We start from the raw sequence: 87818 nt of genomic DNA, 5'->3' as shown, positions 1-87818 counted from the left end.
GGTACTCACAAACAGAGATGCGACGGCTGTAACCAACACGACCAGTACCCGACTGATTGCCCTCATGATCTCCCTAGCTGTGTCGACGCCGGGCCCCGCCCGTAGTGCGTCGTCCCGTTCATGCCTGGCCGTACCGCATAACCACACACGACTCAGAAGCCTCATGCGACGCAAATGAGAAACCCCACACGCGGCTCTTACGTTGTGCTCATCCTTAACAGGAGGAACATAACGGTCGGTTGATTACCCCGGCAACCAGTGATCGCTTCTACTGTGACGCGTGTTACTGGCCCCCGATTAGCCCTGGCCGTATACGCCACCGATCGCTGCCGGCGCGCGGTGCCTAGCTTAGGGCCCCCACGGACCGATCCGGCCGTACCCCCTCGAAGGGACGGCTAGCCGCCGCGACCACCAGGTACCGATCGGTGGCTGGGCTCGAGATTACTGATCACTCGTGGTGGGGAGGCACGTTTCGCCGCAACCAACGCTCACGTGCAGCGTCTTCGGCCCTGGCGGAAACGTCGTCCTCGTCCGTTTCCCTCGACGGCAGAGCGTCGCCGAAGATCTTGTCGATCGCCCCGCGCGGGGGTTTGGGGGCATCACCCATCGAGGTTCTCCCCTGTGATAGAGATCACATTAGTCGCCCGTCAGCTTGACGGCTACGTTAAATCTCCAGGCTGGAGAGCTGGCTGATGATCTGGATCGCCAGCGGGCTCAGCGTTGCCATACCGTCGCGAACCGCTGCCCGGGAGCCGGCGATGTTGACCACCAGCGTGCTGCCGGAGACTCCCGCGAGCCCGCGCGACACCCCGGCTTCGACGATGCCCGCCGACAACCCCGAGGCGCGCAGCGCTTCGGAGATGCCGAGAAGTTCGCGGTCCAGAATTTCGCGGGTCGCTTCGGGCGTGACGTCGCGCGGCGTGACTCCGGTGCCACCGACCGACACCACCAGGTCGACTCCACCGATCACCGCCGTGTTCAACGCGTTGCGGATCTCGACCTCGTCGGCGGACACCACGACAACGCCGTCGACGACGAAACCGGCCTCACCGAGCAGCTCGGTTACCAGCGGACCGCTGTGGTCCTCTTCGTCGCCGTGTGCGGTGCGGTCGTCGACGACGACGATCAGCGCACGACCCACCAACTCACCTGGCTGTTCCATGAGTGCAACCGTATATGCGGGTAGCGACATCGGCGCGGCCACTCTCAGGGTGCCGCCGCCCGGCCCCGTGTTAGTCCCCGTGTTAGTCCCCGTGTTAGTCGTGGTCATCACTGTTGCGCCTTGCCTAGCGTGACCTGCACCGTCTGCGGCTTACCCGAGCCGTCCAGATACGTCAGCGTCACCTGTTCACCCGGCGCCTTGGAACGCACGGCGGCGACCAGCGCGTCGGCGCTGTTGATGACCCGGGCGTCGACCCTGGTGACCACGACCCCGCTCGGCAGCCCGGCCGCTGCCGCCGCCCCGCCCGCGGTGACCTCGACGATACGGGCACCGTCGACGGTGGCGTCGCTGGTGACCTGCACACCGAGCGAGGCGTGCGAGGCCGAACCGTTCTTGATCAACTCGTCGGCGATGCGCTTTGCCTGGTCCACCGGGATGGCGAAGCCGAGCCCGATCGACCCGCTGGCTGCCTGCGGTCCGGCGTCACCGCCCATGGTGGCGATCGCCGAGTTCACGCCGACCAGCTCACCGTTCATGTTGACCAACGCGCCGCCGGAGTTGCCCGGGTTGATGGCCGCGTCGGTCTGGATCGCGTCGAGCACGGTGTTCTGGTTGCGTACGTCGCCGCCGGCGGCGACGGGCCGGTTCAGCGCGCTGATGATGCCGGTTGTCACCGTGCCCTCGAGACCGAGCGGTGACCCGATCGCCACCACGTCCTGGCCTACCCGCAGGTCCGCCGAGGACCCGATCGTGATGGGTGTCAGTCCGGACGCACCCTCGGCGCGTACGACGGCGATATCGCTGCTCGGATCGGTTCCGATGACGCTGAACGACGTGGTCTGGCCGTCGGAGAACGTCACCTTGGTCACCGCATCGGCGGGACCGCCGCGGGGCCTTGCTCCGGCAGCGGCCGAGATGACGTGGTTGTTGGTCAGGATCAGCCCGTCTGGCGACAAGACGATCCCTGAGCCCTCCTCGGACTGGCGGCCGAGGTTGACCTCCAACTTGACGACGCTGGGCACCACCTTCGCCGCGACCTGTTCCACCGAGCCGGCGGGCAGGCTGGCGGCGGGCATCGTGGGCGCCGCACCCGTCACCGACGACGTCGCCGCCGGGCGGTCCGGTTGCGCCAGCAATGCGACGCCGCCGCCGACACCGGCAGAGACCATCGCCAGCGCAAGTGCACCCACGGTCAAAACACCTGCGCGCGAGGGCTTTTGGGCAGATGGCCCCGACGGACCACCGGCCATCGGCTGCGGTGCGCCCCGGTAGGGGTCGTGGGGCGCGCGGAACGGCGCATGCTGCTGCTGTTGCTGCTGCTGGGTCGCATAGCGCCAGTCGTATGGCTGCTGATAGTGGCCTGGTCGCTGCGCACCGGGGTACCCCGGCACCGCGTTCTCATGGCCGCCGGGCCGACGACCCGGCTGCGGTGGCGGCGACGAATACCTCGGGTGGTTTGTCATAGCGCTGCGGTGCTCTTCTTTCTGCCAGTCGGCGTACGTGCGTCGTTAGGACAACGGTCAAACCACGTCCAACGTGCCCAAGTGGGCTGAGAATCCACTTAGAGAACCTTCGGGACATGCTCTGAGTTGTTTTCCCCTGGATGCGCCCACTAATCATCGGCGACATCGGGCCGGGCCACGCCGACGTCAGCGCGGCGTGTCGGTCACCGCCACGGGGCTGCCGGGCAAGACGACGTGCATGGCGGTGCCCGGCGGCTGCCCGCCGGGCACGGCGTCCGCTACCCACAGTGTGCCGCCGTGTTTGACGACAATCTGCTTGACGATCGCCAACCCCAGCCCCGAACCTGGCATTGCACGTGCCTGCGCCGACCGGAAGAACCGCTCGAATACCAATTGCCGTTCCTGCGGCGGAATCCCCGGACCCTCGTCGGACACCACCAACTCGGCATGCACCGGATCGATCTGAGACATCCGCACCCCGACACGTCCGTCGGGCGGGCTCCATTTCGCTGCGTTGTCGAGAAGGTTGAGTACTGCGCGGCCCAGACCGGCGCCGTCCCCGTATACCTGCCACGGTGCGACGTCCACGTCGAACTCAATATCGTTGCGTCGGCGGCGAACTCGCTCAAGGGAACGGTCGATGATCTCGGTCATGTCGACCGGTTCGTGGATGACCACGCCTGCGTCGTCGCGGGTCAGGTCCACCAGATCGCCTACCAGCGTGGACAATTCCTGAATCTGGGCGATCACGTCCGCGCGCAGCCCGGCCATCTCTTCGTCAGGTAACCGTGGCGCGCCCGGCTCCATCGACGCCATCAGCAGTTCCACGTTCGTGCGCAGCGACGTCAGCGGTGTGCGCAGTTCGTGTCCGGCGTCGGTGACCAACCGGGCCTGCTGGTCCCGCGACTCAGCGAGGGCGCGCAGCATCATGTTGAAAGCTTCGGTGAGCCTGGCCAGTTCGTCGCTTCCGATGACCGGGATCGGCCGTAGGTCGTCGGTGCGGGCCACCCGTTCGGCGGCCTCGGTCAGCCGCGCCACCGGGCGCAGACCCGCGCGGGCGACCGCGCCGCCGGCCATGGCGGCCACCACCACGCCGATGCCGCCGACGATCGACAACACCGTGCCCAACCGTTTGAGCACCTGCGCGGTGGGCGCCATGCTCTTGGAAATCAGCAACGAGCTGTCGTTGGACAGCCGCATCGCCAGCACCCGCTGGTGGTTGGCGGTGCGCAAGGACATGATCAAGTCGCCCCGCAGCACCGCCTTCTCGGGCTCGCCGAGCGGCAGCGTCTCACCGCGTTGGTTGGCGGTGTAAATGGCCCGGCCGGGGATCACCAGCATCGCGTTCACGTCGGAGTAGGCGGTGCCCTCGATCGCCTTGCTCGGATCGACTTGCAGCGAGCCGCTTTCGATCAACAGCCGGGCCCGGCTGCGCAGTTGGTTGTCGACGTCGTCGTAGAGCGCCCGGGAGACCACCGCCCAGACCGCGACGGCCATCAACACCACCACCATCGCGACCATCGACATGGCGAGCAACATCACCCGCCAGCGCAGGGATACGGATTTGGTGGTCGGCACCTCCGGCGGAGGCCGAAATCCGTAGTTCGGGGCGGACATCAGGGCGGGGTCTCGCGCAACACATAACCCACCCCGCGCACGGTGTGGATCAGTCGCGGCTCTCCTTCGGCCTCTGTTTTGCGGCGGAGGTATCCGACATACACCTCGAGGGCGTTGCCGGACGTCGGGAAGTCGAAGCCCCACACTTCCTCGAGGATGCGGCTGCGGGTCAGGACCCGGCGCGGGTTCGCGATGAGCATCTCCAGCAACGCGAACTCGGTGCGCGTCAGGCTGATCTCGCGCTGCCCGCGGGTGACCTCGCGGGTGGCTGGGTCCAGCGACAGGTCCGAGAACGTCAACGCGGGCGAGTCTTCGCCATCGTCGGAGGAGGTGCGCCGCAGCAAGGCACGCATGCGGGCGAGCAACTCCTCGAGGGCGAATGGTTTGGGCAGGTAGTCGTCGGCGCCGGCGTCGAGTCCGGCCACCCGCTCCGATACCGAGTCGCGCGCGGTCAACACCAGGATCGGCAGATCGTCGCCGGTGCTGCGCAGCTGACGGCACACCTCGAGGCCGTCGAGGCGCGGCATCATCACGTCCAGCACCAGCGCGTCGGGCCGGTTGTTGGTGATCAGTTCGAGGGCTTCGACACCGTCTTGAGCCAGCTCGACCGAGTATCCGTTGAACGATAGCGAGCGGCGCAGGGATTCGCGCACCGCGCGATCGTCGTCGACGACAAGTATGCGCACAGCCACAGTGTCATCTCCCTATCTGAGAGTGACCTGAGAGGCGCGCCGGAACAACTACCTGCGGTCGAGGTCGATCAAGCCGAGCCGAGCAGCTTTGAGCAGCCGCCGGGGCACCTTGTGTTCGCGGCCCGAAACCGTGACGCTGACCAGTTCGGGGCGCTTGGCCTTCCACTGCGAGCGACGGCTACGGGTGTTTGCGCGCGACACTCTGCGCTTGGGCACAGCCATGATCGAAGTCTCCTCGTGAGGGGGTCACCGGCCGGGCCGGAAATCCAACTTGCGCCGCCGGCAAGCCCGGCGTCGACAATTGCCCTTCAGGATAGCCCCCACGCTGCGTAGCCTCCAAAATTGCGGAGTGCCTTGACGCGATACCGCTGGTACTCGCTAACCTACCGGTTGGTCGGCACGGCGTGCCGGTGACGCGATGGGAGGCCTGGTGACTGGTCCGGTCCGCATCGGCAACTGCTCCGGGTTCTACGGCGATCGGCTCTCGGCGATGCGCGAGATGCTCACCGGCGGCGATCTGGACTACCTCACCGGCGACTACCTGGCCGAGCTGACCATGTTGATCCTGGCCCGCGACCGTGCCAAGGCGCCCGATCGCGGCTACGCCAAGACGTTCGTCAAGCAACTCGAGGACTGTCTGGGCCTGGCGCTGGACCGGGGCGTGCGCATCGTCGCCAACGCGGGCGGGCTCAACCCGGCGGGCCTGGCCGACGCGGTGCGCGGGCTCGCCGAACGGCTGGGGTTGACGGTGAACGTCGGACATGTCGAGGGCGACGACCTGCTGTCCCGGGCCGACGAACTCGGCTTCGGAGTCGCGTCGGCGGCGACATCAGGCACAGAGTCGGTGCTGGCCGCCAACGCCTACCTCGGAGCGTGGGGCATCGTCGAGTGCCTGAACGCCGGCGCCGACGTCGTCGTCACCGGCCGGGTGACCGACGCGTCGGTGATCGTCGGGCCTGCCGCCGCCCACCACGGGTGGAAGCGCACCGACTACGACCGGCTGGCCGGGGCGATCGCCGCGGGCCATGTGATCGAGTGCGGCGCGCAGGCCACCGGCGGCAACTACGCGTTCTTCACCGAAATCCCGGACCTGGTGCGCCCGGGCTTTCCGCTCGCCGAGATCGATCCCGACGGGTCGTCGGTCATCACCAAACACCCGGGCACCGGCGGCGCGGTCACCGTCGACACCGTCACCGCGCAGTTTCTCTACGAGATCAGCGGCGCGCGATACGCCAACCCGGATGCGACGCTTCGGGTCGACACCGTCGAGCTGTCCTCCGAGGGCCCCGACCGGGTGCGCATCAGCGGGGTTCGTGGTGAGCCGCCGCCGCCGACGCTGAAGGTGTCGCTCAACAGCATCGGCGGATTCCGCAACGAGATGACGTTGGTGCTGACCGGGCTCGATATCGAGGCCAAGGCCGAGCTGGTGCGCAGGCAGCTGGAGAGCAGCATCACGGTCAAACCCGCGCAGATGCAGTGGACCCTGGCGCGCACTGACCAGCCGGACGCCGACACCGAGGAAACCGCCAGCGCACTGCTGCGCTGCGTGGTGCGCGATCCGGATCCCGCCAACGTCGGACGTAAATTCTCTTCGGCCGCCGTCGAACTCGCGTTGTCGAGTTATCCGGGCTTTCACGCCACCAGCCCGCCGGGCGACGGTCAGGTCTACGGGGTGTTTCGGCCGGCATACGTCCCGGCCAAGGAGGTGCCGCACGTCGCCGTGCACGCCGACGGCACCCGTGTCGCCATCGCGCCGGCCACCGAGGTTGTGGAGTTGGCGCCCGTCGCGCCGCCGGCCCTGCCCGAGCCGTTGCCGTCCGGGAAAACCCGGCGGGTGCCGCTCGGCACGATCGCCGGGGCCCGCAGCGGCGACAAAGGTGGCAGCGCCAACGTGGGCGTGTGGGTGCGGACCGGTCCGCAGTGGCGTTGGCTGGTGCACACTTTGACCGTGGACAAGCTGCGTGAATTGTTGCCGGAGACCGCCGAATTGCCCGTCACCAGGCATGTGCTGCCCAATCTGCGCGCGGTCAACTTCGTCATCGACGACATCCTCGGCGAGGGCGTGGCGTATCAGGCGCGCTTCGACCCACAGGCCAAAGGCCTTGGGGAATGGCTGCGCAGCCGCAGTGTCGACATACCCGAGGAGCTGTTGGCGTGAGCATCTGGCACACCCCCGAACGCGACCAGCTGCGAAAGTCGGTGCGCGCGTTCGCCGAACGCGAGATCCTGCCACACATCGACGAGTGGGAGCACAGCGGCGAGCTGCCCCGCGACCTGCACCGCGCAGCCGGTGAGGCCGGCCTGCTGGGCGCCGGGTTTTCCGAAGCCGTCGGTGGAGGCGGCGGCGACGGCGCAGACGCGGTGATCATCTGCGAGGAGATGCACCAGGCGGGTTGTCCCGGCGGTGTGTTCGCATCGCTGTTCACCTGCGGAATCTCGGTGCCGCACATGATCGCATCCAACGATCAGCGGTTGGTCGACACCTACGTGCGGCCCACACTTGCCGGCGAGCTGATCGGCAGCCTCGCGATCACCGAACCCGGCGGCGGCTCCGACGTCGGACATCTGACCACCCGCGCTGAGCGTGACGGCGATGACTACCTCATCAACGGCGCCAAGACCTACATCACCTCCGGGGTGCGGGCAGACTACGTCGTCACCGCGGTACGCACGGGCGGGCCTGGTGCGGCCGGGGTTTCGCTGATCGTCGTCGACAAGGGCACACCGGGCTTCGAGGTGACCCGCAAACTCGACAAGATGGGCTGGCGGTCCTCGGACACCGCCGAGCTGTCCTACACCGATGTGCGGGTGCCCGCCACGAACCTCGTCGGCGCCGAGAACTCCGGCTTCCTGCAGATCGCCGGGGCGTTCGTCGCCGAACGCGTCGGGCTGGCCGCGCAGGCCTACGCCAGCGCGCAACGGTGCCTCGACCTGACCGTGCAGTGGTGCCGCGACCGCGAGACGTTCGGCAGACCGCTGATCTCCCGCCAGCAGGTGCAGAACACGTTGGCGGAGATGGCACGTCGCATCGACGTGGCGCGGGTGTACACCCACCACGTCGTGGAGCGGCAGCTTTCGGGCGAGACGAACCTGATCGCCGAGGTGTGCTTCGCCAAGAACACCGCCGTGGAGGCCGGCGAATGGGTCGCCAACCAGGCGGTGCAATTGTTCGGCGGCATGGGCTATATGGCCGAATCCGAGGTCGAACGCCAGTACCGCGATATGCGCATCCTCGGAATCGGCGGGGGCACCACCGAAATCCTCACCGCGCTGGCCGCCAAGACGTTGGGGTACCAGTCATGACGGCGTTGAAGTCGACCCTCGACACCAATTCGAAGGGCTACCGCGAGGCCGCCGCCGCGATGGCCGACAAACTGGCCGAGCTCGACGCCGAGCACACCAAGGCGCTGGCCGGCGGCGGCGAGAAGTACGTCGCGCGCCACCACCAGCGCGGCAAGATGACCGCCCGTGAGCGCATCGAGTTGCTTGTCGACCCGGATTCACCGTTTCTGGAGCTGAGCCCGCTGGCGGCATACGGCAGCGAATTCACGGTCGGCGCCAGCGTGGTCGTCGGAATCGGCGCGGTGAGCGGGGTCGAGTGCATGCTCGTGGCCAACGACCCGACGGTCAAGGGCGGCACCAGCAATCCGTGGACGCTGAAGAAGGTGTTGCGGGCCAACCAGATTGCCTTGGAGAACCGGTTGCCGCTCATCTCGCTGGTGGAGTCCGGCGGCGCCGATCTGCCCACCCAGAAGGAGATCTTCATCCCGGGCGGGCAGATGTTTCGCGACCTCACCCGGCTCTCGGCCGCCGGCATCCCGACGATCGCGCTGGTGTTCGGCAACTCCACCGCCGGCGGCGCGTACATACCCGGGATGTCGGACCACGTGGTGATGATCAAGGAACGCTCGAAGGTGTTTCTGGCCGGGCCACCGCTGGTCAAGATGGCCACCGGCGAGGAATCCGACGACGAATCCCTGGGCGGCGCCGAAATGCACGCTCGCACATCCGGTTTAGCGGACTATTTCGCCGTCGACGAACGGGACGCGGTCCGGATCGGGCGCCGCATCGTGGCCCGGTTGAACTGGCGCAAGCACGGCCATGCACCCGCACCGGTCACCGAACCGCTGTACGACGCAGACGAACTCGTCGGCATCGTGCCTCCTGATCTGCGGGTGCCGTTCGACCCGCGCGAGGTGATCGCCCGCATCGTCGACGGCTCGGACTTCGACGAGTTCAAGGCGTCCTACGGCTCGTCGCTGGTGACCGGATGGGCGACGCTGCACGGATATCCGATCGGCATCCTGGCAAACCACCGCGGGGTGCTGTTCTCCGCGGAGTCCCAGAAGGCCACCCAGTTCATCCAGCTGGCCAATCGCTCCGACACCCCACTGTTGTTCCTGCACAACACCACCGGGTACATGGTCGGCAAAGCCTACGAAGAAGGCGGGATGATCAAACACGGGTCGATGATGATCAACGCCGTCTCGAACTCGACCGTCCCGCACATCTCCCTGCTGATCGGCGCCTCCTACGGCGCGGGCCACTACGGCATGTGCGGCCGCGCCTACGACCCGCGCTTCCTGTTCGCCTGGCCCAGCGCGAAGTCTGCGGTGATGGGCGGCACACAGCTGGCTGGCGTGCTTTCGATCGTCAGCCGCGCCGCCGCCGAGGCCCGCGGCCAGCAGTTCGACGAGGACGCCGATGCGGCCCTGCGCGCCGCGGTGGAAGCCCAGATCGAGGCCGAGTCGCTGCCGATGTTTTTGAGCGGGCGCCTCTATGACGACGGGGTGATCGATCCGCGCGACACCCGCACTGTGTTGGGAATGTGTCTGTCCGCCATCGCCAATGGCCCGATCGAGGGGACGTCGAACTTCGGCGTCTTCCGGATGTGAGCATGATGGTGATTTCGGTGCGGTTAGCAGCGGTGAGCGCAGGTTTGCGCACCGAAATCGCCGGAGGAGGGGGCGAATGATCACCCGCGTACTGGTCGCCAACCGCGGCGAGATCGCCCGCCGGGTGTTCGCCACCTGCCGGCGCCTGGGCATCGGCACCGTCGCCGTCTACACCGACCCCGACGCCGGGTCACCGCATGTGGCCGAGGCCGACGCCCGTGTGCGCCTCGAAGGCACCCGCGGATACCTCGACGCCGCCCAGCTGATCGCGGCGGCCCGGGCCGCGGACGCCGACGCCGTACATCCCGGCTACGGATTCCTCTCGGAGAACGCCGAATTCGCCGCTGCGGTGCAGGACGCGGGGTTGACGTGGATCGGCCCGCCGGTCGCGGCGGTGGCCGCCATGGGCTCCAAGATCGAGGCGAAGAAGTTGATGGCCGCCGCCGGTGTGCCGGTGCTGGCCGAACTCGATCCCGAGACGGTCACGGCCGATCAGCTGCCGGTGCTGATCAAGGCGTCTGCGGGTGGCGGCGGCCGGGGTATGCGGGTGGTCCGCGACCTCGCTGAGCTGGCCGACCAGGTCGAGGCCGCGCGGCGAGAAGCGCAGTCGGCCTTCGGTGATCCGACGGTGTTCTGCGAGCGCTACCTGGCCACCGGTCATCACGTCGAGGTGCAGGTGCTCGCCGACGGTCACGGCACCGTGTGGGCCGTCGGCGAACGCGAATGCTCGATCCAGCGCAGGCACCAGAAGATCGTCGAAGAGGCGCCGTCGCCGCTCGTCGAGCGCATCCCCGGGATGCGCGCCAAGCTGTTCGACGCCGCACGGCTGGCGGCACGGGCCATCGACTACACCGGTGCGGGCACCGTCGAGTTCATGGCCGACGGGTCGGGTGAGTTCTTCTTCCTCGAAATGAACACCCGGCTGCAGGTAGAACATCCGGTCACCGAGCTCACCACGGGACTGGATCTCGTCGAGCTGCAAATGCAGATCGCCGACGGTGGCCACCTCGACCCCGAGCCGCCGCCGTCGCGCGGCTACTCGATCGAGGCCCGCCTCTACGCCGAGGACCCGGCCAAGGGTTGGCAGCCCCAGGCCGGCACGGTGCACCGCTTCGAGATTCCCGGCAACGTCCGCGTGGACTCCGGGATCGTAGACGGATCAACGGTTTCCATCTACTACGACCCGATGCTGGCCAAAGTGATCTCCTACGCCCAGACCCGTAGCCGGGCTGCCGGTGCGCTCGCCGACGCGTTGGCCCGCGCCCGCATCCACGGCGTGCGCACCAACCGCGACCTGCTGGTCAACGTGTTGCGGCATCCAGCGTTCCTCGACGGCGCCACCGACACCGCGTTCTTCGAGGCGCACGGCCTGGCCGCGTTGGCGGCGCCGCTGAGCGACGACCGGGTCGTCACCTTGAGCGCTGTCGCTGCCGCGTTCGCCGATGCCGCGCAAAACCGTGCTGACGCACCGGTGTTCGCCGCCGTACCCAGCGGGTGGCGCAACTTGGCTTCAGGATTCCAGACCAAACGCTACGGCGATGCCGCGGGCGCTGAACACGAGGTGCGGTACCGGTTCACCCGCGCCGGGGTGGAGCTGCCCGACGTGGCCGGGGTGACTATGGTGTCCAGCACACCGCAACGTGTCGTGCTGCGGGTGGACGGGGTGGATCGCCCGTTCGACGTCGCCCGCTACCGCGATGACGTGTTCGTCGACTCACCCCTGGGGCCGGTGCAGCTGGTTGCGCTGTCACAGTTCCCGGATCCGGACGCCGCCGTCGCGCACGGTTCGCTGCTGGCCCCCATGCCGGGCTCGGTGCTGCGCATCGGCGCAGCGGTCGGCGACCGGGTCAGCTCAAGGCAGCCGCTGGTGTGGCTCGAGGCGATGAAGATGGAGCACACCGTGACCGCCCCCGCCGCCGGTGTGCTCGCCGAACTCAACGTCGAACCCGGCCAGCAGGTCGAAGTCGGCACCGTGCTTGCCCGGGTGGACACCGAAGAAGGAGATTCCTGATGAGCAGCTTCGTCGAGACCGAGGAGCAGCAGGCGCTACGCCAGGCCGTCGCCGCGATGGCGGCCAACTACGGCCAGGACTACTACCTGGAGAAGGCCCGCGCCGGTGAGCACACCACCGAATTATGGCAGGAGGCAGGCAAACTCGGATTCCTCGGGGTGAACCTGCCCGAGGAGTACGGCGGCGGCGGCGCCGGCATGTACGAGCTGTCGCTGGTGATGGAGGAGATGGCCGCCGCCGGTTCGGCGCTGCTGATGATGGTGGTGTCACCGGCGATCAACGGCACGATCATCTCCAAGTTCGGCACCGACGACCAGAAGCAGCGGTGGCTGACCGGCCTGGCGGACGGCTCGATCACGATGGCCTTCGCGATCACCGAACCCGACGCCGGGTCCAACAGCCACCGCATCACCACCACGGCCCGCCGCGACGGCTCCGACTGGATCCTGTCCGGACAAAAGGTGTTCATCTCCGGCATCGACCAGGCGCAGGCCGTGCTGGTCGTGGGCCGCACCGAAGAGGCCAAAACCGGGAACCTCCGGCCGGCGCTGTTCATCGTGCCCACCGATGCGAAAGGGTTGAGCGCGACCAAGATCGAGATGGAGCTGATCAGCCCCGAGAGCCAGTTCCAGGTGTTCCTCGACGACGTGCGGTTGCCGTCCGACGCGCTGGTCGGATCCGAGGACGCGGCGATCGCGCAGCTGTTCGCGGGGCTGAACCCGGAGCGGATCATGGGCGCGGCCAGCGCGGTCGGCATGGGCCGCTTCGCGATCACCAAGGCCGTCGACTACGTCAAAACCCGCCAAGTGTGGAAGACGCCGATCGGTGCGCACCAGGGTCTGTCACATCCGTTGGCGCAGAACCACATCGAGATCGAGCTGGCCAAGCTGATGATGCAGAAGGCCGCCGCGCTCTACGACAGCGGCGATGACGCCGGCGCCGCCGAAGCCGCGAACATGGCCAAGTACGCCGCGGGTGAGGCGTCGGTGCGCGCGGTCGACCAGTCCGTCCAATCGTTGGGCGGCAACGGGTTGACCAAGGAGTACGGCATCGCCGCGGCGGTGACCGCGTCGAAGCTGGCGCGCATCGCCCCGGTCAGCCGGGAGATGGTGCTCAACTTCGTCGCGCAGACCTCGCTGGGCCTGCCGAGGTCGTACTGATGAGCACCCTGGTCCGCTACCGCGTCGACGGTCCGGTCGCACGGCTCACGCTGGACTCCCCGGAGAACCGCAACGCGCTGTCCACCGAGCTGGTGAACCAACTGCACCAGGGCCTGACCGACGCCGTCGCCGAACCCGCGGCACGGGTCGTCGTACTCGGCCATACCGGCGGAACCTTCTGTGCGGGAGCCGATTTAGGAGAGGCGGCAGGCCGCGACCCCAGCGATGTCGCCGTCGACCGCGCGCGTGAGGCGACCCGGTTGCTGCGCCGCATCCTCGAGTTGCCGATACCCGTCATCGGCGCGGTCGACGGGCACGTCCGCGCGGGTGGGCTCGGTCTGGTCGGCGCCTGCGATATCGCGGTGGCCGGACCGACGAGCACGTTCGCGCTGACCGAGGCGCGCATCGGCGTCGCCCCGTCGATCATCTCGCTGACCCTGCTGCCCAAGATGACCGCCCGCTCCGCCGGCCGGTACTTCCTGACCGGGGAGAAGTTCGGCGCCCGCCAAGCCGCGGAGATCGGACTGGTCACCCTCGCCGCCGACGACGTCGACGCCACCGTGGCCGAGCTGGCCGCCGCCATCGGCAAGGGATCGCCCCAGGGGCTTGCGGCCGCCAAGGCCTTGACGACGGCGCGCATACTGGATGGGTTCGACCGCCACGCCGACGAGCTGACCAAACAATCCGCCGAGCTGTTCGTCTCCGAGGAGGCCCGCGAAGGCATGATGGCGTTCCTGCAGAAGCGGCCACCGGCCTGGGTGAGCTGATGGCGCACAGCGTTCTCGTCACCGGAGCCACCGGCACGCTGGGGCACTGTGTGGTCCCCGAAGCCGTCGACGCCGGGCATCAGGTGAGAGCGCTCAGCCGCAAGAACCGGGTCGGCTACACCGGAGTGCACTGGGCCCAGGGCGACCTGCACAGCGGCACGGGCCTGGACGCGGCGCTGGACGGGATCGACGTGGTGGTCAACTGCGCGACACAACCCACCGGCGGCAAGGACGTCACCTCGACGGAAAACCTGGTGGCGGCGGCACGCCGCGCCGGGGTCGGACACATCGTGCACGTGTCGATCGTGGGCATCGACCGCATCCCGCTGCCGTACTACCGGACCAAACTGCGCGTCGAACAGGTCCTGGAGACGTCGGGCGTCGGCCACACCGTGCTGCGCGCCACACAGTTTCACGACCTCATCCGCGCCACGTTCGCGATCCAGCGGTTCTTCCCCGTGCTGTGCGCGCTGCGCGGGGTGCGGTTCCAGCCGATCGACACCCACGACGTTGCCGCGCGCCTCGTCGAGTTGGTCGACGCCGAGCCGGCCGGCCGGGCCCCCGACATCGGCGGCCCCACCGTGCACACCCACGCAGAGCTGGGGCGGATTTACCTCGCGGCGCGCGGCAGCCGTCGCGGAGCGGTGGCGCTGCCGGTGCCGGGCCGCATCGCCGCCGCTGTCCGCGCAGGCGCCAACCTCGTGCCGGACAACCCGGCGGGCACCGTCGGCTTCGCTGAATACCTGACCCAGAAGGCATAAAGTTTGACCATCTACATGCTTCGCCAACGGCGGTGGGGGCACAGTTTGGACAAGTACCTTGCATGTGCCAGCGTTCGTCGTAGGCTCGTATTCGATGAGTACCCCAGCGTCGCGGAACGGTTCCATGCGTGCTGCTGACACCGATCGGATTCAGGTAGCACAGTTGCTGACGGACGCCGCCGCGCACGGGCGGCTGCAGCTGAGCGAATACGAAGATCGGCTGGCCAAGGCATACGCGGCGCAGACGTACGACGAACTCGACCGATTGTCGGCCGATCTGCCGGGCGCGTTCAGCCGCGGCCGCACCGGCGGCCCGTGCCGGCCTGCCCCTTCGACGATGCTGCTGGCAATCATGAGCGGCTTCGAACGCCGCGGCCGGTGGAACGTTCCCGAGCGGATGACGACGGTCGCACTCTTCGGCGGCGGCATGGTGGACCTGCGCTACGCCGACTTCACCTCACCGGAGGTGGAGATCCACTCCTACTCGGTCTTCGGCGGGCAGACGATCCTGGTGCCGCCCGAGGTCAACGTCGACCTGCGCGGTGTCGGGGTGATGGGCCGCTTCGAGCACGCCGTCAGCGGCGAGGGCTCCACCGGCGCGCCGTGTGTGCGCATCCGCGGTTTCTCGTTGTTCGGCAATGTCGGCGTCAAGCGCAAGAAGCGCAAACCCGCCTGACTCTTGCTGCGCGAAACCGACGATATGGTGGTTCGAAACCCGGAAAAGCAGCCATTGCGTCGGCCTCGACGCACCGGCGAGCGGGGCTAGCGGCGGCGCCGGGAGCGCAGATAGTCGCCGACGACCGCGGCGCCCAACCCGTCGAGGTCCGGCTCCACCACGCGTCCCTCCACCCGACGTGCCACCTGGTCGATGAACCGGGCCAGGCCGGGGTCAGTGCCCAGCCGGAAGATCGTCACCTGCGCACCCAAGTTGGCCACGTCGTCGAAGGCCTTGACGGTGTGGGCGATGGTGCGCGGATGCGGCGGGTAATCAAAGAACACCGCGGTGCCGTCGCCGTCGCCGAAGTCTTCCAGGTGCGCGGTCGGCTCACCGTCGGTGACCACCAGCACCACCGGTTGCGCGTTGGGATGGCGGCGCAGGTGCCGGGCCGCCAGGGCCAGCGCGTGGTGCAGGTTGGTGCCCTGTTCGTAGACGCCCTCGAGGCCGGTGAGTTCCGCGGTGGACACGGTGCGCGCGTAGCGGCCGAACGCGATGATCGACAACGCATCCGAACGGAATCGGGTGCTGACCAGATGGCTGAGCGCCAGCGCCGTGCGTTTCATCGGCAGCCACCGGTTCTCCATCACCATCGAGAACGAGGTGTCCACCAGCAGCGCGACGGCCGCCTGCGTGCGGGTCTCGGTCTCGGAGATCTCGACATCGTCGACGGTGATGTTCAGCGGCAGCGCCGCAGTCCCCGAGCCGGCCTGGCGCAGCACCGCGTTGGTGAGGGTGCGGGTGACGTTCCACGGCTCGGTATCGCCGAACGACCAGGGTCGTGTCGCTCCGGTGAGCTCACCGGCCGCACCGGCGCGCCGGGTCTCCCGCTCACCGTGACGACCCGAAAGCTGCTGTGCCACATCACGTAACGCCGCCTGGCCGAGCTGACGCATGGCCTTGGGTGACAACCGCCACTGCCCGTCGGCGCCGCGGTCCAGAAAGCCCTGATCCATCAACGCTCGCTCGAGTTCGGCCAGCGTGCGCGCGTCGACGGCCGCATCCTCGCCGAGCTGGCGGGCCAGCATGTCCAGGTCGACATCTTCCATCGTGGCGCCCGCGTAGCTCTGCGACAGCGCCTCGGCGAGCTGTTCGAGTTCGGCGATGTCGCCGAGCGCCTGAGCGCCTTCACCCATTCCGAGCGGGTTGTCGCCGGAGAACTGTGACGAGCCGGTCCAGTCCTCTCCTGGCCGCGCGGCCTGCAGGTGGCCGTCGAGCCGGTTGAGCGCGTTCATCAGCGAGGGCGAACCGAACGCCTGCTGCGCCAACGCATCCAGCTCCGCGCGCTGTTCATCCGAGAGGCTGTTGCGGAACCGCTGCGCGGCGGCCGCCCGCTGGGCCAACGAGTCCAGCAACTCCTCGACGTTGCGCGGGTTCTCGGGAAAGAACTCGCCATGCTTGTCCATGAAGTTTTGAAAATCTTCTGGGGAGTCCTGTCCTTTTGAGTGCTTGTCGAGCAGGTCGTTGAGGTCGTCGAGCATCTCGTTGACTCGTTGACGGTCCTCGTCGGTGGCGTTCTCCAACGCCTGCTTCATCCCGGCGAACCGCTGGTCGAGCATTTCGCGGCCCAGCAGATCCTTGATCTGCTCGTAGGATTCGCGCGCCTCCGGACTGCGCCACTGGTAGTCGCCGAGTTCCTGGACGGCCTTGGCCGGCGACGACGGCAGGTTCTCGATGCGCATCTCCTGAAAGCGCGCGTCGTCGTCGAGCGCGCGAGCCAGTTCCTTGCGCTCGGCCAGCACCGCGTCGTCGAGAAGCTTTTTGATCTGCTGCAGTGTGCCGTCGAGATTATTGCGCTGCAACAGTTCTCGACGACGACGGTTGGCCTCGGCGGCCAGCTTGTCGGCGCCGCGCATGTTCTGGGTGCCGCGGCGCAGCATCTCGGCCAGCGCACGGCGGGGCGAGCTGCCCTCCATGACGTCCTGGCCGATCTGTTCGAGCGCCTCGCGCAGGTCGACGGGCGGTGCCAGCGGATCGGGTCCGCCGGTGTACCGCGAATAGCGCGAGGTCCGTTTAACCATAGACAGTTTCGCCTTCGCCGGATTCCTTGTCGATGCGCTTGGCCAGATACAGCGCCTCCAGCGCCAACTCGACCGCGGCGGCGCGTTGCCCGTCGGTCGTGGCCTCGAGCCGCTTCTGGACCTCGGCGATCGCCGGCACTTCGGGCACGGCCGCCAGCACCTCGCGCGCCGACACCCGTTCGCCCGTGGTGACCGCTGAGCCGTTCTCGATGGCCACCACCAGCGGGCCGACGTCGATGCCGCCCAGGAGCCGCTGCGCGGTGTCGGCGGTGGCGCGGCGCAGCAGGTGCTCGAGCACCGCCTGCTCGCGGCCCTCTTCACCGGTCTCGAACTCGAGCTTGCCGCGCAGCACGTCGGTCACGGTGCCTAGGTCGACGACGCGCGCCACCGGATTCTCTTCGCCCAGCACGGCCGAGCGGTGCCGCGCGGCCGCGGCGACGGTTTCGGCGGCCGCGATCGCGAACCGCGCCGAGACCCCCGACCGCTGATCGATCGACCGCGACTCGCGCAGGTAGCGGGCGAACCGGGCCAGCACCGCGAGCAGGTACTCGGGCACCTCGGCCGAAAGCTGCGCTTCCTGCTTGATGACGCCGACCTCGGCATCGAGTTCCAGCGGGTAGTGGGTGCGGATCTCGGCGCCGAACCGGTCCTTCAGCGGGGTGATGATGCGGCCCCGGTTGGTGTAGTCCTCGGGGTTGGCGCTGGCCACCACGAGCACGTCGAGCGGCAGCCGCAGGGTGTATCCGCGCACCTGGATGTCGCGCTCTTCCATCACGTTGAGCATCGCGACCTGGATGCGCTCGGCGAGGTCGGGCAGTTCATTGATGGCGACGACGCCGCGGTGGGCGCGCGGGATCAGCCCGTAGGCGATGGTCTCGGGGTCGCCGAGGCTGCGGCCTTCGGCCACCTTGATCGGGTCGATGTCGCCGACCAGGTCGGCGACGCTGGTGTCGGGGGTGGCCAGCTTCTCGGTGTAGCGCTCGCTGCGGTGCCGCCACACGATGGGCAGGTCGTCGCCCGAGTCGGAGGTGCGCCGGATCGATTCGGGGGTGATCGGGCTGTACGGGTGCTCACCGAGTTCGGAGCCGTCGATAATCGGCGTCCACTCGTCGAGCAGACCGATCAGCGCGCGCAGCAGCCGCGTCTTACCCTGGCCGCGTTCACCGAGCAACACGACGTCGTGACCAGCGATCAGGGCCCGCTCGAGCTGCGGGATCACGGTGTCCTCGAAACCGAGGATGCCCGGCCATGGATCGCGGCCCTCGCTGAGGGCGGCCAGCAAGTTGTCCCGGATTTCCTGCTTCACGCCCCGCTCGCGATGGCCGGAGGCTCTCAGCTCGCCGACGGTACGGGGCAGATCACGTGGTTGAGTCACTCCTCCAAGTTACGCAACTGCGCGACCGTGCGCGTCGGAGGCCGACACGCCGCGACGAGATGCGAGTTTGCGCACGCTCGCGGCACCAGCGATCTCAGTGCGCGAAATGCCGGGCGCCGGTGAGGTAGAGCGTGATGCCTGCCTTGGTGGCGGCCTCGGTGACCTGATCGTCGCGTACCGATCCGCCGGGGTGGACGACGGCCGTCACCCCGCCGTCGATGAGCGTCTGGAGCCCGTCGGGGAACGGGAAGAACGCATCGGAGGCCGCGACGGCGCCGCGCACCCGCTCCCCGGCGCGCTGCACCGCCAGCCGCGCGGCGTCGACCCGGTTGACTTGACCCATGCCCACCCCGACGGTGGCGCCGTCGGCGGCCACGACGATCGCGTTGGACTTCACCGCCCGACACACCCGCCAGGCGAACTTCAGATCGGCCAGCGTCGCGGGGTCCGCCGGTGAGCCGGTCGCGAGTTCCCAGTTGACGGGGTCGTCGCCGGGCGCGGTGAACGCGTCGCGCTGCTGCACCAGCAGGCCGCCGCTGAGCTGCCGGAACTCCGCACCGCCCGGTTGCGGTTCGGAGGCGACCAGCACCCGGATGTTCTTCTTGCGGGTGAGCACTTCCACCGCGCCCGGTTCGTAGGCGGGCGCGATGATCACCTCGGTGAAGATGTCGGCGACGGTTTCGGCCATCTCGACGCTGACCGTGGTGTTGGCGGCGATCACCCCGCCGAACGCCGACAGCGGATCGCATTCGTGGGCCTTGCGGTGCGCGTCGGCCACCGAGACCGACGAGACGGCGATGCCACACGGGTTGGCGTGCTTGATGATTGCGACGCAGATGTCCTCGTGGTCGAACGCCGCGCGCCAGGCCGCGTCGGCGTCGGTGTAGTTGTTGTAGGACATCTCCTTGCCGTGCAGTTGTTCGGCCTGCGCCAGCCCGGGCCACGCCGCGTCGTCGCGGTACAGCGCCGCCTGCTGGTGCGGGTTCTCGCCGTAGCGCAGCACGGCCTCACGACGCCACGTCGCACCCAGCCACTGCGGCAGCGCCGTGGACGCCGGCCCGCCCTCGGGCGCCAGCACCGAGCCCATCCACGACGCCACCGCGACGTCGTACTCGGCGGTGTGCCGAAACGCCAACGCCGCCAGCTTCTTTCGTTCATCGAGGGTGAATCCTCCTGCGCGCACGGCGGCGAGCACCCCGTCGTAGCCCAGCGGGTCGACGGCGACGGCGACGCTGGGATGGTTCTTGGCGGCGGCGCGGACCATGGAGGGTCCGCCGATGTCGATCTGTTCGACGCACTCGTCGATGCCCGCACCGGAGGCGACGGTCTCGGTGAACGGATACAGGTTCACCACGACGAGTTCGAATGCGGCGACTCCGAGTTCGGCCAGCGCCGAAACATGTTCGGGTTTGCGCTGATCGGCCAGCAAACCGGCGTGCACGTGCGGGTGCAGGGTTTTGACCCGGCCGTCGAGCACCTCGGGAAAACCGGTCACCTCCTCCACCGGCGTAACCGGAACACCGGCGTCGGCAATGGTTTTGGCGGTCGATCCGGTCGAGACGATGGCGACTCCCGCGTCGTGGAGTCCGCGGGCCAGATCGGCAAGGCCGGTCTTGTCGTACACGCTGACCAACGCGCGCCGAATCGGCCGTTTATCGCTCATCCCAGGGTCGCCTTTCGTCCGATCCAGGTCACGCCGCGGGTTGCGAACGCGTCCAGAACTTCCACGAGCAGTCGTCGCTCCACGACCTTGATGCGCTCGTGCAGGGTGGCTTCGTCGTCGTCGTCGAGAATCCGGACCGCCTCCTGCGCCAGCACCGGCCCGGTGTCGGTGCCCGCGTCGACCAGATGCACGGTGCAGCCGGTGATCTTGACGCCGTAGGCGAGCGCATCGCGCACTGCCTGTGCGCCGGGAAAGGCCGGCAGCAGCGCCGGGTGGGTGTTGAGCACCCGGCCGGGGAAGCGGAAAAGAAATTGGGGGCCAAGGATTTTCATAAACCCGGCCGACACAACGAGGTCAGCCTCGTATGCGGCGGTGGCTTTTGTGAGCGCGGCGTCCCAGGCGGCGCGGTCGGGGTGATCGCGAAGCGCGACAGTGAAGGTCGGCACCGACCACGACGCGGCGATCTGCAGCGCGGTGCATTCACGGTCTGCGCCGACCGCGACCACCCGGGCCGGATAGTCGCCGACCGCGGCCGCGAGCAGGGAGGCCAGCAGCGACCCGGTGCCCGAGGCCAGCACCACCACCCGCGCCGGTGCGCTGGGCGGCACACGAAGCGGTTCCTGCACGCCTGCGAGCCTAATGGTCACCGTTGCGGGGGCGGTCTGCGGTGGTATCGGGCGAAACGTCGTCGTCGACGACGAAGTGTTCCTCGGGGTCGAGGGGCGGCGCCGGCTCGGCCGGTGCGTCGTCGTCGACGTCGGCCAACGGTTCGGCCAGCGGTTCGGGTTCGGCTTCGGCTTCGACGTCGGCCGGCGGCTCAGTCTCGGCCTCGGGCTCGGCTTCGGGTTCCTGCTCGGGTCCGGGTTCCGGCTCGGCTTCGGGTTCGGGTTTGGGTTCGGGTTTGGGCGGTCGGGGCCGACGGGCGATGCCGCCGGACATCGCCACCGTCAGCCCGCCGATGCCCGCGAACCACAGGAACACTGCTGGCCCGAAGGTGGTCTGGTCGACGCCGACGTCGCCGAAGTTGCCGAGCCGACCGCCACCGGCGTGGCCGAGCAGCGCCATCGTCGCCGCCGCGAGCGCCGCGGCGACGGCCAGCTTGAGCAGCGCGGGCAACAACGGCAGCGGGCGTCGCGCACACTGCTGGCCGATGGCCACCCCCGATACCGCCGCCACGATCAGCAACGCCACCCACACCGGACCCAGCGGCGGGTTCGGTACCGCGGCCAGCACCGGCAGCGCGGGGATGTCGCCGCCAAACACGGTGAACGAACTGAAGGTGGCCAGCCCGATGTGGGCGCTGGAGCCGACGGTGACGGCCGCGGTGCCCACAAGCACGTTCGGGATGTAGAGGATCGACAGCGCGGTCAGGCTGAGCTGCCCGAACACCGAATCGGTGATCCCGAATAGGTCGTGCATGGTCGACCAGTGCACGATCAGCGACCCCGCCGCCACGACGCCGGACAACCCGATCAGGGCGAGCACACCGGCGCTGGCGGCACGAATCGCGTCGGGCAGCCACGCGGGCAGCGGTGACGCGGTCAACAGCCGTCGACCCAGACGGGACCCGACGCCCACGGCGGCGCCGATCGCGTGCACCGCCAGCACGCTGCCGAACGCGCGCAGGGCGTTGGGGGTCTGCAGATCGGTGAGCACCGAGGCGGCGTCGTGGATGATGGCCAGCGAGATCGCCGCGACCAGCAGCGGTCCGCCCAACGCGGATCCCACCACCCACCGGGTCACGAACCACGAACTCTGCGGTGCGGTGGCGGCGGCCGTCGTGCGGGCGGTTCCCCAGGCCATCGCCAGCGTCGGCAGCAGCGGCATCACGCCGAGTTCCGCGCCGCCGATCGACACCGGCACCAGGTGCACGCCCAGCCACATGCTGGCGATCGCGCCGAACGCGCCGGTCATCTCGCTGTTCGCGATGACCAGCTGGATCAACACCACCGCGGCGATGATGACGAGCGCGACGATCGACGGCCCGAACGCGACCCGAAGCAGCTCACGCGCTTGGCGCGCGCCGACCGGTCGGTTGTCCACTGGTTGGCCGCTCCTCGCACCTGCTCACGCGTGCGCGAAGTTGACGCACGCGCGGCTCAGACTACGACGGCGGCGGCCCCGACTGCGAGGAGGACGACGGCTGCGTCGAAGCCTGTGTCGTCTGGTCGGAGTTCGTCGGCGGCTGACCGTACGTCGGGAAGCCGGTCGGCGGGGTGGGCGGCCCGCTTTGGCCGCCGGGCTGTGAACCCGGCTGCGAACCGTGCTGGGGGCCCTGCTGGGCGCCCTGCTGTGCGCCGGGTTGCGGGCTGGCGAAGCCGCCGGTCGACGGACCGCTGGGATATCCGCCGTACGGCGTGGGATAGCCCGGACGTTGGTGCTGCTGCTGCGGGCCGCCGTACTGCTGGCCGTAGTAGGGGCCACCGGGACCGCCGTACTGCCCGTAGCTCTGGTCGTACTTGGGGCGCGGGACGGGCGCGCTGACAATGCCGGTCTCGAACAGCAGCACCGCCACCGCGACGATCGCCTGCAGCACCGTTAACGCGATGACCAGGTACAGCCCCCAGTCGATGGCGGCGACACTGGGCTTGTTGATGACTTCGGCGATGACGAGCAGGAACGCGAGCACCGACAGGACCGTCACCAGCGATGTCGCGACCGTCTGCTTGGGCAGCAGGCCGACACCGGCGAGCAGTCCGGCCAACACCGCCGCCGCCACAGCCAGCACCAGGCCGAAGGAGCCACCGCTGACGTCGACCAGCCCGGGGAAGTCGGAGGCGGCGATGGTGAAGAGCGGACCGAAACTCGCCAGATACACCGCAAGGCCGAGCGCGGCCACGGCGGCGGTCAGATAAGCGGGCAGCCTGCTGGCGCCGTCCGGTGTCGAGGAAGGTTCACCCGGCTTGCCGAACTGCTGTGTCGGCGCGGAGAACTGGGTGGTCGGCTGGTGTGCGGGCGGGTATCCGGGACTACCGGACGGACCGGGCGGGTAGGTCATGACCTCTCCTGTGCTGTCGGGCTTGAAGTCCACGCTAGCGCACCTGAGTCGAATCGACGTGGCACGGGTTGTCCGGTCGAATTCTCTTCGGAATCTTGGATTTCGCGCGTCGAGGCGACAGCAACGCATCGACGTACTCGATTTCGGTGTGGACGTGCAAAAAGCCGCCGGGGCGCCCGGCCGCGCCCACCGTCGATCCACCCCGGGTGTTGCCCTTGCGACTAGAACACGTTCTAATTCAGCCATGAATTTCGGGCTCGTACTTTTCACCAGCGACCGCGGGATCACCCCGGCAGCGGCGGCCAAGCTCGCCGATGACCATGGGTTCACCACCTTCTACGTGCCCGAACACACCCACATCCCGATCAAACGGCAGGCCGCCCATCCGACGACCGGCGACGAGACGCTGCCCGACGACCGCTACATGCGCACGTTGGATCCGTGGGTGAGCCTGGCCACAGCGTGCGCGGTGACGACGCGGGTGCGGTTGTCGACGGCGGTCGCGCTGCCCGTCGAGCACGACCCGATCTCGCTGGCCAAGACCATCGCCTCGCTCGATCACCTCTCCGGCGGCCGGGTCAGCCTCGGGGTCGGATTCGGCTGGAACACCGACGAGCTGGCCGACCACAACGTGCCGCCCGGCCGCCGCCGCACAATGTTGCGCGAGTATCTGGAGGCGATGCGGGCGCTGTGGACCGAGGAGGAAGCGGCCTACGAGGGTGAGTTCGTCAACTTCGGGCCGAGCTGGGCGTGGCCGAAGCCGGTGCAGTCGCACATCCCGGTGCTCGTCGGCGCGGCCGGCACGGAGAAGAACTTCAAGTGGATCACCCGCTCCGCCGACGGCTGGATCACCACGCCGCGTGACTTCGACATCGACGCGCCGGTGAAACAGCTGCAGGACATCTGGGCCGACGGCGACCGACCGGGTGCTCCGCAGATCGTGGCGCTGGACTTCAAACCGGATCCGGAGAAATTGGCGCGCTGGGCCGACCTAGGGGTCACCGAGGTGCTGTTCGGCCTGCCGGACAAGTCCGCCGACGACGTCGCCGCCTACGTCGAGCGTCTGGCGGGCAAGCTGGCCGACCTGAAGTGATCAGGGTGTGCCGAACCCGGCGGCGTCCAGCACCTGCCTGCCCGCTTCGCCGGTGACAGTGTCGACGAACTGCCGCGCGAGGTCGAGCCGTGGCGAATCCTTCAGCGCGGCAATGGGGTAGGTATTGACGACGTCGGCGATCTCGGGAGCAGGCACCGTGGTGACCCGGTCTCCCGCCGCCCGCGCATCGGTGACATAGACCAGGCCGGCGTCGGCCTGCCCGCCGGCGACCTTGTTCAGCACGTCGGTGACCGACGACTCCTCGCTGACCGGCTGCAGTGACACACCCGCGACGTGTTCGGCCTTCTCGGTCGCCGCCCCGCACGGCACTTGCGGCGCGCACGTCACCACGTCGATCCCGGATCGGCCCAGATCGGCAAAACCCGTGACGCCGTGCGGGTTTCCGGGTGCGACGACGATGGCCAGGGTGTTGGACGCGAAGTCCACCGGGTCACCGGCCAGCAGGCCGGCCTGTGCGGCCCGCTCCATGTTCCGCGCGTCGGCCGAGGCGAACACGTCGGCGCGGGCGCCCTGGGTCAGCTGGGTGACCAAGTCGGCGGACCCGGCGAACGAGAACTCCACCGTGACACCGTCGCCTCCGAAGCTCAGCCCCATCTCGGTGAACGCGTCCGAAAGCGACGCCGCGGCGAACACCACCAGCGTCGACGGGTCGTCCCGCGGCGCACACCCGGTCGCGAGCACGAGCAACAGGACACCGAACCAAGCCTTCATCAGGCCAGTGTCGCGCGGTTGACCTTCTCGTCCCAGCGCACGTCGATCGCCACACCCAGCGGATCGCCGTCGGTCATCAGCGCCAGCAGGTCGGCGTCCTCGGTGATGGCCATGAACCGTGAACCGTCAGCGTCGCTCCTGCCGACGATGATGCCGGTGCGGTTCGGCCAGTCGTAGCGCACTGAGTAGGTCTCGATGGTGCCGTACCCCTCGGGACGCTCGGTCAGCGGCACCGTCGGCAGCGCCGCGATCTGCGCGTCGAGTTCAGCGCTGCGATCGGGCCGCCACTCCGCCGGCGTGGTCGAGTAGATGCCGACCGAGTACTTGCTCATGGTGCCGCCGTTGGCGCCGACGAAGCCGAATTGCCGAGGCCTGTCCCGCATCTGGACGACGGTCTCGGCGATGGCGTGCAGCGAGTAGCTGTTGCCCGGCCCGCCGAAGTAGGGCAGGCCACCGGTGACGGTCAAGCCGCGGGGATCGTCGGCCGCAAGGCCGAGCGCCTCGCAGACGACGAAGACCGGGAAGGGAAAACAGCTGTAAAGATCGAACGTCGCGACGTCGTCGACACCGATGCCCGCCACCCGCAACGCCTCCTGCGCGGCGTGCGCGGCCGCCGGGCTGGCTCCGAGGTCCGCGCGCTCCAGCAGGCCCTGTTCGGTCAGGTCCGAGTGCCCGTGTACGTACACCCACTTGTCTTCGGGCACACCGAGTCTGCGGGCCGCCTCCACCGACATCATGATCGCCGCGGCGCCCTGGTTGACCTGGTCGCGGGCGACCAGCAGACGCGGGTACGGATCGCAGATCATCCGGTTGTCGTCGTCGACGGTGACAATGTCGGACACCGAGCGCTCCACCGGTGACGACGAGAACGGGTTCTTGGCAGCGACTTTCGACATCGGCGCGAACAGCTCCGCCATCTGGCGGCGGTAGTCGGCGACGCTGAGGCCGAGCCGGGCGCGGCGGGCGTTGTCCAGCAGCCCGTACTGCACCGCGGCGCCGGTCAGCCCGTGATTGGCGGTGTACTCGGTGAAATACCGGTGGATTTGGTGGCCCCGGTCCTCGAGTTGACCCTCGACGTGCTCGGTGAAGTCAGGTTTGTCCCGTCCCGATTCGGCGGCATGGCGCCAAAAGCGCGCCGTCGACCCCGGCTCTGAGCCGATGATCATCGCGACATCGAACTCGCCCGCCACGATCGCCGCACCGGCCTCGGTGACCAGTTTCTGCGGACCCTGACCGCCGACGGGTTCGAGCACGACACGGGCCGGGTCGCCCCCGACGCGGCGCATCACCGAACGCGGATAGTTGTTGGACTTGCCCAGCGTCGCGGGCATCGGCCCGGAGATCTCGAACTGGCGTAGCGCGTAGACCGTCTCGATCGCGCGGGCGACGGTCGAGGCGTGCACGCCGGTGTCGGCGAGCGCGCCGCGGGCCCCCTCGGTCGCCAGATCCACCGCCGACATGCCGCGGTAGTCCGCATCGTCGATGCGCTCGGTGAACTGCCCGACGCCGACGATCACGGGGGTCCTGGAATCGACCATTACAGACCTCCTGACGACTGTTAATTCGACAGGCTAATGGATGCGGCGGCCGATCCGCGCATCGGCTTGACCGCACTGTCACTTAGTGACACAGTGGTGCTGTCGCTTAGTGACAGTCGGAGGTGAGATGAGCGGCGAGAAGCAGGTCCAGGCGCGTCTGGAGGTCTCGCGACACGCCTGCCGGCTGTTCTGGGAACGTGGGGTCACCGGCACCAGCGGCGACGACATCGCCGCGGCGGCGGGGCTGTCCACGCGCACGGTCTGGCGGTACTTCCGGTCGAAGGAGAGCTGCGTGGAACCGCTGCTCGCCCGGTCGGCCGACCGGTTCGTGGCGATCCTGCACCGGTGGCCGCACGATCTGTCGCTGGCCGAACACCTCGCGGCGGAGATCGTCTCGCAGCCGCTGGGCCCGCAGGAGATCGCCGACGAATTCAGCGCGATGCGCATCGCGACCATGACCGAGTCGGAACCGGCGCTGCGCACCGCCTATCTAATGGTCCACGACCGGATGGAGCAGGGCTTCATCCCGGTGGTGGCCGACCGCTTGAACCTCAAGGAGAACGACCTGACCGTCCGCCTGTGTGCGGCTGCGGTCACCGGCGCGTTCCGCGTCGTGGACGAGGACGTCAGCCGCGCGGTCATCGTCGAAGGCGAAGCAGTCACCCAGGAGCAGACCCTCGCACTCATCGACCGCGCGATCCGGGACGCCACCAACGGACGCCTCGGCGGGCCCGTCCCGCACTGAATCCCCACCACCCCGAAGGGAAATATGGCACTGCCACCCCAAATCACCGTCGAAGACTTCTTCCGTCCGCCGGTCCGGGCCGCCGCGACGATCTCGCCGGACGGAACCCGCATCGCGTTTCTGGCCCCGTGGCACGACCGGCTCAACGTCTGGGTGCAGGACGTCAACGGCGGCGAGGACGCGCACTGTGTGACCGCCGACAAGATCAGAAGCGTCTACATCTACCGCTGGAGCCAGGATTCCCGGTGGTTGCTGTACCTGCAGGACAACGGCGGCGACGAGAACTGGCACCTGTACCGCGTCGACCCGGACGACCCGTCCGGTGCAGCCGTGGACCTCACCCCGTTCCCCGGGGTCCGGACGTCGTTCGCACTGCCGGAACGACGGCCGGGCACCGCCGTCGTGCAGATGAACAAGCGCAACCCCGAACTGTTCGACGCCTACGAACTCGACATCGCCACCGGCGATCTCACCATGGTCGCCGAGAATCCCGGCAATGTCGTGCACTGGATCAGCGGCCCGAACGGTGACCTATTCACCAACACGCTGACCGCCGACGGCGACATCGACATCGCACAGTGGGACAGCTCGGCCGCGTCGCTACGCACGATCGCGACCTACGACGGCACCGACTATCCGCTGGGCATCTTCCCGGTCGTGGTCACCCCCGACGGCAGCGGGCTCTGGCTCGGCAGCAACCGGGGCAGTGACCGCACTCGGCTGGTCCGTTTGAGCGTCGCCACCGGCGAGGAGTCCATGGTCGACAGCGACCCGGAGCTCGATCTCGCGGTGCAGCTGACGCTACCGTCGCCGCTGATCCTCAGCACGGGAACCGGTGACCTGATCGGCGCCCGCTATTACGGTGAGCGGCAGGTGATTCACCCGCTGGACCCCCATTTCGCAGCGGTGCTGGAGAAGCTCAGCGCGCTGTCCGACGGTGACCTCTCCGGCATCTCGTCGGACCGCAGCGGGCGGCGATGGGTGGTCGACTTCCTGCACGACCGCGACCCGGGTGTCACCTATCTCTACGACCACGCGACGGGTGAAAGCCGGCTGCTGTTCCGGCCCTACCCGCAGCTCGACCCGGACACGTTGGCGCCGATGACACCGGTGGCCCTGACCGCCCGCGACGACCTGCCGCTGCACGGATACCTGACGCTGCCGGTCGGTATGGAACCGGTCGGCCTTCCGATGGTGCTGCTGGTCCACGGCGGCCCGTGGGCGCGGGACTGCTGGTACTGCCAGCCCGACGTGCAACTGCTGGCGAACCGCGGATATGCGGTGCTGCAGATCAACTTCCGCGGATCGACCGGCTACGGGAAGGCGTTCACCAAGGCGGCCATCGGTGAGTTCGCGGGCAGGATGCACGACGACCTCGTCGACGCCGTGGCGTGGGCGGTCACGGAGGGCTATGCCGATCCGGACCGGGTCGCGATCTTCGGCGGCTCATACGGCGGTTACGCCGCGCTCGTGGGTGTCACGTTCACCCCGGACGTGTTCGCCGCGGCGGTCGATTACGTCGGCATCTCCAGCCTGGCCAACTTCATGCGCACGCTGCCCAACGTGGCCCGGCCGTTCCTGGCCAACAACTGGCACCTCTACGTCGGTGACCCGTCGGATCCGGCGCAGGAAGTCGACATGCTGGCCCGCTCCCCCATCACCCGCGTCGACCGGATCCGCACCCCGCTGCTGGTCGTGCAGGGCGCCAACGACTCCCGCGTCGTGCAGGCCGAGTCCGACAACCTCGTCGAGGCGCTACGCGGGCGCGGGGTCGAGGTCGAGTACATGGTCAAGGACGACGAGGGACACGGATTCCTGAACCCGGACAACTCGATCGACATGTATCACGCGGTCGAGCGGTTCCTCGCCCAACACCTTTCTTAGAACTGCTCGGCAGAAAGGGGTTACAGGCTCTGCAGGATCTCTCGGGCCAGCTGTGCCGTCGCCGACGGGGTCTTGCCGACCTTCACGCCGGCGGCTTCCAGCGCCTCCTGCTTGGCGGCCGCGGTGCCTGACGAACCGGACACGATCGCGCCGGCGTGGCCCATGGTCTTGCCCTCCGGGGCGGTGAAGCCCGCGACGTAGCCGACGACCGGCTTGGACACGTTGTCCTTGATGTACTCGGCCGCGCGCTCCTCGGCGTCGCCGCCGATCTCGCCGATCATCACGATCACCTTGGTGTCGGGATCCTTCTCGAACGCCTCGATGGCGTCGATGTGGGTGGTGCCGATGACCGGGTCGCCGCCGATGCCGATCGCGGTGGAGAAGCCGAAGTCGCGCAGCTCGAACATCATCTGGTAGGTCAGCGTGCCCGATTTCGACACCAGGCCAACCGGACCCGGGCCGGTGATGTTGGCGGGGGTGATGCCGGCCAGTGCCTCGCCGGGCGTGATGATGCCTGGGCAGTTGGGACCGATGATGCGGGTCTTCTGCCCCTTTTGGACGTTGTAGGCCCACGCATATGCGGTGTCCTGGACCGGAATTCCCTCGGTGATGACGACCAGCAGCGGGATCTGGGCGTCGATGGCCTCGATGATCGCGTCCTTGGCGAACTTCGGCGGCACGAACACCACCGACACGTCCGCGCCGGTCTCCTTCATCGCCTCGGCGACGCTGCCGAACACCGGCAAACGGACGTCTTGGCCATTCTTGTCCTTGTGGGCCACTTCGGTTCCGGCCTTGCGCGCGTTCACGCCGCCGACGATCTGCGTGCCGGCCTTGAGCATCAGCGCGGTGTGCTTGGTGCCTTCGCCGCCGGTGATGCCCTGGACGATGACCTTGGAGTTCTTGTTCAGGAAGATCGACATGGGTTGTGTCCCTTACTTGTTCGCCAGTTCGGCGGCTTTGTCGGCGCCGGAGTCCATGGTGTCGGCCTGGATCACCAACGGGTGGTTGGCATCGGCCAGGATGCGGCGACCCTCTTCGACGTTGTTGCCGTCGAGGCGGACCACCAGCGGCTTGTTGGCCTCGTCACCGAGGATCTTCAGCGCGTTGACGATGCCGTTGGCGACCGCGTCGCAGGCGGTGATGCCGCCGAACACGTTCACGAAGACGCTCTTGACCTGAGGATCGTTGAGGATCACGTCCAGGCCGGCGGCCATCACCTCGGCCGATGCGCCGCCGCCGATGTCGAGGAAGTTGGCCGGTTTGACCCCACCGTGCTTCTCCCCCGCATAAGCCGTCACGTCCAGCGTCGACATCACCAGACCCGCGCCGTTGCCGATGATGCCGACTGCACCGTCGAGCTTGACGTAGTTGAGGTCGTTTTCCTTGGCCTTCAGCTCCAGCGGATCCGTGGCGTCGCGGTCCTCGAACTCCGCGTGCTCGGGATGGCGGAAGTCGGCGTTGGCGTCCAGGGTGACCTTGCCGTCAAGCGCCAGGATCTGATCGTCAGGCGTGCGCACCAGCGGGTTGACCTCGACCAGAGTGGCGTCCTCGCCGACGAATACCTCCCACAGCTTGGCGATCGTCACCGCCGCCGCGTCGAGCACCTCGGCAGGCAGATGACCCTTCTCGGCGATCTCACGCGCGAACGCCTCGTCGACACCTTTGATGGCGTCGACGGGCACTCTGGCCAACCGGTCGGGCTTGGTGGCCGCGACCTCTTCGATCTCCATACCGCCCTCGACCGAGCACATCGCCAGGTAGGTGCGGTTGGCGCGGTCGAGCAGGAACGAGATGTAGTACTCCTCGGCGATGTCGCTGGCCTCGGAGACCAGCAGCTTCTTGACGATGTGGCCCTTGATGTCGAGGCCGAGGATGTTCTGCGCGTGGGTGAAGGCGTCGTCGGCGGTGGCCGCGTACTTGACACCGCCGGCCTTGCCGCGGCCGCCGGTTTTGACCTGCGCCTTGACCATCACCGGCTGGCCGATCTCCTCGGCGATCGCCTTGGCGTCCTCGGCGGTGGTGGTCACCCGGCCGGGCGTCGTGGGCACGTTGTGCTTGGCGAACAGTTCTTTCGCCTGGTATTCGAAGAGGTCCATGGACTCACTGTCTCTAGCGCGTTGACTGCAAAGGTTCGGGCCTGACGGGCTCGGAGGAACTTTATCGACACGCGCCGAGTACGTATGCACCGCCCACCGCTCATGTGGTCGATCTCACCGGGAGCCGATGGTGATACACCTCACAATCCCCAACGGAATTTCCACTTGGCTTGCAGCCAACATTGGGGTTTGGTTAACGTGCCTTCTGGTCAAGGTCACGTTTTGATCACAGCGAAAAGGAATCCTCAGGTTGGCTGCGCACCGTTCGTCCAGATTCCCCGCCGGGGCGTCGACGAAACGGCAAATCATCGGCCGCGCCACTGATAACTCCGCTGAAGTCACCCAGATCATCCCGTTCAACGAGTTCGGCGACCTCGCCGACGTGGACTTTCGGGAGAGTTGCGCCTTCGACCGCGAGTCCTCCGTCATCTCCGCTCCCGAACTCGATGACCTGCATGACACCGACGATCTGGCCCCCCTGCGGCTGGCGGTGCCGTCGGAGTTTCAGGCGGGCCCCAAGCATGCGCGCCGCACGCACGCGTACCGCGACAGCCACACCGACACCAGCGACGGCATGGACGCCACCGACGTCATCAAAATCGGCCGTCGCGGCGAGCACCGCAAACCCGACGTCCCCGTGAAGGGCCGGCTGGTGGTCGCGGCGATGGCCGTCGGCGCTACCGCCGCAGGCGCCTACTCGATGACCCACCCCTCGCCCAAGGACAGCGACGCCACCGTGCTGGCCGCCGATCAGACCGCCATCGGCGGCGGCGCGATCACCGGGTCGATGGACGGTATGCAGGTCGTGGCGGTCACGCCGGCAGCCAGCTCGGCCGTACACACCGAGGAGATCCAGAAGGCGGCCGCGTTCGCTCAGGAACGCGCCGAACGCGAGGCCCGTCTGCAGCGCCCGATGTTCGTCATGCCGACCACCGGGGTGTGGACGTCGGGCTTCGGATATCGCTGGGGTGTCCTGCACGGCGGTATCGACATCGCGAACTCGATCGGCACGCCCATCCTGGCGGCATCCGACGGCGTCGTCATCTCAGCGGGCCCCTACGCCGGTTACGGCACCATGGTCAAGCTGCGCCACTCCGACGGCTCGGTGACGCTCTACGGTCACCTCAGCTCTGTTCTGGTCAACGTCGGGCAGCGGGTGTGGGCCGGAGACCAGATCGCAAAGATGGGCAACACCGGCAATTCGACCGGACCGCACCTGCACTTCGAGGTTCTGACGAACGGCACCGACCGGGTCGATCCGGTCGGATGGCTGGCCAAGCGCGGCCTGACCCCCTGAGCGCCTGACAATTACGCTGGCTGAGTGGCCGACGACCCCGAAAGCTCACCACGGATAATCCGTCGCCATCCCACCGGCGAGATCCCCATCGTCCGCAGCGACGCGCCCACCCAGCAGGCACCGGGCAGTAGTGCCGAGGATGCGCAGACGAACATCATCCGTCGCCATCCGACCGGCGAGGTCCCGACGGCCGCCGAGCCGCCGACGAGCTATATCCCACGGGCCCGCCCCACCGCCGTGGAACCCGCCCGGCGCGCCACTCCGCACACCGCGATCGCCACGGCCATCGCGGCCATTCTGTCGGGCTGGGCGACGGCGGTGATCGCCACCGACGTCATCACCGGCTGGTGGCAGACGGATCCGCTGTTCTGCGTGGCGGTGGCTTTTCTGACCGCGATAGCGGCAGCCGCTCTGATCGCGGGGCTGATCGGGCTGTTGCTGCGCCGCCGGATGAGCCGTCTGCTGGTCGTGGTGGGTGCCGTTGTGGCGCTGTTGATCTTCTCGAGCCTGTTCGTCGCGGGCGCGGATCTGGCGCCCGTGGTCTACGCGATCCCGGCGCTGCCGGTGAGCACCGTGGTGCTGGCTGTGTTGCCTGCCACCGGCCGCTGGCAGCGCTCCTAGGCGTCGACGACGGCAGCGATGGCCTCGATCTCGACGAGTTGATCGTCATATCCGAGCACGGTCACCCCGAACAAGGTGCTCGGCACGTCATGGTCGCCGAACGCATCGCGAACCACCTCCCATGCGGTGACCAGATCGCGTTGCTCGCCGCTAGCGACGAGCACCCGCGTGTGGATCACATCCTGCAAGGTTGCTCCGGCCGCGGCCAGCGCGCGGGTCATCGTCTCAATGCAGACTGCCGCCTGCCCCGCGTAGTCACCGACGGCTGCCGTCGTGCCGTCGTCGTTGAGCGGACAAGCCCCGGCGAGGAAGATCAACCGTGCGTCCTTGGGAGCGGTTGCCGCATAGGCATACTCGACTACATCGGACAGCGTGGATGAGCGGATCAGCCGCACGGAAGTCGCCATATCAAAGCTTGGTCAACGGTGCGTGGTTGTGCATGAGCTTGACGCGACCCGCACTGCCGAAGTCGATGAGCGACATCGCCGATTCGCCGACGCCGGACACCTCCTCCACGCGACCCAGCCCGTACTTGTCGTGGCTCACACGGTCACCTGGTTCCAGCACCACCAGCGGACGCTTACCGGCCGACGACCGTGCCGGCGCCGGGCGCGGCGTGCCGAACATCTGCCCGCGCCCCGCGGTAGATGCTCGGCCCGGCGCCGACATCGACGGCCCCGGGTCGGTGCGCCGCCACTCGATAAGGTGCTGCGGAATCTCTTTGAGGAACCGTGATTCCGGGTTGAGCATCGGCTGACCCCACGACGATCGGACCTTGGCCCGGCTAACGTAGAGTCGCTGGCGGGCGCGGGTGATGCCGACGTAAGCCAACCGCCGTTCCTCCGACAGTTCGGTCGGGTCGCCCAGCGCCCGCATGTGCGGGAACATGCCGTCTTCCCAACCGGTCACGAACACCACCGGGAACTCCAGGCCCTTGGCGGTGTGCAGCGTCATCATGGTCACCACGCCGGCGCCGTGCTCGGGCAACTCGTCGGCGTCGGCCACCAGCGACACCCGTTCGAGGAACTGGGCCAGCACACCGGTGTCGGGGATGTCCTCGTCCACCGGTTCGTCGAGCGCCTGGGCGTTCGCGAGGTCGGTACTGAATTCGTGTGCGACGCTGACCAATTCGTTCAGGTTGTCCAGGCGCGCGAGGTCCTGCGGGTCGCTCGAGGATTCCAGCGTGGTGCGGTAGCCGGTGCGGTCGAGCACCGCCTCCACCAGGTCGCCCAGTTCACCGTCGAGACGCCCGCGCAGGTCGTCGAGCATCTCGACGAAGCCGGCGATCGCCTTCTCCGAGCGGGTGTTGAGCATCGGCACCTTGCCCTCGGCGGCCGCCTGAAGCGAATCGTTGAAGCTCAGCCCGGTGTTCTCGGCGTAGACGGCAACGCACGCTTCGGCGCGATCCCCGATCCCGCGCCGCGGGGTATTGAGAATGCGCCGCATGCTCACCGAGTCGCCCGGGTTGTCCAGCACCCGCAGGTAGGCCACGATGTCGCGGATCTCCTTGCGTTCGTAAAAGCGAACGCCGCCAACGACTTTGTAGGGGATACCGGAGCGGATGAACACCTCCTCCAACGCGCGCGAGGAGTTGTTGGTGCGGTAGAAGACCGCGACGTCGTTATAGGTGATGTCCCCGCGGTCCACCAGCGTGTCGATCTCGGACGCGACGAACCGCGCCTCGTCGTGCTCGTTGTCGGCGACGTAGCCGACGATCAGCTCACCCTCCCCCGCGTCGGTCCACAGCCGCTTATCGCGCCGGCCGGCGTTGCGCGCGATCACCGAGTTGGCGGCGTTGAGGATGTTCTGCGTCGAACGGTAGTTCTGCTCCAGCAGAATCGTTGTGGCGTTGGGGAAGTCGCGTTCGAAATCCTCGATGTTGCGGATCGTGGCCCCGCGGAACGCGTAGATGGACTGGTCGGCGTCGCCCACCACGCACAGCTCGGCGGGCGCCACCCCGGCTGGATCGTCTCCCGGGCTCTCCCTTCCCACGAGTTCACGTACCAGCACGTACTGGGCGTGGTTGGTGTCCTGGTACTCGTCGACGAGGATGTGCCGGAACCGCCGCCGGTAGTACTGGGCGATCTGCGGAAAGGCTTGCAGCACAGCGACTGTCTCGCCGATGAGATCGTCGAAGTCCAGCGCGTTGGCCGCCCGCAACCGGCGCTGGTACTCGGCGTAGACCTCGGCGATGATGCGGGGCATCTCCTCGCCGACGTCGGCGGCGTCGGACGCGGCCTCCTGCGGACCGATCAGTTCGTTCTTGAGGTTGGAGATCCCGTTGGCCAGCAGCCGCGGCGAATACCGCTTGGTGTCCAGCCCCAGGTCCTTGCCGATCATCTGCAGCAGCCGCCGCGAGTCATCGGCGTCATAGATCGAGAAGTTGGAGTTCAGCCCGGGCAGCAGCGAGGCCTGGTTGCGCAGGATCCGCACACAGGTCGAGTGAAACGTCGACACCCACATCGACCGGGCCCGCGGCCCGACCAGCGCAACCACGCGCTCGCGCATCTCGGCGGCGGCCTTGTTCGTGAACGTGATGGCCAGCACCTGCCCGACGCCCACGTCACGGTGGGCCAGCAGGTAGGCGATCCTGCGGGTCAGCACGGCGGTCTTACCGGATCCGGCGCCGGCGACGATGAGCAACGGAGAGCCCTCGTGCAGCACCGCCCGGCGTTGCTGGGGGTTGAGCCCGGCCAGCAGGTCGCCGTCTGCGGAGGCCAAGCCGGTGATGGGATCCGAACCGGTCACGTGCACACTCATGTCGCATTCAAACTTACCGCTGACGAGGGACATCCTTTGCGCGGACGCCACCGTTGGTGGCACACTCATCTGGTGCTCAACAGCCAGCAGGCGGCTCGACGCCGATTTTTCTACGGGTACCGGCCAGCGGTGCCCGTGGTTTAGCAGCTTCTGTGAGCCCCGTGGTCCGCGTCCGGACCCGGGGCTCGTCTCTTGTGTGAGGCCCGAGAACGGATGAGACCAGATTTGCCACACCACGAGAGCGAAGAGGATCCCATGACTACTGACATCGAGCCGGTGCCCGACATCGACGACTTGCGGATGGAAATCGACCGGCTGGACGCCGCGATCCTGGAGGCGGTCAAACGCCGCACCGAAGTGTCGAGGCTGATCGGCAAGGCCCGGATGGCCTCCGGCGGCACCCGCCTGGTGCACAGCCGCGAGATGAAGGTCATCGAGCGCTACAGCGAACTCGGCCCGGAGGGCAAGGACCTGGCGATGCTGCTGTTGCGCCTGGGCCGCGGCCGCCTCGGCCACTAAGCGGCGATTTCGGTGCGCAAACACGCGCTCAGCGATGGTTAGCGCGCCGAAATCCCTACTACTTGAGGGCGTCGGTCAGCCAGGGCGTCAGCCACTGCACCGCGTCCGGTGTGGGATGCAGGCCGTCGCTGCGCATCCGGATGCCGTCGATCCGGTTGGTGTAGCCGCCGCTGGGCCCGAGCTTGCGGTTGAGGTCGAGCACCTTGACGTTCGGGCGTTTCAACGCCACCCGCCGCAGCAGGTCGTTCCAGTCGTCGATGCGTTCGGGGCGGTCTTCGGGATAGAGGCTGCCGTCGGCCCTCTCACCGCGCCGGTTGTAGGGCTCGGTGGTGACGACGACGCGCGCACCCGTCGAGCCCAGGATGTCCAGCGCGCGGTTGAGTTCGCTGCGCAGGTACGCGTCGTAGATCGGCTCGCCGATGTGCGCCCACCGGCCCTCGTGCATCCGGTCGACGACCTCCCAGCGGCCGATCACCAACAGCACCACGTCGGGCCGATCGTGGTTGATGCGCTGCGTCCACCGGGCCGGCCACGCGTCACATTCCGGCTTCTGGTTCAGCGTTTCGCCGACGTGGCGGTACGGTCCGCCGCGCGCGATGCCGCACCCGATCGTCGTGTAGTTGCTGAACGCGAAACCCGGTGTCGGCGGCAGATACCGCATGATCGTCCAGGCCACCGAGTCGCCGAACACCGCGACGGTCCTGGTGCCGGGGGCGATCTGGGGGGTCCGCTCGACTTCGACGGGGACTTCCGCGCCGACGTACGCGGCCGAGTCGACCTCGCTGGGGATCTGCTCGGTGGGTGCCACCCCGACCGGCAGCACCGTCATCGTCACCACCGCGGCGGTGGCGGCGGTGGCCGCGGCCAGCGGCAGCATCGGCACGATCACCGGACGCCACCGCCGAATCGGCTGCTCGAGGAGCCACCACGACGCCGCGGCCAACGCGATGGTCACCGCGCAGCGCAGCGCGAACAGCGACCACCCCGACCAGCCCGTCCGTTCTCCGTTGAGCGCCAAGAAAATCGGCCAGTGCCACAGGTAGACGCCGTAGGAGATGGCGCCGAGCCACACCAGCGGACGCCACGCCAGCACCCGGGCCACCGGCCCGTCCTGATCCAACGCGACCGCCGCGACGACGAACACCGACGCGATCGCCACGGTGATCAGCAGACCGCCGCGAAAGTCCTCAGTGCTGCCTGTCGCGTAGTGCACGGCGACGCCCAATACCACCGCACCCACCAGTGACAGTGCCCTGGCCAGCGATCGCCGCGACCGCGCTCGAATCACCGGCCCGCCCATAGTCACCGTCGTCCAGTCGCGCACCACGAGCGCGGCGGCCGCCGCACCGATCATCAACGCCTGCGCGCGGGTGTCGGTGCCGAAGTAGATGCGGTTCAGCGACGCGTCGGTGGTGAACACGATCGCCGCGGTTGCCGATGCGGCCGCGCCGACGGTGGCCAGCACCAGCACTGCCGTCCGCAGCCGCGCGCGAAACAGGAACGCCAGCGCGATCAGCAACAGCGGCCATAGCGCGTAGTACTGCTCCTCGACGCCCAGCGACCACATGTGTTGCAGCGGCGAGGGCGGTGCGCCCTGCGCGAAGTAGTCGGTGCGTTGTGCGACAAACGCCCAGTTGGCCACCCAGAAGAACGAGGCGACGGCGTCGTCGCGCAGCGTCGCGACCGCCTGCGTCGGGAACAGCTCCCGGGCGGCGACCACCGCGAGCACCACGAGCAGCAGCGCGGGCAGCAACCGGCGTGCTCGCCGGATCCAGAAGTCGCGCAGAGCGATTCGCCCGGTGCGGGCGTGCTCATCGAGCAACAGCGAGGTGATCAGGAAGCCGCTGAGCACGAAGAAGACGTCGACGCCGAGAAAGCCGCCGGGCACCCCGGGGATCCCGCCGTGGTCGGCGAGCACGAGAGCCACCGCCACGGCGCGCAGCCCGTCGAGGGCGGGGATGTCGCGTCGGCGGGCGGGGGTCACTGCCGAGATTCTTCCTGCGCGAGCAGACGCGAAATCGCATTCGCGGCGGCGTGTCGATGCGTTTTAGCTTTCCGCTACCTTTGCGCGTGGGCCCAGCGGTGTGGGCCCAGCTCGCGCGGAAGGACTACTTCGTCAGCGCGATGTACTTGACCTCGAGATACTCGTCCATACCTTCGAACCCGCCCTCGCGGCCGAAGCCTGATTCCTTGACGCCGCCGAACGGCGCCGCGGGATCCGAGACCACGCCGCGGTTGATGCCGACGATGCCGGACTCGATGCCCTCGGCCACACGCAGCGCGCGGTCCAGGGACTGGGTGTAAATGTAGGCGGACAGCCCGTACTCGGTGTCGTTGGCAGCGGCTACGCCTTGGTCCTCGGTGTCGAAGCCGGTGATGGGGGCGACGGGTCCGAACACCTCCTCTTTGAGGATGCGGGCGTCGGCGGGCACGTCGGTCAGCACGGTGGCCGGATAGAAGTTCCCGGGTCCGCCGGGGGCCTCACCGCCGAGGACGACGGTGGCGCCGCGCTCAACGGCGTCGGACACCAGTTCCTGCACGGTGGCGACCTGTTTGGCGTTGATCAGCGGGCCCAGCATCGAGTTCTCGTCGAGGCCCTTGCCTAGGGTGTACTCGCTCATCCGCTTGACCAGCTTCTCGGTGAACTCCTCGCGCACGGCGTTGGCGACGTGGAACCGGTTGGCGGCGGTGCAGGCCTCGCCGCCGTTGCGCATCTTGGCCAAGATGGCGCCGTCGACCGCGGCGTCGACGTCGGCGTCGTCGAACACCACGAACGGGGCGTTGCCGCCGAGTTCCATCGAGGTGCGCAGCAGCTTGTCGGCCGACTGTTTGACCAGCGTCTTGCCGACGCCGGTGGAGCCGGTGAACGTCAGCTTGCGCAGCCGCCCGTCGTCGATCAGCGCCTCGGTGACGGGCCCGGCGCTCTGGGTCGGCAGCACCGACAGCACACCCTTGGGCAGCCCGGCCTCGTCCATCAGCTTGGCCAACAGCAGCATGGTCAGCGGGGTTTCCTGCGCGGGCTTGACGATCATCGTGCAGCCCGCGGCGAACGCCGGGCCGATCTTGCGGGTGCCCATGGCCAGCGGGAAGTTCCACGGCGTGATCGCATAGCAGGGCCCGACGGGCTGTTTGGTGACCAGGACGCGGCCGGTGCCTGCCGGGCTGGGGGTGTAGCGCCCGGCGATGCGCACAGCCTCTTCGGCGAACCAGCGGAAGAACTCCGCGCCGTACTTGACCTCGGCCATGCTCTCCGGAAGCACCTTGCCCATCTCCAGGGTCATCAGCGCGGCGATGTCGTCGGCGCGTTCGGTGATCTTTTCGAACACCGCGCGCAGGATCTCGCCGCGTTCGCGGGGCGCGGTGGCCGCCCAGTCGGCCTGCACACCGCATGCGACGTCCAGCGCGGCGATCGCGTCGTCGGGGGTGGCGTTCGCGACGGATGCCAGCACCTGGTCGTCGGAGGGGTCGAGCACGTCGAACGTTGACGACCCTTCCCGTTGCTCACCGCCGATCCACAGGCCGGTGGGTACTGACGACAGCAGCTTGGCGGTATCCATACTTCCTCTCTTACACCTTCGGCCTTATCCCCGCACTAGGGTCATCGTCATGAGTGCCGACATACCCGATATCACGGCGACTGATGCGTGGCAGGCCCTGCAACGGCATCGCGACGACATCGGCGAAACGCACCTGCGGCAGTTCTTCGCCGGCGATCCGGGGCGCGGCACCGAATTGACGCTCGCCGTCGGCGATCTCTACATCGACTACAGCAAGCACCGGGTCACGCGGGAGACGTTGCAGCTGCTCGTGGACCTGGCCCGCGCCGCCCGGCTGGAGCAGCGCCGCGACGCGATGTTCTCCGGGGTGCACATCAACACCTCGGAGAACCGTGCCGTGTTGCACACCGCGCTGCGGTTGCCGCGCGGCGCCGAACTGGTCGTCGACGGCCAGGACGTGGTGGCCGATGTGCACGCGGTGCTGGACCGGATGGGCGATTTCACCGACCGGTTGCGCAGCGGAGAGTGGACAGGCGCCACCGGTGAACGCATCAGGACCGTCGTCAACATCGGCATCGGGGGTTCGGATCTGGGCCCGGTGATGGTGTATCAGGCGTTGCGCCACTACGCCGACGCCGGTATCGCCGCGCGGTTCGTGTCCAATGTCGATCCGGCGGATCTGGTTGCCACGCTCGACGGGCTCGACCCGGCCACAACGCTTTTCATCGTCGCATCCAAGACCTTCTCGACGTTGGAGACGTTGACCAACGCCACCGCCGCGCGCCGCTGGCTGACCGATGCGCTCGGCGATGCCGCAGTGTCCAAGCATTTCGTCGCGGTGTCCACCAACGAGAAGCTGGTCGACGATTTCGGTATCAACACCGACAACATGTTCGGCTTCTGGGACTGGGTCGGCGGGCGTTATTCCGTCGACAGCGCAATCGGTTTGAGTGTGATGGCAGCGATCGGCAGGGAACGTTTCGCCGAGTTCCTGGCCGGGTTTCACATCGTCGACGAGCACTTCCGCACCGCGGCGCTGGATGCCAACGCACCGGTGCTGTTGGGCTTGATCGGGTTGTGGTACAACAACTTCTTCGGCGCGCAGTCGCGCGCGGTCCTGCCCTACTCCAACGATCTGGCCCGGTTCGCGGCGTATCTGCAACAGTTGACGATGGAGTCCAACGGCAAGTCGGTGCGCGCCGACGGTACCCCTGTCGTCACCGATACCGGTGAGATCTTCTGGGGCGAGCCGGGTACCAACGGCCAACACGCGTTCTACCAACTGCTGCACCAGGGCACCCGGCTGGTGCCCGCCGACTTCATCGGGTTCTCCCAGCCCACAGACGATCTCGCGACGGCCGACGGCTCAGGCAGCATGCATGACCTGTTGATGAGCAACTTCTTCGCACAGACACAGGTGCTCGCGTTCGGAAGAGATGCGGCGGAGATCGCCCGGGACCTTCCAGCAGGCACACCACCGGATGTCGTGCCGCACAAGGTGATGCCGGGCAACCGGCCCTCCACGTCGATTCTGGCGACCAAGCTGACCCCGTCGGTCGTCGGCCAGCTGATCGCGCTTTACGAGCACCAGGTGTTCACCGAGGGCGTGATCTGGGGTATCGACTCGTTCGACCAGTGGGGTGTCGAACTCGGCAAAACCCAAGCCAAGGCGCTGTTGCCGGTGATCACCGCCGATGCGCCGCCCGCAGAACAGTCGGACTCGTCGACCGACGCGCTGGTGCGCCGATACCGCGTCGAGCGCGGCCGCACCGCCTGACTGCAGGCGTCTGGGTCGGCCTGGTCCAGCCGAGGATCGTCGCCGGCGCACCCCCACTCCCCGGCTGTGCAATTTCATACGCGACATGCCGGCGCGGGTGTATGGATATGCACACTCGCGATGCGCCTGCCGAACGCAACACGGCGCACACCCCTGATGGAGTGTGCGCCGCGCGCGTAGCTGTGGCTAGTTAACCATTACGGGGCCGGAATGTTGATGCACCCGACGTTCGGCAGGCAGCCGCTCGCACCGCCGGGGCCGGCCGCACCGCCGGGACCGCCGGGAGCCAACGAACCGCTGGCACCGCCGGGTCCAGCCGAACCCTCAGGGCCGCCGGGGATTACCCCCTCGGCGCCGCCGAGGTCAGCCGAACCCTGGGGGCCGCCGGGGACGTCCACCTCGGCACCGCCACCGGGGCCGGCTTCGATGTTGCCGGTAGTGGCGCACGGGGTACCGTCGGCGTTGACACACGGCGGTGGTGGCGGCTGGGCACCGGCGACAGGCGCAACTGCGATGGCCGCTGCGGCAGCGCTTGCGAACAACAGGGGCGTCATCTTCGTCAGTTTTACGTTCATGCTTTCGGACTACCACCACCGGCAGCCGATGAAACATCGAATCTTCACAACCTACCGACCTGTCGGAGCCCGGAAACGGTGTCCGCCAGCGTTTCCTGCGGGTCACGATAGGTGATGCCGAGCTCCATTTCGCTCGGCGAATCGTCGCAGGACGGCATCTGCGTGTAGTACTGCATCGCCGCCCCGGTCAGCGGTGCGGCGAACGGAAGATAGGGCCCGACCACGTCGACCACCCGTCCGATATTGCGAAGTAAAACGTCCGGAACCGGGTACACCCAAAGTGAGGCGTCCGCTGCGCGGCCAATCAACGCCGCCAGGTCAGCGGTCTGCACGCGTTTGCCGCCCGCCATGTAGCGACGGGGTCCTCTACCGGGTTCCAGCAGCGCCGCGTGCAGCGCGGCGAGGTCTCGAACGTCGACCACCGTCCACGCCGCACCGCGACCGGGCACTCCACGCATCTGCACCGCTGCCTGAACGCCTTGGGCCGCTTCACCGAACTGATTACCCGCCGGCGGTCCGAGCACCATGCCCGGATACGTGATGGCGACCGGCGCACCGTCCTCCTGAAGGCCTCGTGCGTACTTCTCCACCGCCGCCTTGGATTTGCCGTAGCCGTCTGTTCCCCCTGTCACCGGGAGGTCGGCGTGCAGGGTGCGGCAGCCTGGTTGGAACAAGGCTGTGAAACTCGAAACGTGCACAATCGGATCGAGGCCACGCTCGGCCGCCGAGCCGAGCACATTTCGCGCGCCGTCGAGGTTGGTCTGCAACATGACGCCGGCCTGCCGTGGATCGATGGATACCATTGCCGCGGAATGGATCACGGCGTCACAGCCGTCCATCGCCGCGGCCGTCGACTCGGCGTCGGCGATGTCGCCGATCGCGTAATCGTCGGTGGCTACGCCGATCTGCGCGGCGCTGGTCGCGAGCCGCGCCGGATCGCGGACCAAGAACCTCACTTGATGTCCCGCCTCGGCGACGGCCTTGGCCGTCCACGCGCCGACAAATCCCGTCCCACCAGTCAACAACACCTTCATGGCGCTGCCTTTACCCGGTAGCGCAATCCGCTACACGGTTGGCCTACGCGAACGGTTTGGTGAACCGGGGCGGCAGCACCCGCAACAACTGCACCAGCGGCGCCCACGGCCACCACGGCACCGCGGCACGCCCGCTTTCACGTTCGATGACCGAGACCATCGCACGCACGCCGGTTTCGTTGTCGGCCATCAACATCGTCGATGCGGATCTCGCAGTCATCTCGGATTCGATGTACCCGGGTTCGAGGACGGTCACCTTGATCGGGCCCGTGGCGTACTCCGCGCGCAGCGACTCGCCCAGCGACGTGACACCGGCCTTGCTCGCGGCGTAGGCGGCCTTCACGCCCGGCACACCTTTGTTTCCGAGCACCGACGAGACGAGCACCAGATGGCCGCCGCCGGTTTCCTTGAACATCTCCAGCGCCGTTTCGATCTGGACAAGTGCCGCAACGAGGTTCGTCTCGATGGTGGCCTTGTTGGCCCACAGCTTGCCCGTCCCCAGCGGCGCCCCCTTGCCGAGGCCGGCGTTGACGATGATCCGGTCGATGCCGCCCAGTTCCTGACAGAGCTCGCGAAACACCTTCGGCACCTGATCGTGATCGTTGACGTCGAGGGTGGCGACGGCGACGTTGATGCCGGGATGGCGGCCGAGCAGTTCGGCCTGCAGTTCGTCGAGGCGGTCGGTGCGGCGGGCGCACAGCGCGAGGTCGCGGCCCTTGGCGGCGAATGCGCGGGCCATCCCGGCGCCCAGGCCAGAGCTCGCGCCGGTGATCAGGATCTTCTGCCGAGTCACCCCGACAGACTAAGCCAGCCGAGGCAACGTCAAGATGAGCGCATGGTTCTTCTGCGCATCGCGGCATTTGTGCTGGTGACCTTGTGCGTCGCGGTCTCCACGGCGACCGCTCACGCTGACCCCGTCGGCCCGCTGCACCGGCTGGTCGACACCGCGGCGCAGCGGCTGGCCACCGCCGACCCGGTGGCTGCGGCCAAGTGGCTGCGCGGCGGACAGATCACCGACCGGCAGCGCGCCGACGCGGTCCTCGGCGCGGTAGCCGCGGCCGCCACCGCACGCGGGGTCGATCAGGGCTATGTGCGCACGGTGTTCGGCGACCAGATCGACGCCACCGAGGGCATCCAGTACATCCGCTTCGGCCAGTGGAAATTCGAGCCGGCGACCGCACCCACCACCGCCCCCGATCTGTCGCAGTCCCGTTCACACATCGACGAATTGAATAGCATCATGGTCGACGAGATTGCGCAGCAGTGGAACTGGCTGCACAGCCCGGACTGCCCGGCGCTGCTGATGGATGCCACCACCGCCGTCGCCGACGCCCGCCGCCTCGATCCGCTCTACCGACAGGCGTTGTCGGCGGCCACCGGTTCTTACTGTCGGGACAGCTGACCCGACGTACACTGAGCGCATCGACGAGCCGCGGAAACGACCACGCCAGGAACGGTCACGAGACACTGTGGAGGTGTTGCTCGAGGCCGCGGCGCAGATGTTCAGCCGGGAAGGCCTGAGCGCGACGACCAACCGCATCGCCGAACGGGCAGGGGTGTCGATCGGCAGCCTCTATCAATACTTTCCGAATAAGCACGCGCTGATCCGCGCGTTGGCCGAGCGCCATGTCAACGCGGCCCAAGCGCGTATGGACGAGGCCTTCAAGCGGCTGCGCGACGAAGAGCCGCCGTTCGACGAAGCCATGCGCATTCTCCTCGAGACGGTCGTCGACCTGCACCGCGACCATCCCGGCCTCCACCGCCTGATGCATCGGCTCGGCCCGCGCCTGCCTGCCGAACTCGATGCTCTTCGGGCGTTCGAAAACGACATCTGCGGGGAGGTCGCCTACCACTTGGCGCGGTGTGGCCGCGACGGTGGCGACGCCGAGTTGACCGCCCAGACCGTGATCCACGCGGTCGACGCTCACCTGCACCGAGTCATGACCAGCCGCGATATGGACGTCGAGCAGCTGGTGAGTTTGGTCGGCCGGTTGGCGCCGCCGACCTAGGGCGCCGTACCCGTCGAACCGGACAGCACGTCGTCACGAACCGCGCGCAATGCGTCGGCGAGCTGGCGCAGCCCCGGTTCCTCGATCGGGTAATGACCGCAGTTCTCCAGCAGCACAAGGCTTTTCGGCCCGCCGATGCGGTTCAGGAAGTTGATGCTGAGCTCCGGTGGGGTCCAGCGGTCCGCCGCTGGATGGACCAGGGTGACGGGTGCCGCGCGGAAGGTTTCGGGCTCCGCGTGCCGGAAATTCAGCCAGCTGGCGAGGAAGCCAAGCGGCACCCGCACGCCTCCGCCTTTCGGGTCGGTGGCGCACAACCGGCTCAACTCCGGGTTCAGGCTCATGTTGTTCATGTCGACCAGCCAGCGGATCGGCACCCGCACGTCGCCGAGCAGCGGATCGACCGCGTTCATCATTTTCGGTGCGACCGGCCCGATCGCCGGGATGCGCGCCACCGCGCGCCTGGCGTCGGGATCGACCGGGTCGAGCAGGCACGTGACGACAATGTGGGCGACTTCACCTGTGCGCGCGGCGGTTTCGTACGCCATCATGCCGCCCATGCTCGCGCCGAGCAGGACGAGCGGGCGCCGGTCATGGGCGCGCTCGGCGGCCACGAGTTCGGACAACATGTCGAGCCAGTCGTGGTAGCGCACCGAGCCCGGGTCGGGTTCGACGGTGTCACCGTAAAGCGGCATGTCCGGTGCCAGCACCTCGACGCCTTCCCGCGCGGCGGCCGCCGCGATCGGCCACAGTGCGCCCGAGTAACCGCCGCCGCCGTGGATGACCATCACGCGCACGGCCGCCTCGGATGCGGTGGCCCGGGCGATGTGGATGGTGCGCCCGCGCCACGACCACCAGGTCGACGTCGGATCGATCGGTGGATTCGGGCGGTGCTCGGTGGGCAAAAATGAGGCGTATCTGGCGTAATCCATGCCCATCAGCGTCGGCCGCCGAGCATCGGCTGACAACCCGCGTTCCGCAGCCCACCTGCCTGGGCCGACGCGCGGCTGCTCACATTTACTTCAGCAGCCGCGACAACCGCCGGTCGGCGAGCACCTTGCCGCCGGTCTGGCACGTCGGGCAGTACTGGAATGACTTGTCGGCGAACGACACTTCACGCACGGTGTCCCCGCACACCGGGCAGGGCAGCCCGGTGCGGGCGTGGACCCGCAACCCGGAGCGCTTCTCACCCTTGAGCGTGGCCGCCTGTTGACCGACCGAGCGTTCGACGGCGTCGGTGAGGATGCTGATCATCGCGTCGTGCAGCGCGGCGAGTTGCGCCTCGGTCAGCTTGCCCGCCGTCGCGAACGGCGACAGCCGCGCGGCATGCAGGATCTCGTCGCTGTAGGCATTACCGATGCCGGCGATCACCTTCTGGTCGGTGAGAACGGTTTTGATTCGCCCGCTGTTGGTCTTCAGCACGTCAGCCAGGTCGTCGGGGCCCAGCGACAACGCGTCGGGCCCCAGCGTGGCGATGCCGGGCACTGCGGCCGGGTCGTCGACGAGCCAGACCGCGAGCCGCTTCTGGGTGCCTGCTTCGGTGAGGTCGAAGCCCGGCGCTTCCCCAGGTGTTCCGAGGTGTACCCGTAAGGCGATGGGCCCCTTGCCCGGTTTCAGCGGCGCGGCGGCCAGTTTGTCCGACCAGCGCAGCCATCCCGCCCTCGACAGGTGGGTGATCAAATGCAGGTCACCCACCTGTAATCCGAGATACTTCCCCCACCGGCCGGCGCCGGTGACGGGCTGGCCGTGCAGCGCTGACGGCGCCGGGTCGAACGTCTTGAGCACCGAGAACGCCGCCACGTCCATGCGTCCGACGGTCAGGCCCACCGCGTGGCGGCGCAGGTGGTCGGCGAGCGCTTCGATTTCGGGCAGTTCGGGCATGTCTCTAGTTTGCCGTTCGGACCACCAGCGACAACAGCCAACTGACGAGGGATAACACGATCGCCGCCCAGATCGCCGTCCACCAGAAGTCGTCGATGTAGAGACCCCAGTGGGTGGTGTTCTCGGTGATCCACGACGTGATCCACAACATCAGCGCGTTGATGACGATGTGAATCAAACCGAGCGTGAGGATGTAGAGCGGGATCGAGATGATCTGCACGATGGGCTTGATGACCGCGTTGACCAGACCGAAGACCACCGCGACGACGAAGATGATGCCGATCTCCTGCAGTGTGGAATCCGCGCCGACGAACCGGATACCGGGCACGATCAGCGTGACCACCCACAACGCGAGCCCGGTCAAAGCCGCGCGCAACAGAAACGACATCGCATTAGCCTAAACCAACGACGCATTGGAGGGACCGCCATGGATTTCGCGCAACGCACCGTCGATCTCGCGCGGCGAAACGTCGACGAGGGCGGCCGCCCGTTCGCCACCGTGATCGTCAAGGACGGTGAGGTCCTCGCCGAAAGCGCCAATCAGGTTGCCCAGACGCACGATCCGACCGCACATGCCGAGATCCTCGCGATACGTCAGGCGTGCACGACGTTGGGCACCGAACATCTCACCGGTACCACGATCTACGTCCTCGCCCACCCGTGCCCGATGTGTCTTGGTTCGTTGTACTACTGCTCGCCAGACGAAGTCGTTTTCCTGACCACCCGTGACGCCTATGAGCCCTACTACGTCGACGACCGCAAATACTTTGAGCTCAACACGTTTTACGACGAGTTCGCCAAGGACTGGACACAGCGCCGGTTGCCGATGCGCCATCAGCCGCTGGAGGCCGCAGTCGACGTCTATCGCAGGTGGAACGAACGCAACGGCGGTGAGCGTCGCGTCACCTAGCCCGACCGCAGCAGGTAGGTATCCATGATCCAGCCGTGGTTGGCCCGCGCGTCGGCGCGCATCTGCGCGATCTGATCGCCGACCTCGCCGACCGTGCCTGCGACCAGCATCTCGTCGGGTGTGCCCAGGTATGCGCCCCACCAGATGCGCGTCGCAGGCGGGCAGCCGAGAAACGCGCAGTCCGCGTCGAGCATCACTACGGCGCTACCCGTCAGGCCGTGCTCGCGCAATTGCCGACCGGTGGTGATCAGGACGGGCTCCCCGATGTCGTTGAGCGCGATGCGATGTCGCGCGGTCAGCGCCTGGACCGCGGTGATCCCCGGGATGACGTCGTAGGTGATGTCGACTTCACGGGCGACGGTCTCGAGGATGCGCAGGGTGCTGTCGTACAGCGACGGATCTCCCCATGCCAGAAAGGCACCGACGCCCTCTGGTCCGAGTTCGGTCTCGATGGCCGACGTCCACACGCGCGCGCGTGCGGCATGCCAGTCGGCGACGGCCTGCCGGTAGGCGGGACCGTCGGGGACCATCCTGTTCCTGGGCGGGTCGGTGAGCGTCACGAACCGGTAGCCGGGTTCGCGGATGAAGCGTTCGCAGATCTGGCGTCGCAGCGCCACCAGGTCGTCTTTGGTGTCGCTTTTGTCCATCGCGAAGAACACCTGGGTGTCGTTGAGCGCGGTCACCGCCTGCGCCGTCACATAGTCGGGATCGCCGGCCCCGATGCCGATGACGTGGATTCGACGAGTCACGCAGGCAGTATGCCCTCAGTGTTTGCGGCCGCGCGAAAGCCGAAGCCGACGGGCCCGCTTGACGTCCTTCTTCTCGGCGGCCGCTGACTTGCGCAGATTACGGTCGTCTTTGGGCGGCAACTGCAACTCCTCCTCGGCCGGCAGCCCGGCCTGCAGCTGACGGCTACGCTCCAGTTCGGCGTCCACTTCGGCACCGAACAGCAACGCGAGGTTGGTGATCCACAACCACAGCAGGAACACGATGACGCCGCCCAACGCGCCATAGGTCCGGTTGTAGCTGCCGAAATTCGCCACGTAGAGCCCGAACAGCAGCGACGCGACCAGCCACACCAAGATCGCGATCGCTGCGCCGGCGCTGATCCAGCGAAACTTCGGCTGCTCGACGTTGGGTGTGACGTAGTACAGGATCGCGACCGCCAGCACGACGAAGAGCAGGATCAGCGGCCACTTGGCGATGCTCCACACCGTCACCGCCGCATCGCCGAGCCCGATCAGATCGCCGAACCACTCGGCGACAGGGCCGCTGACCGCGAGCATCACCAAGACGGCGCCCGCCATCATCAGACCGGCCAGCGTCAACATCAACTGCACCGGGCGCAGCTTCCATACCGGCCGCCCCTCGTCGATCTCGTAGATGCGGTTCATGGCTCGGCCGAGCGCGCCCACATATCCAGACGCCGACCACAGCGCGCCCACGACGCCCAGCACCAACGCGACGCCTGCTGTCGGCGCGTTGACCAACTGCTCAATTGTCGGCCGCAGCGTGTCGACCGCGGACGCCGGCGCCACCTCGCCGACGATCTCGAGCAACGCGTCGACCGTTCGCTGGCCTTGCCCGAACACCCCGAGCAACGACACCATGACCACCAGCGCCGGAAAGACCGACAGTGTCGCGTAGTACGTCAGCGCCGCCGCCAGATCGGTGCACTGGTCCTGCATGAACTCTCGAAGCGCCTTGCGCATGGCGTAGATCAGCGACGGCCGGGTGAGGTCGGTTGGGGACTCGGGTTTGCGAGGGTCGTCTGGGTCGGGCGCCTCAGCGGCGTTGTCGGCCTCGTCAGTTCGCATACCACCTCTTACCCACGGCCGCCGCAGCCAAACCAGGTCAGTACCGCAGGTATGCAGTACCGCAGGTATTGACTTGCGTCGAATGTGTCCCTACGTTCCTAGCTATGAGTACGCCGCTCAGTACTTCTCGTCCGACGCGCGAAACCATCGCGGAACGCCTGCTCAAGGGCTCGGCCAAGAAGTCCTATGCGCCCGCCGTCGACATCGACTGGGACGCACCGCTGGACCCTGACAAATTCTTCCTGCCGCCACAGATCGTGACCCTCTACGGCACGCCGGCCTGGGACGCGATGACACGCGCGCAGCAGATCGAATTGTCCCGTCAGGAACTGGTGAACATTCTGTCGGCGGGTATCTGGTTCGAGAACATCCTCAATCAGGCACTTCTACGCGACCTGATGCACCGGGACGTGAGGGCGGCGTCGACGCACTACTCGCTCACCGAACTCGGTGACGAGACACGGCACATGGTGATGTTCGGCAAGGTGATCGAACGGCTCGGCGCGGAGCCGGTGCAGCCCCGGCGGTGGCAGCGAGTCATCATCAACGCTCTGCCGCTGCTGTTCCGAGGGCCGATCCTGTGGGGCGCCGCGCTGGTTGGCGAGGAGATTTTCGACGCGCTGCAGCGACAGATTCTGGAGGATCCTGATCTGCAGCCAATTGTCAAGCGCCTCATGCGAATTCATGTGACCGAGGAGGCCCGCCACATTCAGTATGCCCGCGATGGGCTGCGTCGGACCAGGCCGCATATGCGCTTCGTCCAGCGGTTCGTGATGAGCAACCTGCACGGTGTCGGTGGGCCGTTCTACCGCTACCTGCTGACCATCCCTGTCCCGTACCGGCGGATGGGCCTTGACGCCCGCGCGGCGCGGCAGATGGCACTGGCCAACAAGCACCATCAAGCTGTCAAGGTGGCCGGCTTCGCGCCGCTGGCATCGTTTTTCGAGGAGGTCGGCTTGATGGGTCCGATCGCCAGGCGCATGTGGCGCAGAAGCGGCTTCCTGCCCCGATGACTGCCGTGTACGACGGCCCGGCGGCCATCCGCGTCAACAACATGGACCACTCGGTGCGGGTCAGGCTGACCGGACACCTCGACCCCATCGACGGCCGGTACCACTGGCGCGGAATGGTTTTGGGCTGGACACCCGACGCCGCCCTTCGGCTACCGCAGCAGGTGTCGGTGTGCGTCGACGGCCGCACGGCGATGGGTCACCTGACCGAGGTGACTCCCTGGGGCACCCATTGCGTCGCCGGCGTCGGCGCACCCCCGTACCCGGCCGACGACTGACTACTCGGCGTTTTCGTTGGTCAGCGCCTGGAAGCCTTTAGCCTGACCGCGGGCCAGCGCCGCACGGACGACGCCGACAACCAGCCCGTGTGCCGCGGCCGCGATGAACACCTCGCGGGTTGAGCGACTGAGGTCCTTGGGATCCGGCTCCTCGTCGTCGGGATCCACCCGTTGCCAGATCTCGGTGAAGATCTTGCCGGCGATCAGACCGCCGACCACGCTGCTGGCGATCGACAGGGGCTTGTACATGGCCTTGGCAGCAGTCATCGCGAAGTCATTCCCGTCGCGCCAAACCCCAAACCCAAACTAGAACACGTTCTAGGATGGTCGGGTGCGCTTCACCTATGCCGAGGCAATGACGGATCCGACGTACTACCTTCCGCTGGCGCAGGCCGCCGAGGCGGCGGGGTATCACGCGATGACGATCGCAGACAGCATCGCCTACCCGTTCGAATCAGATTCCAAATATCCCTACACCCCCGACGGCAACCGTGAGTTCCTCGACGGTAAGGCGTTCATCGAAGCCTTCGTTCTCGCCGGGGCGCTGTGCGCGGTCACCACGACGCTGCGGTTCAACTTCTTCGTCCTCAAGCTGCCGATCCGCCCGCCCGCGCTGGTGGCCAAGCAAGCGGGTTCACTGGCCGCGCTTTTCGACAACCGGCTGGGGCTCGGCGTGGGCACCAGCCCGTGGCCCGAAGACTACGAGCTGATGGGTGTGCCGTTCGCCAGGCGCGGTAAACGCATGGACGAGTGCATCGAGATCATCAAGGGGCTGACCACCGGCGAATACTTCGAATTTCACGGCGAGTTCTACGACATCCCCAAAACCAAGATGACGCCTGCGCCGACGAAGCCGATTCCGATCCTGATCGGCGGCCACGCCGATGCCGCGTTGCGGCGCGCAGCCCGCTGGGACGGGTGGATGCACGGCGGGGGCCACGCCGAGGAACTCGATCACCTCATCAAGCGGCTCAATCAGTTTCGCGTGGAGCAGGGCCATACCGGGCCCTTCGAGATCCACGTCATCTCGGCCGACGCCTTCACCTTGGACGGGATCAAACGCCTCGAGGACAAGGGCGTCACCGATGTGATCGTCGGCTTCCGGCTGCCCTACATCAGCGGTCAGGACACCGAACCGCTGGACACCAAAATCCGCCATCTGGAGAGCTTCGCCGAGAAGGTCATCGCCAAGCTGTAAAAACTCACTCGCCTACCCGCCTCGCAGCGTGAAGTGCGGGCTCTCGCCATATGTCTGCCGGTACTGCAGCGCGAACCTGCCGGTGTGCGCAAAGCCCCAACGGGCCGCGATCTCGGTGACGGTGTCGTACGGCCGGTCGGCCGCCAACATCTCCTGACGGGCGTAGTGCAGCCGCAGCCTGCGCAGATACTGCAGCGGTGTGGTTTCCAGGTGGCGACGGAACATGTACTGCACCGCCCTGGGAGTGACATGCACCGCCTCCGCGATGTCGGCGAGCGCAATGTCAGTGGTGACGTTGGCTTCCACGAACTCCATGGCGCGACGGAGCAACACCGGCTTGTGGTCGGTGTAGTCATGGGGTGAGGGCTGGCTGGCAGCCGAGTTCGGGAACGTCGACAGGGTTACCGCTGCCAGCAGCCGGCCCGCCTGACCCAAAACGAGCGGTGTGGCGAAACAGTCGTCGGCCACAACATTTCGCCGCACATAGTCGACGGTGTTCTTCCACAGCCGCGCGGCAGCCAGGTCAACGGGTGCAAAACTGGAGAACCGGACAGGAAGGGGGGCATGGCTGCTTGGCAGACCCGTCGCCACACCGGCCACCACCGCTGGGTCCAGCAGCAACGTCGTGCTTGCGAGATCCTGTGAGGTGGCACAGTGCGGCAGGTGGGGCTGGGAGGTCACCGTGATGTCGCCAACCGTGGCCTCGCTCGTCAGACCGTCGCAGTCGGTGTCGAACCAGCCGCGGGTCGTCCACACCACCACAACCCTGTTGAGCGGATCTGGTGCGGCTGCCAAGTGCCCGGGTGCGATGATTTCGTCAATCGCGAAGGGCCCCACGGCCGTTCGCGAGTGCATCAACAACGGGCCCTCGCGGACACCGACCTGTTTGCGTGACAGTCGCAGCCGCACCCCGTAGACGTCCTCGAGGTATTCCTCGGCGTCCGCAGCGTCGGTTATCTCGACCTGGCTTCGTTCCGGTCGATGAACGTGGCACGAAGTGATACTGATCGCGATCACCTCATTCTCGAAGGTGATGGTCCCCGGACCCGTGTGCTCAACCCATGGCCAACTCCATCGTAACCACGAGTTCAGCGTCCCAGCGGGCGATGGGTGCCAGTGAACTCACGACGCCATCGCGTCGAACAACCGCGCGATCTGGGCGGGCGCCACGTCGACATTGCACTGTTCGCGCAAGGTACGCAGGGGCTGGGCGATCGCTTGCAGATCAGCCCACTCCTGCGGATGGGCGACGAAATATGCGCGGATCGCGTTTTCGCCCTCACCGGGCGGCATCGCGCCGGCATTGGTGACGACGTCGTTTGCCCCGGAGTGGCTCGCCAGGTAGTCGCCCGTCGCGGTGGACACCGAACCGAGCGCAGTGCTCAACCCGGCTGCGGTGCATTGCGGCTGCGCGGCGGCCGTGGGCAGCGCAATCGTCGTCGCAGCCAGCCCGCCGACCGCCCCTGACATGAGTAGACCGAGAGCCCCGCGTTTCACGCTGATTTTGTGCATTGCTCATCCCCTGAGGTGGCGTTACGTTCCCCGACGAAGTGGTCAGTACCCATAGTTCGGGCAGTTGACACTTCTTTGGCGCATTCCTACTCCCAGCTGACCTCGTCGGGCTCCTTGTCGGGCCGCAGGCCGCGCCAACTCGGCTGGCGCAGACGGTCATCGGAGGTGCGTTCGCTGTAGCGCACCTCGCCGACCAGTTCGGGCCGCACGAACGTGACGCCCTTGGCGTCCTGGCGAGGCAGCCGGTCGTTGAACGGGCTTTCGTCGGTCTCCAACGGTTTGAGGGTGTTCTTGAGATCGGCGAGGGCCTTGTCGGTGAAGCCGGTGCCGACGCGACCGACGAACTGCAGTCCTCCAGCTGGATTGTCTGGGTCCGGAATCCCGAGCACCAGCGCGCCGATCCCGCTCGAGCGTCCGCCCTCGCCTTGGCGCCAGCCGCCGATCACGACTTCCTGGGTGTTCCACAGCTTATCCTTGATCCACGACGCTGAGCGTCGCCCCGGCTGGTAGGTCGAGTCGCGTTTCTTGGCGACGACGCCCTCCCACCGTTTCTTCTTGGCCTGCTCGAGTGCCTCGGGGCCGTCGCCGGGCAGCGGTTCGGGCACGATCAGCGCGCCGCCCGCAGCCAAGGCTTCGAGGATTTTCCGGCGGTCGGAGTACTTGGCGCGCAGCAGCGAGCGGCCGTCCAGATTCAGGATGTCGAATGCCCAGAACTCCACCCGGGTGGAACGGGCCCGGTTCTGCATCTCGGAAAAACTCGGCACACCCGACTCGTCCAGTGCCACCGCCTCGCCGTCGAGGATCACGTGATGGTCGGCGAGATCGGCTGCGAGCGCCTCGAATTGGCGATACTCGGCGGTGACGTCGCGGCCGCGCCGCGAACGTATGCTGAGCCTGCCGCGGTCGGCCTCCACCAGCACCCGGTAGCCGTCCCACTTACCCTCGAACGCCCACTGGCCCGCCTTGAGCTTGGCCACCGATCCCTCGGTGGCCAGCATGGGCGCGAGATCGCCGACGTGCGGGTCCTTTTGGTCCTTCATCCGGTGGGCCAGCCAGTTCTTCCCGTCGGTTTGGATCAGCGCGTACCGCCCGCGGATCTTGTCGCCGTGCAGGGTGATGATGACTTCGCCGCCTTTCGCGGCGCCGTCCGGTGGCACATCGTTGAACTTCTCGGTTTCGTATATTCCCGAATCCCAGATGATCATCTTGCCGCCGCCATACTCGCCTTTGGGGATCTCACCGTGAAAGGTCAGGTACTCCAGTGGGTGGTCCTCGGTGTGCACGGCGAGCCGGTTCTCGGCTGGCGTTTCGGGCAGGTTCTTGGGCACCGCCCAGCTCACCAGCACGCCGTCGCGTTCGAGGCGCAGGTCGTAGTGCAGCCGTCGCGCATGGTGTTCCTGGATGACGAACTGGTTGTTGTCGCCGGCCTTCGGCGGCTTGTTGGGTACCGGCTCGGGGGTTTTCGACGGGTCGCGCATGCTGCGGTAGGTGGTCAACCGGTCGGCGATGGGTACCGCCTCGTCGAGTTCGGCGAGCAGATCGCCCATCTCTTCGACGCGGGTCAGCACCTCGTCGAGGTTGAGATGACGCAGCTTCGGGTCCTCGATCTCCTCCCAGGTGCGCGGCGCGGCGACGGTCGGATGTTCGCGTCCGCGAAGCGAATACGGCGCGATCGTCGTCTTGGCCGCGTTGTTCTGGCTCCAGTCGAGGAACACCTTCCCGGTGCGCAGGCTCTTGGTCATGGTCGCGGTGACGAGTTTGGGCATCGCCTTTTCCAGTTGCTGCGCAACGCGTTTGGCCAACACCGAGGCGCCCGGCGAGCTGACCGGATCGTCCAGCGGTGCATACAGATGCAGCCCCTTGCTGCCGCTGGTGAGCGGAAAGGTCGTCAGCCCGATGTCGCTCATCAGGTCTCGTACCGCTGTGGCGACCCGGCACAGCTGCTTCATCGTGACGCCCTCGCCCGGGTCGAGGTCGAAGACGATACGGGTGGCCGGGCCGGGCTTGAACGTGTCACCCCTCTCCCCACTGCGCGCGCCCGTAACGAACCGCCACTGCGGAACGTGCACCTCCAATGACGCCTGCTGCGCCAGCCACGCGACGCCCTCGACGGTGTTGATGACCGGATATGTGGTGGTGCCGGACTTGTGCACGATGGTGCCGCGGTCCAGCCAGTCCGGCGCCGACGATGCGAGTTGCTTTTCGAAGAACGACGACTCCTCGACGCCGTTGGGCCAGCGCTTGCGGGTGACGGGACGCCCCGCGATGTGCGGGATCATCACCTCGGCGATGCGCAGGTAATAGTCGAACACTTGCGCCTTGGTGGTGCCCGTCGCGGGGTACAGCACCTTGTCGGGGTTGGTCAGCTTCACCCGGCCGAAACGATCCACAGTACGAACGTATACCCGCTGCTACGGTGAATCAGTGCGGACGATTCTGGCAGCGTGCCTGGTCGCGGCGGCCACGCTGATCGCCGCACCCAGCGCTGCAGCGGACCCGCAGGATCTCGTCCCCTACTGCTCGGGCGATCAGACGCCGATCGACAACAACTGCCGGAGCATGGCCCACCAGACGGTCACCCACGAGGGAACGGGCTTGGACCCGGATCTGCCGAGCGGCCTGGATCCAGCCAACCCGGCGGTCGTTGGCTAGAGCTACCCGATCCGCTCCCCTGTTTCCGGGTGGAACAAGTGCACATAACCGTCGGAACGCTTGCGCAATCGCACGGTGTCGGCCAGCTTCGGCGCCGACCGTGGCATCGTGCGCGCCACCAACTCGACCCCCGAGCCGGAGGCGGTGTGGGTGTAGACGTATGCCTCGCTGCCGAGGTCCTCGACCAGGTCGACGACGACCTCGACGCCGCCGGTGTCGGTGAGCTCCAGCTGCTCGGGCCGGATGCCGATGGTGACCTCGTCCAGACCGGCATCGGCCAGCAGCGTCATCTGGTCGCGCTCGAGTTCCAGCGTCGAATCCTCGTTCACGCGAACACCGTTTGAGGCGATCGGCAGCGTCACGAGGTTCATCGCCGGTGAGCCGATGAAACCGGCCACGAACGCGTTGTGCGGTTTGTCGTAGAGCTCGCTGGGCGACGCGAACTGCTGCAGCTTGCCGTCGCGCAGCACCGCCACCCGGTCACCCATCGTCATCGCCTCGACCTGGTCGTGGGTGACGTACACCGTGGTGGTGCCCAGCCGGCGCTGTAATGCGGCGATCTGGGTGCGGGTCTGCACCCGCAGTTTGGCGTCGAGGTTGCTCAACGGCTCATCCATACAGAACACCCGCGGTTCACGCACGATCGCGCGCCCCATCGCGACGCGTTGACGTTGCCCACCCGACAGCTTGGCCGGTTTGCGGTCCAAGAACTCCACCAGGTCAAGCACTTTGGCGGCTTCCTCGACCTTGCGGCGTCGCTCGGCGGAAGGCACCCCGCGCAGCTTGAGCGCGAAACCCATGTTCTCCGCGACGGTCTTGTTCGGGTACAGCGCGTAGTTCTGGAACACCATCGCGATGTCGCGGTCCTTGGAGGGCACGCCGACCATGTCGCGGCCGCCGATTTCGATGCTGCCCTCGTCGATGTCCTCGAGGCCGGCGAGCATGCGCAGCGCGGTGCTCTTGCCCGAACCCGATGGCCCGACCAGCACGACGAACTCACCGTCGGTGATGTCGAGGTTCAACGAGTCGACCGCGAGCTTGTCGGAGCCCTCGTAGATGCAGGAGGCGTTGCGATAAGTGATTGTCGCCATTGGATGTGCCTTTCTATTTGATGGCGCCGAAGGAGAGCCCACGAACCAGCTTGTTCTGCGCGATCCACCCCGCGAGAACCACCGGCAGCGCGGCCATCGTCGCCGCCGCGCACAGCTTGGCCCAGTACAGGCCTTGACCCGCGATGAACCCGACCATGAAGACCGGCATGGTCTGCGCCTGCACGGCCGTCAGGTTCACCGCGAAGAAGAACTCGTTCCAGGCGAAGATCACGCAAATCAACGCCGTCGCCGCGATACCCGGCGACACCAGTGGCAGGATCACCTCCCGCACCGACCGCCACGTGCTGGCGCCGTCGAGGGCGGCCGCCTCCAGCAGTTCGCCGGGGACCTCGAGGAAAAACGACCGCATCATCCACACCGCGATGGGCAGGTTCATCGCGGTGTACAGAATGATCAGCGCCCAGATATTGTCCAGCAGGCCGATATTCGACACGATCACGTACAGCGGGATGATCACCGCGACGACCGGCAGCATCTTGGTGCTGATGAAGAAGAACAGCACGTCCTGGGTCTTGCGAACCGGCCGCAGCGACAACGCGAATGCAGCGGGCACGCCCAGCAGCAGCACCAGGATGGTCGAAACCCCGGTGGCGAACGCCGAGTTGAGCAACGCCGTGCCCACACCCTGGTCGAACACCGCCTTGAACTGGTCCAGCGTGGGAACGAAGAACAGCTTCGGTGTGGTGGTGTAGGCGTCGACCTCTTGTTTGAACGCGGTCAGCACCATCCAGAACACCGGGAAGAAGAAGCCCAGCCCCAGGATCCAGGCCACCGCGCCCCATGGTTCGAACTTGCGGCGCTTGACTTTTTGTTTGACCGGCGTACGGGTTTCAGTCGTGGTTGTGGTCATCATCTGCTCCTCTTCGCGCGAGCGCTCATCGCTAGGCCGCCTCTTCCTTACCGGTGAACGTCTTGAAGATCATTCGCAGCGCGAACGTGGCGACGATGATGGTGAACACCACCACGACGACGCCCATCGCCGCAGCCTGGCCGATGTCGAAGCCCAGGAACGCGCGTTGGTAGATGTAGAACGGCAGGTTGGCGCTGGCCGTGCCCGGACCGCCCTGGGTCATCATGTAGATCTGGTCGAAGGTGTTGACCAGATAGATTGCGCCGAGCACCGCGCCCAGTTCGATGAACCGGCGCAGGTGCGGAAGTGTCAGCTCACGGAAGAGTTGAAACGAGTTCGCCCCGTCGACGCGTCCGGCCTCCAGGATGTCGCGCGGCATCGACTGAAGACCGGCGAGGATCAGCAGCATCATGAACGGCGTCCACTGCCAGACCAGCGCCAGGATCACCGAACTCAGCGGGAACCTGCTGACCCAGTCGATGCCCTCGATGCCGAACGGGGACAACAACCAGTTCACGATGCCGAAGACCGGGTCGAGCATCGCCGTCTTCCACATCAACGCGCCGGCGACGGGGGTAACCAGAAACGGCGTGATCAACAGGGTTCGGACCACGCCGCGGCCCAGGAACGCCCGGTCGAGCAGCAGCGCCAGGATCAACCCCAGCACCACCGAGATCAGCACCGTGGCCACGATGATCACCACCGTGTTGATTGCCGCCTGCCAGAACACGCTGTCGCGCACCACGTCGACGTAGTTCTGCAGTCCGACGAACCGACGTGAGCCGGGCCGCACCAGGTTCCACGACAGGGTGGAGTAGTACAGCGTGAACAGGAACGGGATCTGGGTGACGATGATCGTGAAGATCAGCGCCGGAAGCAGCGGCCCGCGCCTGCGCCAGCCTTCGGCCCGGCTGACCTTGGGGTCCTGTTTCGTTTTGATGCGCGCGACGTGCTCGGAGTCGGTATGGGGTTCCCGCTCAAGCGTTGTCATGGCTTCTCCTGATAGGTGCGGCCGACGACCTCGGCGTATTCCTGGGACTGTTTGAGCGCATCCTCGACCGACTTCTGACCGGCGATGGCGGCGCTGATCTGCTGGCTGACCCTGGTTCCGAGGTCCTGGAACTCCGGGATGGCCAGGAACTGAACTCCGGTGTAGGGCACCGGATCCACGGTGGGTTTCTGCGGGTTGGCTTTCTCGATCGATTCGAGCGTCACCTCACCGAAGGCCTCCGACACCGCCTGGTACTGCGGGAGCTGATAGGTCGACAGCCGGTTGCCGGGCGGCACCCGGGCCCAGCCGAGTTCCTCACCGACGAGCTTGATGTAGTTCTTGTCGGTCATCCACGCGATGAACTTCCACGCGTCTTCTTTCTTGTCGCTGGAGGTGGGGATGCCCAGCGACCAGGCGTACAACCAGCCGGGGTAGGGCTTTTCTGCCATCGGCGCCAACGCGTAGCCGACCTTGCCCACCACGTTGGACTCTTTGGGGTCTTCGAGCACCGACACCGCCGACGTGGCGTCGTACCACATGGCGGCGCGACCTTGAGCGAACTGTGTTGCGCACTCGCCGAATCCGGCTGTCGCCGCGCCCGGCTCACCGTGACTGCGCACCAGGTCGACATAGAAGTTCACGGCATCGCTGACTTCGGGGCTGTCCAGCTGGGCGTTCCATTCCATGTCGTACCAGCGTCCGCCGAACGTGTTGATCACCGTGTCCAGCGGTGCGAGCACCTCCCCCCAACCGGGCTTGCCGCGCAGGCAGATGCCGACCATGTCGGGCCCGTCGAGTTCGGCGGCGGCATCGGCGACCTGCTGCCAGGTCGGGTTGTGCGGCATATCGATACCGGCCTGCTCGAACAGGTCCTTGCGGTACATCAGAAACGACGACTCACCGTAGAACGGCACCGAGTACATGTCGCCCTCGTAGGACAGCGACTCCCGCAGCGACGGGATGAAGTCGTCCTGATCGTAACCAGGGGTGTCGGCGATGTAGTCGGAAAGGTTGGTCAGCCAACCGTTCTCGGCCCACTGCGGGGTTTCGTAGTTGCTGATCATCACGACGTCGAACTCGCCGCCGCCCATGGCCGTCGACGCGGTGATCTTGGCGCGGGCCTGGTTCTCCGACAACGTGACGAACCGCAACTGGATATCGGGGTTGGCGGCTTCGAAGTGCCGCGACAGCGACCGGGCGTCGGTCATCTGCGAATTGGAGATCATCGCGATCGTGACGGTACGATCGGTGGCACCGAGGGTTCCCGCCCCTGCGCAACCGGCCGTCAGCGTCAAGCCAGCCGCGGCCGCACACGCCGCCCATCTGCGTAACGCCCTTACCATTGCCCCACCTTTCACTGTGCCAATAACCAACGTGCACAATCGATGTCACAGACCAGCAATCTGGCCAGCTGGCCACGCAACGCGCCGAGGGTGGCGTGGTACTTCGTGACGCCACTGGAGATCAGGATCGTCTTCCGGCAACGCCGGACGTCGGACAACGGAACCGATACCGCGCGATGCTGCAGCTCGGTGTCAACCGGTACCCCGTCGGCGTCGAAGAACCGGCCGCCGATCTCGCCGACCGCGCCGAGCGACACGAGTTCGTCGAGCATGCGGGTGTCCAGGAAGCTGCCTTCGAACAAGGTGGTGGCGGTCGACACCGCGCCCACCCCGAACAGCATGGCGTCGGCGTGCCTTCCGGCTTCCAACGTCCGGGAGATGAGCGAATCGCTGCGCATGGACGCCACGGTCGACGGGTCGGCGTACAACGGCGCGGGTAGTCGGATTGCGTTGGCGCGCAACGCGTCCGCACATCTGGTGAGGATGAACTCGGCACCAGTCTGGTATGCCGCCGTCGACGTCGCGCCGTTGAGTTGCACGACCGCCCGGCACCGGGCCGTACCGGGTGTCAACGCAGTGGCCACCGCGACCTGTTCGGGGCCCCACGTGAGCCCGAGCACGTCGTCGGGCGCCAACCGCCGCGCCAGGAGCGCCGCCGCCGCTCGGCCGACGCTGGCGAAGGCGGCCGGCCGACCGGGGGCGCCGACGTCGACGCCGTGGCCGGTGACCACCGCCTCGGTCAGGTCGAAGCGCCGCTCGAGTTCGCGTTCGGCGTCGGCGTGCAGGTCGTCGCGCATACCCGGGGGAACGGCCACCTCGATGCGCACCAGACCGTGCGCCTTCGCCCGGGCGATCAACCGTCCGGCGGTCGGGCGCGAGACCCCGAGGCGGGCGGCGACCTCGGCCTGCGTCAGCCCGTCGAGGTAGTAGAGCGTGGCGGCGCGCAGGGCGAGCCGGAGATCCTCGGCGCCGGGCGTGCGGTGTGACACAGACTTGCCCGCGGTGACCTCGGGCGACGTCGATGCGGGCACAAACCCTCCCTGGTATGAGCATCTGCTCAAGGGTGCGAGTAGATGCTCAGGAGGTTAGCATGGGAGTGTGACGCACACAACACTTTCGCCGGATACCCGAATGCGGGCCGCGGTTCTGGTCGAACCCGGCCGCATCGTCGTCGAGAACCGGCCGGTGCCCAAGCCCGAACCCGGGGACGTGCTGGTCCGCGTCTCATCGGTGGGGGTCTGCGGCTCCGACACGCACTACTACCGACACGGCCGCATCGGCGACTTCGTGATGGAGGCGCCGCTGGTGCTCGGCCATGAAGCGGCGGGCACGATCGTCGCGGTCGGCGAGTCGGTGGACCCGTCGCGCATCGGGCAGCGGGTGTCGATCGAGCCGCAGCGACCCGATCCCGACACCGAGGAAACCCGCCGCGGCGACTACAACCTGTGCCCGCATATGCGGTTCTATGCGACGCCTCCGGTCGACGGCGCACTGTGCGACTACGTGACCATCGGCGCCGAGTTCGCGCACCCGGTGCCCGACGCGGTGTCTGATGACGCGGCCGCGCTGTGCGAACCGCTGTCCGTCGGCATCGCCGCGATCCGCAAGGCCGGCGTAGACGCCCGATCCCGGGTGCTGATCACGGGCGCCGGGCCGATCGGCATCGTGGTGGCCCAACTCGCCAGGGCCTACGGCGCCACCGAGATCGTCGTCAGCGATCCCGATCCGGCGCGGCGCGACCAGGCCGCCCGCTTCGGCGCGACGAAGGTGCTCGACCCGACCGTCGAGCAGGTGGGTCCAGAACCGGTGGACGCGTTCATCGACGCCTCGGGCGCGCAGTCAGCGGTGGTCGACGGCATCCGCGCGGTGCGGCCGGCGGGCCGGGTGGTGCTGGTGGGCCTGGGGGCCGAATCGATGGAGCTGCCGGTCCAGGTGATCCAGAACCGTGAACTGGTGCTGACGGGGGTGTTCCGGTACGCCAACACGTGGCCGACGGCGATCGCGCTCGTCGAGTCGGGCAAGGTGGATCTCGACTCGATGGTGACCGCGCATTTCCCGCTGGAGCAGACGGCGCAGGCCCTGGACTCCGACCGCACGCCCGGTACCGTGAAGTCGGTGGTGACGCTCTCATGAAGCTGAACAACTCGACGTTGGCCACGCTTTCGGTCGACAAGCCAAGCTATGCCCGTGACGAAATCGGCATCGGCATCGTGCATTTCGGCGTCGGCGGCTTTCACCGTGCACATCAGGCTGCCTATGTCGACCGGCTGATGGAGATGGGCCTGGCCAAGGACTGGGGCATCTGCGGGGTCGGCGTCATGCCGGCCGATCAAAAAATGGCCGAGGTGATGGCCGACCAGGACGGCCTCTACACCCTGTTGCTGGAGAAGCCCGACGGCACCCGCGCAGCACGGGTCATCGGTTCCATCGTCGACTACCGCTATGCCCCCGACGATCCCGAAGCCGTGATCGAACTGCTCGCGGCGCCGAGCACCCGGATCATCTCGCTGACGATCACCGAAGGCGGTTACGACATCGATCACGCCGGCGGTGAGGTGAACGTCTTCGGCCTTGTCGCCGACGCGTTGGGCCGTAGGCGCGAGCGCGGCATCGACTCCCCCACGATCGTGTCCTGCGACAACATCGAGGGCAACGGTGACGTGGCGCGCGAGGCGTTCACTACCTATGCCGAGCGGAATCAGCCCGGCCTAGGTGAATGGATCGGCGCCCACACCCGGTTTCCGAACTCGATGGTCGACCGCATCACCCCGGCCACCACACCGGCGGTGATCGACGTGGTGGCACAGGAATTCGGCGTCGAGGACCGCTGGCCGGTGGTGGCCGAACCGTTCACGTCGTGGGTGCTCGAAGACGACTTCAACGCCGGGCGGCCGCCGTTCGAGGAGGTCGACGTGCTGTTGGTCGACGACGTCACACCGTATGAGCTGATGAAGCTTCGTCTGCTCAACGCCAGCCACCAAAGCATCTGCTACTTCGGTTACTTGGCGGGTTACCGATTGGTCGACGACGCGGCGAGCGATCCGCTGTTCGCCCGATTCCTGCTGGAGTACATGGATTCGGAGGCCACGCCGACGCTGCGCCCGGTGCCGGGCATCGACCTGCCGGACTACAAGCACACGCTCATCGAGCGGTTCGCCAACCCGGGCATCAAGGACACGATCGCCCGGTTGTGCTACGCCTCCTCGGACCGCATCCCGAAGTGGCTGCTGCCCGTGGTGCGGGAGAACCTCAAGACCGGCGCACCGGTCCGGCTGTCGGCGGCGACGGTGGCCAGTTGGGCACGCTACGCCGAAGGTGTCGACGAGCAGGGCGAGCCGATCGACGTGCAGGACCAGCTCGCCGACGTGCTGGTGCCGCTTGCGCAATCGCAGCGGCAGCACCCGACCGCGTTCATCGAAAACACCGCCGTGTTCGGCGATCTGGCCAGCGCACCGCGGTTTGTCGAGGCGTATCTGTGGGCACTCGACTCACTGCACCGTGACGGAGCGCGCGCGACGCTGGAGAAGCTGATGGAAAAGGACACGCCATGACCGTGCCGGGCAGCCCGCAGCGGGCCCTGGTGATCGGCGAGGCGTTGATCGACATCGTCGAGCGCGACGGGCGCATCACCGGCGAATACGTCGGCGGCAGCCCGCTGAACGTGGCGGTGGGCCTGGCCCGCCTGGGCCGCGACGTCGACTTCCTCACCCACATCGGCGACGACGAACGCGGCCGCCGCATCGCCGACCATGTCAAACAACTTGGGGTGCAGTTGGTTTCGAACAGTACGACCGCGGCGCGGACACCGACGGCGCGGGCCAGTCTCGACGCCAGCGGGTCAGCGCAGTACGTGTTCGACATCGAGTGGCAGCTCAGCGGAACTCCCGAAGTCGCGCCGCCACTTGTCGCGCACACCGGATCGATCGCCGCGGTGCTCGAACCGGGGTGCCGGGCCACCGCGGCGCTGCTCGACACCTACCATCCGGCGGCCACCGTGACCTTCGATCCGAACGTGCGCCCGGCGCTGATCGACGACGCCGACGCCGCACGTGGCCGCATCGACCGCCTCGTCGAGCGCGCCGACGTGGTCAAGGCCAGCGACGAGGACATGCGCTGGATCGATCCGACCCGCACGCCTGAGCAGATCGCGCAGACCTGGCTGGGGCTGGGGCCGTCGATCGTCGCGGTGACGATGGGTGACCGGGGTGCGTTCGCGCTGTGCGCGGCCGGCGCCGTGCAGGTGCCCGCGCTGCAGGTCGAGGTAGTGGATACCGTCGGCGCGGGCGATGCGTTCATGTCGGGTCTGATCGACGCGTTGTGGTCGCTGGGGCTGCTGGGCGCGCAGCGCCGACGCGCCCTGGCCTCCATCTCCACCGAGACATTGACCGGGGTAGTGCAGACCGCCGCGCTGTCGTCGGCGCTGACGGTTGCCCGCGCCGGCGCCGACCTGCCCGATCGCGTTACCCGCGATACCGCCCTCCAATCGGCCATACTGGGCTGATGCGTTCCATCTGGAAGGGCTCCATCGCCTTCGGCCTGGTGAACGTCCCGGTCAAGGTGTACAGCGCGACTGAGGACCACGACGTCAAGTTCCGTCAGGTCCACGCCAAGGACAACGGCCGTATCCGCTACAAGCGGGTCTGCGAGGTGTGCGGAGAGGTCGTCGAGTACCGCGACATTGCCAGGGCCTACGAATCAGACGACGGCGAGACGGTGATCATCACCGACGAGGACATCGCGACGCTGCCCGAGGAGCGCAGCCGCGAGATTGACGTGATGGAGTTCGTTCCGGCGAGCGACATCGACCCGATGATGTACGACAAGAGCTACTTCCTAGAGCCCGAGGGCAAGTCGACGAAATCCTATGTGCTGCTGACCAAGACGCTCAAGGAGACCGACCGGGTCGCGATCGTGCATTTCGCGTTGCGCAACAAGACGCGGCTGGCGGCGCTGCGGGTGCAGGACTTCTCCAAACGCGACGTGATGGTCATCCAGACGCTGCTGTGGCCCGATGAGATCCGCGACCCCGACTTCCCGGTTCTCGACAAGGAAGTCGACATCAAACCTGCCGAGTTGAAGATGGCCGGCCAGGTGGTCGACTCGATGACCGACGACTTCAACCCAGACCGCTATCACGACGACTACCAGGAACAGCTGCGCGAGCTGATCCAGGCGAAACTCGAAGGCGGCGAAGCGTTTACCACCGAGGAGCAGCCGCAGGAACTCGACGAGACCGAGGACGTCTCCGATCTGCTGGCCAAGCTGGAAGCCAGCGTCAAAGCCCGCCGCGGAGGCAATTCCGACGGCTCGGCCAAGAAGGCCCCTGCGAAGAAGGCTGCCAAGAAAGCGCCTGCCAAGAAGTCGACGGCAAAGAAGTCGACGGCAAAGAAGTCGACCGCAAAGAAGTCCGCGTCCAAGAAGTAGCCGGTCCGCCCCTTCCTTGTGCGCGGGCTTTGCGCGCCGGTTCTGGACAGCGGTCATGATCCGAGCGCGAATGTACTGCCCTCGCGCAGATATCGCGGGCACTTGCTCGCGCGCACTTGCCGCGGACCCAAGCCGGGCTCGAATTAGAACGTGTTTCAGAATCGCCGCCCTTCGGCGTGCGCACCTTGTTACGGTCGCTCGGTGAAGGAAGGTAGGCCAACGTGATTCTTGATAGGTTTCGGCTCGACAACCACGTCGCCGTGGTGACCGGAGCGGGCCGCGGTCTCGGCGCCGCGATGGCGCTCGCATTCGCGGAAGCCGGTGCAGACGTGGTGATCGCGGCCCGCACCCAAGCCCAACTGGACGAAGTCGCCGAGCAGATCAAGGCGGTTGGGCGCAGCGCACACGTCGTCGTCGCCGACCTCGCCCACCCCGAAGAGACCGCCAAGCTGGCGGACCAGGCCGTCGAAGCGTTCGGCAAACTAGACACCGTCGTCAACAACGTCGGCGGCACCATGCCCAACGCGCTGCTGAGCACCTCCACCAAGGACATGCGCGACGCGTTCACGTTCAACGTCACCACGGCGCACGCGCTCACCACCGCGGCTGCGCCACTGATGCTCGAGCACTCCGGCGGCGGCAGCATCATCAACATCACCTCGACGATGGGCCGCGTCGCGGGCCGGGGGTTCGCCGCCTACGGCACGGCCAAGGCCGCGCTGTCCCACTACACCCGGTTGGCCGCGCTGGACCTGTGCCCGCGGATCCGCGTCAACGCGATCGCACCCGGCTCCATCCTGACTTCCGCGCTCGACATCGTGGCTTCCAACGACGAACTGCGCAGGCCGATGGAAGAGGCCACGCCGATGCGCCGACTCGGCCAACCCGAGGACATCGCCGCCGCCGCGGTCTATCTCGCCTCGCCGGCGGGCAGCTATCTGACCGGCAAGACGCTGGAGGTCGACGGCGGCCTCACGTTCCCCAACCTCGACATGCCCATCCCCGATCTGTGAGGAACCCGCGATGACTATCAAAGTGGCCGCCATCGGCACCGGCAATGTCGGACGACACGCGCTGCGCCAGCTCATCACCGACCCGCGCTTCGAACTCACCGGTGTGTGGGTGTCGAGCGAATCCAAGGCCGGCAAGGACGCCGCCGAGCTTGCCGGGCTCGGGGAATCGACGGGTATCACGGCCACCCCCGACTTCGCCGCCGTGCTGGCGACCGGCCCACAATGCGCGGTCTACACCGCGATGGCCGACAACCGCCTGCCCGAAGCGCTCGAGGACTATCGCCGCATCCTGGCAGCAGGCATCGACGTCGTCGGCAGCAGCGCGGTGTTCCTGCAATATCCGTGGCAGGTACTTCCCGACGAGATGATAAAACCGATCGAAGACGCTGCCGAAAAGGGATCTTCGACCATATTTGTCAATGGCATCGACCCCGGATTCGCCAACGATCTGCTGCCGCTCGCCCTCGCGGGCACCTGCCAGCGCATCGAGCAGATCCGCTGCATGGAGATCATCAACTACGACACTTACGACAGCGCGACGGTGATGTTCGACGTGATGGGCTTCGGCAAGCCACTCGACGAGACCCCGATGCTATTGCAGCCCGGTGTGCTGAGCCTGGCGTGGGGGTCGGTGGTCCGCCAGCTCGCCGCCGGTCTGGGCATCGAACTCGACGAGGTAACCGAGACCTACATACGCGAACCGGCGCCCGAGGCCTTCGACATCGCGGCCGGCCACATCGAGCAGGGCACCGCGGCGGCCCTGCGGTTCGAGGTGCGGGGGATGAAGGACGGAAAGATCGCCACCGTGCTTGAACACGTCACGCGGCTGCGCGACGACCTGTGTCCGGACTGGCCACAGCCGGCGCAGGAAGGCGGGTCATACCGGGTCGAAGTCACCGGTGAACCGACCTACACCCTCGACCTCTGCCAAAGCAGCCCCAACGGGGATCACAACCACGCCGGTCTGGTCGCCACGGCGGCTCGTGTGGTCAATGCGATCCCCGCGGTGGTGGGCGCTTCGCCCGGGATCAGAACCACGCTCGACTTACCCCTCATCACCGGAAAAGGGTTGTACGCTCGCAGCTAGACCGGGAATTCCAAACGTAAGGACGTGCCTATGCGGACCACATTTCGTTATCTCACGCCAGTTTTCGCTGCAGGTGGGCTCGCGGCAGCAATCCTGTTAGCCCCCGCCGCCGCGGCCCAGGGCGGCGAGGAGGATCTGCTGCCCAAGTGCGTCGACACCGGCGGCGCCGCAGCACTCGGCGGCTCCGACACGGAGTGCGCGACCCCCGGCAACGTCTCGATCGACGCCACCCCCGCCGAGGTCGGCCCGTGGGGCGACATGTGGGGCGGCGAAGGCTTCTTCTTCCCCTAAACGCCAGCGGGATCCGCGGCCGAAGGAGGCCAATATGCGGTCCAAAAGTCGCTGTGCTGCAATTCTTTTCATAAGCGCAGTGGTAATCGCTTCCGGAATCACGGCGCCGACCACTGCGGCCGCACCGCAGTGCACCGATGTCGGCCCCAACACCACCCAATGCCAAACCAACGGCAGCGCCCAAATCGTCACGTCGCCATCGGTGTTCGCCGAGAACTGGGGTTGGCCGTACGGCGGGTTCGTCATCGGCCTTGGCGGCTTCCGATGGTGACCTGCCGATGACTGGACACTAGGTTTCGGCTAGCCTAACTTTTCTATTCGACAGACCGGATAGAAAGGTGGGTTGGTGGCAGGCGACCAAAAAGTACGGCTGCGGCCGAGTTGGGTACTGCTCGGGCCCGCGTTTGTCGCCGCGATCGCCTACGTCGACCCGGGCAACGTCGCGGCCAACGTCAGCGCAGGTGCGCAGTTCGGCTTCCTGCTGGTGTGGGTCATCGTCGCGGCCAACGCCATGGCCTGCCTGGTGCAGTACCTGTCAGCCAAGCTGGGTCTGGTCACCGGGCTGTCGCTGCCGGAGGCGGTGGGCGGCCAGATGCGGCGCCGCACCCGACTGGGATATTGGTTGCAGGCCGAATTGGTCGCTATGGCAACCGATCTCGCCGAGGTGGTGGGTGGGGCGATCGCGCTGTACCTGCTATTCGATCTGCCGCTGCTCACCGGCGGGGTGATCACCGGGCTCGTCTCGCTGCTGCTGCTGCTGGTGAAGGACCGGCGCGGCCAGCAGATGTTCGAACGCGTCATCACCGGACTGCTACTGGTCATCGCGGTCGGATTCCTCACCAGCCTGTTCGTCGCGCCACCGCCGGCCGGTGAGGTGGCAGGCGGGCTCGTGCCGAAATTTGCGGGCGCGGAGAGCATCCTGCTCGCCGCGGCGATGCTCGGCGCCACCGTGATGCCGCACGCGGTTTACCTGCACTCCGGGCTGGCCCGCGACCGCCACGGCCATCCCGAGCCGGGGCCGATGCGACGCATGCTGCTGCGGGCGACGCGCTGGGACGTCGGTATCGCGATGGTGGTGGCGGGCGCGGTGAACCTTTCGATGCTGCTGGTGGCGGCGACCAACCTGAAGGGTCACGAGAACACCGACTCCATCGAGGGCGCGCACGCCGCGGTCCAGAACACGCTGGGCACGACGGTCGCCCTGTTGTTCGCGATCGGCCTGCTGGCATCGGGCCTGGCGTCGACGTCGGTGGGCGCCTACGCCGGCGCGATGATCATGCAGGGTCTGCTGCACCGCACCATCCCGCTGCTGCTGCGCCGCCTGATCACGCTGACACCCGCGTTGATCATCCTGGCCATCGGGCTCGACCCGAGTCGCGCGCTGGTGTTGTCGCAGGTGGTGTTGTCGTTCGGCATACCCTTTGCGTTGATTCCGTTGATACGGCTCACCGCCGATCGCCGTCTGATGGGCGACGACGTCAACCACCGCGTCACCACGGCGCTGGGTTGGATCGTCGCCGCACTGATTACCCTGCTGAACGTGGTGTTGATCTACCTGACCGTCGCGGGCTGAATGTTTCGGGGCGAGCACACCTACTTCGCGTACGGATCCAACTTGTGCGTGCAGCAGATGGCGCTGCGCTGCCCCGGCGCGGTCGACCCGCGCCCGGCGCTGCTGGCTGATCACGACTGGCTGATCAACGAACGCGGCGTCGCCACCGTCGAACCGTTCGACGGATCTGCGGTGCACGGGGTGCTGTGGCGGCTCACCGATCACGACCTGGCCACGCTGGACAGCGCCGAAGGCGTTCCGGTGCGGTATCGCCGCGACCGGCTCACCGTGCACACCGCCGACGGACCAACCGAAGCGTGGGTCTACATCGACCATCGCGTCGAACCCGGTCCGCCGCGTCCCGGTTACCTGGAACGCATCATCGACGGTGCGCTGCACCACGGCCTGCCGCAGCGTTGGGTCACGTTCCTCCAGCGGTGGGATCCGGCGGGCTGGCCGCGTACCGCCGAGGCAGCCGATACCCCGGCACCACAATCGCTTTCGGAGCTGCTGGCCGCGCCCGGTGTGCTCGAGTACAGCACGCTGAGGTCCCGGTTCGGCTTTCTAGCGATCCACGGCGGCGGTCTGGAGCAGATGACCGATGTCATCGCCGAGCGAGCCGCCGACGCCGCCGATGCGTCGCTGTACGTGCTTCGCCACCCCGACCACTACCCGCACCACCTGCCGTCGGCGCGCTATCACGCGCGGGAATCCGAGCGGCTCGCGGAATTCCTGTCCCACGTCGACGTCGCGGTCTCGCTGCACGGGTACGGCCGCGTCGGCCGCAGCACGCAACTGCTGGCCGGCGGCCGCAACCGCGCACTCGCCGAACACCTCGCCCGCCACGTCGCGATACCCGGCTACCGGATCGTCACCGACCTCGACGCGATACCGCGTGAGCTGCGCGGGCTGCACCCGGACAACCCCATCAACCGGGTGCGCGGCGGCGGCGCGCAGCTGGAACTCTCGCCGCGGGTGCGCGGGATCAGTCCCCGCAGCCAACTGCCCGGCGACGACGGCCTGAGCCCGGCGACATCGGCGCTGGTGCAGGGCCTGGTCGCGACCGCGCACTCCTGGCATCTACAGTCGGCCTAGTGCGCATCGCTGTTCTCGCAACACTTCTGCTGCTCGGCCTGAGCGCCGCACCCGCCTCCGCCCAACCCGTCGCCGTCGGCGACGTCTTGGCGCGCGTCGTCGCCGACGACCACCTCGCCGGCGGCATCGCCGTCGTCCGCGACGGCGGCGAGCTAACCCGCTTCTCAGCAGGCTATTCCGACGTCGACACCAAGGCCGGGTTCGCCCCCAACACCCATATCCGTGCCGCGAGCATCACGAAAACGTTTGTGGCGGCGACAATCCTGCAACTCGTGGCCGAAGGCAGGATCGACCTCGACGCACCCATCGAGACCTACCTGCCCGGCCGGATCCGCGGCGAAGGCATCGACGCCAGTGCGATCACCGTGCGCCAATTACTCCGCCACCAGAGCGGTCTGCCCGAGTACTTCGACAAAGACACCCCACCGCCGACGGAGCCCAAGAGCCCTGACGAACTGCTCGACATGGCGCTCGCAGAGCCGGCGCAGTTTCCGCCCGGCACCCAGATGAAGTACACCAATACCAACTACGTCATCGCCGGCATGTTGATCGAGAAGGTGACGGGACGCCCGGCCGCCGACGAAATCACCTGGCGCATCATCGTTCCGCTCGGCCTCTTCGAGACCTACTTTCCCGCGCCCGGCGACACCGGTCTGCGGGTTCCGTTCGCGCACGGTTACGAACTGGTGGACGGGAGCCGCCGCGACCTCACCGCGTTCCAGGCGTCGGCGGCGGGGATGGCCGGGGGTTTGATCTCCACCAATGAGGACACCTCGGCATTCATCACCGCGCTGCTGGATGGCCGGGTCGTGCCGCGGGCACAACTGGACGAGATGATGGATGTGGTCGCGATGTCCGACAGTGACGGCGTGTTCGACTACGGTCTCGGGCTGATGAAGGCCAACCTGCCGTGTGGCGTCACCGCGTGGGGGCACGGTGGCGATATCTTCGGCTACCACAGCTTTATGGCGAAAACCTTTGACGGCCCGGCTGTTTCGCTGACATTGACGCAGGCGCCCAACGCGTCCTCGCCGGAGACCGATCCGCGCGCGCAGGTGATGTCCGCAGTGTTCTGCCCCTCGACCTAACAGCCCGACGCGGTGGCCGCGGCGGCCTCCGCGACGACGTCGGCGACGGCGTGGCGGCGCTGCCACGCGTGTCGTTGTCGCATGGCCCCGTTGCCCTCGTCGGTGACACGCGCGAGTTCCTCGGTGACGGCGTCGTAGTCGCCGACGGCGTCCAGCGCGGGGCGAACGTAGTCGACGAGCCGATCCAGCAGCACCCGCGCCGGCACGCTGTGGTGGCCCTCCAGCAGGTCGACCGCCTCCCCGTCCAGGCCGTCGCGGGCGGATTTCCAGTACGCGGCCTTCAGCGCGTGCGGGGTAAGCGGCGGCACGGGTTGGCCCTGGCGCTCCTCGTCGAGCGCGGTCATCACCGTCGCCCTGACCAACATGGCCAGCAGCACCGTCTCGCCCACGGTGGCCGGCACGTCGGCGACGCGCACCTCGATGGTCGGGAACGTGGCCGACGGGCGGACGTCCCAATAGACCATGCCGTCGTCGAGCACCGCGCCGGCGTTGCGCAGCATCGCGACCACGGCGTCGTACTCGTCGACCGAGTCGAAGTGCGGCGGCGGGCCGGCGCTGGGCCAGCGCGCCCACAGCACGCTGCGCCAGCTGGCATAGCCCGTGTCGGCGTTGCGGTACACCGCCGAGTTGGCGGTCAGCGCAAGCAGGGCCGGCAGCCACGGGCGCAGCCGGTTGCTGACCCGGATCGCGGCCTCCCGGCTGGGTACTCCGACGTGCACGTGGCATCCGCAGATGCCCTGCTCGTGGGCTATCATGCCGAACCTCTTCCCGATCTCCCGGTAGCGCGGGGTATCGGTGATCGGAAACCGGTGCGGCACCGCGGGCGGCAGCCCGACGGCGAGCAGTTGCGCGCCGCTGGCCTCGGCGGCGTCGGCGGCCGCGCGACGCAACCCCAGCAGCTGGTCGCGCAATTCGTGGCTGGCGCCGAAGACGTCGCTGGTGGTTTCGATCTGGCAGCTGGTGAGCTCGAGTTGCAGCTTGACGCCCCGCTCGGCGGCGTGGCGTGCGGTCGCGTCGTTGACGGCGACCGGTTCGCCGGATGACGGGTCGGCGAGCAGGAATTCCTCTTCGACGCCGATCGTGGGATGGGTGGCCATAGTTTCTGAAGTATTGATCCGGCCCGTCGGATAGTTCGACGACGGGCCGGATCCGGGGGCGAAAGTCCTTCGGTGTGGGGCTCCGGGAGTCGGAGGCGGCGGCAGTGGTATTGCCCCGCACTGACGGCCGCCAAACCTTCTCTGCCCGCCTGGCGAATACCATCTGGTGATGGCCAAGGATTTCCGGTTCGGCGTTGGGCTACAGGCCGCGCGTCGCCGACGGTCGGTGCAGGACTTCGCCCGGCGTGTCGAGGACATGGGCTACGACGTGCTGCACATGGCCGATCACCTCTACACCACCGCGCCGTTTCCGATGCTGACCGCGATCGCGGTGGCCACCGAGCGGCTTCGGGTCGGCACGTTCGTGCTCAACGCCGGCTTCTACCGGCCCGCGCTGCTGGCCCGTGACGTCACCTCGCTGCGGGACCTGTCCGACGGGCGCTTCGAGCTCGGCCTGGGCGCCGGGTACGTCAAGGAGGAGTTCGAGCAGGCCGAGCTGCCGTTCCCGACGCCCGGGCAGCGGGTCGCCTGGCTGAGCCATGTGACCGAGCACTTCACCGCGCACGTGCCCGATGTGCCGATCCTCATCGCCGGCAACGGCGACAAACTGCTGACCCTCGCCGCGCAGCGGGCCGACATCATCGGGCTGACCGGCGGCGCACCCGTCGGCCCAAATTTCGACCCACTCGCCGACCGCGTCGCCTTCGTCCGCGACGCCGCCGGCGAGCGCTTCGGGCGCCTGGAGCTCAACCTCGCCGTCACCGCGATGCCGACCGACGACTCGGGCCGGCCGGATATGGCGATCACGCGCCAGTTCCTGCCCGGGTTGTCCGACGATGAGCTACTGCGCACCCCTGCGGTGCTGTCGGGGTCGACGAAGGAGATCGCGGACACCATCCGCGGCTATCGTGAGACCTACGGCGTCACTTACATCACGGTGCAACAGCGTCATGCCGAGGTGTTCGCGAAGGTGATCGCCGAGTTGCGCTGACGGCTTTCGGTAAGCTCCGTGCGGTCGCGCCCCCGTAGCTCAGGGGATAGAGCACGGCTCTCCTAAAGCCGGTGTCGCAGGTTCGAATCCTGCCGGGGGCACAGAATCAGGTGTTGCGCGTGTCGATGACGCCCTGGGCAACGTCGACCAACCGGGTGTTGCTGTCCTGAGAAATCTGTTTGAGCATCTCGAACGCCCGCACATCGTCGACGCCGTAGCGCTCCATGATGATGCCCTTGGCCTGGCCAATGCGGTCTCTGGTGGACAGCGCCGATACGAGTTGCTCGCCGTGCCTGCTGGCCAGGATCGCCGCCGCAGCGTGTGCGGCGAGGATCGACCCAACCGTTTCGTCCTCGGCACCGAAGGCGTTGGGCCTGAAACTGAACAGGTTGAGCGCACCGGCTGTGCGGTCGGCGGTGTACAACTTGACCGACAATCCGCTGAGCACTCCCAGTTCGACACACGCCGGCGCGTACTTGGGCCAGCGGTCCTCCTCCCGAAAGTCGTCGGTGCGCACGATGACCTCGTCGACCGCGGCCTGCAGACACGGCCCTTCGTTGTAAGTCATCTGAAGCTCGTCGAGCTTGTGCGGCATGTCGGTGAGGCCAGCCAGTGACTCGTATCTGCCGCCCTTGCCGACCAGGAGTACGCCGGCCGTGTCGACACCCGGTATCAGCTCGCCTGCCGTCGTGGTGACGTCGGACAGGACCTCCTCGACGGTGCGCGGAGCCGCGGAGGCACGCGCCAGTTCGGCCATCCGTTGCGCCAGGCTATGTGGGTTCGTGAGGTCAGCCATCTCCAAGGTCTTCCCGCTGTCGCTATCCAATACACGAACGTTTGCCTTTTCCCAGGTCCGGGCATTGTTTCTAGAGGCGAGCGTAGTGGTCGACCACTAGGCTTGCTGAGGTCTCGTCGGTTCAGAACACAGCCGACGGGGCCGCCCGCGGATACCGCCCAATTCTTCGCAATCGCGCCCTCGCCCCGCGCGACCACACACCCCGCCCGCGATACCGACGCGAACTTGTGCCGAAAATGCCTTCCATCTGGCTAGCACTCTCGCCATAAGAGTGCTAATCTCGCAGGTGCACAGTGATTTAGCTGCCCGCCAGGGTGGCGGGCCTGAAGGTACAAGGAGGTGGATTGCTGTGCTTCGCTTTGATCCGTTCAGTGACCTTGATGCCTTGACCCGGGGCCTGCTGACAAGCCAGACCGGATCAAGCCGCACCCCTCGGTTCATGCCGATGGACCTCTGCAAGATCGACGACCACTACCTGCTGACCGCCGACCTACCCGGCGTCGACCCCGGATCCGTGGACGTCAACGTCGACAACGGCACCCTGACGATCTCGGCGCACCGCACCGCACGCTCGGAAGAGTCGGCCCAGTGGCTGGCCAACGAGAGGTTCTTCGGCACCTACCGCAGGCAGCTATCGCTCGGCGAAGGCGTTGACGCGTCGGCGATTTCGGCGACCTACGAAAACGGCGTGCTGTCCGTGACCATTCCGCTCGCCGAACGCGCCAAGCCACGCAAGATCGAGGTTGCCCACGGCGGGGGCCAGAAGTCGATCGAACCGACGACCGTCGAATCCGACTAGCCGCCACGGAAACCGTTGCGGTCCAACCTGAACCTCAGGTTGGACCGCACTGCCGGCCACTCGATGTCCAGGATCGAGTACACCACCGTGTCGCGCCTCGACCCGTCGGGCAACAGTTGGTGGCTGCGTAGCACGCCGTCGAGCTTGGCGCCTAGCCGCTCGATGGCCGCACGGCTGGTGACATTGAAGTAGTGGGTGCGGAATTCCACTGCGACACAGCCAAGCCGGTCGAAGGCGTGGCTCAGCATCAGCAACTTGGTTTCGGAGTTGACGCCGCTGCGCCGCGCCGGCTCGACGTACCAGGTGTTGCCGATCTCCAGCCGCCGGTTGGGTGCGTCGACGCACATGTAGCTCGAGGACCCGACCAACATGCCGTCGAGGCGGCGCACCACTAATGTCAGCCCCTGGTCGGGGCTTTGCACCGCCAACCGGTTGCCCACCCACTGCTGTACGGCCTCCGGCGCCGGTGCCGCCGTGAACCACAGCCGGCCCAGCTCCCCGTCGGCCACTGCTGCGGCGATCTCCGGGATGTGTTCGTGGCTAAGCGGTTCCAGCCGCACCCAACGCTCGCCGGTCAGCGTCACCGGCGCGACAAAGCCGGTCATGCCGCCCGGTCAGCCGTCGACCAGGCGGCCATCATCGCCCACACCGACAAGATCACCGCGACGACGGCGACTGCGCCGGCGAGAAACAGTCCGTAGCCCGCGGAAATCGGTGGATACACGTAGAGCCGGTAATACCAGACCGTCATCACCACCACGAGGACCGAAATCGCCAACGCCGCCGACGAAGCCAGCCGACCCGACAACCCACGCCCCGCCATCGCGCCCGCCACGATCAGCGTCGCCCCCAACAACACGATCAACTGCCCCACCCCGAACCCGGGCGGCGGCGCCGGCAACTCGCCCACGGTGACACCGCCGATCGCATTCGCCCGACCGCCGCCGTCAGCCGACGTGGTCAGCCACGGCAGCCAGGCGCTGACGACCAAGACCGCTGCGCACAGCGCCACCAACCAACCGGGGCGCACGCGGGACATGGCCTGAGCCTATCGGGTGTGCCGCGTGGCCCCGATCTTTAAGGTGGAGTGTCCGACACCGAAAGCGCGGGTGCTGAAATGACCGAACTTCCCGACTGGGCGCGTCGTCTAGACCTGTCCCCTCATCCCGAGGGTGGTTGGTTTCGGGAGACCTGGCGCAGTGAGTTGACCATGCCGCAGTCCGCACTGCCCCCCGACTACACCGGCCCGCGCAGCGCCGGAACGGCGATCCTGTTTCTGCTGATGCCGGGTCAGCAATCCGCGTGGCACACCGTGCGCAGCTCAGAGCTGTGGCTCTACCATTCCGGCAGCCCGCTGCTTCTTGAAGTCGGCCGCGAACAAGCCGGGGCCACAACACATCTGCTCGGTGCCGATATCTCGGCCGGCGAACACCCCCAGCACGTGGTACCGCCCGGGTACTGGCAGCGTGCCAGGCCTCGCGACGATGAACCGTCTCTGGTCAGTTGTGTGGTGGTACCCGGATTCGACTTCGCCGACTTCGAGTTGGCCGCGCCCACCGACTGAAGCGATCTACCGTCGGCTTCCGCGCAGCTTCTCCAACATCCGACGGTCCCGCTTGGTCGGCCGCCCGGCGCCGCGCTCGCGGGCTGCAACGGGAACCGACTGCGCGATAGGGGGTTTGGAGGTTCGGTCCAGGAAGCACGTTGCCGCATCCGCCGCACCGACCCGTTTGTGGATGACGCGCACCACCTCGACGACGCGGGTGGCCTCACCGATACGGGCGCGCACCTCGTCGCCCGGCGACACCATGGTGGCCGGTTTGGCGGGCCGGCCGTTGACCCGCACCCGCCCGCCCCGACACGCGCCGGCGGCATCCGGTCGGGTCTTGGCCAGGCGGACGGACCACAGCCACCTGTCCACACGCGCCGACTCCACCCGGCCATTCTGCCCAACCAGTCAACCTTATTGTGACCTTATCTTGCCCTTATTTTTCTTAGGAATTCGTGTACGGTGTTGGGAAGCTCACCGACAGCGGCCACAGTGAGGAGCCCGCCATGCATGACACACCTGCACGGATTGTTCTGGTCACCGGTGGTTCCAGCGGCACCGGCGCACAGATCGCGCAGCAACTCGCCGACGCCGACACGCACGTCGTCGTGCACTACCGCACGGCGGCCGAGCGTGCCCAATCCGTCGCGGACGCCATCACCAGGGCGGGTGGGCGCGCCTCCACGCTGCGCGCCGACATCTGCGAACCGGCCGACTGCGCTGCGATGGTCGACACCGTCGCGGCCCGCTTCGGACGGTTGGACGCCCTGATCCTCAACGCCTCGGTTCACCTCGAGCCGGGCGCGCAGCCCCGTTCGGCGATGCGCCTCAACCGGGACGCTCAGCGCTGTCTCGCGCGGAGGGCCATGCCGCTGATACCGGCGGGCGGGCGCATCGTCTTCGTCACCGACCATCGGGGTCACTTCTATCCCTACAAGGCGGTCCCGAAAGGCCACACGGCCCTCGCCGCGAGCAAGTGGGCCGGTGAAGCCACGCTCTATGCGATGCGTTCGGAATTCCACCGCGCCGGAGTGCATTTCACGGTCGTCTCCGGTGACACCGTCGACGGTTCCTACGCCGGGGCGGTCGTTGACGCGGTCAACACCGCGCGCCCGACCGGGATGGTGTATGTCGGCGGGCCCGAGCACCGCATGACGGCCTAGGTCAGCGACGACAGGTTGAAGCCGGCGCCGGTCGGGTCAGCGACCGCGGCCAGCCGTCCGTACGGGGTGTCTTCGGCAGCGCGGATCACGCTGCCGCCGTTGTCGACGATCAGCTGCACGGTCTTGTCGACGTCGTCGGCGCCGAGGAAGAAGTTCCAGTTGGAGGGTTGGCCCTCGGGTAGGAAACTGGTCGCGTCCATCAGCCCCAGCAGCGCCTCGCCGTCGAAGCTGGCTGTGCTGTACCGGAATTCGTCGGTATCCGACACCGTCTCGATCTGCCAGCCGAACGCCTCGCGGTAGAACGCCTGCGCCGTCGCATAGTCGCGGCCGCTCCACTGGAAGTACACCGGCGCGCCGTGCTCGTTGACCACCCCGAAGCCGCGGTGCCCGGCCGGCTGCCACAACCCGAACATCGCGCCGGCGGGATCGCTCAGCATGGCCATCCAGCCCTTGTCCTTGATCTCCATCACGGGTGCGCCGCAGGTGAATGCGCCGACGGCCAACGCCTGGTCGAGGGTGGCCTGGGCATCGACGGTGTGGAAGTAGACGCTCCACCCGTCGGGGGCGTTCCACTGCGGGTGGTTGTGCATCAGCCCCGCGACCGGCTTGCCGGCTAAGGATGCCGTGACGTAGCCACCGTATTCCGGGCCTGCCGACTCGAACGTCCAGCCGAACACCTCGCCGTAGAACTGCTTCGAGCGTTCGAGGTCGGAGCTGGCGAGGTCGATCCAGGTCGGGGCGCCCACCGGGGCGGAAGTGCGAACGGGCACGATGGTCTCCTTCGTAATGGTGTGGGTCGGTCACCATGCAGACCGCGCTCGGCAGGAAAACTCATCGCCCCTCTTCGGCGAGCAGACAGAGAATGTTGTTACCGAGCGGCGTTTCGCACGTTTCTGCGTCTGCTCGCGCTCGAAAGGGGCTCGCGCTCGAAAGGGGCTCGCGCTCAAGAACTCAGCCCGAGAACCCGCAGCGCGTTCTCCTTGTAGACCAGCGGCACCACAGCCGGGTCGAGGTCGAGCGCCTCGAAGTCGCGTCGCCACCGGTCCAGGCCGATGTAGGGGAAATCGGTTCCGAACAACGCCTTGGTGCGCAGCTGCCTGCCCAGGGCCTGCACGAGCTGGGGCGGAAAATATTTCGGGCTCCAGCCGGACAGGTCGAGGTAGACGTTGGCCTTGTGGGCGGCGATCGCGATCTGCGCGTCCACCCACGGCACTGCGGGATGGGCCATCACGATCCTCAACTCCGGGAAATCGGCGGCGACGTCGTCGAGCAGCATCGGATCCGAGTACCGCAGCTTCACCCGGCCACCACCCGGCAGCCCCGAGCCCATGCCGGTCTGCCCGGTGTGGAACAGGGCGGGCACGCCGGCCTCGGTGATCGCCTCGTAGATCGGATAGAAGCGACGGTCGTTGGGCTCGAAGGCCTGCATGCTCGGGTGGAACTTGAAGCCCTTGACGCCATAGTCGCCGACGAGCTCGCGCACCCGGTGCACCGCCGCCCGCCCTTGCCACGGATCCACGCTGCCGAACGGGATGAGCACATCGCTGTTGCGTACCGCACCGGCGACGAGGTCCGCGATCGAGTTGGGCACATGGCGCATCGCGGTGCGCGCGTCGATCGTGAACACCACCGCGGCGGTGTTGTGCTGCCGGTACAGCGCGGCAATGCCGTCCACGCTCGACAGCTGACCGGGCGACCGCTTGAAGTACTTCTCGGTCGCCTCGATCAACTCGTCGGTGTAGGCCTTGTGGCCGTGGCCGTCGACCTCGACGTGCGTGTGGATGTCGATCGCGGCGATGCCGGCGAAATCGAGCCCGTACTCGTACTTTTCGCTCACCATTGACGCTGACTACCCGGCGGCGGCCTCCGGCGCGTAACCGATCGCCGACTTGGTCTCCAGGTATTCGTCGAAGCCGAAGTGACCCCATTCGCGGCCGTTACCGCTGCGCTTGTACCCGCCGAACGGTGCAGTCATGTCGAAACCGTGGTTGATCGCGACCGAGCCGGCACGGATCCGGCGCGCCACCGACCGGGCCTGCTCCAGATCGGCACCGGAGACGTATCCGGCCAGCCCGTACTCGGTGTCGTTGGCGATCTCGAGCGCCTCGTCGAGATCGTCGTAGCCGATGATGCACAACACCGGCCCGAAGATCTCCTCGCGGGCGATGGTCATGTCGTTGCGCACGTTGGCGAACACCGTCGGCTTGACGTAGTAGCCGGTATCCAGACCATCGGGACGACCCGGACCGCCGATCACCAGCGTCGCGCCTTCGTCGATGCCCTTTTGCAGCAGGCCCTGGATCTTGTCGAACTGCGCCTTGGACGCCACCGGGCCCAACGCGCGGGGTTCGTCAGGGTCGCCGACCTTCACCGTGGCGGCGGTTTCCTTGGCCACGGCGATGGCCTCGTCCATCCGCGAGTTCGGCACCAGCATGCGCGACGGGGCATTGCAGCTCTGGCCGCTGTTGACCATCATCACCGTCGTCCCCGCGGCCACGCTCTTGGCGAAGTCGTCGTCGTCGAGCACGATGTTGGGGCTCTTGCCGCCGAGTTCCTGCGTCACCCGCTTCACCGTGGCGGCCGCGTTGCGTGCGACGTCGACGCCGGCGCGGGTGGACCCGGTGAAGGACACCATGTCGATGTCAGGGTGGCTGGACAGTGCCGCGCCGACGCCGGGGCCGTCACCGTAGACGAGGTTGTACACGCCGGCGGGAACGCCTGCGGCGTCGACGATCTCGGTGAAGATCTGCGCGGAGTACGGTGCTACCTCTGACGGCTTGAGCACCATGGTGCAGCCCGTGGCCAGCGCCGGAAACACCTTGCAGGCGATCTGGTTGATGGGCCAGTTCCACGGCGTGATCAGACCGCAGACACCGATCGGTTCCCGGACCACCAGCGTGGATCCGAGCTGTTCTTCGAACGCGAAGTTCTTCAGCACGTCGATGGCCGTCGCCATATGGCCCATTCCCAGCGCCACCTGCGGGCCCGCTGCAAGGGATGCGGGGGCGCCCATCTCCTCGCTGACCGCGGCGGCCAGGTCATCGGAGCGCTTCTGGTACTCGGCCATGATCGCCTGCAGCAGGTCGAGTCGTTCTTCGCGGCTGGACTGTGACCAGGTGGCGAACGCCTTGCGGGCCGCCTGCACGGCCACGTCGACGTCGACGGCGGAACCGATCGAGATCCGGCCGGAGACTTCTTCTGTCGTCGGGTTGTCCACGTCGAGGGTGTTGGGCCGGACCGGGTCGACCCACTTTCCGTCGATGTAAAACTTCAGATACTCACGCATGGTGCCCATCTTTCTCTACTGTGTGCCTTCTGCATACCAGGTCCGGAATCGGTCGTACTTGGGCATCTCCTCAGAGTTGGCCTTCGGGTCGATGCTCACGTGCACCACACCCACCTTGCCGCTGGCATAGGCGCGGGCGATGGCCGGACCGATCTCGTCGTCCTTCTCGACGTATTCGCCGTGGCAGCCGAAGCCCTCGGCGATCTTGTCCATCCGGACGTCCTTGCTCCAGTGCACCCCGGGCTGCGGGGACGGCTGGGAGAACGTGCGCTTGTAGACGCCGACCTCCAGGCCCCACTGATGGTCCACGCCGACCACACACACCAGCGGCACACCCTCGCGGGCGGCCGTTTCGAGTTCGGCGATGTGGAACAGGAATGAAGAGTCGCTCGTCAGCAACATCACCGGGCGTTTGCGGCCCTCGGCGATCGACGCGCCGACCGCATAGGGCAGTCCCGTGCCCAGATGCCCGAAGTTCTGGTTCCAGATCACGTCGCGCGGCTTGCACTGCGAGTAGGTCCACTGGAAGATCACGGTCGCGCCGCCGTCGCGCACCATGATGCCGTCCTCGAGTTCGTCGAACGCCTTGGTGGCTTCGACGACGAACCGGGCCGGATGAATCGGCGTGCGGCCCGATGGCGCGGATGTGGCGAGTTCCGCTAATTCTTCGGAGTCGGCCTTGACCAACTTCTCGAGGTTGGCCGACGGTTCGCGCGGGGTGTCGCGCAGCGCCTCGACGAGTTGCGGGACGACGCCGCGCAAATCGCCGACCAGCGGCACATCGAACGGGCGGTTGACACCGATGGCCGCTGGATCCTGCTCGACGTATACCCATTTGCGGTTGGCGTCGTTTCCGGCCCAGTGCTGCGTTTTACCGTAGTGCATGGGCTCGCCGAGTTCGGTTCCCAGCGCGACGCACAGGTCGGATTCCTCGACCGCCTCGTTGGCGGCCGGGGAGAACAGGTACGGGAATGTCCGGTCCTGCAGTCCCGGGATGTACGAGGTGCCTCCGGAGGTCTGGACGACCGGGCACGCCATCAGCTCGGCCAACTCTTTGACCTCCTGCTGCGTGCGGGAGGTGTGTACGCCGTGGCCGACGAGCAAGATCGGGTTCTTCGCTTCGCGGATCAACTTCACGGCCTCGGCCAATTCAGGCGCCCCGGCCCCTTGGTTGACGAGGCGATACCGGTTGGGCGGCAAAGCTTCTGCGACGTCGAGCTCTTCGAGGATCACGTGCGACGGGAACTCCACGTAGCTGGGTCCGGGCGTGCCTGACATCGAGCGGCGGATGGCCTCGCGGATGATCTCGTCGGTCTGGTCGGCGTACTCGATCGAGCTGCTGTACTTGACCGACGCCTCGAAAAGCGGTTCCTGCTGCACGAACTGGATACGGCCGCGCCGCACGCGCCGCTCGGTGATGCGGGCACGCTGACCGCCGAGGAAGATCACCGGCGAGTTCTCAACAAGTGCGCATTGGATTGCCCCCGCGATGTTCGCCATACCCGGTCCGAGGGTGCCGATGCACAGTCCCGGCTTGCCGGTCATCCGCGAAGCCGCTTCCGCCATGAACCCCGCGCTGAGTTCGTGGTGCGGCGCGACCACCGACCATCCGCGGGCCTCGGCCTCGGCGAACATGTGCACGAAGTTCGGGTCGGGGATGCCGAACAGCGTGTTGACCCCCTCGGCCTCGAAGAGGTCGAGAATGCGTTTGTAGACGGGCACGCCCATACGAAACTCCTTTACTGGTAGCGCTTGGCTAGTTCTCGGCGGTGTGCTGCCGGCGATCCGAACAGCGAACGGTTGAGCGCGCCGCGTTTGAGGTAGACGTGGACGCCGCTCTCCCACGTGTAGCCGATGCCGCCGTGCAGCTGCACGGCCTTGCCGACGATGTCGACGGCCGCCCCGCACGCGTGCGACTTGGCCATCGCGGCGGCGACGCCGGCGTCGGGATCGTTTCCGGCGATGGCTTGTACCGCGGCGGCGACGAGCTGGCGGGAGACGGCGATGCTGACGAGCATGTCGGCGCAGGCGTGTTTGACGGCCTGGAAGGACCCGATGGGCCTGCCGAACTGCTGGCGCACCTTGGCGTACTCGACGGTGGCGGTCAGCATGGCCTCGCTGAGCCCCAGGCTGTCGCACGCGACGGCGACGGTGGCCCGGTCACGCAGCCGGCGTATCGCGGCATCGGGATCCCCGGCGAAGCGCAGCGCGTCACCTTTTTGGTCCGGAACCGATACCGTTGCGAGAAAGCGGGTTTCGTCCAGCACCGGTTGCGCGGTGACGGTGACGGCCGGTTCGACGATGCCGCTTTCGGTGACGACGAGCACCCGGTCCGCGCCCTCGGCGTCGGGCACGAAGTCGTACGGCTCGAACGCGACGGCCACGCGGGTCGCACCGGATGCGATGTCACGCAGCAGTTTGTCGCGGGCATCGCTGGGCTGCAGCGCTTTGACCGCGCCGACGGCCAATACCGCGCTGCCCAGGTAGCTGGTCGCTGCGGCGGCGCGGCCGATCTCCTGACAGATGATCGCCGTTTCGGAAAACGTCGCCCCGGCGCCGCCGAGCTGCTCGGGTACCTCCAGCCCGACCCAGCCGGCCTCGACGAGCGTGGGCCAATCGACGGCGCGGTCCTTGCCGAGCAGATCGGCTGCCACCGAACGCAGCTCGTCGTGGAACTCGGTGAACTCCGTGGTCATGTGCTGCTCGGTTCCCGCGGCAGGCCGAGGCCGCGCTCGCCGATGATGGTGCGCTGGATCTCGCTCGCGCCGCCGGGAATGGTCCACTCCCACGAGCCGATGAAGTCGAGTACCCAGGAGCCGGACTCCCAGCCGCTCGACATCGGTTTGGTCAGTTCGGTGTGGGCCGCCAGACCGCCGACCTCGGCGCCGAAATCGGTCATCCGCTGCAGCAGCTCGCTGTAGTAGAGCTTGACGATCGACGCGTCGGCAGGCCCGGGGTGAGCATTTGTGCTGGCCTCCACCAACTTTCGGCACAGCCCGCGCAGCCCGGTGATCTCGGTCTCGAACTGCGCCAGCCGGTCGGCGACGATCGGGTCGTCGACGGGGCTGGCCTGTACCAGCCAGCGGAAGCCGGCGTTGCCGAGCCGCTCGGCGAGCTCGAGCATGGTCATGCCCCGCTCGGCGCCCAACGTTGCCTGGGCGACCTGCCATCCGGCGTTCTCGGCCCCGACGAGGTTGGTCGCCGGGATCGACACGTCGTTGAGGAAGATTTCGCAGAAGTGCGAGTCGCCGACCGCGTTGCGGATCGGCCGCACCTCGACACCGGGTGTGGCCATATCCAGCAGGAAGTACGAGATGCCCTTACGTTTGGGCGCATCCGGGTCGGTGCGGGCCAGCAGCAGACACCAGTCGGCGTGCATACCGCCGCTGGCCCACAGCTTCTGCCCGTTGACCACGTAGGTGTCTCCGGACTTGCGTGCCGTGGTGCGCAGGCTCGCCAGATCCGATCCGGCTTCGGGTTCGGAGAACCCCTGCACCCAGATCTCGCCGTCGAGGATGGCGGGCAGATGCCGGCGTCGCTGCTCCTCGGTGCCCGCCACCAACAGTGTGGAGGCGGCGTGGTGGATGCCGACGAAGGCCAGCACCAGCCGCGGCGCGTCGTGTCGGGCCAACTCCTGGTAGAGCACCACCTGTTCGGCGACCGACAGTTCCCCGCCCCATTCACGCGGCCAGTGCGGTACGGCGAAACCCGCGCTGTGCAGTTTGGCGAACCAGGCCTTCTGGAAGTCGACGAACTGTTGGTCAGTTGCACCGGTCTGCTGCTCGCGCCAGTCGGGCGGGATGTGCTCTTCGCACCACTGCCGCACGTGCTGCCGAAACTGAGTGGCGGTCATGATGCGTTGGTCCGAAGCTGATCCATGGTGCGTGCGACGGCCACGCCGTCGTCGAACGACGGGGTGATCGCGGTACCGGTGCGCAGCGCTTCGGCGACCTCGGCGAAGTAGGTGCTCTGCGCGGGCGGCGGGGTGCGCCGCGGCGGCGGATCGAACTCGGTGGTGGCGGGCTCTTCGCCGGGTCGACGCACCACCAGCGTGGCGTCGCCGGTCAACTCGATGGTCCCGTCGGTACCCATCAGCGTGGCGCGCGGCATGGACGGCACGGCGGCGGCGAACCCCGTGTCGTGAGTGGCAGTGGCCCCGTTGGCCAGCCGGAACCAGCCCGAGTATCCGTCTTCGGCTGTGGCGCCGGGGGTGTCGGTGCGGGTGACGCCGCCGCAATCGACGATGTCACTGCCGAACAGCCAGCGGGTGAAGTCGATCAGATGGGAGCCGTAGGCGCCGATCCAGCCGCCGCCGAGTTCGCGGTCGTTGATCCAGCCGAGCGGGCGTCCACGCAGCCCGCTGCCGAAGAAGTTCCAACTCAGATGCGTCGGGGTGCCGATGGTGCCCGCGCCGGCGAGTGTTTTGAGTTTCGCCCACGGTTCGTTGAACCGGAACTCGAAGTTCAAGAAGTTGGCGACGCCGGCGTCTCTAGCCGTGTCGCGCATGGCGGTCGCCTCGTCGGCATTGCGTCCGAACGGCTTGTCACACAACACCGCATGGCCGTGCTCGATCGCGGCCGTCACGTGCTCGAGGTGCAGGAACGGCGGTGAGTGGACGGAGACCAAATTGGCGTCGGAAGCCAGCGCGTTTTCCACCGCGGCATCGTCGCGCGGGCTGACCACCTCGACGTCGAAGCCCACGCTCTGATAGGCCGGGGCCGCGGCGTGCTTGCCGAAACCGGTGCCGATCACCACGACCTTCATGCGTACAGCCCTGTCAGGCCGGCACGGCCGGCGCTACGGGTCAGCTCGTTGCGGGTCGCCGACAGGCCCAGTGGCAGCCGCCGTAGCGGTTGGCTGTAACGCGACAGCCATGACAGCGTGGTCTCGTCGCAGAAGCCGACCGCGCCGTGCAGCTGGTGACACACCCGGAACACCACCTCGGCGGCCTCGATCGCCGACATCCTCAGCGCCAGCGCGTCGTTGAGCGCCTCAAGCCGGTCTTCTTGGACGCTCCACAGCGCGTACTTGGCGAGGATGTCGAGCCCGCTGCGCTCGACTTCGGCGTCGGTGAGCTGAAACTGCACACCCTGAAACGTCGAAAGCGTCTGCCCGAACTGCTTGCGCAGGCTGATATGGGTGACGGTCAGTTCGATCGCCCGGTCGAGCATGCCCAGCAGCGTCCAGCACGGCAGCACCAGACCCAGCGCGACGTCCGCGGCGCCGTCGTCGTCGACGCGGTCCAATTCCAGCTCGGTGACGAACCCCGGTCCCGGCGGACCCAGCCCGCCCACGCGGTGCCGGACACCGTCCAGAGCCACTGCTATCCAGCGGGATTGGAGACCGGCCAGCGGGGCGGCCGGGCGTGGTCCGGCGATGACGATCAACCCGTCGGCGTCCAGATCGGTCGGCTTGGCCAGCCGTTCGGCGACCGGGTACGGCAGTGCCCAGTAGCCCGCGCTTCGGCACAGCGCCGCCGCGGCCTCCAGCCCGTCGCCGTCTGCGCGGGGGTCCAGATCCCATGCGCCCAGACCGGCGAGGACAGCGGCGGCAAGC

Annotated in this window: 86 protein-coding genes and 1 tRNA gene (1 of these 87 running past the window's edge); 38 read left to right on the top strand and 49 right to left on the bottom strand. The window is 67.3% G+C overall.

Annotated features, from left to right (window positions below; genetic code table 11):
• Positions 1-664: 664 nt before the first annotated feature.
• The 5 genes from ABQF13_RS16425 to rpmF all read right to left on the bottom strand — a co-directional run bounded on the left by ABQF13_RS16425 (position 665) and on the right by rpmF (position 5156).
• Complete coding sequence (locus tag ABQF13_RS16425) at positions 665-1210, bottom strand: MogA/MoaB family molybdenum cofactor biosynthesis protein (RefSeq protein WP_448393839.1); 546 nt, start codon at positions 1208-1210, stop codon at positions 665-667.
• A 59-nt stretch (positions 1211-1269) separates the two neighbouring features.
• Positions 1270-2625 carry a S1C family serine protease gene (locus ABQF13_RS16420; protein WP_448393825.1) on the bottom strand — a complete coding sequence of 452 codons (1356 nt, stop codon included), beginning with the start codon at positions 2623-2625 and terminating at the stop codon, positions 1270-1272.
• 186 nt (positions 2626-2811) lie between these two features.
• Entirely contained in the window at positions 2812-4242 is a 1431-nt protein-coding gene (locus ABQF13_RS16415) for a HAMP domain-containing sensor histidine kinase (RefSeq protein ID WP_448393824.1), read from the bottom strand.
• Positions 4242-4928, bottom strand: a complete 687-nt coding sequence (locus tag ABQF13_RS16410) for a response regulator transcription factor (RefSeq protein WP_448393838.1) — start codon at positions 4926-4928, stop codon at positions 4242-4244. The genes ABQF13_RS16415 and ABQF13_RS16410 overlap by 1 nt, the downstream gene beginning before the upstream one ends.
• Positions 4929-4982: 54 nt before the next feature.
• A complete protein-coding gene (gene rpmF / locus ABQF13_RS16405) occupies positions 4983-5156 on the bottom strand; it encodes a 50S ribosomal protein L32 (protein ID WP_448393823.1) in 174 nt (57 codons plus the stop codon).
• A gap of 208 nt (positions 5157-5364) precedes the next feature.
• On the opposite strand from rpmF, the gene ABQF13_RS16400 reads away from it, so the two are divergent.
• The 8 genes from ABQF13_RS16400 (at position 5365) to ABQF13_RS16365 (ending at position 15204) form a co-directional block, all read left to right on the top strand.
• Positions 5365-7092 (top strand): acyclic terpene utilization AtuA family protein, encoded by a 1728-nt coding sequence (locus ABQF13_RS16400; protein WP_448393822.1) that lies wholly within the window; start codon positions 5365-5367, stop codon positions 7090-7092.
• Positions 7089-8237, top strand: a complete 1149-nt coding sequence (locus tag ABQF13_RS16395; RefSeq protein ID WP_448393821.1) for an acyl-CoA dehydrogenase family protein — start codon at positions 7089-7091, stop codon at positions 8235-8237. The genes ABQF13_RS16400 and ABQF13_RS16395 overlap by 4 nt, the downstream gene beginning before the upstream one ends.
• Entirely contained in the window at positions 8234-9829 is a 1596-nt protein-coding gene (locus ABQF13_RS16390; protein ID WP_448393820.1) for an acyl-CoA carboxylase subunit beta, read from the top strand. The genes ABQF13_RS16395 and ABQF13_RS16390 overlap by 4 nt, the downstream gene beginning before the upstream one ends.
• 76 nt (positions 9830-9905) lie before the next feature.
• Positions 9906-11840, top strand: a complete 1935-nt coding sequence (locus ABQF13_RS16385; protein WP_448393819.1) for an acetyl/propionyl/methylcrotonyl-CoA carboxylase subunit alpha — start codon at positions 9906-9908, stop codon at positions 11838-11840.
• Positions 11840-13000: an acyl-CoA dehydrogenase family protein gene (locus ABQF13_RS16380; RefSeq protein ID WP_448393818.1), complete on the top strand. Its 1161-nt coding sequence runs from the start codon at positions 11840-11842 to the stop codon at positions 12998-13000. Before ABQF13_RS16385 ends, ABQF13_RS16380 begins: the two co-directional genes overlap by 1 nt.
• The gene (locus tag ABQF13_RS16375; RefSeq protein WP_448393817.1) at positions 13000-13767 is read left to right on the top strand and encodes an enoyl-CoA hydratase family protein; all 768 of its coding nucleotides are present in this window, start codon (positions 13000-13002) and stop codon (positions 13765-13767) included. Before ABQF13_RS16380 ends, ABQF13_RS16375 begins: the two co-directional genes overlap by 1 nt.
• Complete coding sequence (locus ABQF13_RS16370) at positions 13767-14528, top strand: SDR family oxidoreductase (protein ID WP_448393816.1); 762 nt, start codon at positions 13767-13769, stop codon at positions 14526-14528. Before ABQF13_RS16375 ends, ABQF13_RS16370 begins: the two co-directional genes overlap by 1 nt.
• Before the next feature lie 94 nt (positions 14529-14622).
• The gene (locus ABQF13_RS16365) at positions 14623-15204 is read left to right on the top strand and encodes a DUF1707 SHOCT-like domain-containing protein (RefSeq protein WP_448393815.1); all 582 of its coding nucleotides are present in this window, start codon (positions 14623-14625) and stop codon (positions 15202-15204) included.
• Between the two features lie 86 nt (positions 15205-15290).
• Here ABQF13_RS16365 and ABQF13_RS16360 read toward each other — a convergent pair whose 3' ends face one another.
• The 6 genes from ABQF13_RS16360 to ABQF13_RS16335 form a co-directional block, all read right to left on the bottom strand.
• Positions 15291-17264, bottom strand: coding sequence for a vWA domain-containing protein (locus ABQF13_RS16360; RefSeq protein WP_448393814.1), 1974 nt, complete (start codon positions 17262-17264; stop codon positions 15291-15293).
• Positions 17257-18639: a sigma 54-interacting transcriptional regulator gene (locus tag ABQF13_RS16355; RefSeq protein ID WP_448393813.1), complete on the bottom strand. Its 1383-nt coding sequence runs from the start codon at positions 18637-18639 to the stop codon at positions 17257-17259. Before ABQF13_RS16355 ends, ABQF13_RS16360 begins: the two co-directional genes overlap by 8 nt.
• 94 nt (positions 18640-18733) lie before the next feature.
• Complete coding sequence (purH, locus tag ABQF13_RS16350; RefSeq protein ID WP_448393812.1) at positions 18734-20302, bottom strand: bifunctional phosphoribosylaminoimidazolecarboxamide formyltransferase/IMP cyclohydrolase; 1569 nt, start codon at positions 20300-20302, stop codon at positions 18734-18736.
• Positions 20299-20928 (bottom strand): phosphoribosylglycinamide formyltransferase, encoded by a 630-nt coding sequence (purN, locus tag ABQF13_RS16345; RefSeq protein WP_448393811.1) that lies wholly within the window; start codon positions 20926-20928, stop codon positions 20299-20301. The genes purH and purN overlap by 4 nt, the downstream gene beginning before the upstream one ends.
• A gap of 10 nt (positions 20929-20938) precedes the next feature.
• Positions 20939-22345: a cell division protein PerM gene (locus ABQF13_RS16340; RefSeq protein WP_448393810.1), complete on the bottom strand. Its 1407-nt coding sequence runs from the start codon at positions 22343-22345 to the stop codon at positions 20939-20941.
• 61 nt (positions 22346-22406) lie between these two features.
• Positions 22407-23300 (bottom strand): DUF5336 domain-containing protein, encoded by an 894-nt coding sequence (locus ABQF13_RS16335; protein ID WP_448393809.1) that lies wholly within the window; start codon positions 23298-23300, stop codon positions 22407-22409.
• A gap of 244 nt (positions 23301-23544) precedes the next feature.
• Between ABQF13_RS16335 and ABQF13_RS16330 the strand changes: the two genes are divergently transcribed.
• Positions 23545-24393 (top strand): LLM class F420-dependent oxidoreductase, encoded by an 849-nt coding sequence (locus ABQF13_RS16330; protein ID WP_448393808.1) that lies wholly within the window; start codon positions 23545-23547, stop codon positions 24391-24393.
• Here ABQF13_RS16330 and modA read toward each other — a convergent pair whose 3' ends face one another.
• Positions 24394-25125 (bottom strand): molybdate ABC transporter substrate-binding protein, encoded by a 732-nt coding sequence (gene modA, locus ABQF13_RS16325; RefSeq protein ID WP_448393807.1) that lies wholly within the window; start codon positions 25123-25125, stop codon positions 24394-24396. It abuts the gene before it with no gap.
• Positions 25125-26663 (bottom strand): acetyl-CoA acetyltransferase, encoded by a 1539-nt coding sequence (locus tag ABQF13_RS16320; RefSeq protein WP_448393806.1) that lies wholly within the window; start codon positions 26661-26663, stop codon positions 25125-25127. The genes modA and ABQF13_RS16320 overlap by 1 nt, the downstream gene beginning before the upstream one ends.
• A 127-nt stretch (positions 26664-26790) precedes the next feature.
• Here ABQF13_RS16320 and ABQF13_RS16315 point away from each other — a divergent pair, with 127 nt between their 5' ends.
• Complete coding sequence (locus tag ABQF13_RS16315) at positions 26791-27408, top strand: TetR/AcrR family transcriptional regulator (protein ID WP_448393805.1); 618 nt, start codon at positions 26791-26793, stop codon at positions 27406-27408.
• 24 nt (positions 27409-27432) lie between these two features.
• Entirely contained in the window at positions 27433-29292 is a 1860-nt protein-coding gene (locus tag ABQF13_RS16310) for a S9 family peptidase (protein ID WP_448393804.1), read from the top strand.
• 20 nt (positions 29293-29312) lie between these two features.
• Here ABQF13_RS16310 and sucD read toward each other — a convergent pair whose 3' ends face one another.
• Complete coding sequence (sucD, locus tag ABQF13_RS16305) at positions 29313-30215, bottom strand: succinate--CoA ligase subunit alpha (RefSeq protein WP_448393803.1); 903 nt, start codon at positions 30213-30215, stop codon at positions 29313-29315.
• A 12-nt stretch (positions 30216-30227) separates the two neighbouring features.
• On the bottom strand, positions 30228-31481 hold the full coding sequence (gene sucC / locus ABQF13_RS16300) for an ADP-forming succinate--CoA ligase subunit beta (protein ID WP_448393802.1): 1254 nt from the start codon (positions 31479-31481) through the stop codon (positions 30228-30230).
• A gap of 160 nt (positions 31482-31641) precedes the next feature.
• On the opposite strand from sucC, the gene ABQF13_RS16295 reads away from it, so the two are divergent.
• Together ABQF13_RS16295 and ABQF13_RS16290 are read left to right on the top strand one after the other, a co-directional pair.
• Entirely contained in the window at positions 31642-32688 is a 1047-nt protein-coding gene (locus ABQF13_RS16295) for a M23 family metallopeptidase (protein WP_448393801.1), read from the top strand.
• A 24-nt stretch (positions 32689-32712) separates the two neighbouring features.
• Positions 32713-33309 (top strand): hypothetical protein, encoded by a 597-nt coding sequence (locus ABQF13_RS16290; protein ID WP_448393800.1) that lies wholly within the window; start codon positions 32713-32715, stop codon positions 33307-33309.
• Here the strand turns inward: ABQF13_RS16290 and ABQF13_RS16285 are convergent.
• Together ABQF13_RS16285 and pcrA are read right to left on the bottom strand one after the other, a co-directional pair.
• On the bottom strand, positions 33306-33716 hold the full coding sequence (locus ABQF13_RS16285; RefSeq protein ID WP_448393799.1) for a RidA family protein: 411 nt from the start codon (positions 33714-33716) through the stop codon (positions 33306-33308). The two genes, ABQF13_RS16290 and ABQF13_RS16285, sit on opposite strands and share 4 nt — an antisense overlap.
• 1 nt (position 33717) lies before the next feature.
• Complete coding sequence (gene pcrA, locus ABQF13_RS16280; protein WP_448393798.1) at positions 33718-36069, bottom strand: DNA helicase PcrA; 2352 nt, start codon at positions 36067-36069, stop codon at positions 33718-33720.
• A 213-nt stretch (positions 36070-36282) separates the two neighbouring features.
• Here pcrA and ABQF13_RS16275 point away from each other — a divergent pair, with 213 nt between their 5' ends.
• Positions 36283-36588, top strand: a complete 306-nt coding sequence (locus tag ABQF13_RS16275; protein ID WP_448393797.1) for a chorismate mutase — start codon at positions 36283-36285, stop codon at positions 36586-36588.
• Between the two features lie 58 nt (positions 36589-36646).
• Here ABQF13_RS16275 and ABQF13_RS16270 read toward each other — a convergent pair whose 3' ends face one another.
• Together ABQF13_RS16270 and ABQF13_RS16265 are read right to left on the bottom strand one after the other, a co-directional pair.
• Positions 36647-38572 carry an acyltransferase family protein gene (locus ABQF13_RS16270; RefSeq protein ID WP_448393796.1) on the bottom strand — a complete coding sequence of 642 codons (1926 nt, stop codon included), beginning with the start codon at positions 38570-38572 and terminating at the stop codon, positions 36647-36649.
• 124 nt (positions 38573-38696) lie between these two features.
• The gene (locus ABQF13_RS16265) at positions 38697-40145 is read right to left on the bottom strand and encodes an NAD-dependent succinate-semialdehyde dehydrogenase (RefSeq protein WP_448393795.1); all 1449 of its coding nucleotides are present in this window, start codon (positions 40143-40145) and stop codon (positions 38697-38699) included.
• A 49-nt stretch (positions 40146-40194) separates the two neighbouring features.
• Between ABQF13_RS16265 and pgi the strand changes: the two genes are divergently transcribed.
• Positions 40195-41862 (top strand): glucose-6-phosphate isomerase, encoded by a 1668-nt coding sequence (gene pgi, locus ABQF13_RS16260; RefSeq protein ID WP_448393794.1) that lies wholly within the window; start codon positions 40195-40197, stop codon positions 41860-41862.
• Positions 41863-42059: 197 nt separating this feature from the next.
• Here the strand turns inward: pgi and ABQF13_RS16255 are convergent, their stop codons facing one another.
• The 3 genes from ABQF13_RS16255 to ABQF13_RS16245 are packed head-to-tail and all read right to left on the bottom strand — an operon-like array spanning position 42060 to position 44264.
• On the bottom strand, positions 42060-42437 hold the full coding sequence (locus tag ABQF13_RS16255; protein ID WP_448393793.1) for a hypothetical protein: 378 nt from the start codon (positions 42435-42437) through the stop codon (positions 42060-42062).
• A 44-nt stretch (positions 42438-42481) separates the two neighbouring features.
• On the bottom strand, positions 42482-43471 hold the full coding sequence (locus ABQF13_RS16250; protein WP_448393792.1) for an NAD-dependent epimerase/dehydratase family protein: 990 nt from the start codon (positions 43469-43471) through the stop codon (positions 42482-42484).
• 43 nt (positions 43472-43514) lie between these two features.
• A complete protein-coding gene (locus ABQF13_RS16245) occupies positions 43515-44264 on the bottom strand; it encodes an SDR family oxidoreductase (RefSeq protein WP_448393791.1) in 750 nt (249 codons plus the stop codon).
• Between the two features lie 42 nt (positions 44265-44306).
• Here ABQF13_RS16245 and ABQF13_RS16240 point away from each other — a divergent pair, with 42 nt between their 5' ends.
• Both ABQF13_RS16240 and ABQF13_RS16235 read left to right on the top strand, forming a co-directional pair.
• Positions 44307-44873: a chorismate mutase gene (locus tag ABQF13_RS16240; RefSeq protein ID WP_448393790.1), complete on the top strand. Its 567-nt coding sequence runs from the start codon at positions 44307-44309 to the stop codon at positions 44871-44873.
• A 67-nt stretch (positions 44874-44940) separates the two neighbouring features.
• Entirely contained in the window at positions 44941-45480 is a 540-nt protein-coding gene (locus tag ABQF13_RS16235; protein ID WP_448393789.1) for a TetR/AcrR family transcriptional regulator, read from the top strand.
• Here the strand turns inward: ABQF13_RS16235 and ABQF13_RS16230 are convergent.
• The 3 genes from ABQF13_RS16230 to ABQF13_RS16220 form a co-directional block, all read right to left on the bottom strand.
• A complete protein-coding gene (locus tag ABQF13_RS16230) occupies positions 45477-46409 on the bottom strand; it encodes an alpha/beta hydrolase (protein WP_448393788.1) in 933 nt (310 codons plus the stop codon). The two genes, ABQF13_RS16235 and ABQF13_RS16230, sit on opposite strands and share 4 nt — an antisense overlap.
• Before the next feature lie 85 nt (positions 46410-46494).
• Positions 46495-47358, bottom strand: coding sequence for an Fpg/Nei family DNA glycosylase (locus ABQF13_RS16225; protein WP_448393787.1), 864 nt, complete (start codon positions 47356-47358; stop codon positions 46495-46497).
• 4 nt (positions 47359-47362) lie between these two features.
• Complete coding sequence (locus tag ABQF13_RS16220) at positions 47363-47746, bottom strand: phage holin family protein (RefSeq protein ID WP_448393786.1); 384 nt, start codon at positions 47744-47746, stop codon at positions 47363-47365.
• A 39-nt stretch (positions 47747-47785) separates the two neighbouring features.
• On the opposite strand from ABQF13_RS16220, the gene ABQF13_RS16215 reads away from it, so the two are divergent.
• The gene (locus tag ABQF13_RS16215; RefSeq protein ID WP_448393785.1) at positions 47786-48268 is read left to right on the top strand and encodes a nucleoside deaminase; all 483 of its coding nucleotides are present in this window, start codon (positions 47786-47788) and stop codon (positions 48266-48268) included.
• Here the strand turns inward: ABQF13_RS16215 and cobF are convergent.
• The gene (cobF, locus tag ABQF13_RS16210) at positions 48265-49017 is read right to left on the bottom strand and encodes a precorrin-6A synthase (deacetylating) (RefSeq protein ID WP_448393784.1); all 753 of its coding nucleotides are present in this window, start codon (positions 49015-49017) and stop codon (positions 48265-48267) included. The genes ABQF13_RS16215 and cobF overlap by 4 nt on opposite strands.
• 15 nt (positions 49018-49032) lie before the next feature.
• Positions 49033-50085, bottom strand: coding sequence for a YihY/virulence factor BrkB family protein (locus ABQF13_RS16205; protein ID WP_448393783.1), 1053 nt, complete (start codon positions 50083-50085; stop codon positions 49033-49035).
• Positions 50086-50189: 104 nt separating this feature from the next.
• Here ABQF13_RS16205 and ABQF13_RS16200 point away from each other — a divergent pair, with 104 nt between their 5' ends.
• Positions 50190-51098: an AurF N-oxygenase family protein gene (locus ABQF13_RS16200; RefSeq protein ID WP_448393782.1), complete on the top strand. Its 909-nt coding sequence runs from the start codon at positions 50190-50192 to the stop codon at positions 51096-51098.
• Positions 51095-51373: a DUF4873 domain-containing protein gene (locus tag ABQF13_RS16195; RefSeq protein ID WP_448393781.1), complete on the top strand. Its 279-nt coding sequence runs from the start codon at positions 51095-51097 to the stop codon at positions 51371-51373. Before ABQF13_RS16200 ends, ABQF13_RS16195 begins: the two co-directional genes overlap by 4 nt.
• Here ABQF13_RS16195 and ABQF13_RS16190 read toward each other — a convergent pair whose 3' ends face one another.
• Positions 51374-51640, bottom strand: coding sequence for a DUF4235 domain-containing protein (locus ABQF13_RS16190; protein WP_448393780.1), 267 nt, complete (start codon positions 51638-51640; stop codon positions 51374-51376).
• A 64-nt stretch (positions 51641-51704) separates the two neighbouring features.
• Here ABQF13_RS16190 and ABQF13_RS16185 point away from each other — a divergent pair, with 64 nt between their 5' ends.
• On the top strand, positions 51705-52571 hold the full coding sequence (locus ABQF13_RS16185) for an LLM class flavin-dependent oxidoreductase (RefSeq protein ID WP_448393779.1): 867 nt from the start codon (positions 51705-51707) through the stop codon (positions 52569-52571).
• A gap of 12 nt (positions 52572-52583) precedes the next feature.
• On the opposite strand, the gene ABQF13_RS16180 is transcribed toward ABQF13_RS16185, so the two are convergent.
• The 3 genes from ABQF13_RS16180 to ABQF13_RS16170 form a co-directional block, all read right to left on the bottom strand.
• Positions 52584-53588: a helix-turn-helix transcriptional regulator gene (locus ABQF13_RS16180; protein WP_448393778.1), complete on the bottom strand. Its 1005-nt coding sequence runs from the start codon at positions 53586-53588 to the stop codon at positions 52584-52586.
• A gap of 105 nt (positions 53589-53693) precedes the next feature.
• On the bottom strand, positions 53694-54041 hold the full coding sequence (locus ABQF13_RS16175) for a hemophore-related protein (protein WP_448393777.1): 348 nt from the start codon (positions 54039-54041) through the stop codon (positions 53694-53696).
• A gap of 128 nt (positions 54042-54169) precedes the next feature.
• A complete protein-coding gene (locus ABQF13_RS16170) occupies positions 54170-56473 on the bottom strand; it encodes an ATP-dependent DNA ligase (RefSeq protein ID WP_448393776.1) in 2304 nt (767 codons plus the stop codon).
• Positions 56474-56507: 34 nt separating this feature from the next.
• On the opposite strand from ABQF13_RS16170, the gene ABQF13_RS16165 reads away from it, so the two are divergent.
• Positions 56508-56735 carry a hypothetical protein gene (locus tag ABQF13_RS16165; protein ID WP_448393775.1) on the top strand — a complete coding sequence of 76 codons (228 nt, stop codon included), beginning with the start codon at positions 56508-56510 and terminating at the stop codon, positions 56733-56735.
• 2 nt (positions 56736-56737) lie between these two features.
• Here the strand turns inward: ABQF13_RS16165 and ABQF13_RS16160 are convergent, their stop codons facing one another.
• The 5 genes from ABQF13_RS16160 to ABQF13_RS16140 are packed head-to-tail and all read right to left on the bottom strand — an operon-like array spanning position 56738 to position 62062.
• On the bottom strand, positions 56738-57826 hold the full coding sequence (locus ABQF13_RS16160; RefSeq protein WP_448393774.1) for an ABC transporter ATP-binding protein: 1089 nt from the start codon (positions 57824-57826) through the stop codon (positions 56738-56740).
• A gap of 13 nt (positions 57827-57839) precedes the next feature.
• On the bottom strand, positions 57840-58700 hold the full coding sequence (locus ABQF13_RS16155; RefSeq protein ID WP_448393773.1) for a carbohydrate ABC transporter permease: 861 nt from the start codon (positions 58698-58700) through the stop codon (positions 57840-57842).
• A 28-nt stretch (positions 58701-58728) separates the two neighbouring features.
• Complete coding sequence (locus ABQF13_RS16150) at positions 58729-59688, bottom strand: carbohydrate ABC transporter permease (protein ID WP_448393772.1); 960 nt, start codon at positions 59686-59688, stop codon at positions 58729-58731.
• Entirely contained in the window at positions 59685-61031 is a 1347-nt protein-coding gene (locus ABQF13_RS16145; RefSeq protein WP_448393771.1) for an ABC transporter substrate-binding protein, read from the bottom strand. Before ABQF13_RS16145 ends, ABQF13_RS16150 begins: the two co-directional genes overlap by 4 nt.
• An 11-nt stretch (positions 61032-61042) precedes the next feature.
• The gene (locus ABQF13_RS16140) at positions 61043-62062 is read right to left on the bottom strand and encodes a sugar-binding transcriptional regulator (RefSeq protein WP_448393770.1); all 1020 of its coding nucleotides are present in this window, start codon (positions 62060-62062) and stop codon (positions 61043-61045) included.
• A 100-nt stretch (positions 62063-62162) separates the two neighbouring features.
• Between ABQF13_RS16140 and ABQF13_RS16135 the strand changes: the two genes are divergently transcribed.
• The 11 genes from ABQF13_RS16135 (at position 62163) to ABQF13_RS16085 (ending at position 72581) form a co-directional block, all read left to right on the top strand.
• Complete coding sequence (locus ABQF13_RS16135) at positions 62163-63164, top strand: NAD(P)-dependent alcohol dehydrogenase (RefSeq protein WP_448393837.1); 1002 nt, start codon at positions 62163-62165, stop codon at positions 63162-63164.
• On the top strand, positions 63161-64582 hold the full coding sequence (locus ABQF13_RS16130) for a mannitol dehydrogenase family protein (RefSeq protein ID WP_448393769.1): 1422 nt from the start codon (positions 63161-63163) through the stop codon (positions 64580-64582). The genes ABQF13_RS16135 and ABQF13_RS16130 overlap by 4 nt, the downstream gene beginning before the upstream one ends.
• Entirely contained in the window at positions 64579-65532 is a 954-nt protein-coding gene (locus ABQF13_RS16125; RefSeq protein ID WP_448393768.1) for a carbohydrate kinase family protein, read from the top strand. The genes ABQF13_RS16130 and ABQF13_RS16125 overlap by 4 nt, the downstream gene beginning before the upstream one ends.
• Positions 65532-66455, top strand: coding sequence for a non-homologous end joining protein Ku (gene ku, locus ABQF13_RS16120; protein WP_448393767.1), 924 nt, complete (start codon positions 65532-65534; stop codon positions 66453-66455). Before ABQF13_RS16125 ends, ku begins: the two co-directional genes overlap by 1 nt.
• 221 nt (positions 66456-66676) lie before the next feature.
• Positions 66677-67468, top strand: a complete 792-nt coding sequence (locus ABQF13_RS16115; protein WP_448393766.1) for an SDR family oxidoreductase — start codon at positions 66677-66679, stop codon at positions 67466-67468.
• 10 nt (positions 67469-67478) lie between these two features.
• A complete protein-coding gene (locus tag ABQF13_RS16110) occupies positions 67479-68555 on the top strand; it encodes an NAD(P)H-dependent amine dehydrogenase family protein (RefSeq protein WP_448393765.1) in 1077 nt (358 codons plus the stop codon).
• A 30-nt stretch (positions 68556-68585) separates the two neighbouring features.
• Entirely contained in the window at positions 68586-68846 is a 261-nt protein-coding gene (locus ABQF13_RS16105) for a hypothetical protein (protein ID WP_448393764.1), read from the top strand.
• A gap of 79 nt (positions 68847-68925) precedes the next feature.
• Positions 68926-69117: a hypothetical protein gene (locus ABQF13_RS16100; RefSeq protein WP_448393763.1), complete on the top strand. Its 192-nt coding sequence runs from the start codon at positions 68926-68928 to the stop codon at positions 69115-69117.
• A 75-nt stretch (positions 69118-69192) separates the two neighbouring features.
• Entirely contained in the window at positions 69193-70419 is a 1227-nt protein-coding gene (locus tag ABQF13_RS16095) for an Nramp family divalent metal transporter (protein WP_448393762.1), read from the top strand.
• Positions 70420-71493 carry a poly-gamma-glutamate hydrolase family protein gene (locus tag ABQF13_RS16090; protein ID WP_448393761.1) on the top strand — a complete coding sequence of 358 codons (1074 nt, stop codon included), beginning with the start codon at positions 70420-70422 and terminating at the stop codon, positions 71491-71493.
• Positions 71493-72581, top strand: a complete 1089-nt coding sequence (locus ABQF13_RS16085) for a serine hydrolase domain-containing protein (protein ID WP_448393760.1) — start codon at positions 71493-71495, stop codon at positions 72579-72581. Before ABQF13_RS16090 ends, ABQF13_RS16085 begins: the two co-directional genes overlap by 1 nt.
• Here ABQF13_RS16085 and ABQF13_RS16080 read toward each other — a convergent pair.
• Positions 72578-73678 (bottom strand): glutamate--cysteine ligase 2, encoded by a 1101-nt coding sequence (locus tag ABQF13_RS16080; protein WP_448393759.1) that lies wholly within the window; start codon positions 73676-73678, stop codon positions 72578-72580. The two genes, ABQF13_RS16085 and ABQF13_RS16080, sit on opposite strands and share 4 nt — an antisense overlap.
• Before the next feature lie 169 nt (positions 73679-73847).
• Between ABQF13_RS16080 and ABQF13_RS16075 the strand changes: the two genes are divergently transcribed.
• On the top strand, positions 73848-74669 hold the full coding sequence (locus ABQF13_RS16075) for a TIGR03621 family F420-dependent LLM class oxidoreductase (RefSeq protein ID WP_448393758.1): 822 nt from the start codon (positions 73848-73850) through the stop codon (positions 74667-74669).
• Positions 74670-74697: 28 nt separating this feature from the next.
• Positions 74698-74770 (top strand) — tRNA-Arg (locus ABQF13_RS16070).
• Positions 74771-74775: 5 nt separating this feature from the next.
• Here ABQF13_RS16070 and ABQF13_RS16065 read toward each other — a convergent pair.
• The gene (locus ABQF13_RS16065) at positions 74776-75465 is read right to left on the bottom strand and encodes a GAF and ANTAR domain-containing protein (protein ID WP_448393757.1); all 690 of its coding nucleotides are present in this window, start codon (positions 75463-75465) and stop codon (positions 74776-74778) included.
• 349 nt (positions 75466-75814) lie between these two features.
• Here ABQF13_RS16065 and ABQF13_RS16060 point away from each other — a divergent pair, with 349 nt between their 5' ends.
• On the top strand, positions 75815-76264 hold the full coding sequence (locus tag ABQF13_RS16060; protein ID WP_448393756.1) for an Hsp20/alpha crystallin family protein: 450 nt from the start codon (positions 75815-75817) through the stop codon (positions 76262-76264).
• Here the strand turns inward: ABQF13_RS16060 and ABQF13_RS16055 are convergent.
• Both ABQF13_RS16055 and ABQF13_RS16050 read right to left on the bottom strand, forming a co-directional pair.
• Positions 76261-76869: a GNAT family N-acetyltransferase gene (locus ABQF13_RS16055; protein ID WP_448393755.1), complete on the bottom strand. Its 609-nt coding sequence runs from the start codon at positions 76867-76869 to the stop codon at positions 76261-76263. The genes ABQF13_RS16060 and ABQF13_RS16055 overlap by 4 nt on opposite strands.
• Positions 76866-77303: a hypothetical protein gene (locus ABQF13_RS16050; RefSeq protein ID WP_448393754.1), complete on the bottom strand. Its 438-nt coding sequence runs from the start codon at positions 77301-77303 to the stop codon at positions 76866-76868. The genes ABQF13_RS16055 and ABQF13_RS16050 overlap by 4 nt, the downstream gene beginning before the upstream one ends.
• Before the next feature lie 78 nt (positions 77304-77381).
• Here ABQF13_RS16050 and ABQF13_RS16045 point away from each other — a divergent pair, with 78 nt between their 5' ends.
• Complete coding sequence (locus tag ABQF13_RS16045) at positions 77382-77828, top strand: cupin domain-containing protein (protein ID WP_448393753.1); 447 nt, start codon at positions 77382-77384, stop codon at positions 77826-77828.
• A 6-nt stretch (positions 77829-77834) separates the two neighbouring features.
• On the opposite strand, the gene ABQF13_RS16040 is transcribed toward ABQF13_RS16045, so the two are convergent.
• Entirely contained in the window at positions 77835-78200 is a 366-nt protein-coding gene (locus ABQF13_RS16040) for an Hsp15 family ribosome-associated heat shock protein (protein ID WP_448393752.1), read from the bottom strand.
• A gap of 119 nt (positions 78201-78319) precedes the next feature.
• On the opposite strand from ABQF13_RS16040, the gene ABQF13_RS16035 reads away from it, so the two are divergent.
• Positions 78320-78976, top strand: coding sequence for an SDR family oxidoreductase (locus ABQF13_RS16035; RefSeq protein WP_448393751.1), 657 nt, complete (start codon positions 78320-78322; stop codon positions 78974-78976).
• Here the strand turns inward: ABQF13_RS16035 and ABQF13_RS16030 are convergent.
• From ABQF13_RS16030 to ABQF13_RS15995, 8 genes are all read right to left on the bottom strand, one after another.
• Positions 78973-79746 carry a VOC family protein gene (locus ABQF13_RS16030; RefSeq protein WP_448393750.1) on the bottom strand — a complete coding sequence of 258 codons (774 nt, stop codon included), beginning with the start codon at positions 79744-79746 and terminating at the stop codon, positions 78973-78975. The genes ABQF13_RS16035 and ABQF13_RS16030 overlap by 4 nt on opposite strands.
• 173 nt (positions 79747-79919) lie before the next feature.
• Positions 79920-80816, bottom strand: coding sequence for an amidohydrolase family protein (locus ABQF13_RS16025; RefSeq protein WP_448393749.1), 897 nt, complete (start codon positions 80814-80816; stop codon positions 79920-79922).
• A gap of 9 nt (positions 80817-80825) precedes the next feature.
• A complete protein-coding gene (locus tag ABQF13_RS16020; RefSeq protein ID WP_448393748.1) occupies positions 80826-82262 on the bottom strand; it encodes an aldehyde dehydrogenase family protein in 1437 nt (478 codons plus the stop codon).
• Between the two features lie 15 nt (positions 82263-82277).
• A complete protein-coding gene (locus ABQF13_RS16015; protein WP_448393747.1) occupies positions 82278-83990 on the bottom strand; it encodes a thiamine pyrophosphate-binding protein in 1713 nt (570 codons plus the stop codon).
• Between the two features lie 11 nt (positions 83991-84001).
• Complete coding sequence (locus ABQF13_RS16010; RefSeq protein WP_448393746.1) at positions 84002-84958, bottom strand: acyl-CoA dehydrogenase family protein; 957 nt, start codon at positions 84956-84958, stop codon at positions 84002-84004.
• A complete protein-coding gene (locus tag ABQF13_RS16005) occupies positions 84955-86115 on the bottom strand; it encodes an acyl-CoA dehydrogenase family protein (RefSeq protein WP_448393745.1) in 1161 nt (386 codons plus the stop codon). The genes ABQF13_RS16010 and ABQF13_RS16005 overlap by 4 nt, the downstream gene beginning before the upstream one ends.
• Complete coding sequence (locus tag ABQF13_RS16000; protein WP_448393744.1) at positions 86112-87026, bottom strand: Gfo/Idh/MocA family protein; 915 nt, start codon at positions 87024-87026, stop codon at positions 86112-86114. Before ABQF13_RS16000 ends, ABQF13_RS16005 begins: the two co-directional genes overlap by 4 nt.
• On the bottom strand, positions 87023-87818 hold the 3' portion of the coding sequence (locus ABQF13_RS15995; protein WP_448393836.1) for an acyl-CoA dehydrogenase family protein. 122 nt of this gene lie beyond the right edge of the window; only the last 796 of its 918 coding nucleotides appear in the window; its start codon lies off the right edge, out of view; it ends in the stop codon at positions 87023-87025. The genes ABQF13_RS16000 and ABQF13_RS15995 overlap by 4 nt, the downstream gene beginning before the upstream one ends.

It is taken from the genome of Mycolicibacterium sp. XJ879, from assembly GCF_053483935.1.
Note: the sequence above shows the minus strand (reverse complement) of the source record. Positions and strands in the feature narration are given on the sequence as shown.

Coding starts and splice junctions, on each gene's coding strand:
- ku (WP_448393767.1), top strand. CDS start 65,532: ATGCGTTCCATCTGGAAGGGCTCCATCGCCTTCGGCCTGGTGAACGTC.
- ABQF13_RS16370 (WP_448393816.1), top strand. CDS start 13,767: ATGGCGCACAGCGTTCTCGTCACCGGAGCCACCGGCACGCTGGGGCAC.
- ABQF13_RS16250 (WP_448393792.1), bottom strand. CDS start 43,471: ATGAAGGTGTTGTTGACTGGTGGGACGGGATTTGTCGGCGCGTGGACG.
- ABQF13_RS16365 (WP_448393815.1), top strand. CDS start 14,623: ATGAGTACCCCAGCGTCGCGGAACGGTTCCATGCGTGCTGCTGACACC.
- ABQF13_RS16000 (WP_448393744.1), bottom strand. CDS start 87,026: ATGAAGGTCGTGGTGATCGGCACCGGTTTCGGCAAGCACGCCGCGGCC.
- ABQF13_RS16225 (WP_448393787.1), bottom strand. CDS start 47,358: ATGCCCGAACTGCCCGAAATCGAAGCGCTCGCCGACCACCTGCGCCGC.
- ABQF13_RS16215 (WP_448393785.1), top strand. CDS start 47,786: ATGGATTTCGCGCAACGCACCGTCGATCTCGCGCGGCGAAACGTCGAC.
- ABQF13_RS16285 (WP_448393799.1), bottom strand. CDS start 33,716: ATGGCGACTTCCGTGCGGCTGATCCGCTCATCCACGCTGTCCGATGTA.
- ABQF13_RS16110 (WP_448393765.1), top strand. CDS start 67,479: ATGACTATCAAAGTGGCCGCCATCGGCACCGGCAATGTCGGACGACAC.
- pgi (WP_448393794.1), top strand. CDS start 40,195: ATGAGTGCCGACATACCCGATATCACGGCGACTGATGCGTGGCAGGCC.
- ABQF13_RS16275 (WP_448393797.1), top strand. CDS start 36,283: ATGAGACCAGATTTGCCACACCACGAGAGCGAAGAGGATCCCATGACT.
- ABQF13_RS16220 (WP_448393786.1), bottom strand. CDS start 47,746: ATGTCGTTTCTGTTGCGCGCGGCTTTGACCGGGCTCGCGTTGTGGGTG.
- ABQF13_RS16045 (WP_448393753.1), top strand. CDS start 77,382: ATGACCGAACTTCCCGACTGGGCGCGTCGTCTAGACCTGTCCCCTCAT.
- ABQF13_RS16125 (WP_448393768.1), top strand. CDS start 64,579: ATGACCGTGCCGGGCAGCCCGCAGCGGGCCCTGGTGATCGGCGAGGCG.
- ABQF13_RS16175 (WP_448393777.1), bottom strand. CDS start 54,041: ATGTCAGGGGCGGTCGGCGGGCTGGCTGCGACGACGATTGCGCTGCCC.
- ABQF13_RS16090 (WP_448393761.1), top strand. CDS start 70,420: ATGTTTCGGGGCGAGCACACCTACTTCGCGTACGGATCCAACTTGTGC.
- ABQF13_RS16105 (WP_448393764.1), top strand. CDS start 68,586: ATGCGGACCACATTTCGTTATCTCACGCCAGTTTTCGCTGCAGGTGGG.
- ABQF13_RS16385 (WP_448393819.1), top strand. CDS start 9,906: ATGATCACCCGCGTACTGGTCGCCAACCGCGGCGAGATCGCCCGCCGG.
- ABQF13_RS16230 (WP_448393788.1), bottom strand. CDS start 46,409: ATGGATTACGCCAGATACGCCTCATTTTTGCCCACCGAGCACCGCCCG.
- ABQF13_RS16015 (WP_448393747.1), bottom strand. CDS start 83,990: ATGGGCGTGCCCGTCTACAAACGCATTCTCGACCTCTTCGAGGCCGAG.
- ABQF13_RS16360 (WP_448393814.1), bottom strand. CDS start 17,264: ATGGTTAAACGGACCTCGCGCTATTCGCGGTACACCGGCGGACCCGAT.
- ABQF13_RS16160 (WP_448393774.1), bottom strand. CDS start 57,826: ATGGCGACAATCACTTATCGCAACGCCTCCTGCATCTACGAGGGCTCC.
- ABQF13_RS16075 (WP_448393758.1), top strand. CDS start 73,848: ATGGCCAAGGATTTCCGGTTCGGCGTTGGGCTACAGGCCGCGCGTCGC.
- ABQF13_RS16050 (WP_448393754.1), bottom strand. CDS start 77,303: ATGTCCCGCGTGCGCCCCGGTTGGTTGGTGGCGCTGTGCGCAGCGGTC.
- purH (WP_448393812.1), bottom strand. CDS start 20,302: ATGAGCGATAAACGGCCGATTCGGCGCGCGTTGGTCAGCGTGTACGAC.
- ABQF13_RS16130 (WP_448393769.1), top strand. CDS start 63,161: ATGAAGCTGAACAACTCGACGTTGGCCACGCTTTCGGTCGACAAGCCA.
- ABQF13_RS16010 (WP_448393746.1), bottom strand. CDS start 84,958: ATGACCACGGAGTTCACCGAGTTCCACGACGAGCTGCGTTCGGTGGCA.
- ABQF13_RS16335 (WP_448393809.1), bottom strand. CDS start 23,300: ATGACCTACCCGCCCGGTCCGTCCGGTAGTCCCGGATACCCGCCCGCA.
- ABQF13_RS16240 (WP_448393790.1), top strand. CDS start 44,307: ATGGTTCTTCTGCGCATCGCGGCATTTGTGCTGGTGACCTTGTGCGTC.
- ABQF13_RS16150 (WP_448393772.1), bottom strand. CDS start 59,688: ATGACAACGCTTGAGCGGGAACCCCATACCGACTCCGAGCACGTCGCG.
- ABQF13_RS16155 (WP_448393773.1), bottom strand. CDS start 58,700: ATGATGACCACAACCACGACTGAAACCCGTACGCCGGTCAAACAAAAA.
- ABQF13_RS16065 (WP_448393757.1), bottom strand. CDS start 75,465: ATGGCTGACCTCACGAACCCACATAGCCTGGCGCAACGGATGGCCGAA.
- ABQF13_RS16415 (WP_448393824.1), bottom strand. CDS start 4,242: ATGTCCGCCCCGAACTACGGATTTCGGCCTCCGCCGGAGGTGCCGACC.
- ABQF13_RS16315 (WP_448393805.1), top strand. CDS start 26,791: ATGAGCGGCGAGAAGCAGGTCCAGGCGCGTCTGGAGGTCTCGCGACAC.
- ABQF13_RS16145 (WP_448393771.1), bottom strand. CDS start 61,031: ATGGTAAGGGCGTTACGCAGATGGGCGGCGTGTGCGGCCGCGGCTGGC.
- ABQF13_RS16135 (WP_448393837.1), top strand. CDS start 62,163: ATGCGGGCCGCGGTTCTGGTCGAACCCGGCCGCATCGTCGTCGAGAAC.
- ABQF13_RS16330 (WP_448393808.1), top strand. CDS start 23,545: ATGAATTTCGGGCTCGTACTTTTCACCAGCGACCGCGGGATCACCCCG.
- pcrA (WP_448393798.1), bottom strand. CDS start 36,069: ATGAGTGTGCACGTGACCGGTTCGGATCCCATCACCGGCTTGGCCTCC.
- ABQF13_RS16310 (WP_448393804.1), top strand. CDS start 27,433: ATGGCACTGCCACCCCAAATCACCGTCGAAGACTTCTTCCGTCCGCCG.
- ABQF13_RS16420 (WP_448393825.1), bottom strand. CDS start 2,625: ATGACAAACCACCCGAGGTATTCGTCGCCGCCACCGCAGCCGGGTCGT.
- ABQF13_RS16265 (WP_448393795.1), bottom strand. CDS start 40,145: ATGGATACCGCCAAGCTGCTGTCGTCAGTACCCACCGGCCTGTGGATC.
- ABQF13_RS16380 (WP_448393818.1), top strand. CDS start 11,840: ATGAGCAGCTTCGTCGAGACCGAGGAGCAGCAGGCGCTACGCCAGGCC.
- ABQF13_RS16080 (WP_448393759.1), bottom strand. CDS start 73,678: ATGGCCACCCATCCCACGATCGGCGTCGAAGAGGAATTCCTGCTCGCC.
- sucD (WP_448393803.1), bottom strand. CDS start 30,215: ATGTCGATCTTCCTGAACAAGAACTCCAAGGTCATCGTCCAGGGCATC.
- ABQF13_RS16190 (WP_448393780.1), bottom strand. CDS start 51,640: ATGACTGCTGCCAAGGCCATGTACAAGCCCCTGTCGATCGCCAGCAGC.
- ABQF13_RS16255 (WP_448393793.1), bottom strand. CDS start 42,437: ATGAACGTAAAACTGACGAAGATGACGCCCCTGTTGTTCGCAAGCGCT.
- ABQF13_RS16205 (WP_448393783.1), bottom strand. CDS start 50,085: ATGCGAACTGACGAGGCCGACAACGCCGCTGAGGCGCCCGACCCAGAC.
- modA (WP_448393807.1), bottom strand. CDS start 25,125: ATGAAGGCTTGGTTCGGTGTCCTGTTGCTCGTGCTCGCGACCGGGTGT.
- ABQF13_RS16320 (WP_448393806.1), bottom strand. CDS start 26,663: ATGGTCGATTCCAGGACCCCCGTGATCGTCGGCGTCGGGCAGTTCACC.
- ABQF13_RS16025 (WP_448393749.1), bottom strand. CDS start 80,816: ATGGTGAGCGAAAAGTACGAGTACGGGCTCGATTTCGCCGGCATCGCC.
- ABQF13_RS16020 (WP_448393748.1), bottom strand. CDS start 82,262: ATGCGTGAGTATCTGAAGTTTTACATCGACGGAAAGTGGGTCGACCCG.
- ABQF13_RS16375 (WP_448393817.1), top strand. CDS start 13,000: ATGAGCACCCTGGTCCGCTACCGCGTCGACGGTCCGGTCGCACGGCTC.
- ABQF13_RS16390 (WP_448393820.1), top strand. CDS start 8,234: ATGACGGCGTTGAAGTCGACCCTCGACACCAATTCGAAGGGCTACCGC.
- ABQF13_RS16005 (WP_448393745.1), bottom strand. CDS start 86,115: ATGACCGCCACTCAGTTTCGGCAGCACGTGCGGCAGTGGTGCGAAGAG.
- rpmF (WP_448393823.1), bottom strand. CDS start 5,156: ATGGCTGTGCCCAAGCGCAGAGTGTCGCGCGCAAACACCCGTAGCCGT.
- ABQF13_RS16035 (WP_448393751.1), top strand. CDS start 78,320: ATGCATGACACACCTGCACGGATTGTTCTGGTCACCGGTGGTTCCAGC.
- ABQF13_RS16200 (WP_448393782.1), top strand. CDS start 50,190: ATGAGTACGCCGCTCAGTACTTCTCGTCCGACGCGCGAAACCATCGCG.
- ABQF13_RS16055 (WP_448393755.1), bottom strand. CDS start 76,869: ATGACCGGCTTTGTCGCGCCGGTGACGCTGACCGGCGAGCGTTGGGTG.
- ABQF13_RS16195 (WP_448393781.1), top strand. CDS start 51,095: ATGACTGCCGTGTACGACGGCCCGGCGGCCATCCGCGTCAACAACATG.